The organism is Paenibacillus sp. cl6col (assembly GCF_900102125.1).
Taxonomy (GTDB): Bacteria; Bacillota; Bacilli; order Paenibacillales; family Paenibacillaceae; genus Paenibacillus_B; species Paenibacillus_B suaedae.
Genome location: NZ_FNAZ01000003.1, coordinates 60759 through 176101, shown reverse-complemented (window position 1 = coordinate 176101; position 115343 = coordinate 60759). Strand labels below are relative to the sequence as shown.

Annotated in this window: 134 protein-coding genes, 2 pseudogenes, 2 riboswitches and 1 other annotated feature (1 of these 139 only partly in view); of the genes and pseudogenes, 126 read left to right on the top strand and 10 right to left on the bottom strand. The window is 44.0% G+C overall.

Going from position 1 to position 115343, the window contains the following annotated elements:
- The 4 genes from BLS15_RS08765 to BLS15_RS08750 all read left to right on the top strand — a co-directional run.
- Window positions 1–1282 carry the 3' portion of a nicotinate phosphoribosyltransferase gene (locus tag BLS15_RS08765; protein ID WP_021256460.1) on the top strand. It extends 215 nt beyond the left edge of the window, so only the last 1282 of its 1497 coding nucleotides appear in the window; the start codon falls outside the window, past its left edge; its stop codon occupies window positions 1280–1282.
- A gap of 224 nt (window positions 1283–1506) precedes the next feature.
- Window positions 1507–2370, top strand: coding sequence for an SMP-30/gluconolactonase/LRE family protein (locus BLS15_RS08760; RefSeq protein WP_021256459.1), 864 nt, complete (start codon window positions 1507–1509; stop codon window positions 2368–2370).
- Between the two features lie 309 nt (window positions 2371–2679).
- Window positions 2680–3699: a P1 family peptidase gene (locus tag BLS15_RS08755; RefSeq protein ID WP_090511557.1), complete on the top strand. Its 1020-nt coding sequence runs from the start codon at window positions 2680–2682 to the stop codon at window positions 3697–3699.
- 105 nt (window positions 3700–3804) lie between these two features.
- Window positions 3805–4518 (top strand): lysophospholipid acyltransferase family protein, encoded by a 714-nt coding sequence (locus BLS15_RS08750; RefSeq protein WP_021256457.1) that lies wholly within the window; start codon window positions 3805–3807, stop codon window positions 4516–4518.
- A 62-nt stretch (window positions 4519–4580) separates the two neighbouring features.
- On the opposite strand, the gene BLS15_RS08745 is transcribed toward BLS15_RS08750, so the two are convergent.
- Window positions 4581–5534 carry an L-lactate dehydrogenase gene (locus BLS15_RS08745; protein WP_021256456.1) on the bottom strand — a complete coding sequence of 318 codons (954 nt, stop codon included), beginning with the start codon at window positions 5532–5534 and terminating at the stop codon, window positions 4581–4583.
- A 224-nt stretch (window positions 5535–5758) separates the two neighbouring features.
- Between BLS15_RS08745 and BLS15_RS08740 the strand changes: the two genes are divergently transcribed.
- From BLS15_RS08740 to BLS15_RS08700, 9 genes are all read left to right on the top strand, one after another.
- Window positions 5759–6151, top strand: a complete 393-nt coding sequence (locus BLS15_RS08740; RefSeq protein WP_175460746.1) for a metal-sensitive transcriptional regulator — start codon at window positions 5759–5761, stop codon at window positions 6149–6151.
- A gap of 45 nt (window positions 6152–6196) precedes the next feature.
- Window positions 6197–6397, top strand: a complete 201-nt coding sequence (locus tag BLS15_RS08735) for a cation transporter (RefSeq protein WP_021256454.1) — start codon at window positions 6197–6199, stop codon at window positions 6395–6397.
- Between the two features lie 137 nt (window positions 6398–6534).
- Window positions 6535–8949 (top strand): heavy metal translocating P-type ATPase, encoded by a 2415-nt coding sequence (locus BLS15_RS08730; protein ID WP_090511227.1) that lies wholly within the window; start codon window positions 6535–6537, stop codon window positions 8947–8949.
- Window positions 8950–9139: 190 nt separating this feature from the next.
- Entirely contained in the window at window positions 9140–9430 is a 291-nt protein-coding gene (locus BLS15_RS08725) for a HesB/YadR/YfhF family protein (RefSeq protein ID WP_021256452.1), read from the top strand.
- Between the two features lie 211 nt (window positions 9431–9641).
- A riboswitch (cobalamin riboswitch) is annotated at window positions 9642–9833 on the top strand.
- A gap of 321 nt (window positions 9834–10154) precedes the next feature.
- Window positions 10155–12479, top strand: coding sequence for a 5-methyltetrahydropteroyltriglutamate--homocysteine S-methyltransferase (metE, locus tag BLS15_RS08720; RefSeq protein ID WP_090511550.1), 2325 nt, complete (start codon window positions 10155–10157; stop codon window positions 12477–12479).
- Between the two features lie 350 nt (window positions 12480–12829).
- Window positions 12830–13333 (top strand): DUF3939 domain-containing protein, encoded by a 504-nt coding sequence (locus tag BLS15_RS08715; RefSeq protein ID WP_021256450.1) that lies wholly within the window; start codon window positions 12830–12832, stop codon window positions 13331–13333.
- Between the two features lie 155 nt (window positions 13334–13488).
- Entirely contained in the window at window positions 13489–13893 is a 405-nt protein-coding gene (locus tag BLS15_RS08710) for a DnaJ family domain-containing protein (RefSeq protein WP_021256449.1), read from the top strand.
- A 144-nt stretch (window positions 13894–14037) separates the two neighbouring features.
- Window positions 14038–14976 carry a glutaminase A gene (gene glsA / locus BLS15_RS08705; RefSeq protein ID WP_021256448.1) on the top strand — a complete coding sequence of 313 codons (939 nt, stop codon included), beginning with the start codon at window positions 14038–14040 and terminating at the stop codon, window positions 14974–14976.
- Window positions 14977–15079: 103 nt separating this feature from the next.
- Window positions 15080–15490 (top strand): YuzC family spore coat inner layer protein, encoded by a 411-nt coding sequence (locus BLS15_RS08700; RefSeq protein WP_021256447.1) that lies wholly within the window; start codon window positions 15080–15082, stop codon window positions 15488–15490.
- Between the two features lie 82 nt (window positions 15491–15572).
- Here the strand turns inward: BLS15_RS08700 and BLS15_RS08695 are convergent, their stop codons facing one another.
- A complete protein-coding gene (locus tag BLS15_RS08695; protein ID WP_021256446.1) occupies window positions 15573–16211 on the bottom strand; it encodes a nitroreductase family protein in 639 nt (212 codons plus the stop codon).
- Window positions 16212–16577: 366 nt separating this feature from the next.
- Between BLS15_RS08695 and BLS15_RS08690 the strand changes: the two genes are divergently transcribed.
- The 4 genes from BLS15_RS08690 to BLS15_RS08675 all read left to right on the top strand — a co-directional run bounded on the left by BLS15_RS08690 (window position 16578) and on the right by BLS15_RS08675 (window position 20623).
- On the top strand, window positions 16578–17438 hold the full coding sequence (locus BLS15_RS08690; protein ID WP_021256445.1) for a DUF72 domain-containing protein: 861 nt from the start codon (window positions 16578–16580) through the stop codon (window positions 17436–17438).
- 72 nt (window positions 17439–17510) lie between these two features.
- A riboswitch (purine riboswitch) is annotated at window positions 17511–17610 on the top strand.
- 274 nt (window positions 17611–17884) lie between these two features.
- Window positions 17885–18493, top strand: a complete 609-nt coding sequence (locus tag BLS15_RS08685) for a xanthine phosphoribosyltransferase (protein WP_021256444.1) — start codon at window positions 17885–17887, stop codon at window positions 18491–18493.
- The gene (locus tag BLS15_RS08680; protein ID WP_072728716.1) at window positions 18490–19839 is read left to right on the top strand and encodes a nucleobase:cation symporter-2 family protein; all 1350 of its coding nucleotides are present in this window, start codon (window positions 18490–18492) and stop codon (window positions 19837–19839) included. The genes BLS15_RS08685 and BLS15_RS08680 overlap by 4 nt, the downstream gene beginning before the upstream one ends.
- A 331-nt stretch (window positions 19840–20170) precedes the next feature.
- Window positions 20171–20623 carry a DnaJ family domain-containing protein gene (locus BLS15_RS08675; RefSeq protein ID WP_021256442.1) on the top strand — a complete coding sequence of 151 codons (453 nt, stop codon included), beginning with the start codon at window positions 20171–20173 and terminating at the stop codon, window positions 20621–20623.
- Window positions 20624–20761: 138 nt separating this feature from the next.
- Here the strand turns inward: BLS15_RS08675 and BLS15_RS08670 are convergent, their stop codons facing one another.
- The gene (locus tag BLS15_RS08670) at window positions 20762–21628 is read right to left on the bottom strand and encodes a DegV family protein (protein ID WP_021256441.1); all 867 of its coding nucleotides are present in this window, start codon (window positions 21626–21628) and stop codon (window positions 20762–20764) included.
- A gap of 216 nt (window positions 21629–21844) precedes the next feature.
- Between BLS15_RS08670 and BLS15_RS08665 the strand changes: the two genes are divergently transcribed.
- The 3 genes from BLS15_RS08665 (at window position 21845) to argS (ending at window position 25443) form a co-directional block, all read left to right on the top strand.
- Complete coding sequence (locus BLS15_RS08665) at window positions 21845–22027, top strand: hypothetical protein (RefSeq protein ID WP_021256440.1); 183 nt, start codon at window positions 21845–21847, stop codon at window positions 22025–22027.
- A gap of 238 nt (window positions 22028–22265) precedes the next feature.
- Window positions 22266–23201: a DUF3895 domain-containing protein gene (locus tag BLS15_RS08660; RefSeq protein WP_021256439.1), complete on the top strand. Its 936-nt coding sequence runs from the start codon at window positions 22266–22268 to the stop codon at window positions 23199–23201.
- Between the two features lie 175 nt (window positions 23202–23376).
- Window positions 23377–23622 (top strand) — a binding site (T-box leader).
- A 60-nt stretch (window positions 23623–23682) separates the two neighbouring features.
- Window positions 23683–25443 carry an arginine--tRNA ligase gene (argS, locus tag BLS15_RS08655; protein WP_090511222.1) on the top strand — a complete coding sequence of 587 codons (1761 nt, stop codon included), beginning with the start codon at window positions 23683–23685 and terminating at the stop codon, window positions 25441–25443.
- Between the two features lie 332 nt (window positions 25444–25775).
- Here the strand turns inward: argS and BLS15_RS29950 are convergent.
- Window positions 25776–25916, bottom strand: a pseudogene (locus BLS15_RS29950) (hypothetical protein); the annotation flags it as partial.
- Window positions 25917–26125: 209 nt separating this feature from the next.
- Between BLS15_RS29950 and BLS15_RS08650 the strand changes: the two are divergent.
- The 12 genes from BLS15_RS08650 (at window position 26126) to BLS15_RS08595 (ending at window position 36653) form a co-directional block, all read left to right on the top strand.
- On the top strand, window positions 26126–26704 hold the full coding sequence (locus BLS15_RS08650) for a TetR/AcrR family transcriptional regulator (RefSeq protein ID WP_021254939.1): 579 nt from the start codon (window positions 26126–26128) through the stop codon (window positions 26702–26704).
- A gap of 141 nt (window positions 26705–26845) precedes the next feature.
- On the top strand, window positions 26846–27187 hold the full coding sequence (locus BLS15_RS08645) for a DMT family transporter (protein WP_021254938.1): 342 nt from the start codon (window positions 26846–26848) through the stop codon (window positions 27185–27187).
- A complete protein-coding gene (locus BLS15_RS08640) occupies window positions 27187–27501 on the top strand; it encodes a DMT family transporter (protein ID WP_021254937.1) in 315 nt (104 codons plus the stop codon). The genes BLS15_RS08645 and BLS15_RS08640 overlap by 1 nt, the downstream gene beginning before the upstream one ends.
- A gap of 269 nt (window positions 27502–27770) precedes the next feature.
- Window positions 27771–28748 (top strand): serine hydrolase domain-containing protein, encoded by a 978-nt coding sequence (locus BLS15_RS08635; RefSeq protein WP_021254936.1) that lies wholly within the window; start codon window positions 27771–27773, stop codon window positions 28746–28748.
- 132 nt (window positions 28749–28880) lie between these two features.
- On the top strand, window positions 28881–29348 hold the full coding sequence (locus BLS15_RS08630) for a zinc ribbon domain-containing protein (protein ID WP_021254935.1): 468 nt from the start codon (window positions 28881–28883) through the stop codon (window positions 29346–29348).
- 138 nt (window positions 29349–29486) lie between these two features.
- Complete coding sequence (locus BLS15_RS08625; RefSeq protein ID WP_090511218.1) at window positions 29487–29681, top strand: hypothetical protein; 195 nt, start codon at window positions 29487–29489, stop codon at window positions 29679–29681.
- 1 nt (window position 29682) lies between these two features.
- Window positions 29683–31491: a proline--tRNA ligase gene (locus tag BLS15_RS08620; RefSeq protein WP_090511213.1), complete on the top strand. Its 1809-nt coding sequence runs from the start codon at window positions 29683–29685 to the stop codon at window positions 31489–31491.
- 63 nt (window positions 31492–31554) lie between these two features.
- A complete protein-coding gene (locus tag BLS15_RS08615; RefSeq protein ID WP_090511209.1) occupies window positions 31555–31893 on the top strand; it encodes an acetyl-CoA acetyltransferase in 339 nt (112 codons plus the stop codon).
- A gap of 143 nt (window positions 31894–32036) precedes the next feature.
- On the top strand, window positions 32037–32633 hold the full coding sequence (locus tag BLS15_RS08610; protein ID WP_090511204.1) for a TetR/AcrR family transcriptional regulator: 597 nt from the start codon (window positions 32037–32039) through the stop codon (window positions 32631–32633).
- 63 nt (window positions 32634–32696) lie between these two features.
- Window positions 32697–34622: an alpha/beta fold hydrolase gene (locus BLS15_RS08605; RefSeq protein WP_090511199.1), complete on the top strand. Its 1926-nt coding sequence runs from the start codon at window positions 32697–32699 to the stop codon at window positions 34620–34622.
- Window positions 34623–34727: 105 nt separating this feature from the next.
- Window positions 34728–35750, top strand: a complete 1023-nt coding sequence (locus BLS15_RS08600; protein ID WP_021254930.1) for an FUSC family protein — start codon at window positions 34728–34730, stop codon at window positions 35748–35750.
- A gap of 414 nt (window positions 35751–36164) precedes the next feature.
- A complete protein-coding gene (locus BLS15_RS08595; RefSeq protein WP_021254929.1) occupies window positions 36165–36653 on the top strand; it encodes a DinB family protein in 489 nt (162 codons plus the stop codon).
- A 147-nt stretch (window positions 36654–36800) separates the two neighbouring features.
- Here the strand turns inward: BLS15_RS08595 and BLS15_RS08590 are convergent, their stop codons facing one another.
- Window positions 36801–37070: a hypothetical protein gene (locus tag BLS15_RS08590; RefSeq protein ID WP_021254928.1), complete on the bottom strand. Its 270-nt coding sequence runs from the start codon at window positions 37068–37070 to the stop codon at window positions 36801–36803.
- Between the two features lie 237 nt (window positions 37071–37307).
- Here BLS15_RS08590 and BLS15_RS08585 point away from each other — a divergent pair, with 237 nt between their 5' ends.
- From BLS15_RS08585 to BLS15_RS08475, 21 genes and pseudogenes are all read left to right on the top strand, one after another.
- Complete coding sequence (locus BLS15_RS08585; RefSeq protein ID WP_090511547.1) at window positions 37308–38318, top strand: alpha/beta fold hydrolase; 1011 nt, start codon at window positions 37308–37310, stop codon at window positions 38316–38318.
- Window positions 38319–38696: 378 nt separating this feature from the next.
- Window positions 38697–39515, top strand: a pseudogene (locus BLS15_RS08575) (alpha-L-rhamnosidase C-terminal domain-containing protein); the annotation flags it as partial.
- A 151-nt stretch (window positions 39516–39666) separates the two neighbouring features.
- Window positions 39667–40155, top strand: a complete 489-nt coding sequence (locus BLS15_RS08570) for a GNAT family N-acetyltransferase (protein WP_090511184.1) — start codon at window positions 39667–39669, stop codon at window positions 40153–40155.
- 168 nt (window positions 40156–40323) lie between these two features.
- The gene (locus tag BLS15_RS08565) at window positions 40324–40839 is read left to right on the top strand and encodes a GNAT family N-acetyltransferase (protein ID WP_090511180.1); all 516 of its coding nucleotides are present in this window, start codon (window positions 40324–40326) and stop codon (window positions 40837–40839) included.
- A 223-nt stretch (window positions 40840–41062) separates the two neighbouring features.
- On the top strand, window positions 41063–41407 hold the full coding sequence (locus BLS15_RS08560) for a hypothetical protein (RefSeq protein WP_028531147.1): 345 nt from the start codon (window positions 41063–41065) through the stop codon (window positions 41405–41407).
- A 245-nt stretch (window positions 41408–41652) separates the two neighbouring features.
- Window positions 41653–41880 carry a hypothetical protein gene (locus tag BLS15_RS29420; RefSeq protein ID WP_231515019.1) on the top strand — a complete coding sequence of 76 codons (228 nt, stop codon included), beginning with the start codon at window positions 41653–41655 and terminating at the stop codon, window positions 41878–41880.
- Window positions 41881–42266: 386 nt separating this feature from the next.
- Window positions 42267–42482: a bacteriocin immunity protein gene (locus BLS15_RS08545; RefSeq protein WP_028531146.1), complete on the top strand. Its 216-nt coding sequence runs from the start codon at window positions 42267–42269 to the stop codon at window positions 42480–42482.
- A 270-nt stretch (window positions 42483–42752) separates the two neighbouring features.
- Window positions 42753–43250, top strand: a complete 498-nt coding sequence (locus tag BLS15_RS08540) for a DUF6933 domain-containing protein (RefSeq protein WP_139170652.1) — start codon at window positions 42753–42755, stop codon at window positions 43248–43250.
- Between the two features lie 115 nt (window positions 43251–43365).
- On the top strand, window positions 43366–43797 hold the full coding sequence (locus BLS15_RS08535; protein WP_231515017.1) for a GNAT family N-acetyltransferase: 432 nt from the start codon (window positions 43366–43368) through the stop codon (window positions 43795–43797).
- A gap of 205 nt (window positions 43798–44002) precedes the next feature.
- Entirely contained in the window at window positions 44003–44386 is a 384-nt protein-coding gene (locus BLS15_RS08530; RefSeq protein WP_028531144.1) for a VOC family protein, read from the top strand.
- Between the two features lie 120 nt (window positions 44387–44506).
- On the top strand, window positions 44507–44968 hold the full coding sequence (locus tag BLS15_RS08525; protein ID WP_028531143.1) for a GNAT family N-acetyltransferase: 462 nt from the start codon (window positions 44507–44509) through the stop codon (window positions 44966–44968).
- Window positions 44969–45044: 76 nt separating this feature from the next.
- A complete protein-coding gene (locus tag BLS15_RS08520) occupies window positions 45045–45503 on the top strand; it encodes an NUDIX domain-containing protein (protein ID WP_028531142.1) in 459 nt (152 codons plus the stop codon).
- A gap of 36 nt (window positions 45504–45539) precedes the next feature.
- Window positions 45540–45938: a VOC family protein gene (locus BLS15_RS08515; protein WP_028531141.1), complete on the top strand. Its 399-nt coding sequence runs from the start codon at window positions 45540–45542 to the stop codon at window positions 45936–45938.
- Window positions 45939–46105: 167 nt separating this feature from the next.
- Window positions 46106–46972 (top strand): alpha/beta hydrolase, encoded by an 867-nt coding sequence (locus BLS15_RS08510; RefSeq protein ID WP_028531140.1) that lies wholly within the window; start codon window positions 46106–46108, stop codon window positions 46970–46972.
- A gap of 8 nt (window positions 46973–46980) precedes the next feature.
- Window positions 46981–47649 carry an HAD family hydrolase gene (locus tag BLS15_RS08505; RefSeq protein ID WP_028531139.1) on the top strand — a complete coding sequence of 223 codons (669 nt, stop codon included), beginning with the start codon at window positions 46981–46983 and terminating at the stop codon, window positions 47647–47649.
- 24 nt (window positions 47650–47673) lie between these two features.
- On the top strand, window positions 47674–48228 hold the full coding sequence (locus tag BLS15_RS08500) for a GNAT family N-acetyltransferase (protein WP_051613953.1): 555 nt from the start codon (window positions 47674–47676) through the stop codon (window positions 48226–48228).
- Window positions 48229–48527: 299 nt separating this feature from the next.
- Window positions 48528–48917 (top strand): hypothetical protein, encoded by a 390-nt coding sequence (locus BLS15_RS08495; protein ID WP_090511173.1) that lies wholly within the window; start codon window positions 48528–48530, stop codon window positions 48915–48917.
- A gap of 108 nt (window positions 48918–49025) precedes the next feature.
- Complete coding sequence (locus tag BLS15_RS08490; RefSeq protein ID WP_028531136.1) at window positions 49026–49499, top strand: GNAT family N-acetyltransferase; 474 nt, start codon at window positions 49026–49028, stop codon at window positions 49497–49499.
- Window positions 49500–49696: 197 nt separating this feature from the next.
- Window positions 49697–50275 (top strand): TetR/AcrR family transcriptional regulator, encoded by a 579-nt coding sequence (locus BLS15_RS08485; RefSeq protein WP_090511170.1) that lies wholly within the window; start codon window positions 49697–49699, stop codon window positions 50273–50275.
- Window positions 50272–50784: a hypothetical protein gene (locus BLS15_RS08480; RefSeq protein WP_036666467.1), complete on the top strand. Its 513-nt coding sequence runs from the start codon at window positions 50272–50274 to the stop codon at window positions 50782–50784. Before BLS15_RS08485 ends, BLS15_RS08480 begins: the two co-directional genes overlap by 4 nt.
- Window positions 50784–51422, top strand: coding sequence for an NADPH-dependent FMN reductase family protein (locus tag BLS15_RS08475; protein ID WP_090511167.1), 639 nt, complete (start codon window positions 50784–50786; stop codon window positions 51420–51422). Before BLS15_RS08480 ends, BLS15_RS08475 begins: the two co-directional genes overlap by 1 nt.
- Before the next feature lie 130 nt (window positions 51423–51552).
- Here the strand turns inward: BLS15_RS08475 and BLS15_RS08470 are convergent, their stop codons facing one another.
- Complete coding sequence (locus BLS15_RS08470; protein ID WP_028531132.1) at window positions 51553–52257, bottom strand: SMI1/KNR4 family protein; 705 nt, start codon at window positions 52255–52257, stop codon at window positions 51553–51555.
- Window positions 52258–52581: 324 nt separating this feature from the next.
- On the opposite strand from BLS15_RS08470, the gene BLS15_RS08465 reads away from it, so the two are divergent.
- From BLS15_RS08465 to BLS15_RS08445, 5 genes are all read left to right on the top strand, one after another.
- Window positions 52582–53313: a hypothetical protein gene (locus BLS15_RS08465; protein ID WP_254777321.1), complete on the top strand. Its 732-nt coding sequence runs from the start codon at window positions 52582–52584 to the stop codon at window positions 53311–53313.
- A 515-nt stretch (window positions 53314–53828) separates the two neighbouring features.
- Window positions 53829–54302 (top strand): DinB family protein, encoded by a 474-nt coding sequence (locus BLS15_RS08460; RefSeq protein WP_028531131.1) that lies wholly within the window; start codon window positions 53829–53831, stop codon window positions 54300–54302.
- 383 nt (window positions 54303–54685) lie between these two features.
- Window positions 54686–55165: a DUF2975 domain-containing protein gene (locus BLS15_RS08455; protein WP_028532215.1), complete on the top strand. Its 480-nt coding sequence runs from the start codon at window positions 54686–54688 to the stop codon at window positions 55163–55165.
- Window positions 55166–55175: 10 nt separating this feature from the next.
- Window positions 55176–55394 carry a helix-turn-helix domain-containing protein gene (locus BLS15_RS08450; protein WP_028532216.1) on the top strand — a complete coding sequence of 73 codons (219 nt, stop codon included), beginning with the start codon at window positions 55176–55178 and terminating at the stop codon, window positions 55392–55394.
- A 363-nt stretch (window positions 55395–55757) separates the two neighbouring features.
- Entirely contained in the window at window positions 55758–56252 is a 495-nt protein-coding gene (locus BLS15_RS08445) for an SMI1/KNR4 family protein (protein ID WP_302848146.1), read from the top strand.
- A 63-nt stretch (window positions 56253–56315) separates the two neighbouring features.
- On the opposite strand, the gene BLS15_RS08440 is transcribed toward BLS15_RS08445, so the two are convergent.
- Window positions 56316–56588, bottom strand: coding sequence for a hypothetical protein (locus BLS15_RS08440; protein WP_028532218.1), 273 nt, complete (start codon window positions 56586–56588; stop codon window positions 56316–56318).
- Window positions 56589–56806: 218 nt separating this feature from the next.
- Between BLS15_RS08440 and BLS15_RS08435 the strand changes: the two genes are divergently transcribed.
- The 46 genes from BLS15_RS08435 (at window position 56807) to BLS15_RS08210 (ending at window position 92055) form a co-directional block, all read left to right on the top strand.
- Window positions 56807–57241: a GNAT family N-acetyltransferase gene (locus BLS15_RS08435; protein ID WP_090511164.1), complete on the top strand. Its 435-nt coding sequence runs from the start codon at window positions 56807–56809 to the stop codon at window positions 57239–57241.
- A gap of 75 nt (window positions 57242–57316) precedes the next feature.
- The gene (locus BLS15_RS08430) at window positions 57317–57739 is read left to right on the top strand and encodes a hypothetical protein (protein ID WP_090511161.1); all 423 of its coding nucleotides are present in this window, start codon (window positions 57317–57319) and stop codon (window positions 57737–57739) included.
- A gap of 71 nt (window positions 57740–57810) precedes the next feature.
- Complete coding sequence (locus tag BLS15_RS08425; RefSeq protein ID WP_090511158.1) at window positions 57811–58353, top strand: GrpB family protein; 543 nt, start codon at window positions 57811–57813, stop codon at window positions 58351–58353.
- 413 nt (window positions 58354–58766) lie between these two features.
- Entirely contained in the window at window positions 58767–59399 is a 633-nt protein-coding gene (locus BLS15_RS08420; protein ID WP_028532221.1) for a hypothetical protein, read from the top strand.
- A gap of 138 nt (window positions 59400–59537) precedes the next feature.
- The gene (locus BLS15_RS08415; protein ID WP_028532222.1) at window positions 59538–60392 is read left to right on the top strand and encodes an aminoglycoside phosphotransferase family protein; all 855 of its coding nucleotides are present in this window, start codon (window positions 59538–59540) and stop codon (window positions 60390–60392) included.
- Between the two features lie 180 nt (window positions 60393–60572).
- Window positions 60573–61160, top strand: coding sequence for a histidine phosphatase family protein (locus BLS15_RS08410; RefSeq protein WP_028532223.1), 588 nt, complete (start codon window positions 60573–60575; stop codon window positions 61158–61160).
- A gap of 230 nt (window positions 61161–61390) precedes the next feature.
- Window positions 61391–62299, top strand: a complete 909-nt coding sequence (locus tag BLS15_RS08405; protein ID WP_254777320.1) for a phosphotransferase family protein — start codon at window positions 61391–61393, stop codon at window positions 62297–62299.
- A 259-nt stretch (window positions 62300–62558) separates the two neighbouring features.
- The gene (locus tag BLS15_RS08400) at window positions 62559–63059 is read left to right on the top strand and encodes a hypothetical protein (protein ID WP_028532224.1); all 501 of its coding nucleotides are present in this window, start codon (window positions 62559–62561) and stop codon (window positions 63057–63059) included.
- Window positions 63060–63669: 610 nt separating this feature from the next.
- Window positions 63670–64047: a hypothetical protein gene (locus BLS15_RS08390; protein WP_028532226.1), complete on the top strand. Its 378-nt coding sequence runs from the start codon at window positions 63670–63672 to the stop codon at window positions 64045–64047.
- Between the two features lie 83 nt (window positions 64048–64130).
- Window positions 64131–65042, top strand: coding sequence for a serine hydrolase domain-containing protein (locus tag BLS15_RS08385; RefSeq protein WP_231515095.1), 912 nt, complete (start codon window positions 64131–64133; stop codon window positions 65040–65042).
- Window positions 65043–65081: 39 nt separating this feature from the next.
- Window positions 65082–66005 carry a DUF7638 domain-containing protein gene (locus BLS15_RS08380; protein WP_028532228.1) on the top strand — a complete coding sequence of 308 codons (924 nt, stop codon included), beginning with the start codon at window positions 65082–65084 and terminating at the stop codon, window positions 66003–66005.
- Window positions 66006–66060: 55 nt separating this feature from the next.
- The gene (locus tag BLS15_RS08375) at window positions 66061–66600 is read left to right on the top strand and encodes an NUDIX hydrolase (RefSeq protein ID WP_081819867.1); all 540 of its coding nucleotides are present in this window, start codon (window positions 66061–66063) and stop codon (window positions 66598–66600) included.
- Between the two features lie 749 nt (window positions 66601–67349).
- A complete protein-coding gene (locus BLS15_RS08365) occupies window positions 67350–67817 on the top strand; it encodes a VOC family protein (RefSeq protein ID WP_021254879.1) in 468 nt (155 codons plus the stop codon).
- 488 nt (window positions 67818–68305) lie between these two features.
- Window positions 68306–68971, top strand: a complete 666-nt coding sequence (locus tag BLS15_RS08355) for a GNAT family N-acetyltransferase (protein ID WP_090511145.1) — start codon at window positions 68306–68308, stop codon at window positions 68969–68971.
- A gap of 312 nt (window positions 68972–69283) precedes the next feature.
- Complete coding sequence (locus BLS15_RS08350) at window positions 69284–69679, top strand: hypothetical protein (protein ID WP_090511142.1); 396 nt, start codon at window positions 69284–69286, stop codon at window positions 69677–69679.
- Complete coding sequence (locus BLS15_RS08345; protein WP_090511138.1) at window positions 69676–70092, top strand: VOC family protein; 417 nt, start codon at window positions 69676–69678, stop codon at window positions 70090–70092. The genes BLS15_RS08350 and BLS15_RS08345 overlap by 4 nt, the downstream gene beginning before the upstream one ends.
- Window positions 70093–70118: 26 nt before the next feature.
- Entirely contained in the window at window positions 70119–70577 is a 459-nt protein-coding gene (locus tag BLS15_RS08340) for a GNAT family N-acetyltransferase (protein ID WP_254777319.1), read from the top strand.
- A 116-nt stretch (window positions 70578–70693) separates the two neighbouring features.
- Window positions 70694–71200, top strand: coding sequence for a GNAT family N-acetyltransferase (locus tag BLS15_RS08335; RefSeq protein WP_028532234.1), 507 nt, complete (start codon window positions 70694–70696; stop codon window positions 71198–71200).
- 214 nt (window positions 71201–71414) lie between these two features.
- On the top strand, window positions 71415–71930 hold the full coding sequence (locus tag BLS15_RS29945; RefSeq protein ID WP_155987241.1) for a CPBP family glutamic-type intramembrane protease: 516 nt from the start codon (window positions 71415–71417) through the stop codon (window positions 71928–71930).
- 311 nt (window positions 71931–72241) lie between these two features.
- Window positions 72242–72766 carry a YfiT family bacillithiol transferase gene (locus BLS15_RS08325; protein WP_028532236.1) on the top strand — a complete coding sequence of 175 codons (525 nt, stop codon included), beginning with the start codon at window positions 72242–72244 and terminating at the stop codon, window positions 72764–72766.
- A gap of 168 nt (window positions 72767–72934) precedes the next feature.
- Entirely contained in the window at window positions 72935–73216 is a 282-nt protein-coding gene (locus BLS15_RS08320) for a hypothetical protein (protein WP_028532237.1), read from the top strand.
- A gap of 10 nt (window positions 73217–73226) precedes the next feature.
- Entirely contained in the window at window positions 73227–74036 is an 810-nt protein-coding gene (locus tag BLS15_RS08315) for a class I SAM-dependent methyltransferase (RefSeq protein WP_090511131.1), read from the top strand.
- A gap of 322 nt (window positions 74037–74358) precedes the next feature.
- Window positions 74359–75597: a collagen-like triple helix repeat-containing protein gene (locus tag BLS15_RS08310; protein WP_231515097.1), complete on the top strand. Its 1239-nt coding sequence runs from the start codon at window positions 74359–74361 to the stop codon at window positions 75595–75597.
- 93 nt (window positions 75598–75690) lie between these two features.
- On the top strand, window positions 75691–76926 hold the full coding sequence (locus BLS15_RS29795) for an alpha-helical endospore appendage domain-containing protein (protein ID WP_036666982.1): 1236 nt from the start codon (window positions 75691–75693) through the stop codon (window positions 76924–76926).
- Window positions 76927–76960: 34 nt separating this feature from the next.
- Window positions 76961–78205 (top strand): collagen-like triple helix repeat-containing protein, encoded by a 1245-nt coding sequence (locus tag BLS15_RS08300; RefSeq protein WP_036666984.1) that lies wholly within the window; start codon window positions 76961–76963, stop codon window positions 78203–78205.
- 19 nt (window positions 78206–78224) lie between these two features.
- Entirely contained in the window at window positions 78225–79094 is an 870-nt protein-coding gene (locus BLS15_RS08295; protein WP_028532242.1) for a hypothetical protein, read from the top strand.
- Between the two features lie 279 nt (window positions 79095–79373).
- Window positions 79374–79826 carry a hypothetical protein gene (locus BLS15_RS08290; protein WP_090511129.1) on the top strand — a complete coding sequence of 151 codons (453 nt, stop codon included), beginning with the start codon at window positions 79374–79376 and terminating at the stop codon, window positions 79824–79826.
- A gap of 86 nt (window positions 79827–79912) precedes the next feature.
- A complete protein-coding gene (locus BLS15_RS28920; protein ID WP_175460745.1) occupies window positions 79913–80080 on the top strand; it encodes a hypothetical protein in 168 nt (55 codons plus the stop codon).
- Window positions 80044–80394 (top strand): GNAT family N-acetyltransferase, encoded by a 351-nt coding sequence (locus BLS15_RS08285; RefSeq protein ID WP_090511126.1) that lies wholly within the window; start codon window positions 80044–80046, stop codon window positions 80392–80394. The genes BLS15_RS28920 and BLS15_RS08285 overlap by 37 nt, the downstream gene beginning before the upstream one ends.
- A 103-nt stretch (window positions 80395–80497) precedes the next feature.
- Window positions 80498–80986, top strand: coding sequence for a DinB family protein (locus BLS15_RS08280; protein ID WP_021256419.1), 489 nt, complete (start codon window positions 80498–80500; stop codon window positions 80984–80986).
- 49 nt (window positions 80987–81035) lie between these two features.
- Window positions 81036–81713, top strand: a complete 678-nt coding sequence (locus BLS15_RS08275; RefSeq protein ID WP_021256418.1) for a formylglycine-generating enzyme family protein — start codon at window positions 81036–81038, stop codon at window positions 81711–81713.
- Between the two features lie 89 nt (window positions 81714–81802).
- Complete coding sequence (locus tag BLS15_RS08270; protein WP_175460744.1) at window positions 81803–82654, top strand: EamA family transporter; 852 nt, start codon at window positions 81803–81805, stop codon at window positions 82652–82654.
- 53 nt (window positions 82655–82707) lie between these two features.
- Window positions 82708–83301 (top strand): histidine phosphatase family protein, encoded by a 594-nt coding sequence (locus BLS15_RS08265; protein ID WP_021256417.1) that lies wholly within the window; start codon window positions 82708–82710, stop codon window positions 83299–83301.
- 214 nt (window positions 83302–83515) lie between these two features.
- On the top strand, window positions 83516–83752 hold the full coding sequence (locus BLS15_RS08260; RefSeq protein ID WP_231515098.1) for a GNAT family N-acetyltransferase: 237 nt from the start codon (window positions 83516–83518) through the stop codon (window positions 83750–83752).
- A 129-nt stretch (window positions 83753–83881) separates the two neighbouring features.
- A complete protein-coding gene (locus BLS15_RS28915) occupies window positions 83882–84022 on the top strand; it encodes a hypothetical protein (RefSeq protein WP_155987246.1) in 141 nt (46 codons plus the stop codon).
- Window positions 83991–84428 carry a GNAT family N-acetyltransferase gene (locus BLS15_RS08255; protein ID WP_021256416.1) on the top strand — a complete coding sequence of 146 codons (438 nt, stop codon included), beginning with the start codon at window positions 83991–83993 and terminating at the stop codon, window positions 84426–84428. Before BLS15_RS28915 ends, BLS15_RS08255 begins: the two co-directional genes overlap by 32 nt.
- 399 nt (window positions 84429–84827) lie before the next feature.
- Window positions 84828–85241: an NUDIX hydrolase gene (locus BLS15_RS08250; RefSeq protein WP_021256415.1), complete on the top strand. Its 414-nt coding sequence runs from the start codon at window positions 84828–84830 to the stop codon at window positions 85239–85241.
- 106 nt (window positions 85242–85347) lie between these two features.
- Entirely contained in the window at window positions 85348–85842 is a 495-nt protein-coding gene (locus BLS15_RS08245; protein ID WP_021256414.1) for a GNAT family N-acetyltransferase, read from the top strand.
- 101 nt (window positions 85843–85943) lie between these two features.
- A complete protein-coding gene (locus tag BLS15_RS08240; RefSeq protein WP_090511120.1) occupies window positions 85944–86420 on the top strand; it encodes a GyrI-like domain-containing protein in 477 nt (158 codons plus the stop codon).
- Window positions 86421–86506: 86 nt separating this feature from the next.
- A complete protein-coding gene (locus tag BLS15_RS08235; protein WP_021256412.1) occupies window positions 86507–87328 on the top strand; it encodes a Cof-type HAD-IIB family hydrolase in 822 nt (273 codons plus the stop codon).
- Window positions 87329–87528: 200 nt separating this feature from the next.
- The gene (locus BLS15_RS08230; protein WP_021256411.1) at window positions 87529–89073 is read left to right on the top strand and encodes an SAM-dependent methyltransferase; all 1545 of its coding nucleotides are present in this window, start codon (window positions 87529–87531) and stop codon (window positions 89071–89073) included.
- Window positions 89074–89310: 237 nt separating this feature from the next.
- Window positions 89311–89967, top strand: coding sequence for a 3'-5' exonuclease (locus tag BLS15_RS08225; RefSeq protein ID WP_021256410.1), 657 nt, complete (start codon window positions 89311–89313; stop codon window positions 89965–89967).
- Window positions 89968–90040: 73 nt separating this feature from the next.
- Window positions 90041–90496 (top strand): 8-oxo-dGTP diphosphatase, encoded by a 456-nt coding sequence (locus BLS15_RS08220; protein WP_021256409.1) that lies wholly within the window; start codon window positions 90041–90043, stop codon window positions 90494–90496.
- Window positions 90497–90712: 216 nt separating this feature from the next.
- Window positions 90713–91261, top strand: coding sequence for a histidine phosphatase family protein (locus BLS15_RS08215; RefSeq protein ID WP_021256408.1), 549 nt, complete (start codon window positions 90713–90715; stop codon window positions 91259–91261).
- 54 nt (window positions 91262–91315) lie between these two features.
- Window positions 91316–91438, top strand: coding sequence for a hypothetical protein (locus tag BLS15_RS29790; protein ID WP_268744461.1), 123 nt, complete (start codon window positions 91316–91318; stop codon window positions 91436–91438).
- 227 nt (window positions 91439–91665) lie between these two features.
- Window positions 91666–92055: an MFS transporter gene (locus BLS15_RS08210; RefSeq protein ID WP_217635862.1), complete on the top strand. Its 390-nt coding sequence runs from the start codon at window positions 91666–91668 to the stop codon at window positions 92053–92055.
- Window positions 92056–92179: 124 nt separating this feature from the next.
- On the opposite strand, the gene BLS15_RS08205 is transcribed toward BLS15_RS08210, so the two are convergent.
- Window positions 92180–92977: a CPBP family intramembrane glutamic endopeptidase gene (locus BLS15_RS08205; RefSeq protein WP_051614060.1), complete on the bottom strand. Its 798-nt coding sequence runs from the start codon at window positions 92975–92977 to the stop codon at window positions 92180–92182.
- Between the two features lie 228 nt (window positions 92978–93205).
- Between BLS15_RS08205 and BLS15_RS08200 the strand changes: the two genes are divergently transcribed.
- From BLS15_RS08200 to BLS15_RS08160, 9 genes are all read left to right on the top strand, one after another.
- Window positions 93206–93931 (top strand): GNAT family N-acetyltransferase, encoded by a 726-nt coding sequence (locus BLS15_RS08200; protein ID WP_231515099.1) that lies wholly within the window; start codon window positions 93206–93208, stop codon window positions 93929–93931.
- Window positions 93932–93957: 26 nt separating this feature from the next.
- On the top strand, window positions 93958–94254 hold the full coding sequence (locus BLS15_RS08195) for an antibiotic biosynthesis monooxygenase family protein (protein ID WP_028532257.1): 297 nt from the start codon (window positions 93958–93960) through the stop codon (window positions 94252–94254).
- 5 nt (window positions 94255–94259) lie between these two features.
- The gene (locus tag BLS15_RS08190) at window positions 94260–94505 is read left to right on the top strand and encodes a class I SAM-dependent methyltransferase (RefSeq protein ID WP_051614061.1); all 246 of its coding nucleotides are present in this window, start codon (window positions 94260–94262) and stop codon (window positions 94503–94505) included.
- Window positions 94506–94521: 16 nt separating this feature from the next.
- The gene (locus BLS15_RS08185) at window positions 94522–94983 is read left to right on the top strand and encodes a GNAT family N-acetyltransferase (protein ID WP_028532258.1); all 462 of its coding nucleotides are present in this window, start codon (window positions 94522–94524) and stop codon (window positions 94981–94983) included.
- Window positions 94984–95097: 114 nt separating this feature from the next.
- Window positions 95098–95487: a nuclear transport factor 2 family protein gene (locus BLS15_RS08180; RefSeq protein WP_090511542.1), complete on the top strand. Its 390-nt coding sequence runs from the start codon at window positions 95098–95100 to the stop codon at window positions 95485–95487.
- Window positions 95488–95878: 391 nt separating this feature from the next.
- Window positions 95879–98779, top strand: a complete 2901-nt coding sequence (locus BLS15_RS08175; protein WP_090511117.1) for a polysaccharide lyase 8 family protein — start codon at window positions 95879–95881, stop codon at window positions 98777–98779.
- Between the two features lie 482 nt (window positions 98780–99261).
- On the top strand, window positions 99262–99828 hold the full coding sequence (locus BLS15_RS08170) for a GNAT family N-acetyltransferase (protein WP_090511114.1): 567 nt from the start codon (window positions 99262–99264) through the stop codon (window positions 99826–99828).
- Between the two features lie 173 nt (window positions 99829–100001).
- Window positions 100002–100427: a GNAT family N-acetyltransferase gene (locus BLS15_RS08165; protein ID WP_021255948.1), complete on the top strand. Its 426-nt coding sequence runs from the start codon at window positions 100002–100004 to the stop codon at window positions 100425–100427.
- Window positions 100428–100518: 91 nt separating this feature from the next.
- Window positions 100519–101055, top strand: a complete 537-nt coding sequence (locus BLS15_RS08160) for a GNAT family N-acetyltransferase (protein WP_090511111.1) — start codon at window positions 100519–100521, stop codon at window positions 101053–101055.
- A 447-nt stretch (window positions 101056–101502) separates the two neighbouring features.
- Here the strand turns inward: BLS15_RS08160 and BLS15_RS08155 are convergent, their stop codons facing one another.
- Window positions 101503–101922, bottom strand: coding sequence for a hypothetical protein (locus tag BLS15_RS08155; RefSeq protein ID WP_021255946.1), 420 nt, complete (start codon window positions 101920–101922; stop codon window positions 101503–101505).
- A 143-nt stretch (window positions 101923–102065) separates the two neighbouring features.
- On the opposite strand from BLS15_RS08155, the gene BLS15_RS08150 reads away from it, so the two are divergent.
- From BLS15_RS08150 to BLS15_RS08140, 3 genes are all read left to right on the top strand, one after another.
- Window positions 102066–103178: a Gfo/Idh/MocA family protein gene (locus BLS15_RS08150; RefSeq protein WP_021255945.1), complete on the top strand. Its 1113-nt coding sequence runs from the start codon at window positions 102066–102068 to the stop codon at window positions 103176–103178.
- Window positions 103179–103255: 77 nt separating this feature from the next.
- The gene (locus BLS15_RS08145; protein WP_028532260.1) at window positions 103256–103780 is read left to right on the top strand and encodes a DinB family protein; all 525 of its coding nucleotides are present in this window, start codon (window positions 103256–103258) and stop codon (window positions 103778–103780) included.
- A 72-nt stretch (window positions 103781–103852) separates the two neighbouring features.
- Window positions 103853–104281, top strand: coding sequence for a GNAT family N-acetyltransferase (locus BLS15_RS08140; protein WP_021255943.1), 429 nt, complete (start codon window positions 103853–103855; stop codon window positions 104279–104281).
- 146 nt (window positions 104282–104427) lie between these two features.
- On the opposite strand, the gene BLS15_RS08135 is transcribed toward BLS15_RS08140, so the two are convergent.
- The gene (locus tag BLS15_RS08135; protein ID WP_254777317.1) at window positions 104428–106020 is read right to left on the bottom strand and encodes a polysaccharide lyase 6 family protein; all 1593 of its coding nucleotides are present in this window, start codon (window positions 106018–106020) and stop codon (window positions 104428–104430) included.
- A gap of 202 nt (window positions 106021–106222) precedes the next feature.
- Here BLS15_RS08135 and BLS15_RS08130 point away from each other — a divergent pair, with 202 nt between their 5' ends.
- From BLS15_RS08130 to BLS15_RS08085, 10 genes are all read left to right on the top strand, one after another.
- Window positions 106223–106627 (top strand): YvaD family protein, encoded by a 405-nt coding sequence (locus BLS15_RS08130; protein WP_021255942.1) that lies wholly within the window; start codon window positions 106223–106225, stop codon window positions 106625–106627.
- Entirely contained in the window at window positions 106617–107168 is a 552-nt protein-coding gene (locus BLS15_RS08125; protein WP_090511106.1) for a TetR/AcrR family transcriptional regulator, read from the top strand. The genes BLS15_RS08130 and BLS15_RS08125 overlap by 11 nt, the downstream gene beginning before the upstream one ends.
- Before the next feature lie 707 nt (window positions 107169–107875).
- Complete coding sequence (locus tag BLS15_RS08120) at window positions 107876–108430, top strand: GNAT family N-acetyltransferase (protein ID WP_090511103.1); 555 nt, start codon at window positions 107876–107878, stop codon at window positions 108428–108430.
- Window positions 108431–108433: 3 nt separating this feature from the next.
- Entirely contained in the window at window positions 108434–108973 is a 540-nt protein-coding gene (locus BLS15_RS08115) for a histidine phosphatase family protein (RefSeq protein WP_090511100.1), read from the top strand.
- Window positions 108974–109115: 142 nt separating this feature from the next.
- Complete coding sequence (locus BLS15_RS08110) at window positions 109116–109664, top strand: hypothetical protein (protein ID WP_254777316.1); 549 nt, start codon at window positions 109116–109118, stop codon at window positions 109662–109664.
- Window positions 109665–109809: 145 nt separating this feature from the next.
- Window positions 109810–110307, top strand: a complete 498-nt coding sequence (locus BLS15_RS08105) for a DinB family protein (protein WP_090511097.1) — start codon at window positions 109810–109812, stop codon at window positions 110305–110307.
- A 280-nt stretch (window positions 110308–110587) separates the two neighbouring features.
- The gene (locus BLS15_RS08100) at window positions 110588–111202 is read left to right on the top strand and encodes a superoxide dismutase (protein ID WP_090511093.1); all 615 of its coding nucleotides are present in this window, start codon (window positions 110588–110590) and stop codon (window positions 111200–111202) included.
- 119 nt (window positions 111203–111321) lie between these two features.
- The gene (locus tag BLS15_RS08095; protein ID WP_175460743.1) at window positions 111322–111984 is read left to right on the top strand and encodes a helix-turn-helix transcriptional regulator; all 663 of its coding nucleotides are present in this window, start codon (window positions 111322–111324) and stop codon (window positions 111982–111984) included.
- Window positions 111985–112393: 409 nt separating this feature from the next.
- Window positions 112394–112921 carry a GNAT family N-acetyltransferase gene (locus BLS15_RS08090; protein ID WP_072728627.1) on the top strand — a complete coding sequence of 176 codons (528 nt, stop codon included), beginning with the start codon at window positions 112394–112396 and terminating at the stop codon, window positions 112919–112921.
- Between the two features lie 190 nt (window positions 112922–113111).
- On the top strand, window positions 113112–115343 hold a 2232-nt coding region (locus BLS15_RS08085), incomplete at its 3' end, for an RCC1 domain-containing protein (RefSeq protein WP_254777315.1).

The following is a 115343-nucleotide window of genomic DNA, read 5'->3' as shown; positions in this document are numbered from 1 at the left end:
CATGCAGGAGGAGCAGTACGAGGAAGCATTTCTGGAGGAACTGCGCAACTTCCGCTTTACGGGACAGATCGATGCGGTTCGGGAAGGTACGCTTGTATTTGCGAATGAACCGCTTATTCGTGTTGAAGGACGCGTGTTCGAGACTCAGCTGATTGAGACGGCACTGCTGAACTTCATGAACTTCCAGACACTCATTGCAACGAAGGCATCGCGCATTAAGCATGTTGCTTCCACTGATATTCTGATGGAATTCGGCACACGTCGTGCACAGGAAGCCGACGCAGCTCTATGGGGGGCACGCGCCGCTTACTTGGCTGGCTTCCATGCAACGTCTAACATGCTGGCAGGCCGCAGATTCGGCATTCCGACAAAAGGTACGCATGCACACGCATGGGTGCAGAGCTTCGAGAGCGAGGAAGAGGCATTCCAAGTGTTCGCTGAAGCATTGCCTGATCAGGTGACGCTGCTCGTTGATACGTATGATACGCTGCACAGTGGAATACCGAATGCCATTCAGATTGGTATGGAGTTGGAGAAGAAAGGGAAGAAGCTGCAAGCCATCCGACTCGATAGCGGCGATATTGCCTATTTGTCGATTCAAGCCCGCAAGTTGTTGGATGATGCTGGTTTGAAGGATGTACAAATATGTGCGTCCAATGATCTGGATGAATACACCATCTCAGACTTGAAATCACAAGGTGCCCGCGTGGATATGTGGGGAGTTGGTACGCAGCTTATTACTGCAGCGGATCAGCCATCTCTTGGCGGAGTGTACAAGCTCGTATCGCGTGAAGTGAACGGCGAGATGAAGCCGACAATCAAGATTTCGGCTAATCCTGAGAAGGTAACGACACCAGGCAAGAAAGATGTATACCGCATTATTCATAAGAAGAAGAAAAAAGCAATTGCGGATTACATTTGCCTCTCTGAAGAAGATGAGGTAAAACGTCGGGCAAAGATTAAGTTATTCGATCCGATTCATCCATATTTGCACAAGTATGTAGAGCACTATGAAGCAGAACTGCTGCTTCAACCTGTATATCGGGACGGCAAACTAGTCTATGAGCGTCCGAATCTGGAAGAAATCCGTAATTACCATAAGGAGCAGCTTCAGCTGTTCTGGCCGGAATATTTGCGCAAGTCGAATCCGGAGCAGTATCATGTTGACGTAAGCACGAAGGCTTGGGAACTGAAGCGCGACATGATTGAATCACATGTTCAAGAGAAGGAAAAATGGCGTACATTCCAAATGGATGCCGGTGATATGGAAGATCATGATTAATTAGCGGGAACAATTGTTGGACAAGTATCATTCATTGATTCATTTATACAAGCTTCCAGAAGTTCGTGTTGAGAGTAATGTAGATTCAGGCTAGGAAGCGGGGATAGAATCGCTGTCATGCTGCAAGGGCAACTGTGATAGCATTTGTCTCTGTTCACTCCTATCACTTGCAAGATCGTTAACGTTGTAAATGATGTACATGCGAATAGGGAGAGTGAGATTGCATGAATCAGACGTTTGATGGATCCGGAATTCAGATGCGAAGCAGTGAGGTATTTACGCCACAGCATGGATTTACACAAGGCATAGAGGGACCTGCTTGCGATAAGGAAGGCAACTTGTATGCTGTCAATTACGAACGGCAGGGCACGATTGGCAAGGTAACGCCAGAAGGCGAATGCTCCGTATTCTTGGAGCTGCCTGAGGGATGCATTGGCAATGGTATACGCTTTACTCGCAATGGAGACATGTGCATTGCGGATTATGCAGGGCATCACGTATTCCGCTATTCCTTCGTGACGAAGGAACTGCACGTTCTGGCACATGATCCAACGATGAATCAACCGAACGATATAGCGATCATGGCAAATGATATTGTGTTTGCCAGCGATCCGAAGTGGGCCGATGATACAGGGCAAATCTGGCGTATTCGCCCAGAAGGAGAAATGACGCTCCTGGAAACAGGGATGGGTACGACCAATGGCATCGAGGTTAGCCCAGATGAACGCTTGCTCTATGTCAATGAATCGGTTCAACGACGGATCTGGGTATATGATCTTCAGGAGGATGGCAGCATCTCGAATAAGCGTCTGTTCCATCAGTTCCCTGATTTTGGATTGGATGGCATGCGATGTGATGTTGACGGCAACCTGTATGTCGCACGCTTCGGCAAAGGAACAGTCGCGGTTCTTGCTCCAGACGGAATCGTGACAGAAGAGATCCGCCTCCATGGAAGCAACTGCACGAATGTAACATTCGGCGGCGAAGACGGCTGTACGGTATACGTCACGATCATGGATCAAGGTAATGTCGAACGATTCCGAGCGAATCGTCCTGGCCGCTGCCGACGTCTATTCGGACTCGTATAATTAATTCATAATAAGAGGAGCCCTAGCAGCGGGCTCCTCTCTCTTCTTGTGAACGATGGGGCTTGGGTAATAACTTGTAGATGATAGTTGCGGCTTAGACAGAACTCGAGGATTGTAAAGCCTATTATTTCTCGGGAAAGCGCAGAATTAGGCATGAATCGGCATGAATGTACAAAGCTCGACGAGTCACCAGCGAGTTACGAGTTGCATTTATGTCGTATGATTCCCGCAGCGGGTCGCTTCATGCATCATCGAATCATGAGAACCGGAAATAGACATCTAACAAGGATGACAGAAAAGGGTGCGAATATGCAATCTTCCCATTGGAATATCAAACCCGGGGGCAAGCCTGCTCGCTATCCTGGCGCAATCACGGATGTACCAGGTATTGTTGTCGGGCATGCGCATGATAATGAGGCACATACAGGCTGTACAGTCATTGTAGCAGAACAAGGGGCTATATGCGGCGTTGATGTCAGGGGATCAGCGCCTGGCACTCGTGAAACGGAGTTACTGCAGCCAACCGCTCTCGTTCAGCATATTCATGCATTGTGTCTCAGCGGCGGAAGCGCATTTGGACTCGCTGCTTCACAAGGGGTGATGCAGCGATTGCAGGAGCAGGGGATTGGACTTGATGTCGGCGTTGCCAAGGTGCCAATTGTTCCATCAGCTATTTTATTTGACTTGGCGATAGGCAATCCGACAGTCGTACCAACTGCAGAGATGGGATATTCGGCTGTTGAGAATGCGATGTCTGAAGCGGTTGCCGAAGGCAATGTAGGTGCTGGCGCAGGTGCAACGCTTGGCAAGTTCGCGGGAGTGGAACGAGCAATGAAGGGCGGATTTGGTACGGCTTCTGTACAATTGCCAAATGGTCTTGTTATTGGTGCGGCTGTTGCTGTCAATGCGGTTGGCGAAGTGAGACATCCGAAGCATGGTATAACATTAGCTGGGGCAAGAGCGGATGAGATGGGACAGTTCATTGATCCGTTGTCTTACCTAACGCAATTGGCTAATCCCTTCCAAGCGACGATGAAGCCGGGGACAAATACGACAATTGCCGCAGTCGCTTGCAATGGAACATTCACAAAGACCGAAATGACGAAAATTGCACAAATGGCGCATAATGGCTTGGCTCGTACCATTTATCCTGTCCATACGATGTATGACGGAGATACAGTGTTCGCGATGACAACAGGCGGAATAGACGCCTCTGTTGATCTGGCGGGCATGTGGGCAGCCGAGGTGCTTGCTTATGCCGTCCATAATGCCATCATTGCAGCGAATTCCGTTGAGGGTGTGCCTTGCTCACAAGAGTGGCTTGATTAACTGGTTTGATAGAATAGCTTGATAGTCTAGCTTGATGTGCATAACAGGAATGATTTAATAATGCATCACACATCGATACGTTGTAGAGGGGAATTACATCACATCATGAAATTCATACGAACATTGATTTGGTTTATTTATTTTTGGCTTTATTTACTTTTCATTATCCCTGGGATGTGGAAGGCCAATCGACTATACAAGCAAGGACGGTATGAAGAGCTGGATGCGTACACGGCCCAGCAGGTCGGAAGATGGGCACGTTCATTGCTGCGTGTAGCCGGTGCGAAGGTAACGATTCGTGGATTGGAGCATATCCCAGAAGGCGGAGCCGTCTTTATCTCCAATCATCAAGGGAATTTCGATGTGCCGATCATGCTTGGGCATGTTGGCAAGCCGAAGGCGCTAATGGCCAAGGCAGAGTTGGCGAAGCTGCCGTTCATTCGTGTGTGGATGAAGTACTTGCGCTGCATCTTCGTTGACCGCAGCAACGTACGCCAAGCCATGAACAGTCTGAATGAGGCGGGCAAGCTCGTAGAAAGCGGTCATCCGATCGTCATCTTCCCTGAAGGAACACGAAGCAAGAGTGAACACATCGGTGAGTTCAAAAATGGCGGCTTCCGCGTCGCTACGAAGACAGGGTTCCCAATTGTGCCTGTTCGCATATCTGGCTCTTACAAGCTGATGGAGGCGAATGGGAATTGGATCAGTCCTGCTCATGTGGAGGTGACCGTTCTTCCTCCAGTATCGACAGCTGGCCTGTCGAAGGAGGAGGCTGCGGAGCTTCCAGAGCAAGTACGTACAATGATTGTGAATGCGTAATTAGGAAGGCGCACCGTCTACGGACAGTGCGCCATTCGTTTATTCACAATCAACACCCAACACTATTTAGGGAATACCGAAGATATTGCTTGCTTAAGCACGCCTGCGGAATGATGAAGCTTCTGCATCTCGTCTTCAGACAGGTGAAGCTCGTATACATCGCGGATGCCTTGGCGATTTACGACGGCAGGAACGCCGATGTACACATCATCCAGACCATATTGCCCAGTCAGCAAGGCAGATACGGACAGCACAGAGTTCTCATTCTTCAGAATAGCCTTTGTCAAGCGAGCCAAGCCCATTGCGATTCCGTAGTAGGTAGCCCCTTTACGCTCGATGATGTGATAAGCAGCATCGCGTACATTTAGGAAGATATCATCCAATTCTTCCTGTGTCGGCTCTCCATGCGTCTTGCGATAGTGCTCGAGCGGCTGGCCGCCAATGCTGACATTGCTCCACGCAGGGAGCTCAGTGTCTCCATGTTCGCCCATAATGTAGGCATGGACGTTGCGCGGATCGACGCCGATTTTTTCGCCGAGCAAATAACGCAGACGTGCGGTATCTAAAATTGTACCAGAGCCGATGACGCGATGAGCAGGCAGACCTGAGTATTTCCAGGTTGCATATGTAAGAACATCGACTGGATTTGTTGCAACCAGGAACAATCCATCAAAGCCGCTCTCCATGACGGAAGTAACGATCGATTTGAAGATGTTCGCATTTTTGCCGATTAGATCAAGACGTGTTTCTCCTGGTGCTTGGTTCGCACCTGCTGTAATGACAACGAGGTCAGCGTCCTTGCAATCGCTATAGTCTCCAGCCCATATGCGCATATTGGATGCGAACGGAAGACCATGATTCAAGTCCATCGCATCTCCTTCTGCTTTTTTACGGTTAGCGTCGATAATGACTAGCTCAGCGGCCAACCCTTGATTGAACAACGCGAACGCGTAACTGGAGCCAACAAAGCCCGATCCGATCAACGCGACGCGGGACACTTTTGTCATTTGGGTCATAATAAGTGTGCCTCCTCGAAAGTAATAACAATAAGTTCGTCTGTTAGACAATGGGCCTGAAGCCAGACTAACACTTAAATTTTAACCATTTTCCGAAGAAATAACCAACCCTAATTTACCACAGCGAGAAATTCGAGTTAGCTGCAGAAGAAAGCATTCAAAAAAAGGGCTTGCATAGGGTAGGGGGGTATAGTATAGTTAATGCATGAGGTGGTGATACACAAATGTCAAACGAACGTATCGATGAACAAGTCGATGACGTGATGACCGCTGCTTTTGGTACAGAAGATGCTTGCCATGCAAGTGAAGAAGGGTGCGAGCACCACACTTCAGACGGGAAGCGGATGAGTCATCACTCGGATGAGATGAAGAAGAAGTTGGTTCACCGCTTGAATCGCATTGAAGGTCAGGTGCGAGGCGTGAAATCCATGATTGAAAAAGATACGTACTGTGACGATGTGCTGAATCAGATCGCATCCATCCAGTCTGCACTTCATTCAGTTGGCAAATTGCTGCTCGAAGGGCATATGAAGAGTTGTGTCGTTGAGCGATTGCAAGACGGGGAGCCGGAAGTCATAGACGAGTTGCTAACAACGATTCATAAATTACTAAAATAAGAACATGGCCTGTTCCCTTAAGGAATGGACAGAGGAGGAAGTAAGATGGTTAACGAAACATGGACAGTAGAAGGGATGACATGCGGGCACTGCAAGCAAGCTGTAGAACGAGCAGTAGAAGGTACAGGTGCAACTGCACAGGTTGATTTGGCTGCTAAGCAAGTAACCGTATCTTATGATGAGTCCAAAGTAAAGCCGGAACAAATCCGTGAGGCGATTGAGGAGCAAGGCTACGACGTCGTGTAATGATTAGGCGTCGATTCTCATATTATGCTGAATACGCTGATTGATTACTGCAAAGAACACTCCTTCAGAGGAGTTTTCTTTTGGAATCAGATATAGGGTATAGGGGTATGTTCGAGAAGGATAAGGAGGACATAACAATGGCAGAAAAGCAAGCAACGTTGCCGATTGAAGGAATGACCTGTGCCGCATGTGCAACACGAATTGAAAAAGGCTTGAATCGTATGGACGGCATCGCAGAAGCATCTGTCAATCTTGCTTCAGAACGAGCGGCCGTACAATATGACGGTGATGCAGTAACCTTGCAGCAAGTCGTTGATAAGATCGAGCATCTCGGATACAAGGTTCCGGTAGAAACGTTGGATTTGCAAATTGAAGGAATGACTTGTGCTGCTTGCTCCACTCGCATTGAGAAGGGGCTGAGCCGTATGCAGGGAGTGCAGACGGCAGCAGTCAATTTAGCAACGGAGACGGCGAAGGTCACCTTTATTGGATTGAAGCAAGAAGATATATTGAATAAGATCTCTCAGCTAGGTTATACGGGGAGGCTGAAGAAGGAAGAAGGCGAGAGTGAACAGGAATCGCCAACACAGCGGAATATGCGTCGATTGCGTAATACGTTCCTCGTCTCTGCCCTATTGTCCATTCCACTACTGTGGTCCATGGTGGGTCATTTTTCTTTCACCTCATGGATTTGGGTGCCGGAATGGTTCATGCACCCTTGGGTGCAAATGGTACTGGCAGCGCCGGTTCAATTTATTATAGGGGCACGTTTCTACGTTGGGGCATTTAAGGCACTCCGCAGTGGGAGCGCCAATATGGATGTGCTTGTCGCGCTCGGTACGACCTCAGCCTATGTGTACAGTGTGTACTTGGCGTGGCAATGGCAGATTGGCGAGCTTCACCATCCTGAGATGTATTTTGAGACGAGTGCTGTTCTCATTACGCTCATTCTTCTTGGTAAATGGCTGGAGGCTTCGGCTAAAGGACGGTCTTCTCAAGCGATCCGAGCTTTGATGGGGCTGCGTGCTAAAACGGCAACCGTTGTGCGCGACGGTGAACAAGTGGAAGTGCCTGTGGAAGATGTGGCAAGTGGGGATCTCGTACTTGTTCGCCCAGGTGAGAAAGTACCGGTAGACGGCATTGTAGTTAGCGGGACATCGACCGTGGATGAATCCATGCTTACCGGTGAAAGCGTCCCTGTTGAGAAGCAAGCCGGCGATAATGTATATGGGGCTACCGTGAATGCGCAGGGGGCATTTACGATGAAAGCGACCCAGGTCGGCTCCGAGACGGCGCTCTCGCAAATTATTAAAATCGTTGAGGAGGCGCAGGGCTCCAAGGCTCCGATTCAGCGGATCGCTGATAAAATATCAGGCATCTTCGTGCCGATAGTCGTTGGGATTGCGGTGCTTGTATTCTTAATTTGGTATTTCGCTGTTGAACCAGGCAACTTCGGTGTAGCCTTGTCTCGTACCATTGCCGTACTCGTAATCGCTTGCCCGTGTGCGCTCGGCTTGGCAACGCCAACGTCGATTATGGCGGGAACCGGACGTGCTGCGGAATATGGTGTACTATTCCGTGGCGGCGAGCATCTGGAAGGAGCCTATCGGGTGCAGACGGTTGTACTCGACAAGACAGGAACCGTAACAGAAGGGGCTCCTTCGCTTACAGATGTTGTACTGCATGATGGGAATGAAGACGAGAAGACAGAACTCTTGATCTTACTAGCATCAGCTGAGAAGCAATCCGAGCATCCATTGGCACAGGCGATTGTGAAGGGATTGTCGGAGCAAGGAATCAGCACGGTTGAACCGGATTCATTCCGAGCTGAACCTGGATATGGAATAGCGGCTGAGGTGAATGGGCATCAGATCATTGTCGGCACACGCAGATGGATGGAGAAGAACGGGGTAGCAAGCAGCGATGCGGAGGAAGCATTGCAAGACATGGAGCAGGCAGGCAAGACGGCAATGCTTATCGCGGTTGATGGAAGCTGGAAAGGCATAGTTGCCGTTGCCGATCAAGTGAAAGCTTCCTCGAAGAAGGCCATTGAGCGGTTGCATCAAATGGGGATACGCGTTGTCATGATGACGGGAGACAACACACGCACGGCCAGAGCAATCGCGTCACAAGTAGGGATTGATGATGTATTTGCAGAGGTGCTGCCTGAACAGAAGGCACAGCATGTGCGCGAGCTGCAGCAGAGAGGCAGTGTTGTGGCCATGGTAGGCGATGGAATTAATGATGCGCCAGCTCTGGCAGCAGCGGACATAGGGTTCGCGATCGGTACAGGTACGGATGTAGCAATGGAGACGGCAGGCGTAACCTTAATGCGTGGCGACTTGAACGGCATTGCGGATGCGATGGAGATGAGCCGCCGTACCATGCGCAACATTAAGCAGAACTTGTTCTGGGCACTCGTATACAATACGATAGGCATCCCGATTGCAGCAATTGGATTGCTTGCCCCATGGCTTGCAGGTGCGGCTATGGCCTTCAGCTCGGTATCCGTTGTACTGAATGCACTGCGGCTTCAACGCATCAAGCTGTAACCTGGCACAATTCCTTGGTAGAGATCGTGATGTTCCTAAACAGAAGGTAGCATATAATCATATCGCCGAACGTATTATGCGGTAATGATGATGCGGATCATTGACGAACTGTCAACTTTGGTGTTAACAAAAGTGGCGGCCACATGGTATGATCAAATCGGATGAAAGGTATGATTAAGGAGGTCTGAACATGCAATTACGCGTTACAGCGAAGGCAGTCGAGCGTTTTTTGGCTGATTGGGGATTTACAGCAGGAGACTCAGTACGCATATTCGTCCGCTACAGCGGATTCAGTGCTTCAGGACCTTATTCATTCGGCATCATGAAAGACAGTCCGCAATATCCAGCAGTGACGGAAGTTGTGAACGGCATTACGTTCTTTATGGAGCAAAATGATGTATGGTTCTTGGATAATCGTGAATTGACGCTAGATGAGAAAGGTGAAGATATTGTCTTTCTGCATGAAGGAATGGTCATCTAGCGCATCAAACCGTAATCATCAATAGGCGAGCCGAGAGGCTCGCCTATTGTATATGGATAGAAGCTTAGTGAAGCGGAGTTTAATGAACATAAGGTGACAGCTCGGTATTCTTTTATTTTGGGTAGAGATGAGAAAAAATCCTTGTCATTCGTTCTGGTTAGATATATAATCGTTCTCAATTGGGGGAAGCGTGACTGCGACTTTCAATGCAATTGAATAGGAGGAAACAGGTGCTTTGGGTAACGTCGAAGCTTAATAGGGAAGCCGGTTGGAAATCCGGCGCGGTCCCGCCACTGTGACAGTTGAGGTATTGCGAGAGAGCCACTGGTCGTAATCGATCGGGAAGGCTGCAAAGGCCAATGAAGCTGAAGCCAGGAGACCTGCCTGTTTTGACAACACTGTTCGTACCTACGGGAGATAGGGAAGTGTTCGTAAGCATGGATATCGGTTTTCGATTCCTCTTAGCATGAGGGTAGTCTGCTAATGAGACGGAAGGATCGATCTATTCCACTATGACTTCATGGACGTTTACGAGACATTTCTGTTGTTGGACAGGAATGTCTTTTTTGCATATTGTTTTGCAATGAAATTTCTGAAGTCTGAGTGATAAAGTCACATATGGTGGGGTAGAGCGCTCAACTGCAATCTTAATTCCGTGTTAAGCGATAGAAATTGTCCAATTATATCCCGTACGGCAAAATGACTCATGGAGAGGGGCAGTATGATGACAGTTCATTCAATCAAGACAAGCACAGCAGGTTACCCTCGGATCGGATACGACCGGGAATGGAAGAAGGCATTGGAGCAATATTGGGCTGGGAACAGTTCTGTTCAGCAGCTGGAAGAAGAATTGGCGCGCATCAATGATGTTCGGCTGAAGACGATGCAGGACGCTGGCATTGACCTGATTCCAGTAAATGATTACTCCTGGTATGATCATGTGCTTGATATGACGGCCACATTCGGATTGATTCCGTCACGGTTTGCATATGATGGTGGAGAAGTGAACGCAGATTTGCTGTTCGCCTTGGCTCGCGGTACACAGGATGCGGTAGCTTGCGAGATGACGAAGTGGTTTAATACGAACTATCACTACATTGTGCCGGAATGGGAAGGCAAGGCGCCGCAACTTACGGTCAATCGCCCGCTGCAAGCCTATCGCCAAGCGAAGCAGATTCATGGCATTGAAGGTAAGCCAGTCATCATCGGGCCATATACGTATGTCCGCTTTATTAAAGGGATTAAACCGGAAGAGCGCCTGAACGTTCTTCGCCAATTCGTAGGAGTATACGGACAGTTGCTTAGCGAGTTGGAGGGTGAAGGTGTGCAGGCTGTGCAATTGGATGAACCTGCATTCGTGCTGGAAATGCCAAGCGAGCATTGGGCTGCTGTGAAGGAAGTCTATGCCGAATTACGCAAGGCAGCACCAAGCTTATCATTATGGGTTCAGACCTACTTCGATGCGGTGTCCGACTACGAAGCGTTCGTGTCGCTTCCAGTGGATACGCTCGGATTAGACTTTGTTCATGATAGAGGGAGAAATGAAGCAGCGCTTCGTCAATTCGGATTCCCTGCGCAGAAGCAGCTTGCTGTCGGCATTATTGATGGCCGCAATATTTGGCGTACGGACTTGGCTGCAGCAGCAGCATGGCTCGAGTCTGTGGAAGAGATTGTACCGAAGGAACGCTGGATTATTCAGCCATCATGCAGCCTGCTTCATGTACCACTTACGGCGGAGCGGGAAACTGAGCTGTCAGCACCAGTGCGCGAGGCATTGGCGTTCGCGGATGAGAAGCTGGAGGAGACTGCCCTACTTGCTCGTCACTTCTCAAGCCCGAGTGAAGAGACGCGTGCAGCATTAGCAGAGAGCGGTGCTCGTGTTCAAGCATGGCGGACAGAACCGTCAAGACAGCGTCCGCAAGTCGTTCAAGCGTTGGAAGAACTGCTTCGTGCAGAGAAGGAAAAAGGAATTGAACGTCTTCCATTCGAGGAACGCAAGGAGCTTCAGCGCAAGCGCTGGCCATCGCTGCCGCTGCTGCCGACCACAACGATTGGCAGTATGCCGCAAACTGCGGATATCCGGCGCGCACGCCTTCGCTTCCGCAAGGGAGAATGGGATGCGAAGACGTATGAAACGTATTTGGAAGAGGAAATGACACGCTGGATTCGCATTCAGGAAGAGATCGGCATTGACGTGCTGGTACATGGTGAATTCGAACGCACGGACATGGTCGAATACTTCGGTGAGAAGCTGGACGGGTTCGCATTCACGAAGTTCGGCTGGGTTCAATCCTATGGTTCGCGCTGTGTAAAACCACCGGTTCTGTACGGAGATGTGGCGTTCACAGAGGCGATGACGGTGAAGGAAACGGCATTTGCACAGTCCCTGACGTCTCAGCCGGTTAAGGGGATGCTTACGGGGCCGGTTACGATCTTGAACTGGTCGTTCGTACGTGACGACATTCCTCGCGAGCAGGCGGCATTCCAGCTGGCGTACGCGCTTCGTCAAGAGATTGCAGCACTGGAGACTGCAGGTATTGGCATGATCCAGGTCGATGAGCCTGCGGTGAAGGAAGGTATGCCGCTTAAGGTGGAGGATGCTGTCTATTATACGGATTGGGCGGTGCTTGCTTTCCGGCTTGCAACATGCGGAGCAGCGCCTGAGACGCAAGTACACACGCATATGTGCTATTGCGACTTCTCCGACATGGTTGATACGATCCGCAAGATGGATGCGGACGTGATCTCGCTCGAAACGGCACGAAGTGGCGGCGATATGATTGCAACACTAGAGGAGCAGAGCTATGAGCTTGGCATTGGTCTGGGTGTATATGATATTCATAGCCCACGTGTGCCTGCTGTGGAAGAGATTGATCGGATTATCGAGCAAGCGCTTCGAGTGCTTCCGGTTGAGACGTTCTGGATTAACCCAGACTGTGGTCTGAAGACGCGCCGCGAACCGGAGACGGTAGCTGCACTGCGCAACATGGTAGAAGCAACAAAGCTCGCTCGCGCACGTCATGAAGCAGCAGTATCGACTGAAGCATAAGAACTGATCCTCGCTAGTTTTCATCGCGCGCACATAGACCTTCAATATTTCTTCATTAATCATAGGGAAAGGCCATCTCTCGCAGTCATCGCGACTGCCATGCAGAGATGGTCTTTTTTTATAACGTGAAACCTTCAAATTTAAAATACGTAATATATGGTAAATCGACATTTTTCTTTTCCTGCGCGTGAGTGAATGAGATGAACATTGGTTATTCATATGTTAAAGGAATACCGGAACAACCAAACATGTCGATTAATGAAAATTATGTTATAATAGAGATGTAAGCGGATACATGATTCCTGCTTCCATCTTCCTTATCATACGGAGGCAGAAAGGTGGGATCTGATATGCGTTGGTTCACACAATGGTTCAAACGGGATAAGAAAAACTCTAAGGCAGCTCTTGAAGCGGTGCATGTAACGTTAGAAGATGTCCGCAGAGCGGTGCTTCAATATGAGAAAGATATGCCAAAAGAGATTAAACGAACGACCCTGCTCCTAGGGGATCAAAGCATTGATTTGAAACGCCTGCGCCGTTATTTAGGTGGGGAATCGGATCAGAAGTTCTATATGTCCCATTATACGTACGAAATATTTGAAGAGAAAGACAAGCACATTCCGATATATCTAGATATGGTTCAGGCTGCGGTCGATGATTATTTGGATGAACATGATGATCTTCCCGTACTCACGGGAACACGCAACCGCCAAGTCCACTATGACCTGCTCATGCAGCGCCATTATTTAAAAGAGAAGCCGCCTATCTCTTTTTACTTAACGACAGAGCAATTTTTACTGACTCACGAAGAGGATTGGCATAAATCACAAGCAGCGATTCCAATTGATTTGTAATTGAACTGGCACGAATAACAAGAGCTTGCCCTCATTGGCTGAGGGTGAGTTCTTTTTGTTAATTTTCCAGTTAAAATTCTGGGGTGATTAGTGGTATCCTATTACAGGGTATGTCTACATACATTAGATGTAGTCGAATAGCGAGGTGTGCAATCATGGATATTATCGGATGGATGGCAGAGCAGAAGATTCAAGAGGCAATGAATGAAGGTGGATTCGATGAGCTGCCAGGCAAGGGGAAGCCTCTGGTGCTCAAAGACTTGTCGCATGTTCCTGAGGAATTGAGACCAGCTTATTTGATGATGCAGAATGCGGGCCTGTTGCCGGAAGAGCTGCATGTAGGACGCGAAGTCGTTCGCTTGGAACAGCTTCTCGCTGCCTGCACTCCCGAAGATGAACAGAAGATTGGTGACACACGCAGGCAGCTGAATGAACGGAAGCTGCGGCTGCAAATGATGATGGAGGAGCGGGGATGGGCTGTTGTACCTGCGTTTGCCCAGTATGAATCACAGATTGTGAACAAGGTTTCGCGTGTTACGGAGCCTCAGCGTGAGGACTAGAGTACAGGCTGGACAGCATAACATGCTGACGCATGTGAACCCGCTAACCAAGAAACGATAGATATAACCATATATATCTCATCAGCGAGATGCTGATATGTTTATCGCAATGTTGGTTGAAGGAAGGAAAGGTGTACATTACGTATGACGACCTATTGGCAGCAACTTAGAAGAGAGCTCCCTCATTGGGTAGAGGAGAGCCGGACAGTATCACAGGATGGAGAGGTCGCTTCATATATACCGGGGCTTGCAAATGCTCCGAAGGATGGGCTGTGCATATCCTTGTTCGGTATTCAAGGTGAACAGGTGCATGCAGGCGATTGCAAGTTCAAATTTACAATGCAAAGCATATCCAAGGTCTTCTCACTGCTCTTGGCCTTGCTCGATAGCGGCGAGGCAGTTGTATTTAATAAGGTAGGGATGGAGCCCACTGGTGATGATTTCAACTCGATCTTGAAGCTTGAGCTCGTTGACCCTGGGAAGCCGTTCAATCCCTTTATCAATGCAGGGGCGATTACTATCGCCTCGTTAATTGAGGGGGGAACGCCTGAGGAAAAATCAATGCGCATGCTTGAATTCATTCGAGAATTGGCGGATGACCCTTCCATCACGTGGAATGAGGAAGTATACCAATCCGAGAAGGATACGGCACATCGGAATCGTTCATTGGCTTATTTCTTGAAGGATAATGGTGTACTTGAAGCGGATGTAGAGGATACGCTGGAGGTGTATTTCCGCCAATGCGCAATTGAGGTAAATACCGACCATCTTGCGCGTATGGCTCTTGTATTGGCAAATGGCGGCTGCAATCCACAGACAGGACGCTGCTACATTCCGAAGCATTATGTGCAGATTGCGAATTCGTTCATGGTGACGTGCGGCATGTACAATGCCTCGGGAGAATTTGCGATTCACGTGGGCATCCCGGCCAAGAGCGGTGTGTCTGGCGGTATTCTTGCAGTCATTCCTGGCAAGATGGGAATCGGTGTCGTTGGGCCTTCCCTGAATAAGAAAGGCAATAGTGTAGCAGGGGTACATCTGCTTGGCGCTTTGTCCGAACGATACGATTGGAGCATTTTTTAGCACGCCGCTAAGCCGCAATGAAGAACACGAAATGTGCTCCTCTTACATAGGCTGACATAGTACCTTCTTCGTACGGACTACTTAGAAACGAGGGATGTGTGAGATGTCGTCTAATGAACCAGGGATTACGTGTCGGGTAGGATCATTGCAATCCATCATACGAGTGCCTTCTGTCCGACCGGTATTGGGTAAGCGGGATCGCATTCCAGAAACTTATCCGCCTATGGATTCGAGCATATTTGTAACCTCAGCAGCCAGTACCTATTCCCTAGCGGAGCAGGCGGTACGTGTGCTTGATCGACTGAGGAGCTCGCATTCTCTGGCGACTGCCGTTATGGACGCAGCGCAGCGGGGCAACAAGGCTGAGGTGATACGGCTTATACGCGAGATCGGGGTACAGTCGAGGCTGGATGTAAAATTTACGCCAGATGGTATCCAAATCATTTTCAACACGGATCCTGCGGCAGGACGATGCTGCGAGCTGGAAGTGAAGATGCGCTGGAATCCGAGCTAATCCTAAGCAACAGAGAAAAGCGCCACATCCATGGGATGGGCGCTTTTGTATTTCATTGTGCTCAAAAAATAAGGATCATATCTTATTGATTCGCTGGGAATGATTCATGGAACACCGTACGCTCCAATGGCAAGCGGCTTGTTGCATGCGCAGGTGCAGCTGCTTTGCCAAGTGTAATAAGCATCACCGGCACATAGCGGGACGGGATGTTGAATTCCGTAACGAACTGCTCCTTGCTAAAGCCGCCCATTGAGCAAGTGTCCCAGCCTTTAGCTTTGGCGGCAAGCATCAATTGCATGGCAGCAAGTGAACTGTTGAGGATCGCTGCTTCGGTGCCAACCTGCTCGGAAGATGCATAGGCGCGGTTAATGTTGCCTACCAGTGTATCATGCACTTGCTGCGAGATGTTGCCTGCTTGCAGCTGCTCGCCATACAATTCTGACGCCATCAAGTTCGCTTGTGTGTCGCCAAGCACGGCAATGACAGCCGAGCAGTCAACAACCTGCTGCTGATTGTAGGCGATGGGCAGAAGCTTCTGCTTCGTATCTTCCTGTTGGAAGACGAGGAAGCGCCAATGCTGCAAGTTCCAAGCAGATGGTGCGGATCCGGCAAGCTCCAAGATCTCGTTCAATTCGGAAGAGGCAATTGGTGTATGTGGAACATATTTACGAACAGAGTGGCGCGACAGCATAGTTTCGCTAGCATTCATTGATGTAGTCATCGTATTTGGTCATCCTTTCAAGGCGATATTCGCATCTAGGGTATAATATTCTATTTCTAGCTTTTGCTAACAAATATATAGTAGCATAATTATCGTTATTGAAGCAACGATTCAACGATCAAGATGTTGAATGCGGAGAGCGCTTATCTCACTTATAGCGTGTACATTTATTATCTTGTTATGAGTATATTTTTCAGAAAAAGGTTGTTTTGGCACGAAGGGGCGTAATGTACATAAGTTGCAGAACTGAAATTGATATGTATCATGATGAGTAAGGAAATATTGTCCGATGGTTCGACGTTTATGAAGAAGACATGAGTATGGCGTGTACATAAGAGCAAATACAAGGTGTGGAAGGAGTCGGGGATGGAGCATCATCAGATTGAAGTTGGACTAGCGGGCTGGGGGGATCAGGATGCGCTGTATGGGCCGGGGACAAGAGCTGCTGAGAAGCTAAGTGAATATGCACGGCATTTTTCAATCGTGGAATTGGACAGTTCTTTCTATGCTATTCCTTCTCCTGAGCGAATGCTGGGTTGGTGCGAACAGACACCTGAGCACTTCGGATTTATCGTTAAGGCGTATCAGGGGATGACAGGGCATTCTCGCGGGAAGCATCCTTATACGAGTACGAAGGAGATGTTTCACGTGTTCCGTCAATCCGTCGAGGCGCTTCAAGAAGCGGGCAAGCTTAGAACAGTGCTGTTTCAGTATCCTCCCTGGTTCCATTGCGACCGCAGAAATGTAGACATCTTACGGCGTACGCGGGAATGGATGGAGGGCTTGCCTGTTGCTCTTGAATTCAGACATCAGAGCTGGTTTGTGGAACCAGTGCGTGAGCGGACGCTTGCATTTATGCGCGAGGAAGGCTGGATTCATAGTATTTGCGATGAACCACAGGCAGGTGAAGGAAGTGTGCCAACGGTACTTGTATCGACACAGGCAGAGGCTACCATGATTCGGATGCACGGCCGCAATGAATCTGGCTGGAATGCAAGCGGTCAGCCGAATTGGCGAGATGTTCGTTATTTGTACCGTTATGATGAGCAAGAGCTTACAGAGTGGAAGGGACATATCCAATCTCTCTTGATGAATACGAACCGCTGCTGGATGATCTTTAACAATAATTCGGGAGGCGATGCAGCGCACAATGGGAAGCAGTTCAAGCGTATGCTTGGACTGGAAGATCCGCCGCTCCCAGCTGAGCAGCTGACATTATTTGATTAAGAAGATAGGAACAGTTATTTTCAGAAATTGTTACTTCCTTTCAGTAAAAAAATGAGGTATACTTACCGCTACAATCATAAAGCAGCGTCTTCTCGTATAGGTGCAGGAATTGGCCTGCATGTTTCTACCCAATCACCGGAATGATTGGACTACGGGGAACCAGCGTGCCGCACATTATGTCGTGGATTTGGGTGAATACGTCCGTATTCCGTAATACTGCAGCGCGGCCGTTTCTTTCAGTGATTCTGCTGGGAAACGAGGTTCACAGTCGATAGCTTGCATGTTTGTTAGGCTGACGATTCGAATCGTACAAGCACTAACCAGCATTCAGGTTTCGTACAACCCGATTCCAATCACCTTCCTGCAGCGGAGGGGATTGGAATCGGGTTGTTGTCGTATTAGAGAAGAGAGACGTTCAACTGTATACGTCGAAAGGGGAACTGGACATGAAACAGCTTCAGGATAAGATTACTCAAGAGGGATTAGTGCTCGGCAACAATGTATTGAAGGTGGACTCGTTCCTTAATCATCAGATGGATCCAGCGCTTATGCAAGCGATTGGTCAAGAATTCGTGCGTCGTTATGCAGGTGAACGTATTACGAAGGTACTTACCATTGAATCTTCCGGAATCGCCCCAGGTTTGATGACAGCACTGGAGTTGAATGTACCGCTCATCTTCGCTCGCAAGCAGAAGTCATTGACACTGCGCGAAGACATTATTGTAGAGAAGGTATACTCCTTCACGAAGCAAGAGACGAATGAGGTAACGGTGTCGAAGCGCTTCTTGTCCGCTGATGATCGTGTACTGATCATTGATGATTTCCTTGCAAATGGTGAAGCGGCTTCTGGCCTGGCTCGTATTGTGGAGCAGGTAGGAGCAAGTGTAGCTGGTTTTGGAATCGTTATTGAGAAGTCGTTCCAACCAGGACGCCAAATGCTGCTCGATGCAGGATACCGTGTTGAATCCTTGGCTCGCATTGCTTCTCTGTCAAATGAGGGCGTAACATTCGTGGATGAAACTGCGGAAACGACATCGGAAGCGGTGCAGCAATGAGCCGAGTCGATAACCGTATTTTTGTAAAAAATCGGCATCCGCTGCAAACCTTCTCGCTCGGCTTGCAGCATGTGCTCGCTATGTATGCCGGAGCGGTTATCGTTCCGCTCATCGTGGGCGGCAATTTAGGATTCAATCAAGAGCAAATTACGTACTTGGTTGCCATTGATTTATTTATGTGCGGGATCGCCACGCTGCTGCAAGTATTTGCGAATCGGTGGTTCGGCATTGGGATGCCTGTCGTGTTAGGCTGTGCGTTCCAAGCCGTCACGCCAATGATCGCAATCGGGAAGGATTTTGGCATTTCGTATATTTACGGAGCCATCATTGCAATGGGCATATTCGTCATCTTGTTCGGGGGCTTATTCGGCAAGTTAATTCGTCTATTTCCGCCTGTCGTAACGGGCTCTGTAGTAACGATTATCGGTGTAACGCTAATTCCTGTTGCATTCACGGATTTAGGAGGAGGCCAAGGCAATCCGGACTTCGGTAGTCCAACGAACTTGCTGCTTGGCTTCGGTGTACTCATATTTATCGTTATTATGAACAAGCTATCCGCTGGATTTATCCGTGCGGTATCAATCTTATTAGGGCTTGTCATTGGCACAACGATCGCAGCTCTCATGGGTCAGGTTGATTTCACTCCCGTAGCGGAGGCTTCCTGGTTCCATGCAGTACAGCCATTTTATTTCGGCGTTCCGAAATTTAATATGACGGCTATCCTGACTATGATTATTGTAGCAATGGTCGGCATTGCTGAATCTACAGGCGTGTTCATGGCTCTAGGCAAAATTATAGACCGCGACGTGGATTCGAAGGATCTGGCACGTGGTTATCGGGCAGAGGGTCTAGCCATAACGATTGGCGGTATCTTCAATGCTTTTCCATATACAACGTATTCGCAAAATGTCGGGCTTATCCAAATGAGCCGTGTGAAAACACGTGATGTGATCGTGGTAGCGGGCGGATTGCTGATGCTGCTTGGACTTGTACCGAAAATTGCTGCATTAACGACGTTGATTCCGAGTTCAGTGCTCGGCGGCGCCATGGTTGCCATGTTCGGTATGGTTGTGTCGAGCGGTCTGCGGATGCTCGGCTCTCAAGTAGATATGAATCGTCATGAGAATCTGCTCATTATTGCCTGCTCGGTAGGGATGGGACTTGGTGTAACGGTAGTGCCTCAATTGTTCGCGAGCCTGCCGTCAACGGTTCGAATCTTAACGGATAACGGAATCGTAGCAGGAACTTTTACCGCGCTGGTTATGAACCTGCTCTTCAACGGTACGAAGCAGCAATCTGATGGAACGCAGAGCGAGGAAGAAACTGAACATTCTGTAGCTTCTTAGGCTCTGAACAAGCTAGTCTGACAATAACCAATAGTGACGGCCCATTGGATGAATTCCAATGGGTTTTTTGCTATGCGGTATGTGTGCTCAATCATCGCCACAAGGCTCGAGCCTTTGGTTTCATGCAGGTCATTAACAATGATATTCAATAAAGCAATTCATAAAGCTATGTAATTAAGACATGCAATTAAGCTATTCATCACAAGCATTTTACATAAGCCACTCAAACCGTACTCGCACGAAATTGTCACATTTAAAGGGTGGTGCATACTAGACAAAATTGTGAAGGGGATTGGATAATTATGTTATTCATGTGATTGGGGGGATCGCAATGGGTTGGTTCCGAAAGGAAAGTAAGCAGTCAGCAGAAGTTAAGCCGATCAAATCGGAAATCGTAGAGGACGCACCGCAAACGATAGCAACTGAACGAATGATGAGCAATTGGTTGGATGATGTCTTTACCCAATATGAGAAGAAGGGCGGATTGGATGATTTGCCTGGCAAGGGCAAGCCGCTAGAGGTGCGAGGCGGAGACCCGTTGAACGGGGTGCTGCACAACGCGAATGTTGTCCCTTCCTGGCTTGCGCTTCAGCATGAGATTAGAGATGAACTGCAGCGTATTGTGAAGCTGAGCAAGGATCAGCCCCAAGCCGACGTATCGGCTGCGATGTCCGATGTGAATCAGAAAATCGTGAAATATAACGCGAGCGTGCCATCTACATTATTCCAGAAGTCCAAGGTAACATTAGATACGATAGAGGATCAATTGGCGAAATGGATGTAACAATAGTCCAGAAGCTGACATAAGAAGCAGATGCCCGCACGATTCGGTTAGCGCCGATTGTGCGGGCATCTTATTGTTCAAGGAGCGAGTAAATTCGTCTCCTGCATCTTCAATTCCAAGGCAGCCATGCTGAAACCTTTATACGGAATAGGATTTATTCGGGAAGAAGAGCGCTAATGTTCCTGGGCCTGAATGAGCGCCAACTGCGCAGCCAATGGAACTAATCAGGAAGTTCGTCATCCCGAAGCGTTCAGTAATCATCGACTTCAACTGCTCCATCGCTTCTGCGTCATCACCATGGGCGATGCCGATAACCTGCTGCTTATCATCGAGATTCGCTCGCTCCTCCATCAGTTCGACAAGACGCTGAATGGATTTCTTTCTGCCTCTTACTTTATCGACGGGAATGAGTTTTCCATCCTCAACATGAAGCACGGGCTTAATATTGAGCAGTCCGCCAATGATGGCTGATGACTTGCTGACACGTCCGCCGCGATACAAATATTGCAGGTCATCGACCGTGAACACATGCTCCATTTGCCGGGCAAGGGATTGTGTGCGTGTAATAATCTCTTCCCTAGGCAATCCCTCACGCGCCCAGAGCGCAGCCTGTCTAACAACAAGGCCAAACCCGAGTGAAGCGCATTTGGAATCGATAATACTGCAAGTGAAGGACGGGAAGTCATCTTGTACCATATCATGCATAATGCGGGAAGAGGCATACGTTCCTGACAGTTCCGACGAGAACGCAATATAGATAGCTTCCTCGTTCGCTTCGGCAATCGATTGGAAGGTTGTCTGCAGTACCTCCATCGAGAGTTGAGAAGTCTTATATACATTGCCTTCGCGCATGCCATCGAGCATGGCTTTCGGCGTAATTGTTACTCCGTCCTCATATTGTTCATTGTCTATAGTAACGATTAGCGGCATGACCGTAATCCCCAACTCGTCAATGACGGATTGAGGGAGGTCAACAGCGCTGTCGGTAAGAATGCGAATTGCCATTATCATTCTCCTTTTCTTCTTTCATGTTCATACCGAAGTACTTATCTCCATCATACCATGAGTTGAAGCGAAAGCGGTGAAGGAATGTGTTTATCAAGTGTTGTGAGTTAGTGGGATTTGATGGAAATGATGAAGCTAAATCATACAGTCATATTTCCCCTCCTTCATACATAAGGGTAGGAGAACGAATGAATTGACAGGAAATGAGGGGATAGAATGGCGAAGAACAAACGCGGTAAATCATTATGGAATCTGCCTTCACGTGGCCGAGGTACATGTCCGGTCTGCGCCAGCACTCGCATTAAGCTGCTGTATAATCGGACAAGAGGGAATGGCGTACAGATTAAGGTATGCAAGAAATGCTTTCAAGCGCCGCAGGAACGAATTGATGCTTCATAATGGCAAGTCCAGATCCGATCGTAAAATGCCATTGATGAAGAATAAGTATTCTTCTTTTAGCTTCTCTTCCTAGAGATCGCCGTTCTTATCGATGTGCCTACCATAGGTTGCCGCCCAGCGAGGGAGTGATTGACTGCCTGCGCTAGGGCGGCTTTTTCATGTGAGGCATGCCTTCACTTCCATGCTCTACTTCCTGTACAATAGACAGTAATGGAGCAAAGCGCGAGGAGGAGAAGATATGATATTAACTATCCAGGAACGGGATGAGATGTTATCTCAGCTCAATGATAACCAACGTGAGTTCCTGAATCACTATCTCGTTCGCTCTCGCCGCACGGCGTTCGCCAATGCGATGGCGAAGGAGAAGGGGCATCATGTTCCAGAACATGCGGCACCAGAGGACATCGAGGCGCTGTTAGATGATTGGATTTATACGGGGTATAAAGATGCGGGGACGATAAGTCCAGAGCTGCGATGCGAATGCGGCCGTTCTCTTCGATATCAGCATGAGGTAAAAAACCGGAAAACAGGCGAGATCAAAAAATTCGGCATTGAGCACTTGAAGGAGCACTTAGGGATTGATGCTGCAATCGTGGCGACGATTAAGAAGGGATTCGAGGCCATTGATTATGAGCTTGATGAGATCCTGTTGAAGATAGCCAACGATTGGCAACCTGCACCAGATGCCTATTCTGTGGCAGATTTGCCTGAACAGCTACAACGGCAATTGTCGCTTGGACTGCCCTTGTTGGACAAGCAGATCAATATGCTGCGACGCAAGCCGGTGGTGAGGAATGCTTCACCTTCGCCTAAGACAAGCGAGCCTAGCGCAGCTCCTGAACCTGCACCTGCTCCTGCACCGATTCTAGTGGAGTTCGACTTATGGTCGTGGACGGAGCCCGAGCCTGCTGCTGTGGTTCAAGAAGTTAGTAATGCTGGGAATGGGCTTACTGCTGCTGAACGGGCGGCCGTGAAGCAATATGTGGAGACCGGTGTTGGCAGTGCAAGAGTGATCAGTGAATTGTTAATACGTGATCATGGAACGCCAGATCGCCGCTATATAACAGGCAAGCCTCTAATCTATCCAGATGTATGCCAATTTATTGAGCAATCTTATCTAGATATTGCGGTCGAATTGAATGGAACTGAGGATCGCAAGTATACAATGCGGTAATCGATGCTGGCCGGATAGTAGTAGAATGAGACTCGAATTTGATGTGAATCATTACTGGTCATGACGTTATGTACTCGAATGGCGGCAGAGTAAGAAATATTTTTCTGAAATAATGCATGTGATAGGTTGATTTTTCCTAATTGTTCTGGATATAATGTGTAAAATGAAAATCGACGCAACAACGTTGAACGGGAGAGTACTCTGCACAATCCGTGCTGCAGCGAATCGGGATGGTGGAAGCCGATACGGAATGAAGAGGAAGCGGACCCGGGAGTTGGCTCTGTGAACTGCCTTATATATGGGAACGTAGGGGAGCCCGGCGACAGCCGTTATTTATTGAGTGGACTCTTTTCGGAGCAACAAGCTTCCGGATAGGGTCAAGTAGAGTGGTACCACGGGGATTCAAGCCTCCGTCTCTTTGTAGACGGGGGCTTTTTGACGTGTCGCGAACCGTAACCAACAACAGGAGGAGAACGAACTTATGCTAAAAGAAATTGCCGCGCAAGTACTAGAACCTATAATGAACATGAACGGGGCAGACATCGAACGTGCCTTGGAAGTACCTCCGCAGAGCGAGCTGGGCGACTTGGCGTTCCCTTGCTTCCCATTGGCGAAGCAGTGGAGACGTTCTCCGCAGCAGATTGCGGTGGAACTTGCTGAACGCATCAATCAAGAGAGCGATAACATTCGGATACGAGCGGAAGCCTCTGGCGGATATGTGAATGTATGTTTTGATCAAGATTACTATGGCGAGGCTTGTCTTGCTCGCATGCAGGAGCCGTTATTCGGCAAGTTGTCGATCGGAGAGGGGCAGCGTGTCGTTATTGATATGTCGTCCCCGAATATTGCGAAGCCGTTCAGTGTCGGTCATCTGCGTTCTACGATGATTGGAAATGCGCTCGCTTACCTGTACGAAGCCGCAGGATACGAAGTGTTGAAGGTGAATCACCTTGGGGATTGGGGGACCCAATTCGGCAAGCTGATTACGGCCTATAAGCTGTGGGGGGATGATGATACGCTGCGCCAAGATCCAATCCGTGAGAGCTTGAAGCTGTATGTAAGATTCCACGAGGAGGCGGCTCAGCAGCCGGAGCTGGAAGACGAGGCGCGCGAATGGTTCCGCAAACTTGAAGCGGGCGATGCAGAGACCGTACAGCTGTGGACGTATTTCGTTAACGCAAGTATGGTCGAATTCAACCGCATGTACGAACGACTCGGCGTTCACTTTGACCACGTTCTTGGCGAGAGCTTCTACAATGACAAGATGGATGCGGTCGTCGCTCATTTGCAGAAGCTTCAATTGCTCGAAGAAAGTGATGGGGCGATGGTCGTTCGTTTGGATGATGAGGGTATGCCGCCATGCTTGATATTGAAATCAAACGGAACAACGATTTACCCGACACGTGATTTGGCAACGGCGATCTATCGTAAGGAAGTCATGAAGGCTGACAAGCTGATTTATGTGGTTGGCGCGGAGCAGCAGCTGCACTTTCAGCAGGTATTCGCCGTGCTTGGCAAGATGGGATATGAGTGGGCACAGGAATGTACTCATGTTCCGTTCGGTTTAATGACATTTGAAGGGAAGAAGATGTCTACGCGCAAGGGCAAGGTTATCTTCCTTGATGAGGTATTGAATGAGGCAGAAAATCGCGCGCTGCAAATTATCGAAGACAAGAATCCATCTCTGAAAGAGAAAGGCAAGGTGGCATCGAAGGTTGGGATTGGTGCGATCATCTTCGGTGACCTGAAGAGCAGTCGTATGTTGTCTGTTGACTTCAACTTGGAGGATGCGCTGCGCTATGAGGGCGAAACCGGCCCTTATGTACAGTTCACACTCGTCAGAGCAAAGAGCTTGCTCGTCAAAGGGGGATGGACGTCATACTCTGATTGTCCAGCGGATTCCGCGACGCTTGGCAAGGATCCAGCCGAGAGGCAAGGTGAGCAGTTGGGAAAGAAATCAATTGCGACAGGAGGAGTAAGTCAAGAAGCATGGATCTGCTTGAAGTCTCTCAGCAAGTATGAGCGTGCTCTTCAGATGGCGGTGGCCAGCAATGAGCCGTCCATCTTCGCTAGGTATTTGCTTGATGCAGCCAAGCAGTTCAACCGTTATTACCATCAGGAGCAGATTCTCGTGGAGAATGAGATCGAGCGCCACCACAAATTGCGTATCGTCGCAGCGGTGGCATATGTGCTTGAAGCGGGGCTGAACCTGCTTGGCATTGAAGCGCCAGAACATATGTAGGGCGTTATATCGATGTGAGTTGTGAAAAAGAGACTCGCATCATCTGTATCACTTCATTGATTATGCGTATGTAAGACATGAATTTCGTAGGGGTGGTGGGTTGGTTTGTACTCGCAATCTGATCCTGTCTATCTGTAGACGACAGAAGAGCCGCGGAGATATCGTCTCCCGGCTCACGCACAGGTCACATACAGGGGTCATGTACAGGTCACGTACAGATCATTTACAGGTCACTTACAGATTAGGCTTGATGCTACTGTCATTATCGCCATTTTGCCAAATTCCGGAGTGATAAGCGGGAGGTTCATCTGTTCAATGGCTGCTGTTGTATCCTATATAGCGTTCAGTCCCTTTTTATCGGAAAATGGGATCAGGTTTTGCTTCGCACTTTTGGATGTCATTAGGATAAATGTTTGAACTTTCTGTTCTTCATTTCTAGGAAGAGATGCTTTATCCTTTTCTCGATAAGTCTTGTGAAGCTCTGGTTAGAGAAGATGTATCGTATTTAAAATAAATAAAAGGATATTTAACTATCGAACTCGTGATTGACAAAAGAGATGAGATGTGAAAAGATGTACCTAACGAATATTAGTTAGGATAAAAATGTGTCGTCGTAATGGCATGCGGGAACGCTGCGTGCATTACCTAACGAATATTAGTTAGCCTGAAGGAGATGAGTAGAATGACAGCTAACCGAATTATTGAGGTCGCGTTGAATCATTTTGCAGAGCACGGATATGAAGGGGCTTCCCTTGCGAATATCGCGGAACAGGTAGGCATCAAGACACCATCTATTTACGCTCATTTCAAAAATAAAGATGATCTGTTTGTTAGCGTAATCCGCCGTGCAGTACAAGAGGAAATGGGACACTTGCAGCGGTACATTCAGACTCACCGTGAGCATCCGATTAAGGATGTGCTGTACGGATTGATTCAACAGTATGAGGCACGCTATGAAACGAGCAATCAATTGAAATTCTTGCTGCGGGTGATGTTCTTTCCGCCTGTTATCATGCAGGAGCGAGTTATGGAACTGGTCAACGCCCATCTGGATCAGATGGAACGGGAGCTTATGGCCGTGTTCAAGCTAGGAGTGGAGCGAGCGGAGATTGATCAACTGGATATGGAGATGATGACCGCTTCTTATATGTGTCTTGTTGATGGCATTCTCGTTGAAATGCTGCTTGGTGGCCCGGACAGATTCCGACGCCGCTTCGATGCTTCATGGCGCATATATTGGCGCAGCCTGACACGAGACTAGTTCGTGAAGTGGTATGAACAATGAATCTCTTGTTTGAGAAGAAATATAGAAAAAATAAGAATGGTGTAAGCTGCATCTGTGGGATGCAGTGCATGGAATCGTGCTCGTTATAGAGATAGCAAGGAAGGGAGAGAGCAGCAAATGAATAAGCATTGGATCTACGTATTTATCGCCGCCTTCTTTGAGGTCTTCTGGGTGATCGGATTGAAGCACGCGAACAATGTATGGGAATGGGGAGGTACGGCCATTTCAATTATTGTCAGCTTCTATGTGATGATTATGGCAGGCAAGAAGCTCCCTGTAGGGACGGTATATGCCGTATTCGTTGGACTTGGAACTGCAGGAACTGTCTTCGCAGAGATGGCTTTCTTTGGAGAACCATTCAAGATGATCAAAGTGCTGCTTATCCTTGTGATGCTAGCAGGTGTGATGGGATTAAAGCTGGTGACGACTGAGAACGAAGCGAAGGGAGCTGAATCCTAATGGCTTGGATAAGTCTCATTGCAGCAGGATTATGTGAAATGCTTGGTGTGGCGATGATTAGTAAGTTGAACAAGGATCGCAACTGGCAATCCTTCGTCTTTATGTCGACAGCATTCAGCGCTAGCTTCATTTGTCTGTCTATTGCGATGAAGTCGCTCCCGATGGGGACGGCTTATGCGATATGGACGGGAATTGGCGCATCTGGGGGTGCCATCCTCGGGATGCTCTTCTACGGGGAGTCCCGCGATTGGAAGAGAATCTTATTCATCTCCTTGGTACTCGGAGCAGCAATTGGGCTGAAGCTTGTTTCTTGATGCTGAAGCTGACAGGGCATCGTTGAGGCATTTGTGCAAATGGAATAGTCAGATCGTGATCCGTGACAAATGAGGAACAACTCCATACCATAATTAATTTTATAAAGCGCCTCCCACTATCACCATGGGAGGCGTTTTTGTGACTTTGATTAGAAAATGAAGGAAACCCCGCCGTAGATATCGAAGTCAGTAATGACGTAGTACTCACTAGTAGAGTTAGGCTTCAGAGCAGCAAGCTGTGAAGAACATGGGAAGGGGATAAGACCGTTATGGAGTTGGCAGCTTGGGTGGATCAATTGTTAGAGAAGCAGGGATATAACGGATCGATCTTGCTGGCGTCACAGGGTGAGATTGTCATAAGTAAAGGGTACGGCCTAGCGAACGTGGAAGAGAGGCAGCCCATTAATAAGGATACAGTATTCAAAATTGCATCAATTGCCAAGCAATTTACGGCAACAGCCATTATGAAGCTGCAGGAGCAAGGGCTGCTTCGTGTAGAAGATAAGCTTGCGAAGTATGTACCTGAGTGCACAGGGCTTGCGGATGTTACGCTCCATGAGCTGCTCACTCACTCCTCTGGATTGGACGAAGATGCGCTAATTGATTGGAATGTACATGAGGATCTAAGGCCATTGCATACGCTGGCGCTCGATACCGTCACGCCATCCGGAGCAAAAGGGGCGTATCGCTATAGCAACTTCGGTTATGCACTGCTTGGACTGATTGTAGAGAGACTGTCGGATCAACCGTATGAAGCGTATATCGAGAAGGAATTCTTCGAGCCATTCGGTATGACAAGAACAGGTGGACGTATGGATATACTTCGCAGTGAGCCGAACATGGGGATCGGCTATAGAGGGGGAGAACTCGCTTGGAAGGAAGATATACCAAGCCATAACAGTGCAGGAAGCATTGTCTTCTCCACTACCGAAGACCTGTTCCGCTGGGATCGTGCCCTTCGCTCAGGCGAAGTGGCGAGTGCGGAGTCAATCGATGCGATCTTCACGCCGCAAGCTCGAATTGATGAGGAACGCAGTTATGGCTACGGATGGGTCGTATATCCAGATCGACCGCATATCTCGTATCATAATGGGGGATTATCGGGCTACAGCTGTACGATGATTCGGGATGCGAAGTCGGATTCGGTGCTTATTGCCTTGAGTAATTTAGCGGATATTGGCATGCAGCCTATTGATGTACTGAAGCAGGGCTTGCAGGAGCATTTCCCAGCGTTCATGCAGCTGTAGCTGTAGCAGTAGCCTAGCCGCTAAAGGCGCGTACAGGTTATTCGGAACGGATTGTGTCAATTTGCAATTGCTTTACAACGGAATCAGTGCGTATTCAAGATTTGGCTGGGTAACGGAAGGAGTGCATCGCGCATGGCGATCCAAATATGCAGCAACTGTGGGTATTCGAACGAAAAGTCCGCATCGGTATGCATCGTCTGCAGTCACTCCCTGAAGGACGCCTCCTTACAGGGAACGCCAGAGGAAGATAAGCAATACAACGGCATCTTGGCTGTGAAGCAAGTGGAGCTTACATGCTCTGAGTGTAATGGAAATGTAGAGCAAGGCTCCACGGAGTGTAAAAATTGTGGTTCCATGATTTCGAATCAGATTGCCAGTGAGAAGTCAGATGATCGACCTAGCGAAGAGCAAGCGTCAGAGCGCAATATAGGCTGCACTTCACTCTTGATCGTAATCATAGCCACCGCTATTTACCCAATTGTCGGAATCTTAGTGGGAGGCGTATATGCCTTCAACAACGACAAAGAGAAGCGGGGAGTCGGTATCGCGTTATTGGTACTGGGTTTATTGTTGAAGTTGGGCTACTGGGTGATGCGGTAATCGGGTATCGTTGGATGAGATACTTGACACCGAGCAGCAGAACGTGTAATTTATTTAGAAAATATAACCACGAAAAGCGACGACCAAAGACATGAGAGTGAACGAGATGCATGTACAGAGAGGAGTCAACTTGGTGCAATGATTCCCTTGCAGCTTCATTCTTCCTACTTTGCAGCTGCAGATTCGATCTGCCGGGCGCAAGCCCGTTATGGAACATGTGAGAGCTGTCGGTATATGCCGACTGCTGAATTAGGGTGGTACCACGACAACGCATTCGTCCCTTATGGGATGGGTGCGTTGTTTTTATTATGGAGAGAAGAAGAGGGGGATTGAGATGAAACAGAGTGAATTGTTCCTATCTACGATGCGGGATATGCCTTCAGATGCGGAGACTGCCAGTCATCGGCTGCTGCTGAGAGGCGGTTACATGCGGCAAGTTGCGGCGGGCGTATACTCGTATTTGCCGCTTGGCTGGAAAGTGCTTCGGAATTTACAGGAGCTGATTCGAGAAGAGATGGAGCGGGCAGGTGCTCAGGAGATGCTCATGCCAGCGATGCAGCCTGCAGACCTGTGGCGGCAATCGGAACGGTATGAGGTATATGGTGAAGAGCTAATGCGGCTGTGTGATCGCCATGAACGGGAGTTCGTACTCGGCCCGACACATGAAGAAGTCGTTACGGCACTGGTGCGAGATGAAGTCAATTCGTATAAGAGGCTGCCGCTTACACTGTATCAAATTCAGACGAAATATCGTGACGAACGACGGCCTAGACATGGATTATTGCGATGCAGGGAATTCATCATGAAGGATGCTTACTCCTTCCATCTGGATGCAGAGTCGCTTCAAGCTCAATATGATCGAATGGTTGACGCATACCATCGGGTGATGCAGCGTCTGAATCTAACGTATTGTGCAGTGGAGGCAGATGCTGGCGCGATTGGCGGAAGCGGACGAACACATGAATTTATGGCACTGACCAGCATTGGTGAAGATACGATTGTGTCTTGTGGGCATTGCGGATACGCCGCGAACCTTGAGAAGGCTGTAAGTCAGTCTGACTCTGCATCTGCATCTGCGGTGAATACCGAAGCGCTTCCCGATTCGCTCGAAGCTGGACATACGAAGGATGTCGACACGAAGGCTGTCCAAATTGAGGAAGCACGTTTAACAGGAGAGGCATCGACAGCAAATATGCCTGCACGTATCCATACCCCTGGGGTGAAGACAATTGATGAGTTGACAGCCTATTTGCAAGTGGAACCGTCCCAAACGATAAAGACATTGTTATATGTGGCAGATGGTGAGCCAGTTGCAGTGCTCGTTCGCGGGGATCATGAAGTAAATGATACGAAAGTCATGCGAGCATTGACAGCCAATCAGCTGGAACTCGCCGATGCCGAGACGGTAATGCGAGTAACAGGCGCTCCCACAGGATTTGCAGGGCCAGTTGGATTGAAGATCAAGTGCATAGTCGATAAGGATGCGGCTCATGTGGAAGACGCGATTGTGGGAGCGAATGAGCAGGATTACCATCTGATGCATGTGATGGCTGGGAGAGATTATGAACTCACTATGGTAGGCGATTATCGGAATGTCGTGGAGGGAGAACGATGCGTACATTGTGGTCATGCACTGTCGTTCCATCTTGGAATTGAGCTAGGACATGTCTTCGAGCTTGGAACGAAGTATACGGATAAGCTGGGCGTACAGGTGATGAACAAGTCGGGTCAAATGCAGACGCTTCTGATGGGATGCTATGGTATTGGCGTATCCCGCATGATGAGCGCAATGGTGGAGCAGATGCAGCATGAACGAGGGCTGCGCTGGCCGTTGTCTGTCGCACCTTACTTGGTGCATATCATTCCAGTATCGATGAAGGATGCAGCACAAGCTGAAGCAGCATCGAGATTGGCTGAGGATATGAGCAGCTTCGGTGCGACTGTGCTGTGGGATGATCGCGATGAGCGGTTCGGCGTGAAACTGGCCGATGCGGATCTAATTGGCTGTCCAATGCGTATCGTTATCGGCAAGCATATTGCTGAAGGGAAGGTAGAACTTGTACATCCAGACGCCAGCACATCAGCTCTGGTAACGATGGAGCAGGCGGTTCATACCGTGAGAATGTATGCAAATCGGTCATGATCGGACGGTATGAGACATAAGGTGGAAGTGTGTGACATTCGAACAGAATGGAGGTCGTATGCTATGAATGCTTCGAAGCCATCATCCGATCAGTCGCTTCCATCTCAAACCGAGCCGCAAGTTATATATCAAGCGGATGGCGCTCACTTGCAGTGCTTGCGAGATACTCGTGAAAAGTTGCATCATATATGCCATTCGTATATGAATCGACCCGTCCGTATTCAGACAATAGACGGATTTATCTGTGATGGTGTTATTGTAAATGTGGATCGGGGAATTGTGTACGTACAGACGCAGCAGCCGGTTATGCAGCGGGGATTATACAATGCTTACATGTACAATAACGTCATCTTGCCGCTGGTGCTGTATGAATTATTAGTTATTACGCTGATGGTTACATAAGTCCTCTTGCACTTTATCAGCTGTATGCATCCGTGAACAATCACACTTAGCCCTTGCTATCGAAGCAAGGGCTAAGTGTATGGAGGGATAAAAACAGTGAATAGAGGTTGTAAATATTGATTTAGTACTGTATAGTACTAATTATGAATGAGAGTAAACGAATACCACCATTATCGAATCGAGATCGAGTCATTGGCACGGCTGCAACGCTATTTTTGCGCCAAGGGTATGCCTATACGAGCATGGATGAGATTATGCATGCGAGCAATGTGTCTAAGTCGAACATCTACTACCATTTCAAAAGCAAAGAGGAACTACTTGGTTCAGTACTCGTCTATTGGATGGGACAATATGAACAGTTGCTAGAAAGCCTGCTTGAACGAAGCGATCTAACCGTAGAAGAGAGGGTGCTGGCATTTGTGGATGCTGCTGCGCAGCAGCATGAGCAGTGTGATGTTCAAGTGGGATGCCCCTTCATGTCGTTATTCATGCAGAGCCCGCTTGATGCGGTTCAGGTTCGTCAGCAGATCGGACAATTCTTCGCTCAGCAGCTGCCTTTGTTCGAGCGGATGTTCGAGCAGGCAAGAGCAAGCGGAGAGATTGCAAGCCATCATCATCCGTATGGATTGGCAGTTGTACTGCTGTCCGCGATAGAAGGGGCACTGCTGCTAGGTGATACAGAACCAAGCCTGCCGCGTGTCCGGCATACGGTTGCACATTTTTTTCAACTGCTTCGCTGAGGCGAGGCTTTTTTTTGACGTGAATTAGAACTGAGTAGTACTAATATCAGAGGGGGCAATAACATGCTGTACAACAAGGAAACGATCTTGATTACTGGGGCAACGGGGTTTATTGGGAGAGAGGTAATCCGGCAGTTGAAGGATGGTGATGAAAGGCTGCTTCTTCTCGTACGTTCCGCGACACGAGCAGAAAAGGTGTTCCAGCAGTACTCAGAATCGGTAAGAAGCCGTATTGTGTTCATCGAGGGGGATTTGGAGCAGGAATTTCTGGGATTGAAGAAGGAGGATTGGCAATTAGCGAGGCAATCTGATGTATTGATCCATGCCGGTGGAGCGATGCAGATTACGCAATCAAGTTCAACAGCAGAGCGAACCTTTCTTCACGGTGCTCAGGCAATAAGTCGGTTAGCGGAAGAGATTCATGGTAGCAAGGGACTTCGACGCTTCATTCATGTAGTTGGCTATATGAGCCCCTTTCAACAAGACACGAATGTTAGCGGGCTTTCCATTGATGATGTGAGTCGGTTCGTGCCGCCCGATGCTGCCCCTTACGAACGTATGAAGTTCACGGCGGATCTGTGGATTCGTCAAGAGGCTGCTCGAGTTGGCTATTCGCTATCTGTTGTCAATCCTAGCACCGTTATTGGTGCTAGGCCAACTGGAAGTACGCCGCAACTGGAGGGGCTTGGGCTGTTGGTGAAGGCGGTACGCAGCAGGAAGATGCCTGTCATTCCTGGTGGGGATCGATATTGGCTTCCATTGGTGACGAATGATGATGTCGCAAAATCCATCGTATTACTTGCTAGGGAGAAGGAATACACAACTCGTGAGCCTGTTACAATCAATTTAGTTGGTGATAAGTCCAATCAGCCAAATATGAAGGAACTGCTCGGTGAAATTGCCCAGCAGCTGCATGTAGGAGCACCAGCTGTATCCGTGCCATTGCGATTGCTGTCATCTGTGATGAGATTTGGCGGGGAGAAGTTGACGGGCATTCCGTCCCAATCATTAGCGTTCGTAACGGACAGACATTTCGATAATGCTTCAGCGAAGCAGCTGTTGAGTCGAACTTTGTATCATGATCCTCTCTGTTGCAAGGAGATCCTTCCGTTCGTCATTGCAGATATTGATTACCGGCTTACCTTTCCCGAGGAGCCTGACGGGGGATCTTTCGTTCACGGACGCTTCGGCTCCATGGTTGCATGGGTTAGGGAAGGGAGCGGAGTGCCAATTGTGCTGCTGCACGGCTGGCTAAGTCAAGCAGATGATCTGTTACCACTGGCGGCTGAGCTGCATATGCGAACAGGAAGGACCCTTATTGTTCCTGACCTTCCGGGCTTCGGACGATCGCCAAGGATAAATGGAAGCAATCCAGCAACTGGAATTGTAGACAGTGTCGTAGAAGCAATCCAGCATCAAGGTACTGTGTCGCTTATCGGCCATTCCTTCGGGGCGTGGGTAGCGAATGAAAGTGCTGCGCGATTAGGAGACGGCGTGAAGGAATTGATTATGCTGCAGCCTGTTCTGGAACGTCCACGTGGCGCTGCACGTTCATTCATGAGTCGCTCGCGCAGGCTTACTGCCAGCATGCTGAAGTATATGCCTGCTTCCTTAATGAAAAAGAAAATGCTGCGCGAGGGAGTGTTCGAGAAGGCGTCGTCAATACCACAATGGTATGTATCAAGAATAATGGCTGGTCTTCGTTCCCCGCGGATTGCAAATGCCAACGCTTCAGTTATGCATGCAATATATCATCACTTATCGGAGCAGAGCATTTTGAACGATGGGGTGAAGCTGGCTAGTTCACTCGTAGGAATTGTATGGGGGGAGAAGGAGAGGCTGCATCAGCTGCCTGCATTACTCGAGGGAGATGAGCGTCTAGTTCGCTTGCCGTACGGGCATCATTTTCCCTTATCGCATGCAGAAGCAGCTGCGTCGACTATCGCTGCGGTGCTGGGCGAAGAAACAACAACAGAGCAGAATATTTAGGCGTGATCCATTTTATTAGCCGTCTACCTTGTCTTGAAGCGGGATGGATTCGTGTATACAATAAGGGAGTGTGAGTGCCGTCTAGCAGAAATGGAGGGATTGAGGATGGCATTCGGAGCCAGAGTGCTGAAGACAGGGATTGCGGTTACGCTAGCGTTGTTCATTAGTCAAATATTCCAGTTCAAAACCCCGGTCATCGCCGCCGTTGCCGCGATATTTGCGATGCAGCCTTCGATTTATCGTTCATGGAGATATTTTCTTGAACAGCTCCAGACGAATACATTGGGCGCTGCAATCGCCTTATTGGCAGGGATGTATTTCTCGCATGAGCCGATAGCCGTCGGTATTGTATGCGTACTGGTCATTATGATTTGTCTGAAAATGAAAATGGAAGAGACAGTAGGGTTGACGCTCGTGACCGTCATTGCCGTTATGGAAGCATCAGGTCAATGGGATTTCGCCCTGCTTCGCTTCGCGCAGATATTGATCGGGATTGGTTCTGCTTGTCTTATTAATATTTTGTTCTTCCCGCCGAATCCGAAGGCACAGTTCATTACGTTGATTGAATCATGCTTCAGTCGAATGTCGCTGCTGCTGAGAACCGTCATCTCGGATGAAATGAAGGAATCCGTGTTCCAGGAAGAGAAGCAAAGTCTGGTGGATTCATTGAAGGTACTCGCCGATAAGTATAAGCTGTTCGAAGAAGAGACGAAGAAGCTGAAGCGAGCGAAGTATAGCCGCTCACGCGAGTTGGTTGTATATAAGCAGCTGCTGCATACGCTCCGCAGCGGAATTGAGGTGCTGGAAGCTATCGATGAACATTACTTCCAAGCAGCCCGTGAGCCGGAGACGAATCAAATGTTCGATCAACACTTGGAAATGCTGATTAAATGTCATGAGCATGTACTGTTAAAGTTCGAAGACAAGGTAAAGCCGAATAGCTTGGAACTGGATAAGATGGAGGAAGATAATGAGCAGTTCATGCAGATCACGATGAAGCTATGTTCCCAAGATGGCAGTGAGATGCTAAGGTTGTCCATTGTTGCCGCGGCCATGTATGAATACGGCTTCCAAATTGCAAGATTGGATCGCCTTGTCGGCCACGTCGAGAAAGATTCAGATGCGTAGCGGCAGATGGTGTGCAGCGTATTGAATCTTTTCGCACCGCGCGTGCTCCCAGCACGCGGTGTTCCGCTGCATGACGGCGGTCGGTCAACCACAAGGTTCACATGAGTAGCAGAATAAATAACCGATGATCGTACCAAGGGGGAAGACGGCTGATGACAGCTGTCTTCTTTCTTTTTTCATGCAGCAGGATTCATTAAAGCGTACTCCCATGCTTTTGTGCTGCGCGAATGAATTTCACGCAGGACAGCTTGGATATACAGATGTGAGACACAAGGGCGGAACAGGCGATCGATTTTAGGAAAGCTTAGGAAAGAATTCGTTGGAAATTCATAATTTTAGGCATTGAACTGATGGCAAGAGCGATATATGTAAGGAGAAGGGTTGACTCTTTCATTCAGATTGGAGTGAAGTGTAGTGGAATCGGTTCATTTGGAGCATGAGGTGCTAAATAGTTTCCAAACTTGGAGAGGATGGGTAATCGAAGTTTTGAATAAGGTAGACGTGGAAATTGTCGATACGATCCCAGCAGGGTGCAATAACTCTATCCGTTGGCATGCGGGTCACCTTGCTGTGGCATGGGATCAAGGAATTTTCCAGAATGTCTTTAAGGAAAAGCACTTGCCTGAACATTATATGGGCTATTTCGCCAATGGAACAAGTCCTTCGCAATGGAACGGGGATGCTCCTGCTCTGGCGGAGATCATCACCCATTTGGAGGCACAGCGTCATATGATCGGTGAGCGAATTGTGGGAAACTGGGATCTCGACTTGGTCAATCCTTTTCTTCAATTTACGAAGGCTAGCCAAATGTTCTTCTTCTTGTTAAGTCATGAAGCCATGCATTTCGGCCAGATCAGGACATTTATCAAGACGCTTGAAGCATCCCAGCCGAATCCAATCTAAGTACTCCGTCGATAAAAGCATGTACCGATGGGCAATGTCATTATGCATGTCAGAAGGGATCAAAGAAAAAAGAGCCGTGTACCGGCTCTTTTGACAATAAACCTGTCAAATAGGAAGATGCGTAGTTAGGTAGTTAGGTGATTCCGATTATTTGCGCTTTGTTTTTGGACGAACGCCGCGAGTGCCAACAGTACGCTTGCCATTTTTCACGCTTCTGATTTCTACAGGGCCTACAACTTCCTCTCTTTCGACAACCGTGAATACATGCTTAGGAATCGGGCAGCAATGATGACGGTTGATCACTTCGATCGGATGAATGATAGGCAGTATTTGAGGATGGAAGAAATCACGAATTACTGGTCTTGGCGGACATACGATTGGTTCTGCTGGCGGGCAGAACGGACGAGGACATGTCATGAATAACAACTCCTTCTGTTAAGATGGTACATTATATTGGGGAACTTGGAATTGAGTCTGTACACCTGTACTGTCTCGTGAGAAAAATGCACAAATATGGGTGGGAGACCAGCAGTGCATTTGTGTATGTCGTCTCGCTTTGAGCGTGTTATTGAACAGCGGGTAAACGTGCAAATGTGCATAGATCGAGCGGAGAAAGGGTATCTTTACCTCTATATTCGTTACGAGGTGAGACTGATGCCCAAGAGGCTTATTAATGGAATTCATCTGCACTACCATACGTATGGCACAGGTACACCCATATTGTTTATTCATCCGCCACTGTTGACCTCGGCCAACTTTCGATATCAAGCGGCGCAATTATCGTCTACTCATCAAGTCATCACCTTCGATATTCGCGGCCATGGGGAGAGTGATGCTTCCAAGGAACCCATTACGTATCCGCTCATTGTCCAAGATATGGTGAAGCTGCTTGACGAGCTTGGCATTAAGCAGGCCTATATTTGTGGATACTCGACTGGCGGAGCCGTAGCGCTTCAGGCGCTATTATCACATCCGCATCGATTCAAGGGCGGCATTCTTGTGAGTACGATGGCGGAAGCAAGCGATTACTGGCTAAGAGGAAGAATTGCGCTTGCGATCGCACTGACGGCGATGAAGGCCAAGTCATTGCTTGCGTGGGCTATTTCGTTCGGAAATGCGGACAGCCGGACGACATACCGGAACTTGAAACGTACGGCGATGCGTGGGGATGTATCGAATTGGAAGCAATATTATCAAGCGTCATTGAAGCATCGCTGCACAGAGCAGTTGAAGAGCATTCAGGCGCCTATGCTGCTGATTTATGGCGAGAAGGACAAAGGTTTCCATCGTTATGCGGTCAAGCTGCAGCGATATTTGCCGCATTATCATTTGTATTGGCTGAAGGGGGCTAAGCACCAAATTCCGACGAAGCAAGCTCGTGAGATGAACGGGATTATTGCACGGTGGGTGCGGAATCAAGAGCTGGCATCGGAAGTGAAGGAGGAGCTTCTTGCGAAGCGGACTGTGAAATCAATGCCGAAGCAGGAGGCTGCGAGTACTCAGTCTGAGTGGGATGGAACCGCAAGCGAGACGAACTCTGCAATTGCGGTGGAACCACCCTGGTACATGGAGGAAGAAGACTTGCGTACAGCTGATGCACTGCATGTTCTAACTGCAGCGGAAGCAGGGGAAGTAGATGATCATCATGCGGATGAACTGCATTGATTGGCAAGCATAAGTTGGAGATCGAGCAATGGGAATTAGAAGTGAGATATGGACTGCGACTGGATCATGGCTTATACAAATAAATGTTGGAGAAGACGCGCAGCTGTGCATGGGGCATCGGCGCGTCTTTTTTTGCTGCATGTTGGAAGTTAGGGAATGGGAAAAGGATGGACGGTGGTTGCTAGCACATTCCTTCAATAATAATAGATTTCTTTTAATAGTTATTCCAAATATGGTGAGTTGAAGGTATAATTTATGGAAATATGCAGCAGTACTATGTTTCTATTACTCCATGAAATCAGGTGACGACTATGCTCATAGTGAAGAAGGTACGGTGTGAGAACAAAGAGAATCCCATTTGCTTTGAGTTAGGAATGGTTTATCGCGACAGCTTACTATGCATATTCGACCTCCTTGCTGCAGCGGATTGCGGTTATTCTGGGTGAAGTGGAGGATGCTCAGTACTATAGCAGCTTGCACGGGCATATTCTTCAAGCGCTTCAGGATGAGTTCATCACGCCGAATGGCAGACTGGCGTCTGATACGCAGACCGCACATGTGCTGGAGTTGATGTTCAATCTAGCTGGTGAGCGCGTGAAGGAACGCGCTGTGAAGCGCTTGGTAGAATTGTTGAAGCATGAGAAGGTACATTTGACGACCGGATTTCTAGGGACACCGTACTTGAACCTCGTCTTGAGTCAATGGGGACATCACGAGCTTGCGTGCAAGCTCTTATTCCAAGAGGATTATCCGTCATGGTTCTATCCGATCAAGAAAGGCGCAACCACCATATGGGAGCATTGGGACGGCATTAAGGAGGATGGCTCGTTATGGAATGACAGTATGAATTCCTACAACCATTACGCCTACGGTTCCATTATCGAGTGGGTGTACCGCTATGTCGTTGGCCTGGAAATCGATGAGGCGCAGCCTGCGTATAAGCATTTCTATTTGCAGCCGCATTTTGGTTATGGCCAAGATTGGCTGCGAGTGAAGCGGGAAACAGCATACGGTGAGATTGCAATCGAGTGGAAGCTGGAGGATGGTATGGTCGAACTGACAGTGAGCATTCCAGCCAATACGACTGCGACACTGCGAATCGACAACCAGCTCTGGGAGCCAGTTGAAGACTATGAAACGACGCTCGGTTCAGGGACGTATCGGTTGCAGTACCGTCATCTAGATGACCGGATTTGATCGAGGAAGTTATGTATATTGGGGGTACATCCATTATGAGTAGGTGGATGTGCCCTTTTGTTTTGTGAGGGTTATATTTCCAATAAGAGGTTTCGAAGTTATACTTAGAAGAAGGAAATTCTTGAAGTCCTATTATTGAGGTGAATCTGAGATGTCAGTAGTCAAAGTTGAGTTGAATCAGAAAATAATTTTAAAACACCTGATGACATTGTTTCTTCATGACTTATCGGAATTTAACGAAGAACAGGAATTTAATCAAGAGAGTGGTTTATTTGAATTTGATGCTTTTGAATGGTTTTTTGAGAAGGAAGGTTTATTTCCATTTTTTATTAAGCATGAGGATGATATTATCGGTTTCATTTTACTTCAAAGCTCTCCATATACGAATCCAGAACGATATGATTATTTGATTAATTCGTTTTTCATTTTAAAGAAATATCGTAGGAAAGGCTTAGGGAAACAGGCTGTTCAAGATTTATTTCAACAATGTCCTGGAAGGTATGCAATAGGCCAACTATTTAATAATATTCCCGCAATTCAATTTTGGAGAAAAATTTATGAATATATGAATGTCGAATTTCAAGAAAAAGAAGAGATGGAAGAAGGTCTTAAGATAAGATATCAATATTTTGAGATCTGATTTTGTAAAAAAGATTATTACGTATATCAGGATGGCATAGATGCCAAAAGGTTATAAGAAATCATCGTAAATAAATTTCAACAGAAGAGATGTTACTACTCATTATATATAGTTATGGATAAGTTTTTGTAATATCTGCATTAATTAATCCTAAGAGGTGATTATATTATGCGAATAAGAAAAGCAACGATAAACGATGCAGAAGGAATTGCAAAAGTTCATGTGGATAGTTGGAGAACAACTTACAAAGGTGTTATCTCAGATGATTTCTTGTCAAAATTATCATATAAAAAAAGAACTGATTTATGGATCAAAAATATTGAAAAAGAAGATAATTTTGTAGTTCTAGTAGAGAACCCAGAAGGAGAAATTATTGGATTTGCAGATTGTGGTAAGAGAGAGACAGTTCCTAATTCAGGTAACTTAACATCTATATACATACTTAAGGAATATCACGGAAGAGGTTTAGGGAAAGAATTACTCAGACAACTGTTTCTACATTTCAAATTTTTAGGATATCAAAACATTTTTGTTGATGTTCTAGAAGATAACAAGACCCGCTATTTTTATGAAAATTATGGTGCCAAATTATGTGATTCCACTCAGATAATAATTGGGGGAAAAGTTTTGAATGAATTAACTTATGAATGGGATAACATTGACGAGGTCATAGCGAAATTATAACCTTACTATACTTAATAACAACAATTAATAATTTGTATATCAATGGAGTCGATGACTTCCCATAACACCGTACTCACGCTGCTGATTCGAAGAAGTGGATCAGCAGACAATCCTGAGAGGCTAAGTTTTCGACCCAGCTACTGTCGCTCCTTTATCGTGAAAACTGAGGACGTTAGACGGAAATACTGTAGTAAATTAAATAAGAAAACAAAAGGATTAAACCATGAAAAACTCAATAAATAAATATCTATATTATTTGGGATCAGGCTTATTCGTATGTTTTGTTGTTTATATAATCGCAACTTATTCCTTTCAAAAGACTCAATATACACTTTTTGTCTATGAGTATCCAGCAAGTAATAGCAATAAGGTTAAAGGATTGGAAGATCCAGGTAATAGAATAAGTGTCTACAGTTTCGGAGTACCAGGTATCGGAATTCCAGATAAGAGAATAAACGTAATAAGCACACCATTATATGTATTAATAAAACAAGAGAATCAAGAAATTGAATATGTAACTGACAATGTTAAGAAATTAAATGAGTATCTAAAGGAAGAAATAAAATAACTTGTAAGTGGATTTCGAAGAAGTCAGCAACTTCACCTAACACTGTGTTTACACTGCGGGGCTTACGCCCATTGATTCACTCGAGGAATTTCCGAGAAGTTGGATCAGGCGGACACATCCGTACCGACTAACCGCATCGCGCCCAGGGACTTTGTCGTCTCAAGTCGGTGGGGTCGTGAATACAAGAACGTTATAAGTAATTGCCTAATGCAAAGCATGATAAAAGAAGAAAGGAACATAAACGTATGTGGGTTCCTTATGAGACATTAAGAAAACATCCTCCAGATTTTCTTGTTAAGTATCGATTTTTTATACCTGAAGAAGGTGGAAGACAAAATCTTCCTTATCAAGGTTATCGAAGTGATTTTGCTATAGAATCGGATTTTATGAATAATACAATAGATTTAAGGGTGATACACCCTGAATTTGAAGATGAGTTTGGAAATCTTATTATGGACGAATTAAGCAAGTAAATATAAGTGGAACAGCAAGGATGTGGATTCTATTTCCTAGTTCTAGAGCACGTCATAGAAAAACATTAGAAGTAGGAATGAAGGGATATTTTATGGAGGGACCTAAAAAGGTAGCAGAAGCAGAAATAGTTCAAATCATCGGACTACTAACAAATTCTTGTATTGAAGATCATTGAATTTTGGAAGCTTGCTCAAAGCAGAGGCAAGTACATATTGCATTGTATTCACGCATTGGGGCATTCGCCCCTGTTTATTCAATTAATCAAGAAGAATTAAAGAAATTTTTTGATACACAGCTTAAGGGTTTTTATTTTGGAGAAGACAAAATAAAAGGATTTCTGAAAGAATATCACCCAATAGAGAACTTTTTATTTGAGAGGTAAAGAATGAACAAAAAACTAAGTAGAGATGAATTGATTATTCTCGTAAGAAAAATTATGAATTGTGAAGGAACAGAGCACGAAATAGATGAGATGATGAATTTACTTGAAAGTAATGTGCCAGATCCTCATGTCTCAGATTTAATATTTTGGAGTGATATCGAGTATAGCCCAGAAGAGATAGTCGATAAAGCAATGAGCTACAAACCTATTATTTTGTAAAGTATATATTATTTTGCGATACTAGAAGTAATTGATGGCGATAGATAATAGTGTGCTTAATGTTAAATAGGCATTGAAATTAATTCAGTGATGTGCAGACATCTCTAATATTTATGCAGCGGCTCCTAACGGAGCCTTGGTCTGCAGAACTGGATTTCGGAGAGGCATTTCGGCAGGCAACCCCGTCGGGGTTCATGAATACAGAGACGTTAGACGAAACCACCTGCAAAGATTTTATTAAAACCAAAAATAGAGGTGATTTTTGTGCTTGTGATCCGAGGGACTAAAAAATTATTACAAGACTTGAAAATGGAAAGAACAATAACAAAAATAGACAGTTCTGATTCTTTTTTTAGCTGGCATGCGAATGTAGTTGTAGTAAATAGGAGAAAGTACCTTATCTTTATGAATGATTTATCGAGACTTAGTTTGACGATAGTAGGAGTAAGGAGTACTCAATATAAAAACCTAAAAAATATCTTTTTGAAAGAATTAACCGACTATTTAATTAGTGAAAACCTTGATGAGGCAAGAATAAATCAATATATAAATGATTGTGCAGATATTATATTTACAACCACAAATAACAGAAGTGTAATAAGCACAATGAATGACGTAGTGTTAATAATGCAGAATATAAGTTTCGATTTTGCAAATTATATTGAGCTAAATAAATGGAATAATGATAGTTTTTATAAACCGATTAATTACTCCAGGCCAATAGAAGTATTTAAACAAGAGATCGAAAATCGATATTCGAGGGAATGATAGAGTCGGATTTGTTTTTTTTATTTCCAATATAGGAACGCTTGTACGCAGATGTAAAAAAGGTAAAATATAACTACAGTTGAGTCTTAGGTGGACGTGGCTTTACTTCGGATAATTGTGGGCTAAAATATGTACCAATCCAGGTACACGGAGGTACGCACAAACAGATCTATCAGCTGTCTATTTTACCATAATAAAAGAAGACTGCATCGCGATTGGCAGTACCCAATTGTTTAACATCCATCCTTGGTCCAAGCATGCTGAATTTGGTATTTGGATTGGGGACAAAACGGTATGGGGGCAAGGGTACGCTACAGAAGTGACAGGTGTTGTCCTGGGTTTTGCGTTCGAGCGTTTAAACCTTCATAAGGTGTATTTGACGGTAGATGCTGATAATCCTGGTGCTATTCGGACTTATGAAAAGGCTGGTTTCAAGAAGGATGGCATACTAAGAGACGAAGTCTATAAAAATGGCCAATATGTAGATCGTATAATGATGAGTATTTTGAAGCATGAATATTTAAAGCTATCTAATTGTTCCAAGTAACAAAGCGTTCAGGATACTTAAAAAGGATATACAGGAATATGAATTATAATGAGTAGAGTATCGGATGTATAATCATGGAAGTCGGTCAGACAACAAACGCCCCACCCTAAGATATGAGCTTTCTAGGGCTGGGGCGTTTCGTGAATACAAAAAGTTAGATAAAATCACAAAGAGTTTGAAATTATTCATTTTAGGAGTGAAGAGGATGAGCGATGCTTTTCTAACAAAATTAGAACACATGCAAATTCCAGTCAAAGACTTGGATGAATCAATTGAGTGGTATGTATCGCACCTTGGATTCAAATTATCAGGGAAATCTAAAGAGCAGCATCATGCCTTTTTAACATTGGAAGAAGGGCCAATGTTAATGTTGTGGGAAACCAATGAAATAACAAGTGCTAACTTCATATTTAATGGACAAGAGATGCCTGTATTGCTCTACAACACCAAGCAAATTCATCAGTTCCATGATTATCTGAAAGAAATTGGAGCTGAAATTACTTTTTATAAAGATGAAGGATTCGGATGGGTTCTTAAATTCGTAGATCTCAATGGGAACATGTGGGGAGCAATTCAATTAAATGAATAGCAAATGAAATTGAAAGCGGAGTCAGAGTGGGTTCGTCTAACACAATATTCATGCTTTGGATCATTCGACCCTTGGTTTGGCTGTAGTCAATTTAAGCAGTTCAAGGATGGAGATCTCAATTTGAAAGAAGTTTATCAAACTCTTGTAATCGAAGAAGTAAGTAAAGACACACAAGAAGATGCTAAACGTATTGTTTTAGCTGGACTAAAGGAGAGATTTGGATCGTTGGATGAATCATTAAATCAAGATCTCAATGAAATCGTCCTTAATTATAGTAGTAGGGGAAATCACTTTTTAGTTGGCAGAATAAATACAAAAGTTATTTGCACTGGTGCATTAATTCGTGAAGAGGTTGATACAGGGAGAATTGTTAGAATGTCGGTACAAAAAGAATACCGAAGACATGGATTAGCTCAAAAAATGTTAAAAGAGCTTGAAAGAAGAGCAATAGCTAAAGGATTCAAGAGAATTGTGTTAGAAACGACAAATTCCTGGCACGATGCAATTTCTTATAAAGAATTTGATAGAAATGAGTATGAAGTACATATGGCAAAAAATTTATTCGGCCGACTTCGTCCTTAAGGTAGTGAGGCGTCGCGAATACCTAACTATGAAACTAGCGCAAACCATAAAACAAAATTGAGAGGATAGTTCAAAGATGAGAATCATAGTAACAGGAGGAGCCATAATTCGGGACAAAGATAACAGAATATTACTTCAAATGCGTTCTGATTATGGGGATTGGGGTTTACCGGGTGGGGGAATGGAGCCAGGAGAAACGATTGAAGAAACAATGAAACGAGAAGTTCTTGAAGAAACAGGTTTAGAAGTTTGTAAAAATGAACTTTACGGGGTATATAGTGGACCTAGAATGCAGTATCGGTATCCCGATGGGAATGAAGTCGTATTTGTAATGTTTATATTCAATGCACTGGTAGATCTCAATGGGAAGATAGGGAATGATGGAAATACCGTAAAATTCAGTGATCCTAACAAGGAATCTTTAAGACTTGAATTTAAAGCGTTAGAAGAAATCGACATTTCAAACATTAGTACAGTACAAAGACCTATTTTTGAAGATTTACTGATAATGAAAAAAGAAATACTAAGGGCCTAATATTGTCAGAACAATTAATTTGGGAGGGAGCTAACAATGATTTTTGAGATGACTACTCAATTTCGGGTATCGAATATCGAAGAAGGACAGAAGTGGTATGAAACGCTCTTACATAGAAAGCCTGATTTTATTCCACATGAAGGGTTTGCGGAGTGGGAACTGATTCCCGGATGTTGGTTACAGATTGCAGAAGGAATACCTACTGAAGGAAATGGACCATTACGTTTAGGAACAACGAATATTGAAGCTGAAAAAGATAGATTAATTGAGCTGTTAGAAATAGATGATTTTGAAATTTACTCAAAACCAGAGGTTCCGGTCAAATGGGGAACCTTTACAGATCCTTGGGGGAATCGCCTTGGATTTTTTGAGTACCTGGATAAGAACGAAGAACGAGAACGTATAAAGATGATCATTGGAACGAAAGTTTCTTAATCAAAGAATATGGGACAGTGACGTCTCTTGGTTGTTAGATGTATAATCATGGAAGATAATCAGACAACAAACGCTCCAGCCTAAGATAAGAGTTATCGGCTGGGGCGTTTTACGAATACAGAAACGCTAGCTGAAATGCTCGGTAATAACGAAAGGAGGAATAAGTCTTGAAAGATACGAAGATCTATAAAGAAGTAAATAATTGTTCTATAAGTGCAGATATTTATTATCAGGGTAGAAATTCTCCTGTGATCTTGTATATCCATGGAGGAGCGTTAATTTTTGGAGCAAGATCATGGTTATCCTCAGATCAGATTGAATATTTCAGACGATCTGGCTTTAGTATAGTCAGCGTTGATTACCGACTTGCTCCTGAAACTGGATTTGAGGATATCATAGAAGATATAAAGGACGCAATTACTTGGGTAAGAACGAAAGCAATCGAATGGTTTGATTTCGATGTAAATAATATTGCAGTTATGGGTAGTTCAGCTGGTGGCTATCTCAGCTTATTAATTGGAACAATGGATATTAGACCTAAAGTGATCGTTTCATTTTATGGTTATGGGGATATCCTTGGGGAATGGTTATCTAAACCAAGTGAATACTACTGTCAGAAACCGACTATAAATAAGGAGGCAGCCTGTCAGCATGTCGGGGATCGTGAAGTTACGAATGGCCAATGGGAACGATTTAATTATTATTTATATTGCCGACAGCACGGTGTCTGGTTAAAAGAAGTAACGGGAATCAATAATGAACATGATCTTACTAAATTAATTCAATATAACCCAATCAATAATATAACGGTAGATTTTCCCCCAACATTATTGCTTCATGGTGATCAAGATACAGATGTTCCCTACGAACAATCAGTATTAATGCACAAGAAGTTAAAGGAAAAGGGAGTAGCTACAAAGTTAATAACTATAAAAGGAGCGGATCATGTTTTTGATCATAACTTTAGTGAACTACAAGTTCAAAGCGCCTTTGAAAATGTGATTGATTTTTTAAGAACACATCTTTGTAAATGAGGTATCCTATGAGGCATCAATTAAAAGGCATTGTATTTGATATGGATAATACGATTTTAAGCTCAAAAATTGACTTCCAAGCCATGAAGTATGAAACCTATCATTTTCTCGTATCGAAAGAGATCCTACCCGCTGGATATAATCTTGATTACCATACAACATCAACAATTGTTGAGGAAGCAATACAAACGAATCGAATGACTGAAGAGTTACTGAATGAAATGTGGGATATTGCGAAGAAGCATGAAGTGTGTGGAATGCAGGGGGCTGATTTGGAGCCCGGTGCAGTGGAGATCCTTAATAAACTTCAAGGTAGATATCACCTTGCAATTGTAACAAATAATTCTGTTGAAGCTGCAGAAATCGCATTAAGAGATAATGGTATTTATGAATATTTTGATTTCATTATTGGTAGGGAGTTAATGAAATCATTGAAGCCTTCACCGGATGGATATTTGCGAGTGTTGGATGAATTTAAGAACTCAGCGAATGAATGGCTCTCTATAGGCGATTCATGGATAGATGGAAAGGCATCTATTAGCGCAGGGATAAGGTTTATAGCTTATCGATCCGATAAAGAAATGTTGAAGCAGATGAAGGTGAACCCGACTGCAGAACTGTCCGATCTCTTGGAATTGATGAGTCTGATTGAGCAAATCGAAGAAGGTTCAGTGTGAAAACTTGTGCAAGAGCTACTAAATATGATAGGAGGAGGATATGATTTGACCTTAGAGTACTTAATGAGATCGAAAAACATTCAATTTAGGAGAGCCAGAATAGAGGACTTAGACTTCATTATCTCATTAGAAAAACATCCAGATAGCAAGAAATATATTATTTCTTGGACCAGGGATAAACACCAGGATGCATTGGGAAGCGATGATTTTATATATATGATTGTAGAGAACTCAAATAGTCAGAAGATTGGGTATTTCATATTATCAGGACTATCCAATCAAAATGGTTGTATTGAATTAGTTAGAATTAATATAGGTGAAAAGGGTAAAGGTTATGGGAAGGAAACAATGAAGCTGATACAAGAATACGTGTTTAATCATCTTAAAGCGCATAGGCTTTGGTTGGATGTTAAAGAACATAATAATAGAGCAAGACACGTATATGAGTGGGCCGGATTTAAGGTAGAAGGCTTGTTAAGGGAATGTATTAAATCAGAAGAAAATTATGAGTCCTTGGTGATAATGGGAATGTTGAAGAATGAATATAGAGGAAGACTTTCGGCTTCGATCCTTAGTTAGTTTCATTATAATGTGTGGAGGTATTTTGTCTCCGACAGGACTTGCACCTAAATGGATATATTTTATTACGTTTTTACCAGGTAGTATCTTATTCTTGATAATATGTTGGTATGAGTTGAAGAAATTTAAAGATTCTAAATGAATAGAAAATCTCAAAAAATGCAACGGTAACTAGTTGTCAGACTCGTTTTTTAAACGTATATTATTAAAGATTTTGAAGTAGGCCCCGACACCATATAACATCGTTACTAGCATCGCAATGTACGTTGCTCGATTTTATTTAACTCTTGGAGGCATTGATGTTAAGACAATTTGCTATTTTAAAACAAGATGTAGAACCAAAAACAAAGCATTTTATTGGGTTTCCACCAGAAATAAGTGGAGATTCAAGTAGTGCTAGATCGCTCCCAAATGCAAAATTCGTATTGCTGATAGAAAAATCTGATGGATTTAGCTTATATAGATATGATGTAGATGGGAATTTCGCAGGTGATACGTTTCACGGTACTATTCCAAATGCCAAGGGACAAGCGAAATTTGAATATAATATTAAAAGTGAATCCCAATGGATCAGTATTCCAAAAGATGAGAAGAGCGAAATAAATTATGTAATTCGTTATTATAAAGCACGGGAACAAAGAAGAGCACAAAAAAAAGAACAAGACGAAAATAATATAATTGATAACTAAGCGCATCGCACCCGGCAACTTTGTCGCCTTAAGTCGGTGGCGTTATACGCAATTGCTGGAAACCGAAAAAGGTAACGTCATAAGTTTGCATCTGGAGGGAGTAATAAAATGGACATCACGTTAATCAAATCAGGCCTTAATGAAGCAACGATGATTCACGAAATGCAAATCAAAGCATTTATGCCGCTGTTACATAAATATCAAGATTATGAAACCAGCCCTGCTTATGAATCTGTGGAACGAATAATTGATCGATTAAATCAATCGTTTACGGATTATTACATTATAAAAAGTTCAAATATTTCAATAGGTGCAATTAGAATTGTAAGGAAAGAGAATAAAATCTATCGCGTCAGCCCAATATTTATTTTGCCTGAGCATCAAGGGAAAGGAATTGCACACAAGGTATTTTCTATAATCGAAGATATATACAACGATGCGCGAATTTGGGAATTGGATACCATATTACAAGAGCAGGGGAATTGTTATCTCTATGAAAAATTAGGTTATCAAAAGACAGGGGAATTAGTGCAAATTAACGATAAAATGACAATTGTGTTTTACGAAAAACGTTTGATTTAGCATTAAGACGCAACATCAACAAAAGCCCCAGCCTGAAGAGCTATCTAAGGCTGGGGCTTTTCGTGAATAGATGTACATTATCGGAAATTAATACGTGAGGAAGTGAAAGAGGGATTCGAAAGTTCAACTTGACACTGTAAAGATTGTTTATTATGATCTTTACAGTGTCAAGTTATATGAAAGGAAGTATATATCAAATGAAAGAAAAACCATATCATCACGGTGATTTGCGAAATAAACTTATCGAAGCTGGTATAGGGCTTATTAATGAAGATGGGTTAAAAGGTTTTTCCCTGCGTAAGGTCGCAGCGAAATGCAACGTCAGTCATGCCGCACCATACAGTCATTTTAAAGATATAGACGAGCTGATATATGCTATGGGCGAGCATGTAACGGAGCGATTTATGGATAAGATGCGTACATCAATTCGTGGACAGGAAAACAGTCTCGAAGCAACCTCGCTGCTAGGGCAGGCTTATATTTCTTTTTTTATTGAAAATCCGCAATATTTTCAGTTTCTTTTCTATCACTCAGGATTAACCATTGATTTGGACAATGATAACGCCAATGATTATCCGCCATTTGCTTTATTCAGGACAACGGCGTATCAAATGTTTCACAGCATAGGATTGCCAGAGGAAGCTTATTCCGAAAAATTGATTGTTCTTTGGTCAATGGTACACGGCATAGCCTCACTGCTTACCAATCAGGGTATCCGATATTCCGGGGACTGGATTCATGTTTTTATAAACAATTGTATTAAGGAGATAGAATGATGAAAATGATTATACATGATTTGAATCAACAAGAATTCATAGCGCTGTATGATAACCAAAATACACAAAATACAGACGTAACGGTTATATCAGATAATGGAACAATCCGTAAATGCATTGGTTGCTTCGGATGCTGGGTCAGAACACCGGGAGAATGCGTTATAAAGGATGGTTATGACAATATGGGCGAACTTCTTTCAAAATGCCATGAGCTGGTTATCATTAGTAAATGTGTTTATGGGAGCTACAGCCCCTTTGTGTGCAATATTGTGGATAGGAGCTTACCATATCTTCTGCCTTATTTTGCAATCAAAAATGGAGAAACCCATCACCGATTCCGGTATGATAACAAATTCACTCTATCGGTTCATTTTTATGGCAGTGACATAACCAACGCAGAAAAGGAAACCGCACAAGCTCTGGTTGCGGCGAATAGCGTGAACTTAAATTCCATAGGAAACAAGATGTATTTCCATAACAGCTTGCAAACAATCAAGGGGGTTATATAATGAGAATCGCTATGATAAATGGAAGCCCCAAGTTAGGAAAGAGCAATTCGGGCAGGATGCTCAAAGCACTTGAACCCTTAATAATTTCCGAGCATGAAATAACACACTATAACATGAATAAAAAACCGCTTACCGATAAGCAATACATCGAGCTTTGCCACATGGATACATTAATTTTTGCATTTCCTCTATACTTCGATGCAATACCGTCGCATTTATTAGGGATGCTGACTACTCTTGAAGGGTATATGAAAGCAGAACGGAAAAAGGAAATTTACGTTTATGCTCTTGTAAACAATGGATTTTATGAGGGGAAGCAAACTTGCATTGCTCTTGAAATCATCAAAAATTGGTGCATACGATCCGGCCTTCATTTTGGACAAGGAATCGGGCAAGGCGCTGGTGAAATGATGGGTTTTATCGAAAAGGTACCACTTGGCCAGGGCCCTTTAAAAAATCTAGGAAGGGCAATGGAGAGACTGGCAAAAAATATACATTCGCAGGGGAGTGATGATTCCTTGCTGTTCAGTCCAAATTTCCCACGCTTTGCCTGGCGATTTGCAGCGACACACTCTTTTTGGCATGCAAAAGCTAAAAAGAATGGTCTGAAGAAGAAAGATATTATGAAAAGGCTTTAAGAAAGCACTGTTCCCCCTGCGCTAATCAATTCGGAACAGCATTTCTATGTTTATGGATGTATCAGAAATCCAAATCGAAAAGACAAAGTGAAGACGTCAGCCTGTAGACGTGCTGACGTCTTGTGCGTGTCTATGAATTGCAATACTCAAACTCGTTGTCGAGCGCGTCGAAACTAATCTCCTGTTTTAACACCTGTTCTAATTCAACGTTTGAGATTAACCCTTCCAGTGGCAATTCGTGCCCAGTTGAGGTCGTTTCTATGTATTCAAAAACATCTCTAGCATATATTTCTTCCAACTTTTCAACTTGACTATGCTTCAAATACTTTCGGTGTGTTCTTAATAGGTTGGCAGAATTGACTTTTAAATCGCCACTTGCTGTATGGGAATACTTCATATTCGTTAAATCTTCAAGCAAGTCCCGAAAAATAAAATCCTGTAAATTTTTCGCCAAAACAACAGCGGTAATATCATCGTGATAAACCAACGTAACAGGTACATCCTCACCGTTTTGTCTATCAAATTGGAACACATACAAATCTCCGTTTTTTTGTCGACCAAATGGAACAAACTGAAACTCTGGTTTCGTCTGACGATAATCGTCAGGGTCTTTGAATGCTTCGATTTCTTCAACGATGCTGTTCCATTTCAGCAACTCAAAGTCAAAGCCGAAAAACAGCATAGGCGGGTTTTGGGCTAATTTGGCATAATACTTTGCGTTCCAATCCTGCCCATATTCTCCGCCCGAATCCAACATACCGTCTAAATACAACTGTCTATATAGTTTCGGGTACGTAAAATTGTACTTCTGTTCAATTTGCTCTAATTCGTTCATACTATCCTCCCAAAACCACGCTATTTGCTATCAGTATAGCAAACGCGAACTTGTTATTAAATACCACAGAAAAACATTGTGCCGATTGCATGGAAAGGAGCGCGACCGTGGCTATCAGCCATCACAGTATGAAAATCATCAGCCGCGGCAACGTTATCGGAAATTAAGTGGCGTTACCAAACGAAGTAATAATTGACGTTCAAGGAGTCTAAGGATTAATTTCTATTTCGAGTTCAGAGTCCCTTTGAATACTAAAGGAAGATCAACGCTCGCTGTGGGTTTTCGTTAGATTCAAATCGTCTTTCAAGTGAGATGGGGTTGAAAATGATGAAGGCAAATCAAGATCAGCGCATTCCCTATGCAGTTTTCGAGAATGAAACTCAATTACCTATACTGGATATTACTCATCCCCTTTTCAACGCAAGTATTGATGAACAGGCGTATCATTTGAACTGTCTCAAGTCAGCCCGGAGTATTGAATCATTAAAGAAGATGCCTCGCTTTATTCAGAACATATTTGTGAAAATGTCGAGTGTTGACAATTCATATCTTAGCGGTATGCGTACCCTGGTGTACAAACTTGGTCCCGAGTTAAGCGGGGGGATAAAATTAGGCTTCCGGGACAAATGGGCGGTGAAGCAAACCTCTTTCATGGGGCTGCGGATCAGGCTGAGGGATCTTTGCCGGCACCAATCGAAAATTTTGCAGCCCCAACTCAAACAATTCCCTGAACGGAACCTTTGCTTCTTCAATATCGCTGGAGGTGCGGCAACCGACAGTATCAACACTCTGATTCTAATTCAGGAATCGGATCCGGAATTACTCAAGGGACGGAAGATTGAAATCAACATATTAGATATCGATACCTACGGACCCAATTTCGCAAAACGATGCATCGATGTTCTGAAGCAGCCGGGGGAACGCTTCTATGGTCTGGACATTACCCTCAATATCATTCATTATGACTGGAGCCAACCAGGGGAACTGCTGAAGTTGAGTTTGGAACGAGCTGGATGGATTCAGTTCTGTTCATCGGAGGGCGGGCTATTTGAGTAAGGTTCGGATTCAGATATCATTGAGAATCTAAACCATTTGTTTACCACCTCCCCAGCAGATGCCCGGGTCACGGGTTCCTTAATTTTCGATCGGGCGCATGTAAATCCGGGATACCTTGGATTTACAGAGTTTATTGGCGTGCAAATCCGCTATCTTGGGCTGGAGGGATTGCAGCGAATTTTAACTAAAACCTCGTGGGTTTTGGAAGAATTCCATGAAATTGAATCGATCTATATTCTATTTTCATTGAGGAAAGCGTGACTCACGATTGGTGCATTCGCCCCTCGATCCGGTTGGCGGCTGAAGAGTTTCCGACTGGCAACTGAGATGCAGAGAAGCGAGAGCAGCTGGACACATCGATTATCCTAAGATAGAAGCGCTATCCAAGGGAGATTGATGTCATGAATACTGATACCAGTGCAAGTGCATAAAAGAAGATTTAGAATATAAAAGAGAACATACATTCTTGTGGTGTGGTATAATTTCCCTGGATGAATTTACAAAGGGGAAAGAAAATGAGACTACAATTAATTTCTGAATTAGATGAATTTGTATCGTTCGTAGAATCTTTAGATAACGTAAAGGATGAAATATGGTTTTCACCCCTTGGTGAAGGGAAATGGAGAATTCATGATGTTATTACCCATATCATGAAATGGGATGATTATTTTAATAACGTCACATTCCCAAATTTATTAAAAAGTAAATCTCCTGAATTAAGAGAACATCCGGACTATTTAGGATTTAATGAACAATCCATTATTTATGGAGAGGGGAGAAATAAGAAAGAAATCATCGAAGAAACAATTAAGAATCGCCAAATAATGATAAATAATTTAATGAAGCTGGAAGATAATCAATTTTCTGTAGTTTACCCGGGAGATCGGGGATTCACTATTGGAACATACTTAACAGAATTCTTTATATCTCATGAAAGCTACCATATGAAACAAATTCAAGATTTTTTGATGACTAAACAGACAATGTAAGATCTTATTGAGGTTGATCCGAATCGGTTTCGGAGAAATGGGGTCAGCTAGACAAACCTGTGCCTAACCACGTCGCGGCCTGTCACTCCCTTAAGACCAGTGAGGGTTCGTAGATAAAAGAACGTTATAGGAAATCGGCGCAACAAATAAAAAATCGAATTCATCTATCCTTAGTGGTTATTAAACTAACGGGCATCTAGTTGAACAAGTTGGAAATTTAACATTTTAAAGTAAGAGCATTTCTTTGTAGTGAGAAATGCTCTTTATTTTTGTAAAATTGCACAACAATAAAAATTCAATAAATATCAATATTTATTTATTGTAAAACGATATATTTAATAATAAAGTTACTATGTCATTAAATCAAGTGAGGTGCTTTTTTTTTGAAAAAAGTAGCGACGTTCTTTTTAAAGTTAGCTGTTATTCTTATTGGAATCCCCGTTCTTGCGTTTTGTATATTTTTGGCTCCTAAAATCGGAGTTTTTGCTGGGAAATTGTATCCAGATATTGCTTATCTAAAATCTCTCGTTTTAATTTTGTTGTATGGAGCGGCTGTGCCTTTTTACTTTGCTCTCTATCAGGCTTTTAACCTTTTGCGATACATTGACGAGAACACAGCGTTCTCGGATTTATCTATAAAGGCGTTAAAGAACATAAAGTGTTGTGCAATAACAATAAGTGGTTGGTACGTATTAGGTATGCCGCTCTTTCATTTTATAGGGGAGAAAGTTGACCCTCCTATCGGATTTGTGGGACTCATCATCATTTTTGGTTCGTTGGTTATCGCCATTTTTGCAGCTGTTCTCCAAAGACTTTTACAAGAAGCGATTAATATAAAATCAGAAAATGATTTGACGGTCTGAGGTGGAGGATATGGCAATTGTTGTTAATATTGATGTGATGTTAGCAAAACGAAAAATGAGTGTAACGGAGCTTTCAGAAAGGGTTGGAATTACTATAGCGAATATTTCCATTCTGAAGAACGGAAAAGCAAAAGCGGTTCGTTTTTCAACATTAGAAGCGATATGTAAGACTTTGGATTGTCAGCCAGGCGATATTTTGGAGTACAAAAGCGATAAGGACTCTCAATAAGAATATACAACAAATTTTTATTTAACTAACGGGCAGGATGTTAGGAATATCTTCAAAAATATAGTAAGGTGGAATAGCACCATCGCAATTCCAAGATGTGGTATGCTTTATTGAGGATTCATAAAGGCATCATTCTATTTATAAAAGGAGACTGCTGACAGTACACTTTAGAAAAAGAGCCTTTCGGCTCTTAAGGTAGAATGGATGTATTCGTGGAATAATAGATTGATTCCTTGCGAAGAATAATTATATTTGGAGGTAAGTAAGATGTCTCTAATAGATGAATTACATAAAACAATAGAGGGTTTATTAGCTGAGAAAGTTGTTGATGAGGATATTGAGTATTTCGAAGAGTACAAGTAGATAACAGGAGTAACAGATAAACAATTTGACGACTTTGAAAGAGATTTTAGCATTTCATTACCAACGGATTTTAAGGCGTTTTATAAAATTAAAGATGGTAGCGGCTATCCTCTTAATCTTTTGTATACTTCATATAAAGATAGTTGTATTCCATTTACATTGCTTTCCTTTGACGATATTAGAGATACCAAGAAATTTTTCTGCGATCGCGATAATTTAATGAGTGAGTATTACAGCGATAAGGAAATTAGTAAGCTTGATCCTCGTATTAAGCCATATTTATTTAACAAGCGTTGGTTTCCTTTTGCACAGGTTGTAGGAGGGTCATTGTATCTAATGTTAGACTTTGACCCGACAGAACATGGTACAGTTGGGCAAGTTATCTTTTATGTACATGACCCTGATTTTGTTTATTTTATAGCTCCAACATTTTCAGAACTTTTAGAAGATACTATTCAAAATCTTGAAGATGATTGGTATGAAGAATGCCTATGAAAAATAACCTCTGAGTCCGATCGGTGTCAAATACTTTATTTTCTGTTGACTGTAGCGCCCAACTTAAGGCGTGAGAGAAAAGAAATAAAATTCCCCTTTCTTGTTGATCTTGCCTACGATTGTAGGCTGTTTATCTTTCTTGAATGTATATTCATTCAATTTAACAGTAACTTTATATCCGGCCAAATTGACAATGAATATGGATTTAACTTTACCGCTTGCTGCAGAAATCGCTTGTTTTGGGGTATATTTAGGCTTGGCAAAGGATTTGGCAAAATCTTTGTCACTCTTCCAATCCGTATAAATCGTCTTTGATTTGATAATAGATAATTGCATTTTTCACTCGTTGTTTTTTCTTATCGTAACGAACAGTGAACCTTGCAGCAGGCTGGGACAACTCTCCTTTTGGGCATAACTTTGATTTCAAGTGTATGTAGGTGAAGTAGTGGAAAAATTTTGATTTCCGTGTAATTATGAAAGTGGATAACATCTTCTAGCAGCCGGAGGAGCGTATATTATCCAAGATTAAGATAATGAAGAAAAGGGGAGCATTTATGATAGCACTTAAGGAAATAGATCGAAGTAATTTTTTTGAAGTCATTAAATTGAGTGTCGCTGATGAACAAAGTGAGTTTGTAGCGACAAATTTGTTTTCGCTCGCACAGGCTAAGGCATTCCCAGAGTGTGTCTGCTTGGCTATTTATCATGATGAAGTTCTAGTGGGATTTACGATGTATTGTATAGATGAAGAAGATCATGAATATTGGATTTATCGGTTAATGATAGATACTAAGTATCAATCAAAAGGTTATGGGAAGGCTGCTATGGAACTGCTTATTGAAAGGATTAAAGAAGACAGACAGCATCGGGTTATATACATAAGCTTTGAACCAGAGAATGTTTGGGCAAAACAGCTATATGGAAAATTAGGATTTACAGAAGATGGCCGAGTAATAGATGGGGAAATCGTTTATAAACTGGAGTATTAAGCACAATCAAGAGATAGACAAAATAGGGTAGCAAGAGCGCAGTTTGAAACTGAAATAATTTTTATGGGTGATTTAATGAAGTATTCAAAATTCTACTTGGATCAATTTTTCAATTCGATAAATGAATATCAGTCAAAAGTTGAATTATTAATCTTAGCAAATTCATTTGTGCAAAAGACTGAGAACATTAGATGGGTTATGGCGTTAAACCAATTAATGAATTGGCAATCGATGTCTGAAAGATCTGGGGTTTGGACTTACTATGAAGTGTTAGAAATAGACTCGGCAAATGTGCTGATAAGTATTCTTCGAGAATACGATGAAAGAATTATTTTAGAGAATTATTGTAAAGGTATAGATAATTATCTTAATGAAGAGATAATGAACGAAGTTGATAATTGGATTGGATGTAATGAAACAGAAATCGATAGATTTATTGAACATATATTTCTAATGCATAGAGATTGGTTTTATAACTATTCGGCGGTCACTCCGTGATTCTAGGAAGATGGGGCGTCACGTTATCGGATATCTTCGTAAAGGCATATTAAAGGGGATGGCTATTTAAGATGAGTTCGAGACCAGTGATTATTGAAGATTATAATGATGCATGGCCTGTTATGTTTGATGAATTGAAAGATATATTAGAAAATAAATTAGGAGAGTTAGCTTTAACCATAGAGCATGTTGGAAGTACCTCTGTACCTGGCCTTTTAGCCAAACCAATTCTTGATATAGATATTGTAATAGACTCAATGACATTACTTCCTCAAGTAATTGGAAAGTTGAGTGAATTAGGTTACTTTCATGAGGGTAATTTAGGGGTAGAGAACAGGGAGGCTTTTGCAAGAACTGATGACATAGTTCCCTATAATGGAGAGATGAATCAAAAGCCGAAACATCATCTTTATGTTTGCAACAAGGAAAGTGAAGCATTAAAGAAGCACATAACATTTAGAGACATATTAAGACAACACCCGGATTTAGTAACCGCTTACTCATCTTTAAAGATAGAACTTGCAGAGAAATTTACGAATAACCGTACAGCATATACGGATGGGAAAACCCATTTTGTAAATACTGTTTTGGACGAATACAAGAGTATTTTGTAGGTGACTAAACCAGGAACTTCTCATAACACCGGGTTCACATATTGGGACCACTGTGCATTGGTTGTCAGATGTATAATCATGGAAGAGGCTCAGACAACAAACGACCCAGCCTAAGATAAGAGCTATCTAAGGCTGGGTCGTTTCGTGAATACAAGAACGTTTTACGCAATATTGCCAACTCATGTACATAACAAGGGAGCTAACTTGGTCAAGGTAGAACGGCTGACCTATTTGAATATAAACAAGACAAAATCATTAAAACACCAGTAGCCTATGAATTAACTTATTTAGACGTATTTAGCTCACAATCTTGCGAGGCAAAGTTAAGTCCGTCGGACTTGGATTTAAGCCTCTCGGCTTCGTAGATACAAGGACGATAGGCGAAGTATTTTTGAAGAAAGGAAAATCAATCGATGAATATTAGAGGCGTTATTCTTGAAGGATATTCAAACGCGGGTAAGACTTCGCTGCTCAAAGCGATAAAACAATCTCAAGCACTCGATGAATCAGCGGAGTTGAGTGTCGTAATACTTGGGGAGCATTACTCTCAGATTCTGAATAATGTTCAAGGCGAATTTGTTCGATTATCAAGGGGCCAGCATCTCGAACTTTTGCGAAATAGAGTTGGTATGCTAAAGAATCTTAATGATTGGGCAGTATATTTGGGGCCAGGGAAAAGAAAATCAAGAGGCCTTTTCTTTATTTTAGAACGGTTCCATCTAAATCACCGAGTCGCATTCTCGGATTCAGACGATGCAGAAATAACAAGTATAGAGCATGATTTAATCAAATTAGGAGCTAGGTGTTTATTGCTGACTATTTCCGACGAAATAGTCGAGGAAAGAATAAAAAGTAGAAACCCTGAGGTTTGGATGAACAAATCAAGGGAAGAAATCGATCTGGAATGTAAAGAATTGATTGATACGCAAAATAGTCTTAGGATTCAAGCGTACAAATCAATGGTACCGACAATTGAAATAAATACGGATAATAAAGAATGGGACAAGTATGCAGGATTAATCATGGAAGACAATGACTTCACCTAACAAAGTAGTCTCGAATACAAAGGAGAATAAATGAATGACGATCGTTGGTCTTCTTGGGACGATTCATAATGAAGAAATTAGTAACCGAGTGAATTGCACTTTAAGCCTATATAGGGACATAAGAAAGGATGATCTATCATGACAATCACATTGGGTAACAAGATTGGTGAAGGAGGCTGCTCTGAGGTTTTTGATATAGGGAACAATCAAATCATTAAACTTGCCAAGGAAAATACGAGTATTGAAGCTGCAAAGAGGGAATATCTCAATAATTCCATCGCCTGGGAATGTGGTCTCTCTGTGCCTCAACCTTTTGATTTAACAGAAGTGGATGGCAGACCAGGGATTATAGTTGAGCATATTATTGGTGAGACAATGATGGAACGTATTATTAAAAGTGCTATCAAGAACGATGAAATTATCCAGGATGATATTCGACTGACAGCCCAACAATTGTATAACGTACACAAAACTTTATTTGCCGGGCACGAATTACCGAATCAAAAAAACGTTATTAAATCGCACATTTTGAGTGTGAACTACTTAACAGCGCATGAGAAAGAAAGCGTAATCTCATTACTTGATTTTTTGCCAACCAGACAATGTATGTGTCATGGAGATCCGAATCCAGGAAATATAATGATTAAGAACGATGGGAAGGCTGTCTTGATAGACTGGAGTAATGCCACTGTTGGAAATCCTGAGGCTGATATAGCTGAATATATTCTTATGATTCGTTATGCGATTTTACCCCCTCATTTTCGTGAGGACATTAGACATGAATTTGAATTCATCCGAGAGAAATTAATTACTATTTTTATGGATGAATACACAAAATTATCAGGAATTGCTTATGATGAGGTTGTCCCATGGTTAACACCGATTGCTGCTAGGAAACTATCTGCTGATGCAATATCCGATTTGGAAAAAGAGAAGCTTCTTGAAGAGATTAGAAGGACTTTAATGGAGATAAAAGGGAAGCTCATTCAATAAAGATGCGACATAAGCTAGCACAGTATTCAAGCTGCTGAAGCCATATACCCTGCGGGGCTAAATGAAGAGGGGCCGGCAAAGTTTTGTCATCTAAACCTCATGGCTTCGTGAATACAATTACACGCTAGATGTAAGAACGGTAATAAAATGAAATATAAGATGATGAAAGGGGGAATAAGTATGACAACGTTAGGACTTATTAGACATGGGGTAACGGAATGGAATTATGAACATAGAGCTCAAGGCCAAACAGATATACCTTTAAATGATGAGGGACGCCAACAAGCTGAATTATTATCAAAGAGAATGAGTAACGAGGAATGGGATTATATTTATTCAAGTGATTTATCAAGAGCCCTTGAAACAGCTGAGATCATTGGGAAGATAAAAAATATTGAAGTAAAAACAGACCAACGATTAAGAGAAATGAATTGTGGACTTATAGAGGGCACTACAGAACAAGATCGAGTTAGTAGGTGGGGACACGGATGGTCCAAACTTGATCTTGGCATAGAATCAAAAGATGAAATCGTAACAAGAGGAATGCAGTGTCTTATGGACATTTCAGATAGACATCCTAACAAAAAAATATTGATAGTAAGTCATGGAGCATTAATTGGGCTGACTTTAAAGAAACTAATTCCGCATATTGATACAGAAGAACACCTTAATAATACTTCTGTTACCATTTTACATACGGGTCAAACTAGATGGGATTGTGAGCTATATAACTGTACGAAACACTTGAATATAGAACGTTACGAGTAGCAGTGCTCAATGAAAGAGGATACATCATATAACATTATATTCATGCAGCGGTTCTGTAGGCCCCTGAGCCTCCAGGAGGTAAGAAGCGAGGTGTTTGAGATTCTTTAAGCAGTACTTCGAATAATACTGGATCCGGGCAACTAAGTGACCAGGAGTGATACAAGGTGAAAGAAGAATGGGAAAGATCAAGTAAGAGTAGTATGCACATCGAATATGAGGCTCTAAATAGTATGATTAGCCAAGTTTTCAGAGGCAAGCGTCTCACCAAAGCTGAACGAACACAAACAGGACTTAGTAATGGTACCTATAAAGTGGAGATTGAAGGAACTACTACACCCTACTTTTTAAGGATCTTTGCTGGAGGTTCAGACGAAGCTTCAAAAGAAAAAGCAATCGCTGAGAGATTGCGCGGCGTCGTGCCAGTTGCCGATTATATATATCTGGATGTAAGCAGAAAGCTAATTGAATATGATTGGGCAATAATAGAGTGGAAAGAGGGAGTGTTACTGCGTGATCTTCTACATAGAGGAGATGAACGTCAGATTGCAAAAGTTGCGGAATCTGTCGGCAGTGTACTAGCTCGTATTCACTGTCATACATTTGAATGTCCAGGTTTTTTTGCAGGGGATCTTACCATCTCCACCCCATTTAACATGGATGAGAACGAATTTATCTCTTTTATTTCTGAAAGCTTGGATAGGGGGAAAACTGGGGAATGGCTGGGAGCGGAAGCAACGGAGAAGGTTCGATTATTCTGTGAGTCGCACCGTTCACTAATATCCGAAATTCATGAACCGCCAGTCCTCGTTCATTCGGACTTCAATGGTCTAAATCTTTTGGTGATTGAAAGGCCAGATGGGTTCGAAGTATCGGCGGTATTGGATTGGGAGTTCGCCTTCTCAGGAAGACGCTATGTTGATATCGGGAATATGCTTCGGTATGAACACGACAATTCCTTGTTCGAACGTCATTTTATAAAGGCATACCGGGGTTCAGGTGGATTCCTGCATGAGAATTGGGTTCTATTATCTAAGCTGGAGGATTTGATTGCCTTGTGTGATTTACTGAATCGTTCGACTTCGGAAATGCCGAACAGAATCGCGGATGTAAGGCAACTTATCATTAAGACTGTACAATAAAATTTGACTAGCGGAAACATGATAATAACTTCCCTAAAGGATTATACAACTTGTTTAAGGATGAATGAAAAGCCATTTGAAGAAAAACAGTTTAAAGACTTAGATTCAATAGCTCTTTTTATGCAGGCTATTAATGAATCGAACAAAATGAATGGAATTCTGGATTACATTAAAGCTTCCCAATACGGAACAAGGTTATGAAATCCCAGAGAACATAAGTAAAGATTTGAAAGACTTAATATACAAAAGGTGATGACAAGTGAGAAAAGCAACGGATGTAGAGGTTTCAAATCTGATTGAAATCTTTAGTGTATTGGAAGTTGAAGAAATTGAAAATCCAAATTCTTTATTTACAAACGTGGGGATTCTAGATGTGTACCCTAAATGCTTATCGATTGAAGATGCGGCCATGTTGATAGGCGCAGAACATAATGCTAGATATGAGCATAGATTTGTGGAGTTCTTTCAACGTTGTGTAGAAATGATTCCTGGATCAGTATATGTATTACAGCGTCCCATTTTTAGTGAACCAAAGCATTCTGAAAAAGCAATCTTCAGAATTGAAGAAAGTAATGATTTATTGAATATCCTTACTTTTATGACGAGAGAACAGTGTTTCTACAATATTTATTTTATTGAAGCCAAGACTGCAATTATAGGAAACTTTGATTTATCTTGGCCAATATACAGCAACTCAGATAATTATAATATATTCAATGAGGTAGCCAGAGATGTAAATTTATATATTAGAACTAGTTAAAGAGTTTATTACAGGAGGGTTTAGCAGCTCGTTTTATGAGAATATTACATGTTCATAAATTTAATATTATAGTACTACTCGTTTCAATGCTCGTATTATTATATGTAACTTATACTATTGTACCTTATGCCGATAATAATGGCTTTTTCAATGAGAATGAAATACCAAGAAATAAAGAAGTTTTTAAGTACGCAATATTATGTTACCCATTATTAATCAGCTATATTGTGTTTGTAATTCAGTTTTTTCGTAAGATTACATTCTTGATGAGTCTGAATTACCCCATAATCTTCGTTAATCTATATATTGGTCTGTTTCTTGGCTTACTAGTAATGGGTGGTGCAATATTATGGCTGATGGTATTTGCTTTTATTTTTGCACTGGTAGCACTATTCATACTTTTTGTATATGGCCTGTATAAAGATTATAAGTGCATTAAGAAATATAGAGATGAACTTAATAGATACAATTGAGGGAATCGACGATGTCTTATATAAGAGAACAGTGTAATCGTAGCCGTTCACAGCCTCTTGGCGCAGTGAATGCTTGAGAAGGTAACTGAAATTGTTGAAGATATAAGAATATTAATACCTGAACGAGGATGATGGATATGTTTATTGTCAAAGCATCGAACCAGCGGCATCAGTGGATATCAGGAATATTCAAAGAGGAACAAGAAGTTCTAAACTATATAGACTCGATACCAAATGATTTAAAAAACGATCAGATCATTATTGAGCTTCCGAATACGAATTATCCATTTTACATTATTGAAAAAGAGAATGAATTTGATTTCATAGAAGTAGAAGAGTTGTTACAGATGATTAATGGAATTGAGACAACAGAAGAAGAAAATAGAGTTTATTTCAATATTTTTGTAATAGAAACGGATTTTGTACCTAATAAGCCAGGGGCAGATTATATGGGGATAATTAAGCACGAACATGTTTTATTGGATGGTACAAGAGAAAGGGAAATGGTTTCTTAATACAAAGAGGTATCTTGTAAGTTGATAAGTGAATATGTGGAAGATCGAACCCTTCAAATTTGAAATAATTGGAGGTCATAGTTATGACAGCAGAAACATTAATTGATAACAAGTTTCTACCGTTAATTTCATATACAGAAGAAGCGGGGAAGAAGTTTGGATCTTCCGCTGCTTCGATAGTGATTATTCAGGACAACAAAGTGTTAACAGAATGGTATGCGGGACAGCATCATTTTAAGAAGGGAGCTCTCGTCGTATCATCTGATTCTATGTTTAACTTATATTCACTAAGAAAGACATATGTCGGACTTGCTACAGCAATCGCGGTTGTAGAGAGCAAGTTGTCCGTGGATTGTAAGGTTTCTGATGTGCTCACAAATACACCTGACTACGAGTTGGGCAGCACTACAATAAGAGATTTAGCAACCAAGTCAGGCGCTAAATATTTTGGGCCAAACCATATTGAGCGTGAGGAAGTAGCTTGCGACCTCATTAGAGAACTGACGGGATGTAATATTGCGGAACTGCTTACAGAACGTATATTCAAACCGATGGAGCTAACGGATACAGAATGGGTTTCGGTACCGAAAGAGAAATTAGTTTGTGATTTTCAAGCTGGAGACGGCTATGCGTCCGTTCGAATTGAGTCCAATGAGGGTCATGAAAGAAATCTGTATTCAAGTGCGAGAGACCTGGCACAGTGGGGAAATTTACATCTCAATAGAGGTTTCATCAATCATAGTCAGTTAATACCTGCTGATGTATTCACGCTCATTGAACAATTGCGGATGGATACGGAGGATAAGAAGCGTATTTTTGGATGGTACTATCAGGATAAGTGGTATTATGCATCGGGTGCAGCAGGTTGCCACTGTGTAGTTGTGCCAGAGTTTCAAGCGGTAGCGGTTCGAATGTTCAATAAATATACGGAGGACTACACGGAAGATCAGAATTCTTTTAATGAAATATTCTATAATTGCCTTCAAGGAGTCTAAACGAAAGTGAAACAATAAATGGTCGAGGGTGTGAATCATATGCAGAAAATACGGAGAACAAAAGTAGTAGAAGGTGTTACAGTTCCCGGGATCATAAATAATGGTGGTTCTTATTTTTATATTAATGTTGATGTGTATGAGGATGGGATGTCAAATTGCTGGGAACTTGTAGATTTGAATGGGCTTCAAGAAAAACTTCGTTCTGATTGGTTAACTCCAACAATCCCAGATCAGGAAGAACTCTCTATACATGGTCTAGGAATGTATATCGTTCAAGAAGCCGAATGGAAATTTGATAAGCCCGCATACTACAAGCACATAGAAAGCAAAATTAGAACGATTAATCCTAACTTCGAAAATATCTATGAAATCACTTCTTGGCAAAAACAATTGGCGGAGAAACGACGAATTACGTATTCGCCTACAGCTATTAATTATTATGTTGTTCGTGAAATGTTCTATGAAACAATAACTGGCGATGAGTTCTCTATCTTTATGAAGTATGAAGATAATAATTATTTGGTAAATCTGGTTGTTTACGAGAATGGGGCAGTGGTTTGCTATTTCCAGGGAAATGAAATGACTTATCGTTTAGAGGAGATTGCTGAACTTTTTAAAAATGGCACCTTCTTCACTGACTTTAATGAACCAACAACAATCATTTTATCTGATTTAGGTGAAGTAACGTTCTCACAAGCCATCTATCCAACAAATATCGAGGATAAATATACCGAGCTGATCGATATGTATAAAAAATGTAAAGGCGAGAAGACGTCTTTAGAAGAGTGCAGAGAAGCATATTATCAATATCTAGAGGATCCGATTGAGTTTTACCGCGAAAATTTAAAAGTAAAATATGAGCTTGTACCAGAGCATGAGAGAATGTTCTTAGGTGATATGGACAGTAAGGATTGGGATTATCGGAGAATCATCTACAGACCCGATGAGAAGCGTGAAGTGTAATTAATTTAAACCGGTACAAGCTATCGAAAAACTGCAAGTGAATCATACGAAGAGTATGAAAGAGTACATTTGTAGGGAGTTTATGCCTGAGAATGAGAAACTCGTATTCCTTCCTTCTGGATGGTTTTTGAGCAAAGCGGTAGGAAAATACAATCATCTAAATAAGGCGCTGAGTGATATGGATAAAGCATATGGAGGAATTGTATTTAATACAGAAGGTAAAGTGCTCATGCGGAGCCCGAAGAATCATTGGGGTGGATATGTATGGACATTTGCAAAGGGAGGCCCGGATGTAGAAGATATGACTCCCGAAGAAACAGCAAGAAGAGAGGTGCAAGAAGAAACGGGGTATGCATGTAAGATTATAGCTTCAGTTCCTGGGGAATATGAATCGGATACGTGTAGGACAATATATTTCATGATGGAACCAACAGGCATGGTGACGGAGCATGATGCTGAGACTCAAGAGGTACGCTGGGTTGATGTAGAAGAAGCATTTGAGATGATTCATCTGACAAAATCCATAAAAGGAAGAAACAGAGATAGAGGTGCTTTAGAAAGTGCAATAAGGGTGAGAGATGCTTTGAAAGGGTAAAGGAATTTTGTATCGTGATTCCCTATGACTACGCGTTTGGGTCTACCCTCCTTTGGATTAAGGATGTATAATCATGGAAGCAGCGCAGGGAAACAGCGCCCCAGCCTAAGATAAAAGCTATCTAGGGTTGGGGCGTTTCGCAAATTCAACCGTTTTATGAATGTATTGCTCCATAATGAATGCCCCGACTGTATAAAGCGTAGTGATTTCACTATAGGGCATTCAGTTTGACAGGAGTGAATGTTATTAATATTGGGGAATATTGGACCAGGGATCTAATCAGCAAGGATATTTTACGAAGCCACACAGCAGTGTGTTTCTTTAAGCTTCTTGGGTTGATGGTTACACTCATTAGGAAAAAACGGCAATTAAGAAACCAAAGAAAGACGGTAATGTTATGGCATTCTGTATTGAATTCAAATTACTTGAAATGAATGATAACAAAGCCATCTATGTATACGGGGATTGTTCAGAGAATTTTGAGGGGATATTTGAATTAGAGTTAGAAAAGTTATTCACTGGTGAGATTTCTAGTGATACGAGCATGACGCAAGTAGTGAAAGTAATTCGACCCTGTCTAAGTGATGGAGCTTATCAGCATAAAGCAAACAGGGCATTTAGTAAGATCTATAAGCATTTTAAAAAGACAGGAACCTATTTAATAGAAGGTGGCTATTATGCATAGCATAGAAGTAGGAAATTACTAATTTCACAAATTAGTACATCATAAGCCTAAGGAGATCATCATTATGATTCAGAACTTATATGAGACACATTTACAAGTGAAGAACCTGGATAAATCGATTGAATTCTATAAGAATCTAGGTCTTGAACTATCTTTACTCGATGGAGAAAGAAGAGTTGCCTTTTTTTATATTGGGAAGGATCGACAATTGCTTGGGCTTTGGGAAGTTCCGGAGATTAATGAGGTACAAAGAAGACATTTTGCATTCGGAACAGATGTGGAGTTATTAACAACAGCAATTGATTGGTTAAAGGAAAAAGGGATAGAGCCGATTCAAGCTCTTGGCAAAGAGCCAACGGAACCGATCGTACATACATGGATGCCAGCGGCAGCCATTTATTTTAATGATCCTGATCATAATGAACTTGAACTGATTGCATGGCTGCCAGATCAGCCTCAAGATATCGGATATGTGCCTTATTTAAGTAAATGGAATGAAATCGTGAAAGCAAGCAAGAGTAGTGGGAACTAGCTGTAATACAATAAATCCCGTAAGTATCATTCGAAGACGTCTTGTGAACAAAAGGGGAAAGTGATGAAAGATAAAATAGGAGCCGCTCGTAAAACGATCATCACTCTTAATTCTATTACATTGCTTACTCTTTTAAGTTCGACCTACAACTTTGTTCATTCTATTACGAGTGATTTTAAAATGATTCACTATAAGGGATCGATGATTACTGATGTTGTTTTTGAGAATTTACTTTTTCGTATACATACAGACTCCGAGATATTTAGTCGATTTTGTCACCCTATACTGATTATCCTAATTGGGATAGCGATAAATATAATATATTACATTGTTACAATTATAATTGAAGGTAAAAAGGCTCATACTGGATGAACTTAGGCCATTACCTCAGATACAAATAACGCCCCAGTCCGAGATGACAGCTATCAAAGGCTGGGTCGTGTTGTATCTATAGCACCAATAAAGTCAATTAAGAAGTGAGGCTGCTAATGGAAATAGTAGAGGCAGAAAATAGAGAAGATATACTGAGGTTAGTCGGTCACATATCTCCTCAAGCTAGAGAATTTGTGAGCGAAGCGTTTCGTGAGCAAGCTGTATCCGTCTTTCATTATAGTCGAACGGAAGAAGTTCATGGAGTATTTTGTGCAGCTGAGAATGATGATTGCACGATTGCGTATGTTTCCTTTCTAAAAATATCAATGAACGAATTAACCTTCATCCTAGGGTTAATTGATGCGACAATCCGGACGTTCTTGGAGGAAGGCGATGGAAAGGAACTTTGCTTCAATGTATATGGGGAAAATGAAGAGGTCATTGCGTTTATAAGAAGCATCGGATTTCAATCGGATATGGAAGGATATCATCTTAAATATACCAAGACAGAATTACCAACTATGCTGCCGTCACAATTGATCGGTTCTTATCTCATCCATAACAATTACATTCAAGACTTGGTAGTGAATCCAGATTACCAGAATTGTGGGTATGGCGGTGTGATATTGGTACACTGTGTTGCACATATGAGAGTGAACAAGGGGATAGATAACGTTTGTCTGCGTGTGGCGAAATCCAACAGGAGAGCTAAACGATTCTATGAACGAAATCACTTTGAAGAACTTGCCAGTTTTGCAGAGCATACTTACATTCCAGGTTAAGCAGAAACAATGTGCAACGTGATAAATTCTAGCTGAGGGAGCGTGTAGGATGGCGACTTGGGTTACGCATTTTAGAATTGCTGAAGCATTGATTAGTAGAGATCTACCGGTATTGATTTTCTAGTAGGGAATATCGGCCCAGACTGTGGGCTCATTGGAGAGGATGGAAAACCTTCACCCCCGAAGGAAATTACTCATTTTGAAATTAATCGTGTCATAACCGCCGAGTCATTTTATGAAAAGTATCTTGTAGATCATCCTATTGATATCTCATCCCCCAAGAGCTCCTATTATTTAGGCTATTATTTTCACTTGGTGACGGATGAAGAGTGGATCAAACTCACCAATCATAAGAAGAAGGAAGAGGTATTTCAATCCATAATAAATACCCCAGAATATACTCCATTAGTTAAGAAAGATTGGTACGGGCATGACTTCGTATATCTTAAAGAGAATAAAGAGAGTATTTTTTGGACTGACTTTCAGCATATAGATGAATATCCAGAGTATTTGAGCTTTTTTCCTGCAGGTCAAACGAGTCAGCAGATCAGAAATATAACGGAGTTTTATCATGAGAACTCAATTGCTGAAGATCATGAGTTTATCTTTCTGACACGAGAAGATATTGATGGGTTTGTGAATCATACCGTTCATTTGTTATGCGAAATTGTGAGTCAGAGGATGAATATGGGAGGCTGTATGTTATGAATAAGACATGGTCGAAGAGTATGCCTGCTGTTCAATTTCGAGTGGCAAGGCCCACCCATCAATTACAGAAGATTGTTGAATTCTACTCGGTAGGTCTTGGTCTCGAAGTTGTAGGTTCATTTGAAAATCATAATGGCTACGATGGCGTAATGATCGGTCTTCCTGATGTTCACTATCATTTGGAGTTTACGCAGGAAGTACATGCAGTGTCCGTACCGCCACCCTCTTCAGATAATTTACTGGTGTTCTATATACCAGACGTACAGGAACGGGATGATATCGTTTCTAGATTAGTCACTATGGGCTACCCTATTGTGGAACCAGAAAATCCTTATTGGCAGCAAAATGGGATAACCATTTGTGACCCAGATGGATGGAGAATTGTCTTGCAAAATACGACCGGGCTTTCATAAGGCGGATGGAAATGAGAGATGTGGTAATGATCAGATTAATTCCGACTACACGTGAGAATTGGAAAGATGCAGTAAACTTGCAAGTTCAAGCACATCAAAACCATTTTGTCCCATCAGTAGCGGTGTCTTTAGCCAAGGTACATATCCATCCAGATGGCGATGAATATCAATATCTACCATTTTGTGTGTATAATGCAGAGGGTCGATTAGTGGGCTTTGTCATGATTACGGTAGACGATACAACAACCCAATCCTATTGGCTAAATGGATTGATCATTGATAAAAATGAACAAGGTAAGGGATATGGAAAGGAAACGATCAATTCTGCAATTCGTTACATAAGAGAAAATTACTCGCAAAGCGTGTGTGTGAATCTAACGGTATGTGTAGATAATGTAGCAGCTAGAAAGCTGTATGAAAAGCTCGGGTTTTGTGAGACTAGGGTTGTATATGAGGATGAGATTGTTTATCGATTCACATTTTAATTACATCGATAGATAAATGAAGAAAACGTTGAACGAATCTAAGATGCGCTTAGAAATTGTGACGAAGTGAACAGTTAAATAGACTAGTGACATTTCGAGAGAAATGGGGCAGGAGAATGAATATACGAGTTCTTCAAGATAGTAATGCACAGGCCTATCAGGAGCTTAGATTAATAGGGTTGCGGACAAATCCTGAAGCATTTGGTTCTACTTATGAGCGGGAAGCGAAATTCACACTGGAAACGGTAATGGAGCGAGTCAAACCAAGTAAAGACAAATTTGTGATGGGTGCGTTTGATGACGAAGGATTGTTACTAGGAATAGCTGCGTTTGTACGAGAGAATGGGATGAAAACTGCCCACAAAGGAAATTTGTTCGGGATGTATGTGAGAGAAGAAATGCGTGGGAGCGGGGTTTCGAAAAACCTGCTGCTTGCTTTAATTGCGAGGGCGAGCGAAATCGATGGCGTAGAGCAGATCAATTTAACGGTGGTATCAAGCAATGAACCAGCTAAGAGGCTGTATTCCTCCGCCGGATTCCAAACCTACGGCATTGAGCGCCGCGCCTTAAAATATAATGGGCAATATTTCGATGAAGACTGGATGGTCTTGCAGCTGCCTTAAGAGTAACTAGCAACCGCTGTGAATGGCAAGCGAAATAATATTGTTCCTCATGTCGATCGGATGGTGACCATAACTTAGATGGAAGGTGTGAAGAGCATTGTTATTGGCGATTGGCATATCTCTGTTATTGACGTTCTCTTTCATAATCGTTCAAAGCTTATTAAAAGTAGTAACTCGAGTTGATGTCGAGAAATCAACAATCATTTTTTGGGGAATGACCGTAATTGTAGTATCCGTACTATCTCTATGGTATGGGGAGCAGTATATCTACAAAATACCAGAACGCGTCATGCCAGTGATGACATTATTCTTCATTGTTGCAATCGTAAATGTATTCTTGGCTCAAAGGTCAGGATATCGTCCGATCGGGATTTACGATACCATTCACTTTTGTTTAACTTACCCTCTGCTTGAAGAGATGGTATTTCGAGGATTAGTTCTTCCGCTATTAAGCAGCAGCTTGCCCACAAGCTCATCCTTAACCATAATGGGGTTATCTGTTACCCCTGCTGTTCTGATAACAGCTTTTCTTTTTGCCATCTGCCACCTTCAATATTATAGGTTGTCACGCATGAGTATCCGATTTATGCTATTTGCATTCTTTGGCGGTATTTTCTTCGGCATAATCGCTGATCATACCCATTCTATATGGTTGCCTCTTATGCTGCATATCGAGTTTAATGTACTAAGTGTCTATTTTAGCAGAAGAAGAATGTCGGTAGGCAGTTGAAAAGGAGAATGATAGATGATATACCCAGAACTTGAAACGGAAAGATTGGTGATGCGGGAATTAACTATGGAAGATGCGGATGCCGTATTTAGACACTTTTCCATCCCAGAGGTTCGAGATTTATGGAGATAATATTCAATCGCAGAGGCTACTTAAGAAAATGGGATTTGATCAAGCGAGTCAATTGAAGGACAATCTCATGTACTTTACATTAAGAGCAGCTATGGATTGATCCAAGGCGTAAGCTGTTGAAGTTCACTTAAGATGTGAGGAATATGCAGTAAAAATAGGAGTGATCCCTGATGAATCAGTTGGATAAGCGATACCCCATTGGTAGATTTGAGCACACCGGAGAGATTTCGTCTTCGCAACGTGCTCTTTGGATCAACGAGATTGAAGAGTTCCCTGTCAGACTGAAGGATGCCGTAAGAGACTTATCTGAAGAGCAGTTAGACCTGGAATATCGCGAAGGTGGATGGACAATACGCCAAGTTGTACACCATCTTGCAGATAGTCATATGAATAGTTTTATCAGATTCAAGCTTGCTCTAACGGAAGATACACCTGAGATTAAGCCCTATTATGAAGAACGATGGGCTGAACTGCTGGACTCGGTACATACAAATATCCAATTATCAATTCAGTTGCTCGAAGCATTGCATCAGAGATGGGTTGTGTTATTGCGATCGTTATCTGAGGCTGATTTTCAAAAACAGTTTTACCACCCGGGTTCCAAAGAAGTAATTCGATTAGATTATAATGTGGGATTGTACGCTTGGCATGGCAATCATCATATCGCCCATATTACCGCATTAAGAAAAATACAGAATATATAAGTGTACATGATGCAAGAAGATGAAACGTATCCAAGTAACCGTACTATCGGGTTATCGGGGTACGTTTTCTATTTGATAGAGGAAAATGAGAGTGAGGATCGAACATGTTCTATAGGAATATAATGGGTATCGATGGCCAGTGAGTGTTGCTACTTCATGGAGGAGAATATGGAACTGTTGGTTGTTGGTGATGTTCATGGTTCTCATCCAGACAGCGTGTTGTGGAATCAAGGGAAACTCAAGAATATTGGTAAATTGCAAATTATCGGACACACGCCTTGCAAGTCAGGGAAAGCGGAATTTGATCGCATAAGCAGCACGTTGAATATCGATACAGGGGCATATCGACCTGTTGGGCTTACAGCAGTCAAAGTGAACCAAAATGGCGAAATAGAAGAAATCATATACGAACCAACGCTCTCGATTGATGTGATGAGCGAGAAAGGTTGAAGGTGTAATCATGAATAGAACTGTAATGTTCCCCGATCCATCGCTGCATCCTGAGTGGATACAACCGCATAGCCCTGAGTGGTATGCAGAGCTGAATGATATCGTAGGAGAATACCAGTATCCGTGGAGATCAACCTTTGAAGAGCCAACAGCGGAGATGATTTATGAAAAGGAGATAATGTCGCATCTCACTAGTGATTCACGGATATTAGATGTTGGATGTGGGCATGGTGAATTTACTAGACGTTGGAATCATAGAGTGAAGGAAGCTGTTGGGATCGATAATCGAGAGAATTTTATCCGACAAGCGCGGCAGCTTAATGGAAGTGAATCGGTACATTTCATGCTTGTAAATGTGGAGGATGCATTGCTGCCCTTTGGAGACAACACGTTCGACCTCGTTTATACGAAGAAAGGGCCTTGGTTATACGAGGAGTCATCTCGAATTCTTAAGCCGAATGGGATGATGATGGGGTTATATCATGGAGGGACAGATGGTGGGCTTAGAAGCCTGTTCCCTGGATTGTTTACCCCGCTATCTTATGATCCTTACGATTTGGATGATTTGGTCACGAGATATCAGTTTCAGCGAACAGCCGGATTGACCGATTTTCAGGTTCAACTGGTTGAGGAAGTAGAGTATTTGACAAGGCCAGAAGATGTGCTCATAAAGAAGTGCTTTGGACAGAGGAAGGAAGTTCGTGAATATGTCTGGTCAGCTTGTCTTCGGGGCGTTGAACAGGTATTTGCAGAGCATGCAACTGACAAAGGATTAAGAGTAATCAATTTTCATTATGTAATTAAGGCAAGAAAATCGTGACAGGTAACTCTATTGACATGAATGGCAAGTATCATGACCAGCTGTTAGTTGGACAGAATGAAGTGGAGTATCGAGAGTGAAATAGGATGAAGAGTTTTATCTATATATGATGTATATGGCGATTGTATGGCAAACTCTTATTTTTAATCGATTCGTGAGAATCGATTTTTTTTGTTCTATTTTGTCCCACGCAATAAAATTCGATTTACATAAAATAAAAGGAGCGATAGCGATATTGTTCAATCGCTAGGTAGTAGATTCCTATTACATGGTACGTTTTCACAATCTATCAGGAACTACTTTCCTGAGGGAGGGAAGCTGGATGTCAAATCCCAATATACCGAACATTACACCCCAAATAAGTATTACTAGAGACGATGCAATCAATTTATTGCTTATTTCAATGGCTATGGAAGAACTCTCGCTTAGTCATCTAGTGAACGCGGAGGCAGAGAAAATTCAATATGTCCTTGGGACGCTTCCTGGGTTAGAAGCTCCTGCAACTATTAGCGATGTATTGCAAACCAATGCCAGCGTTCGCAGCGTGTTGGCGGCGACGATTCAAAAGGAATTGATTATTGAGGACAAATTGGAGCAGGTACTGAATGCGGCAGCCTCACCGCCAACGGGGGGAACGGGGGCTACTGGCCCAACAGGGCCAACCGGATTATCGCCTACCGGAGCTACCGGAAGCACTGGAGCTTCTGGAAGCACGGGAGCAACAGGCGAGACTGGTTCAGCGGGGGCATTGGGCCCGACAGGGCCAACTGGGCTAACCGGAGTGACAGGGGCAACTGGATTAACAGGTGGAACTGGAGCCACCGGGGCTGCGGGTACGGCTGGATCAACAGGCGAGACTGGCCCTACAGGGGCCATCGGAGCAACTGGTGCAGCTGGAGCAACGGGAACGACCGGGTCAACAGGTGTAACTGGAGCAACGGGAGATACGGGTGCAACCGGAGCAACAGGAGTCGCCGGTGCAACCGGAGAAACGGGAATTACCGGGCCGTGTCCGGTTTGTCCACCAGGGCCTACCGGAGCGACAGGACCTAATGGGGTTGGCGCTACAGGAGCAACGGGAGCGGCAGGTGTGACTGGAGCAGTCGGTGCGACTGGAAGCACCGGAGCCACCGGAGTAGCTGGAGCCACCGGAGGCTTGATTACGGTGAACAACGCCGACTTTGTCACTGTCGGAACACAAACGGTAGCGGACGGCGCTCCGCTTATATTAGAAACGAATTTAACTGTAAATGGTACATTAATCACACATGTACCTTTGACACCCACAATCGTACTTGCTCCAAATCATACGTACTTCGTTGATTACGAGACGCAGGCTACGACCGCCGGAACGACCGCATCCGCGACTCTGCAATTTAATGGAATTAATGTCATCGTCACGACTGCAAGTTACGATACCGTTGCAGGTGTAATCGTAGAGCTGTCCTCACACACGATCATTCAAACCGGGGGGACTCCAGGTACGTTAGAGCTTATCAATACGTCAGGTGTGGCAACGGATTTCACGAATGTGTCGATATCGGTAATTGCTATATTGTGATTTATAAGATGAGGCTCAGTATTTTCCCATATGCGAGCACATCGGATATGATGCTAGGTCTCTTACTATGGCACTTCATAAGGGGTGAGTGAAATGTCGCAAGCAAACATACCCAATATTACACCTACTATTTCGATTTCCAGGGATCAAATAATTCCTCTATTGCTCTCTTCGATCGCATTGGAGGAATTAGGGCTAAGTCATATTCTTAACGCTGAAGGCGAGAAAATTCAATTTGCATTGGGAACAATTCCAGGCTTGACCACAGTGCCTACAATTCCAGAACTGCTAGCGCTGAACAGCAGTACACTAGATACATTGAAAGTGGTCGTGCAGCAGGAAATTGTGTCACAGATGAAACTCGATAGAATTGTAGAGGGTCTTGTTCCCTTGCTAAGCTCTGGTGCTACGGGATCCATAGGACCTACAGGGGTTAATGGATCGACTGGTGCAACTGGGGTTACAGGTCCATCTGGAGCAACTGGGCTTACTGGCATCACAGGGCCTGTCGGTGCGACTGGAGCAACCGGAGCAACCGGTTCCTCTGGTGTAACCGGAGCAACCGGCACGATAGGTGCTACTGGGCCAACAGGCTCGACGGGAGCGACCGGAGCAACGGGCTCGATCGGAGCAACTGGCACTACAGGCGTGACAGGTGCAACTGGCTCTACTGGTCTAGCCGGATCAATCGGGCTCACTGGTAATACAGGAGCTGCAGGTCCAATCGGTCCTACTGGCCCTACCGGTATAACAGGCAACGCCGGCCCTGTGGGCCCTACAGGTATCTGCCCTACTGGCTGCCCAACGGGAGCGACAGGGGCAACGGGAATACCGGGGCCAACAGGAGCAACGGGAGCAACGGGTGTGACCGGAGCAGTGGGTTCCACTGGAGCCACCGGAGCGACCGGGGCAACAGGGGTAACAGGGGCGATGGCGCTCGCTACGGCGAATTTCGCGAGTATCATTACACCTGGACCTGCAGGTCCGGCGGGATTTTTGGAGTTCGCTACGGCAAGATTGCTGAGCGGCAGCTTAATCTCGTTCACTCCGGGTTCGAGCACGATATTGCTTCAACCCGATCATACGTACTATATCGTGGCACAAGTTGATATTGATGCGAGCAACCCTTCAGGAGGACTAGATGTGATTCTGACTTTTAATGGGGAAAGCATCCTAACGATATTTATGAGTACCGTTGCGGGGGATTTCGCAACGTTAAAGGGAAGCGTGATTGTGAATACACCATCGGGAGCACCGTCCAGCATCATGCTGTTCTCACGCTCCAACAGCAATCGAAACGTAAATATAAGCATTATTGCGCTAAATTAGCAATCTGATGATGTCAGCAAGGGAGTGAGAAATCGTGTCGCAAGCCAATATCCCTAATATTACGCCGAATATTTCTGTGTCGACGAACGAAGCGGTGAATTTGCTGTTAGCCTCAATAGCGTTAGAGGAGTTAGGACTAAGCCACATTGTTAATGCGGAGGCAGAAAAGCTCCAATTCACGCTAGGAACGCTGCCGGGATTAACTACGCCTGCTACAGTGAGTGATGTACTGGCAGTAAACGACAGTATCGTGAATACGTTGCGAGAAGCGATTAAGCTCGAATTCGTGCTTAATAACAAGCTGGAAGAGGTGCTGCAGATACCAGTCGGTACAAGAGGGCCAACCGGAGCAACCGGAGCAGCGGGCGCGACGGGTTCTACTGGCGCAACCGGAGCTACTGGTCCTACTGGGTCAATGGGAGTGCCCGGAGCGACGGGAGCAACGGGCGATACCGGAGCAGCTGGCATTGCTGGCTCGACAGGCTCAACTGGAGCTACTGGCAGTACGGGGGCGGGAGGCGCTGCAGGAGCAGCTGGTTCTACTGGGGTAACCGGAGCAACTGGACTTCCTGGCAGCACAGGCTCAACGGGGCCAACAGGAGCAACCGGAGCAACTGGCGCACAAGGTGCCGTAGGTATCACAGGTAGTACAGGCTCAACTGGCGGTACAGGCGCGATTGGAGCGACAGGAGCCACTGGGCCAACCGGAGTGTGCCCTTGTGTTACTGGGCCAACCGGAGCGACTGGGGCAAGTGTAACTGGAGCAACTGGAGCGACAGGGGCGACCGGAACAACGGGAAGTACCGGGGCAACAGGGGCAACTGGAGCAGCCGGAGCGACCGGAGCAACCGGAGTGCAGATCACGGCGAACAACGCATTCATCCGTTCCCCTGGTTCTATTCTGGTTGCGTCTGGCAGCGCAATTCCATTCGAGGAGAATTTCACGTTGAACGGCACCTCCATTACGCATACTCCTGCCTCGACGGATATCGTGTTGGCACCGAATCAAACCTATTATATTGCTTACCGGACGAAGGCAGAGCTGCTCACAGCGGGTAACATTACCGCACATGTTGCTCTGCAATTGGATGGAACAACGATTCCGGGAACAGATTCACAGATGCAGTCCTTGCCAGGAGCTTCTCAAGCCATTACGTCATTATTATCGAATACGATCATTAATACAGGAGCTAGTTCAAGTATTCTGACTTTAGTTAATCTTGAACCCAATGATAGAACCTTCGACCAGACGTCGATTACGATCATTAAGCTACAGTAGCAGCTGGGGGCGAATAGAGATGGGAAGCAGTGCGAATTTCGGTTGTTCGGCCGGCTGTGGATCGATTCCGGTCAATGGCGCCCCTGCGATGTTATCAGTCATTGTCCAGAACGGTACCTCCATACGACTGCAAGGAATGACAAACATTCTTCTTGATGCGAGTAAAGCGTATTTAGTCGAATATAATGCTGATTTTACCACGGCATCGAGCAACCATATCATCGCTACAGAGCTTAGATTGAACGGAAAGCTAATACCAGGGTCGCAGAGCTTCTCATTTCCTACCACAATTCCATTCGGACAAAATACGCCTACTGCGAATGCGACCGGAGGAGCTATTTTCAACACTCCTTCCAGTCCGAACCCGAGTATTTTGCAGCTGATTGGCTTTTCACCAGTTGAAGCTTCTGGATCGAATTTTAGCGGCGTTAACATACGTGTGACGGAAATCGACAATTTTTCATCTGCTGGGGTGACAAGGAATAACGCTGCAATTTTTAGCTATGGCTATGAAAATGTAGGGCCGGTTTCACCGGTTCCCTTCTTAGCGGCGAAGGTGACGAATGGCAGCGGCATAACGTTCTCTACGAACAATCGAACAGTGATTGATTTGGCTCCGAATGCAACCTACTTTGCATCCTATAGCTTCATCGAGAGTCCATTAATGGCTAACTTGTCTGTCCTTGTTCAGTTGACATTGAACGGGATTCCATTGGATCAGAGCTTATCGGTCGCCCCATCATTAGCGGACGGAGTATCCCGATCAGGTGGAGCGGGCAGCGCCGTATTCAATACAGGGCCAGGAACTAATAAACTGCAGCTTATGAATATGAATGTACAGGAGATTAAGTTTGTCTCTGCGAATGTAAATATTATTCAAGTTGGTTAGCAAATTGCAAATGCCACATCAGTAGTTTTTATTACTCTTGTGGGATAATTTCTGGAATAGAACAAGGTTGAGTTTAAGTGGGATGTTCCCTCTGAGCTCGACCTTGTTCTTTTTGTTGCCGCATGGGTATACCTCTTATTTTTGACGTGAGATCGAGGTCATGGAAGCAAGTGGTCTCCCGCAACAAGTATTGTCATGTTGGATGGAATCGTGTTGGCGAATATTGGCAAGGTAAATATAATAGAGACAAGGATATTCGTTGATGAGAGGAGGGGAAGAATGCGCACGATAAAAATCATTGTTGCGGCTATGTTCCTCGTCATTACCTCATGCACCTTTCTGAAATATGATCAGCTCTTTATTGTTCAGCAAGGCGATACAGCAGACGTTCCATTTCAGGAAAAGAAGAATGGCAGAGTTACCGTTGTTTACAATGGATCTACTGTAGATTTTGTTGTGTCGGCCAGAGGACTTCAGGCAGGGAAGGGATATAACATATCGGTAGCAGATGCCAATGAGAAAGGGGTAATGTTTGGCCCGAAAGAAAATGTAGTGATACGGCTAGGAACCATCGAAGATGAAACGATATTTAAGTCGAATGGAAAAGGGAATCTGTTTGTTTCCATGATCAATCCCGTTCGAATTGCTGAGGCCCGAGAAATGGTGCTGCAGATTAAGGCTGTAGATGGAACAGAAGTCATAAAGTCCCGCCCATTTCGGTTGGAGAATTGAGTGACTATAGCTCAGGATAGTTGAGGGCGGGGGATTGGAAATTCTAGAGGTAAGATACATCAGTTCGGAGTGAGGGGAGTGGCGACATGAATCAAGTTGTTGTGACTAGAGCTGCCCAAGCTGAAAAGAAGCGAATACAACAGCTAATCCAGTTCTATATTTATGATTTTACTGAATATACTGGTGCGCCATTCAAGAAGATGGTACGTATCGTCCGATGCCAGACATCGATAAGTATTGGGCTGATCCCATAAGGCATCATCCTTACCTCATTACGATAAATGATGAAGCAGCGGGATTTCTATTGATCAGGGTAAGAGATGAGCAAAGGCACTACTATGATTTTGCACATTTGTTTGTTATGCGTAAATTTAGACGTACGGGAATAGGTCGGATTGCAGCGGAGCATATATTTAAGCAATATGGCGGCGAGTGGGAACTGCATCAATTAGAGAATAACGTTCCCGCGCAGAGATTCTGGGACAAAGTTATCGACGAGATATCTGATGGCACAATAACGGTAAAAATGGAGAACGGTAAAAGATATCAACGCTTTGCCTGCACGTAGTTGTACAAGTTGTGCTGGTTCGTGTTGGCTATATGACGTAGCAAAGAATACGCTTGGAATGCGGGGAACATGTGGACAAAAATCTTAGTGAGGTGGGATGTTGATGGCAGCGAACATAGTGCAGCTCATTGACTATCATGTATGGGCGAATGCTAGAATCATGAATCATCTTGCCGGATTACCTAGTGAAGTTTTTATCAAACCAGTGGATCTTGGATTCGCAACGATTGCAGCTGTAATCCATCATATGATGTCTGCTGATGCCCTCTGGTTTGCCCGGATTAGGGGAGATCGCACAACTCCTGAGGAGGGTAACCAATTTGCTTCGCTTCAGGAAGCAATTGATTACACAAATAACGTATACACTCAAATGCGTGCATATGTAGGTTCGATTCCTGATCCAGAGAAGATCATGACCTACCGAACACGGAGGGGAGTAGAGGTTCACAACACGATTTCCGACATCGTGTACCAAATCGTGAATCACGGTTCTTACCATAGGGGCAACATCTCTACCATGCTAAGACTGTTGGGACACGAAGGGGTATTGACTGATTACATTGCTTACATCCATTCTAGCGAACAGATGTAGAAACGTAAACGTATGTTGATATATTAGATCGAACATTGAGGTGAGAGATATGTCCAAACTTTATTCGATGGTGCAAATTCCAGGCGGAGAGGAAGATTTGCGAGATGATCGCAAAAAGATTCAATGGAAAGTAACCATTCCACCCTTTCTTCTTGGAGCTTATCCGGTTACGAACGAGTTGTATGAGGCGGTTGTTGGAGAATCGGATACCGCTGCTAATTCTTCACATTCTCATCACATGCCCGTAGTGAATATTTCGTGGAAGGAAGCTGTTGTCTTTTGTAATCTACTATCACAAAGATCCGGATTGACGCCATGCTACTCGATAGGGAGCGATGGGGAGACGGTTCAATGGAATGTGGAGGCAGACGGCTATCGCCTACCGAACGAAGCAGAGTGGCAATATGCATGTAAAGCAGGGAATTCTAGCTACCAGTATGGCGAGCTGGATCAGATTGCTTGGTACAATGATAATTCACAAGGCATGCTCCATGAGGTTGGGAGCAAGGTGCCGAATGCATGGGGATTGTACGATATGCTCGGCAATGTATGGGAATGGTGCTGGGATATTTATGATGAGCAGGTGTACGGCTCTTATCGAGTCTTTCGCGGTGGAAGCTGGGCTGAAGAAGCAAGAGGATGCGGGGCAACCTGCCGTAGGCGCAGCCATCCCACATTCCGTATCGAGGATCTTGGATTCCGCCTAGCAAGGTCGTTGAACCGTTAGCACCCCTGTGTGATGCAAGCGTATGATGGCAGCTGTATTCAGCATGAATGAGAAGGAATAGCGGATTGAGCGAACATGTGGAGGTTCAAATGGGAAATTACTGGTTGCTGCTGGTGATTATTGCTTCATTATCGCATGCATTCTGGAACATCATGTTGAAGCAAAGTGAGGACAAAACGATATTTCTGTGGTCGCTACGGGTATGGTCTGTCATCTTATTTCTACCCGTTAGTATAGTGCTGTGGCCTAAGGACGAACACATAACATCGGAATGGGTACTTATGGGGCTCGGCAGTATTTTGCTCCATAGCTTATATGCCCTTATTCTGTCTAAGGCATACGAGAAGAATGACTTTACCTTAACATATCCTATAGCTAGAGGGCTAGGCCCGCTAATCGTTGTGGCAGTTGGGGTTATGCTGCTCAAAGAACCTTTTACATGGATGAGTATTGTAGGAAGTGTACTTATTTTTACAGGGATCTTTGTGTTGTACACTGGTCTTGGCCGCGGGGGACAGTCGATTCGTTCCATGTTCACTTCGCCATATCCGCTATTAGTCGGCCTTTCCATTGCTGGTTACACCTTATTCGATAAGCTGGCGGTCTCTATCATACACCCAGTATCCTTAAATGTAATCGAAAATATGGGACAGGTGCTCTTACTAGGGAGTCTGCAAGTGAGAGGGTGGGAAAGAGTTCGTACACATTGGAAAAAATACTGGGGCAGTATGGCGATTGCAGGGGGATTAGCTGGATTATCGTATGTTCTCGTATTGATCGTTCTGACTGAAATTCCTGTTAGTTATGTAGCGCCAGTGCGAGAAACCAGCATTGTTATCGGCTCTTTCCTTGGCATTTATTTCTTGAAGGAACGATTTCAATCGCAGAAAATATGGGGGGCCGTTCTTATTTTTGCTGGTGTAGTATGTATTGTGATGTGAAAGTAAGGGAACGTGGATAATACGGATGACTTCTGTTCACGATTGGAGGAGTTATGGAGGAAGTAATTACAACGATATACATGGTTCGTCATGGAGAATCGCCTAAGACGAAAGGAAATGAAAGAACGCGTGGCTTGACAGAGAAAGGCAAGGAAGATGCTCGTATTGTCGCGGATATCCTACAAGAAGAGGGGATAGATACGTTCGTATCTAGTCCATATTCGAGAGCAGTCCTCACTTTGGAAGGTCTGGCGAAGTCCCAAGGGAAAGAGATTCACGTATTTGAAGATTTGAGAGAAATGGTGTTTGTCCCCGGTGATCGCATTGTAGCGAACGATGAGCTGTATCCTGTGGTCAGAAGGATGTTTGCGGATGCCGCTTATTCGCTACCTGGAGGAGAAACGATTGCGGTTTGTCAGGAGCGGGCTATGCGTGTATTACAACAAATCGTACATACCAATAGAGGCAAAAAGATTGCGATTGGCTCGCATGGAGCTATCATGACATTAATGATGAGCTGCTTCGATAGTCGATATGATGTAGATTTTCTGTTCCAGACTTCTAAGCCCGACATTTACAGAATGGAATTGAATGAGAAAGATGAGTGTATAGGTGTTCAGAGAATGTGGAAGGTTGCTGCATGTTGAGTTTGATGAAGTATAGCAGGATGGAAGAAGTTCATACAACATAACGAAAGCAGTCTAAGTATTAATTTCACGAATCATATTGAGTCTGCACGGAAAGAAAAAAAGTAAAAGTCGTTTTTGGTCTGTTTATTATCTCCCACCAGCTAGGAATGAGGGTTACAATCCATATGCGGATGCAATTTTCCAGCATTTCACCTAGAAAATAGAGCAGCTTGTGGCTTATTGCGGATTATGGTATAGTCCCCAAACCGATTATGCGTATGTCGAACCTGTAGTCACTATCCCGAGTTATAGGGGGAAGGGACTTGGTGCTGCGGTTGTAGTAGAAGCGCTAAAGAGCTGCAGTGTATTAGGAGCGAACAAAGCGTATGTCATTTCAGATCATCCCTTTTACAAGGCGATAGGATTTGTCCAGCATTCCCGGTACTCCTTCTATTGGCACAATGACTAATGGACAGCGTACAGCGTATACGTAATTGTTTAATGCGGGTTTAGCAGTACGGATGAATGGGCTGGGCATATCATACATATTCATGTCATGAAGGTTAGGATTGCGGTTTCCAGGACAAAGAGCAGATTGGTGAGCAGTGATGTGATTATCATTATGTGCTACAACAATGGTAATGCGATTGCAATGAAGGAATATACGGGAACCGAATTCGAGAATCGGTATGGAAAGAAGGATAACGATGATTACGATAAGGTCAATTACGGAAAATGATTTGCTGGCATTGAGCCAGCTTTATCAAGAGCTAATGGGACTACAGACGAACCAAGCGAAGCTGGAGCAGGTATACCGAACGATCCAGCATAATGAACAATACATCATTCTGGGAGCATTTGACGAGGAGCAGTTAGTGGGTTCCTTGATGGGCATTATATGTCATGATCTTGTAGGAGATTGTAAGCCATTCATGGTAATTGAGAATGTGATTGTGTCCCCATTGGTTCGCAGGCAAGGTGTCGGTAAGAAGCTGATGCAGGAAATTGAAAATATGGCAAGACAGCGTGATTGTTACTACATCATCTTTGTATCTGGCGAGCAGCGCAAAGAGGCGCATCAATTCTATGAACGGCTCGGCTTCAAGGATGAGAAGGTAGAAGGGTATCGGAAGCATCTAACTTAGAGCGCTGATATCGTACATGAGAGAATGTTTTGGCAAATAAAGTGCGTTATTGTTACGATCTCACAAGGTAAGAGGAAGAAGCGACTCATGGCTGACTATCTGAAGATTGATATTCACGTATTAATCATGAAACAGGAGTGATCTGGTATGGGTATGGCTATGTTTTTTTCTTTTTTATCTTTTGTCTTCTACATAGGAGCATTTGTCATCTCAATCTATTGTCTTGTTCTCTTTATTAAGCTAGCACGGCGGGGAATCAGAGCATTGGATCTGTACATTCAGGAAAAGGAAAACGGGATCGAATGAAAGGACAAATGAGTCCGCGAAGAGAATGGTGATGGGATTGCAAAACACAGCAGCTCTATATGGTGGAACAGAGCGGAAAGGAGCGATTCACAGATGAATGCATCACCTAGGCATACACTTGTTGCGGCCGTGATTGTAAGGAACAGCAATCATGACATTTTGCTCATTCGTGGTGCGAAGCGGGGATGGGAGATTCCAGCTGGACGGGTGGAAGAAGGGGAATCTATTACAGCTGCAGCCGTTCGCGAAGCTAGGGAAGAAACAGGCATCGACATTGAGATCATCAAGTACTGTGGACTATTTCAACATGTAAGGGATTCCGTGTGCACAGCACTGTTTATCGCGAAGCCTATTGGAGGAACCCTTCAAACGTCCGAGGAAAGTGACGAGGTCGGTTACTATTCTGTAGAGGAAGCGCGAAGCAAGATCACTTGGCCAGGGTTTCGAGAACAGATCGATCTCTGCTTGAATCAAGAGGAGCCATTCATGATAGAGTTTCATTGTTGATATTGAATTGATATGCATACCGATTCCTACGCACCATTTTACATCACGAAATGAGCGGGCGTATGAATGGAAAAATAAATTGGCTAAGAGAGAGGATTGATTCAACATGACAACTTATCATTTCCACCCGATGACGAAGGAGCAGGCAGCTATCATTTGTACGTGGAAATATGAGGGTATCTATTCCTTGTACAGTATGGATGGGGATGACGAGTCCATCAATGAGATGCTAGAAGAAGAATTCTATTATACCGTCGATGACGAGAATGAACTAATCGGCTACATCTGTATTGGCAACTCTGCCCGTGTTCCGGGAGGGTATGCGGCTGGTATCTATGAAGATGAGCAAGCAATTGATATCGGACTCGGACTTCGACCCGACTATACAGGACAGGGAAAAGGGGTGGAGTTCCTAGCTCAGGTTATGGACTACATTCGGAAGCTGAATCGAGGAGAGAAGATTCAATTGGTTGTCGCTGCCTTCAACGAAAGAGCGATTAAAGTGTATGAGCGTACTGGGTTTGTTAGGGGAATATCGTTCACAAGTAAAATAGGGGAGCAGGACACTGAATTTGTAGTGATGAGATATTCTCCTGCATAGTAAAGCCAAATAGTGCGACGAGTGAAGGAACGATACAGCTTATATGATTGAAGATTCGATGCATGTCAACTGGCAATAGCATCGCAACTGGAGGAGATACAATGCAAGCTACAGTGGTTACACTGCAGGCCATGCAACTTGTAGGATATCAGGTTGAGGCCACGATAGAGGAGTTCGAATCGGGTCTTGGCAGGCGTACCTATCAAAAGCTAGTGACACAAAAAGATGAAATTCAATATCGCAACAATGATGATGTGCTTATGGTGCAGATCTATCCTGAGAAATCCGACTTTGATCCGCTCAAAGATCGGTTTATTCAAATTTTTGGATATGAAGTGGCGAGCCTTGAAACGATTCCTCCGCAAATGATAAGCCATAACATCCCTGAGAGTAAGTATGTGACTTGCACACACTATGGTCTCGAATCCGAATTAAGTCGGACGTATGAGTTCTTATATGGCGAATGGATGCGTGAGACAGGCAATGCAGCGCGCTTCTATGATTTTGAGAAATGGGATGAACGTTACAAGCCTAACAGTCAGGACAATGAAATTGATATCTTTATCGCATTGGTATGATCTGTTCCTTCGCAGATTCGCCATCTGCTTCGTGAAAATGGTATAGTAGAGATACTACTCTATTCGACGAAAAGGAATGCTGACAGATGAACTATAAAATGATCGTACTTGATTTGGATGATACATTGCTGCGTGATGATCGGACGATATCCCCGCGCTCGAAGCAAGCGCTTCTTGATGCGCAAGCCGCTGGGGTGAAGGTGGTGCTCGCATCAGGGCGACCAACCTATGCCATGATCGACATTGCAGAGGAATTGGAGCTGGATCGATTCGGGAGCTTTATTTTATCGTTTAACGGTGCCAAGATTACGAATTTCTCGACGAAAGAAGAACTGTTCAGCAGTACGCTGCCAGTAGAAACGGTTCGTGATATATACGCGCTTAGCCAGCAAGAGGAAATGTCAGTCTTGACCTATGTGGGCGATGATATTGTAACGGAAGCTTGCAATGAATTCGTAGAGAAGGAATCCGAAATTACTGGCATGCCGATCTTAGAAGTGGATAGCTTCGTAGATGCAGTCCAGCAGCCTGTTGTTAAGGTGTTGATGGTCGGGAATGCGTACAAGCTCGCTGTCATCGAGAAGAAATTGCAGAAGCAGCTTGAGGGTCAATTAAGTGTCATGCGTTCTAAGCCGTTCTTCTTGGAATTCACCGAGCACGGTGTGGACAAGGGCACGAGCCTTCATGAGCTGATTCAGAAATTAGGAATTCGGCAGGAGGAAGTCATTGCAATGGGTGACAGTTATAACGATGTTGCCATGATTAAATTTGCCGGTCTCGGTGTAGCGATGGGAAATGCCCCGGCAGATATTCAAGCGTTAGCGGATTATGTAACGGATACGAATATGAACGATGGCGTAGCCAAGGTTGTTGAGAAGTATGTGCTTGGCGAGCTTGTTGCGAAGTAAGGGTCAGCGTATCGGAGGAGAACCTTGTGGAGGTTCTCCTTTTTTTATCACGGTTAAACTAAAAACTGAGATTTTGGTTCTGGCGGTAATTATGGTACCATTCATAAGATAGATTCGGTTACGATTGCCGTGCCAACAAGGAGAAAGTTGTAGATGATTGGCACGGTTACTATGACATATAGAGAGCAGGGTTGCAAGGAATGGAAGATAGACAACAACGATATCGCTTTAGCGAAGCACCAATATGGGATTTGCAGCGTGCATATTACGAACGAAAAGGACTCAAGGCATGGAATAATGATCAGGTGCCCCAATACATCACAAGCAATCCGATGATCGCTACTGGATATGCGGACATTATTTTCGGTTTTCTTCGGGATCGGGCGGAACAAGGAGAGTGCTCGGAACCCGTTATCATTATAGAGCTTGGAGCGGGAGCGGGAAGGCTTGCCTTTCATATTCTGCACAAGCTGTGCGAACTTCGGGATGATGCGGGAATCTCGCTGCCCCCATTCAAGTATGTAATGACGGATTTGGCTGCCAAAAATGTGGAAGGATGGCGGGAACATCCTCAATTGAAGCACTTCGTGGAACAGGGGATGCTCGACTTTGCTACATTCGACGCAGTTAATGATAAGGAAATAAATCTCACCATTGCTCAAGAAACAATTCGTCCAGGCGATTTGTCACAGCCGCTGCTTGTATTGGCGAATTATTTCTTTGATGGCATTCCGCAAGAGTTGATTTATGTTGGGGATGGCGAGATCTATGAATGTGATGTTCTTGTTGAGTTCAAGGAGCAGGATGCTGCTGTATCCGTAGATCCGATTCGAAATATGACAATGACATATGAGTACCGCCGTGCTCCTCAATACGAGAGCGAATCCTATCCATATGGTGAGGCAATCTCACTGTACCGGCAGGAACTTGAGGACTCTCATATCCTGTTCCCAGAGGTGGGATTGAGATGCTTATACAGACTGAACGAGTTGTCTCAGCAGGGATTCGTGTTGCTCACTGCGGATAAAGGCGACCATAGGCTCGATAACTGGAAGTTTACTGATCCGCCTGAAATTGTTCACCACGGTGGCAGCTTCTCGTTAACAGCGAATTATCATGCGTTTCAGTATACATTTGAGCAGAGAGGTGGGCTAGCACTGTTCCCACCAAATCACTATAAAGACATTAATGTCGGATGTATCTTCATGTTGAAGGATCCCAACAGTTACGTAAATACCAAGTTAGCGTATCGTCAAGGAATTGAACGATTTGGGCCGGATGATTTCTTCAGTCTGAAGGTGTGGGTGGATCGGCATCTGGATACGATGGACTTGCAGCATATTTTAGCCTTCTGGAGACTAGGCGGCTATGACGCAGAATTTTTCATACAGAGCGCGAAGCGAATTTCGAGCTTGCTTTCTGAGGCAAATGATGAGGAGATGCTCGATATACAGCAGGGCATTCACATCATGTGGTCCGCTTTTTACTTGATGGAACAGAAGTACGACTTGGCTCTGGATGCAGGAGTGATCCTCTTTGAAATGGGGATGTATGAGGATGCGAAGCAGTTTTTGGAGACGTCTGTAGCAAGTGATGATGATCCTGTTGCGACTGTAATATTCTGCTTGGCGATTTGCTGCTATGAGCTCGGTCAGGAGGACACAGCGCTGAAGTACACTCGCGAGGCACTTGTACTGGAGCCAGATCATGAAGAAGCACTGGAACTGCTGAGGTGCTTCGAGTAAGGAAAGCCTGCTTCATGAATAGAGTATACGTAAGGTGAAGTAGCAGGGTATGATAGTAAGATGGGAAGAATTCCATGTACCATTTGAGGATACAGGGAAAACGTTTATGATGAGCCGGATCAGTCGCTCCGTTGGAGGAGTGGACTGATCCGGTTATTTGGTTAGGACTTCTAGTAAGCGATTTCATATCGAGTGTATAATATTGTTAATTCGATAGAGAGGTGAGGGTGGTCACCGATGAACATATCTAACATTTCCAATGAAGAATATGAGTTAAGTGGATTAACGATTAAGGGTCTTATGAATCAGCAGTATTGTGTGTTTGATTTTGAAGGAACCGGCATCGACCATCATCTCGACCATATTACTCAAATAGGTGCATTGAAGATGGATGCAAGGGGGATTCAGGAGGAGGAACCCTTTGTAACACTTGTGCGTTCGCCGAAGCCAATCCCTGAACATATTGCAGAACTTACGGGAATCACGAATGAGGCGATTCATGAAGCGCCAGATTTTGCTCAGGTCTATGAGGCATTTACGCAGTTCATTGGCGAACGAATTCTCGTGACGCAGGCGGGGTATGAATACGATATTCCGCTGTTGCGCAAGGAATGTGAACTAGCCGGATTGCCGATGATTAACAATCTCGTATTAGATACGAAGGCCATGTTCACGAACATTCATCCAGAGCTTGCCGATATCCCCTCAACTGATTTCCTCATCCAGTACTATCAGATTGACGATACGGACATAGCCAGGCATGATGCAGTAGGAGATAGCGTTCTAATCAGTCGACTTTTCGTAAAGATTCTTGAAGAGTATAAGGAACGAGGACTGGATGATTTGATTATAGAAGATACCCTTCGGGTGAAGAGGTTTAGGAGACCGTATTAAGGTCACTAGGGTTATATACATATCTATCATTGAGTAGTAAATTGCTGCATACGAGAAAGAGGAGATTGTAAGTATGTCCAAGGTTAAGTTAACGAATATGTGCATGATCTATAATCCTGACACAAATCAGGTGTTGGTGCAGGAACGTGTGAAATCGTGGAAAGGCCTTTCGTTTCCAGGAGGACATGTGGAAGAAGGCGAGAGTCTGGTAGATTCCACGATTCGAGAAGTGAGAGAAGAGACAGGACTTACGGTATCCGACTTGAAACTATGTGGAATCGTCTATTGGTACAACAATGAAACAGGCGATAAATACTTCGTCTTCAGCTATCGGACGAGTGTGTATGAAGGACAACTGATAGAGCGGACGGAGGAAGGCCCTATATATTGGGTGGACAAGGATGAACTGCCGAATTTGCCGCTGTCAGAAGGGTTGAAGGAGAGGCTCCCGATGTTTTGGGATGATAACCTCTCTGAGGCATTCGGGGTGTGGAATGAGCAGGATGCAGGAGTATTGAAGCTGCGATAAGAAGCTGCGATAAGAAGCTGCGATAAAGCAGATTCGAGCGAATCGTTGATAGCAGGTGCAGCCCGGTTAGATATTGCAGAACTTGTCAATGAATAGGATTGAACCTGATAAGAGTTAACAGGGTAGTCAGTCTCTGCAGAAATGATTTATTTATTGGTATGCGGATGTGAATTATGACGAATCTGTGGGATGGGTATGCATAAAGGAGGTGGAAGAATGATTTACGTAGTTCGGCATGGTCAAACGGATGTTAATAAACAAGGAAGAATTCAGGGGAGAATGGGTCTCCCGTTAAATGAAATTGGGGTGAGACAAGCGGAGGAGCTGCGAGACAGTCTTCAATCGATTACGTTTGATTACGTATTTTCCTCGCCGCAAGAAAGAGCTGTTCAGACCGCAGAGATTGCGACAGGGATAAATCCCACGATTGATTCAAGACTGGATGTATATGATTTAGGGGAAGCCGATGGTCTGCTAAAGAATGAGGTAAAGCTGCTAGGGGGGATTCCTGATCCCAATGTATATGGAGGAGTCGAAGAACCACGCAGTTATGCGAAGAGGGTATTTGCATTCATGAATGAGCTGATGGAGGACGAAAGTCTCCAAGAAGTGAATATTTTAATTGCTGGTCATCGCTGTACGACTGGGTGCATTGGCGCGTATTACAATGGGGTGCCTGATGATTGGAACATCTTGAAATATTCATCTGGTAATGGAGAGTACAAGATGTATCCGTTTCAGGCTAAGCGGAAGGTGCAGATATAAATGAACGCGCAGCCCATACCTGTTAAGGGCTGCCGACACTTGGGGGAGCAAGCGATGTTGAGAACAACCATTTATGTCGATTGGAACGGACATCATATGAAGCTGACGTGGATTCCTTTTGAAGAAGCACCGGATATTACGAAGTTCATCCGTTCTCTAGAGAGAATGAAACGATAACACGAATCTGGGTGAGCCGACCGAAGTCCGAAGTTCCCTTCGTCATTCAGGAGCATGAATGAGCCTTGCTCGTGCTTCAAGAGGCTCTTGCAATTGGTGCGCCTGTAAACTGAATAACTAATAGCATCAAAACGTGATCAAGAACATAATCAAGGACGTAATCTAGAACGTGATCAAGAACTTTATTAAGCATGTAATCGAACCCAAGCGTTGCGCAGTCTGTAAGATTGCAAATGCTTGGGTTTTATCATGTAAGCAGCTCCCAATCGCTGATTCCGGGACTGATTAGTATTTCATTCATTGGATTAGCCATGTACACCATGACCTCAACGATCCAGCTGTACTTTATTGATCTGGCTAATCAACAATTTCCGTCTGCTAAAGATTTCGCATCATCGTTAGCTCCCGTATCTGTGAATGTCGGGATCGCAATCGGATCGGCATTAGGGGGCTTCGTTTCGACGAATATGAAGCTTATCGATGTCTCATGGGTTGGCGGAATTGTTGCAATCGCTGCCTCACTTCTCGCCTTTATTAGCTACTCGCTTGATCATAAAGCGTTATCGATGCGTGCGAAAAGCCTTCCTGTGCAGGGCCATTGTGATTCAAAATGTTAATGAAATGAATCGGCTGAAGGTTATTTTCATAACTAGTCAAATAAAATAAGGACTATCCACAGAAGCGGGATTTGTAATCCTAACGCTAGAGGGGTAGTCCCTTTCGAATTTTACTAATTTTCAATTATAGGGACCGCGTAGGATGTTGAACGTTCGATCTCTTGTTGTTGTCGAACATGATGATCGATATCGAAACAACTGCCATTACAACAGCAGTGATGATCGCTGCCATTACGGATGATTTTACGATAAATACATTCGCTAAGGCGTTGGAACAGCTATGGAATAACACACAGAGCCAGACGCTGTTGCTTATCTTTCGAATACATGCCAATGCGAAGCTTAGACCGATGATTTGAAAAGTAAATACAAGAAAACTTTTTCCGTATTGTCCTGATCCTACGATAAAAAATAGTGGCAAATGCCATACCGCCCAGATCACACTAGTTACAAGCGTTGCAGGAATAAAGGACATCCTCTTCTCGAGTGCGGGCTGCAATATATATCTCCATCCGGCTTCTTCCAAGCCACCTCCAATCACCATCGCAGGTATCAAAAGAATGACATAATACCAAGGCATCACGATATCAACATCTGAAAGAAATCCTCGAATACCGAAATGGAGAAGCAAAAATAATGGCAGCAGTAAATACAACGTTAGACTATGCTTAACGTCAAAAAGATTGCGCAGCCATTCTCTCAAGGAAGAGACTTGCCCGTCTCGTTTTAAAACAAAATACGAGACGATTGTAGGAGACCATCCTCCGATAAGAATATATAGATACATCCACGAAGCTGTTTTGGTCGTGAACCCCGAGTAACCGAGAGCAATTGCGAGTCCGCCTGCAAGTGCCATCAGCATATAGGTGAAGAGAACAAACTTTACGTATGTCTCACTGCCTTTTATTCTGGTAGGTAACACATCATCCCTCCGTAGTCATTCATTCGACTTGTCCGAAATCAATTGCATTTGTTGAAATAGGAAAAATTTGCGCACTTAATCAAGTATATGAATATCTATCCATATTTCAAGGTCTATCTGCAAGTGTGCGCAGAAGGAGTTTCAGAATAATGATCGAATGGAAGAAGATAGAATAAGGAAGCTGGTAAGCTGGAATCCTCTCATCAAGAGTAGAAAGGTAGAAATGAAATGACTGAAATCAATGAATTATTGAAACAGCTAAAAGAGGTCGGTGTGCATCATCTGAAAAGCGATGCTGCTGTCATGCTGGAAATGTTACATGGCACACAGGATGCAGCTAGAATCGATATTCTGATCAATGAGCTGTTGTCTAGCATGACAAGGAATAAACTGCAATCCATATTGCTTGAGTGTTCTCACACTCTATTACATGAGCTGCCCGTCGTGCAGCAAAAAATGTGCATCATTGGTGAACGAGCGATATATACCAGGGAACTTAGAGAACAGTTAGGCATATCTGTTCCCGCCTATGAAATTTGGCCCGTAAATGAACCAAAGGCTATCGCTTTTCTAGCGGAAGTCATGGATACGAGTAGGCATGATGCAGCAAAATTTCTTGATACCATGAAGATTGAATTGCCATCTCAAGTAGATAACATGTATACCGTTTACATGTTCAATAACGAGCCCGTAGGCGTCGTGTTTCCTCATATCGAACCAGATACGAATCAAGAAGGACGCCTATTTTGGATAGGCATTCATCCTTCGTATAAGGGGAAGGGATTGGGGAGAGGGTTACATACAATCGGCCTGTATCGCTTGCAGCATGACTTTCAAGCAAAATCGTATCTCGGGGCAACGGAAATCGAAAATGCTCCGATGCGAAAGATTATGGAAGGAAATGGATGCGCGCAGCAAGCAACGGTGGTGTCGCTGAAGTATTCCATTGCATAACTCAAAGTGAGAAGGTGGAAATCAATATGATTCTCGAAGTGGCCGCATTATATATCATTCCGGGGCAAGACTCAGCGTTTGAGCAAAGCTTTAAACAGGCTTCCAAGATCATCTCTCGTATGAAGGGCTACATCGATCATGAGCTGCAGAAGTGTATGGAGCAAGAGAATAAATATATATTGCTAGTCAGATGGGAGACACTAGAGGATCATACAATTGGATTTAGGGGTTCGGAGGAATATCAGGATTGGAAGGCACTCTTGCATCATTATTATGATCCATTCCCGGTAGTCGAGCATTACGAGAAGATCGAGCTCGGATAACGTTAATGCACATTGAGAATAAAGAACAGGCCTTTCGGAATATATATACTTCACTAAAACTCGGCGGATATTTGATTTTGTCGGTAAGCAAGGATTTGGAATGGTTTGAGTTCAACGATAGGAAATTGCAGCTCTATCCTGCTAGCGTTGATACGTACAGGCAGTTGTATAAGCAGACGGGATTCCTACTAGAGATGGTAGAAGAGACAGAGAGCAAGTATGCAACCATAATGAAGGGCAAGAAGATATAGAAGGGAATGGACGAACATGACCGCATACGCAGTAAAGCTAGCCACAATCGAAGATTTGCCTGAGCTAGCAGAGATATTTAATTTATATCGTGTATTCTATGGTCAGGACTCAAATGTAGAGCAAGCCAGCCGTTTTTTATTCGAGCGGTTTGAGCACCGGGATTCGGTTGTTCTTATAGCCCGAGATCATGATACGAAGGAAATAGCCGGTTTTACGCAATTATACCCCTCCTTCTCCTCCATTTCGATGGAGAGAACTTATATCCTGAATGATCTATTTGTGCGGTCTGAACATCGAAAGCAGGGGATTGGACAACTCCTGTTGAAGGCAGCGGTGAAGTATGCACAACAGATGAATGCCAAAGGACTTGGACTGTCGACAGCCATTGATAATGAACAGGCACAGAGATTGTATGAGCGTAATGGGTTCGAGAGAGATGAAGAGTATTTTCATTATTTTCTGCGAGTTAGGAAATAAGGGGAAAGCGAACAGATCGCGGCCTAGAATGAACAGGGGTTCCACCAAATAAAATGGCTGTATGACATAAAGATCAGCAGGACTCAAACGGAGTTATTCTTAATGAAGAGAGGGATGTCGGTGAATAGGAAAGAAGAAGTTGCTTGCATTGAGGAATATGTGAGAGTTTATAATTCATTCGATATAAAAGGGATGGTCGAGCTGCTGCATCCAGACATCGTATTCCGGAATGTTGCCAATGGAGAAGTAACTATAGAGACACATGGAATTGAACCCTTCCAACAGCTCGCACAGCACTCAGCGGGATTATTTTCGAGTCGCCGACAAACCATTCTACAGTATATTGAAAGTGATGGCCGCATTGAAGTAGATATTGACTACGAAGGCTCATTGGCTGTTGATCTTCCGAACGGATTGAAGGCTGGAGATAAGATTCAGCTAACAGGGAAAACCATTTTTACATTCACAAACGGGAAAATATCAAGTATTGAAGATCATAGTTGACGATGGTATACGGGGAATTAATCGCATATATCTTTGAAAAAGTCGTCTCTTTCAAGTTGTGCTGTGTAAACGTGCAGCCGATTTCGGAAAGGCGGCATTTATGTGTGTAAGTCAAAAAAATGCATATAGGGGTCAGAATTATATCCTGTGCCAAGGCATGTTCTCTCCTATAGTAGAAGAAATCAATATGCTTAGTAATCAGTGACGGAGGTTGGCGTACATGAGGCAGAAATGCTTTATGTGTGCTGATCTATTTCCCATTGGGCAAAATTATGCACAATGAAGTCAAAATAAGACACACACTCCTTTTGGTCGGATCGCTTATAGTTGAGCTATCTATTTATGATAACGCTTACAAATAAATCATCAAACCATTAGGAGGAAATACATAATGAAACAATGGCCACATCGCGTTATTCGTGTCACGTTAGCGGTGTTCTTGCTGTGCTCTCTTATTCCCGTTATGGGACAGCCAAATGCTAGAGCGGAAGCAGGCAATCTGCTTAACGGCAGCTTTGAAGCGGGACAGCCTCCAGGGGAACCTTGGAGCGCATTGCAGCCCAGCTACTGGAGTGAGTGGGTTCCATCCGGCAAGCCGATCCTGTCCTTAGATTCGGATATCTATTATGAAGGGGAGCGGTCGCTTACTATCAGCAGTGCTGAATATGCGCGGGCAGACGTTCTGCAAACCGTTGACGTAACGCCAGGCGAATCGTACACACTCACGGGCTGGCTGCGGACTAAGGACTTGCAGTCGAGTGTTTCTTACGGCGGGGCTTTTATTCGCACGCAATATTTGAACAGCTCGAATGATAAAATCAGTTCTGGTCCATCTTCATCTCCGCTGTTCGGAACGCATGATTGGACGGAGCAGCGTTTGGAACTGTCCATTCCGCAGCAGGCAACCCGCTTGAAGGTGGAGCTGTTCTATGAGAGTGCGGCTGGGGAGGCATGGTATGATGCGATTCGCCTAAGCAATAGCGGCAGCGAACCTACCAATCCTCCAGCAGATGCAGCACAATTCAAGGCTGTGCGCGATAAGCGCATTCAGCAATTGACCGGCAATGCCAGTTATCATTCGGCGGATTCGGATATGAACGCGGCGATTGCTTCTTTAGTGGAGAGTGTAAGCAATGGCAGCGGCACAGGGTTCTGGAATACGATGAACAAGCAGGCAGATCGCAGCTCGCTATGGAGCGACCTGTCCAGCCGAGCTGAATCGGCTCATGTAACGGGCGCATTTCAACGCCTGCGGCAAATGGCGCTGGCATACGCTACGCAAGGCTCGTCGCTGTATCGCGATCCGCAGCTGCGCGAAGATCTTATGAGCGGACTCGATTGGATGTATGCCAATCGCTACAATGAGCGTGTCGCTCCTTATAAAAACTGGTGGGATTGGGAGATCGGCTCTCCACAATATTTGAACGATATTACGGTGTTGCTGTTCGATGATCTGTCTGCCGCTCAAATCAAAAGCTACAATCGCGCGATTGATGCGTTTGTCCCAGACCCGACAAGAAGAACGGTGCAGCCCAGCCTTATGGAAACGGGCGCTAACCTAGTAGACAAGGCCTTCGTTGTGATTCTAAGAGGAGCGACGGGTGCTTCGAATGCGAAGCTGATGCAAGGCCGAGACGCGATAAATCCGGTATTTCCATATGTAACTCGGGGGGACGGTTTCTATGCGGATGGCTCATTCGTGCAGCACGATGTCATTGCATATACAGGCAGCTATGGAACGGTATTGCTGGATCGGCTGTCCGAGATGCTCTATTTGCTGAATGGATCGCCATGGCAGGTTATCGATCCGCAGGCGGCGAACATATACCGCTGGATTGAGGATTCCTTCGAGCCGCTTATATACAAGGGCGCTATGATGGATATGGTGCGCGGCCGTGCAATATCCCGCGAACTGTCGACCGATCACACTGCCGGCCGCGGCGCGATCAAGAGCATCCTGCGGCTGTCCGAGGCCGCTCCTGCTGCGGAGTCTACTCGCATGAAGTCTGCCGTCAAGGCCTGGCTTCAGCAGGATGTTTCCTTCGACAATTACTATGTTGGCCTAGGAACATACGATATCGCTTTAATGAAGAACCTGCTGCAAGATACCTCCATTTCACCAGCGGAAGATTTGGTCAAGCATCAGGTATTTGCCGGCATGGATAGAGTCATTCATTTGTGGCCTGGTTTTGGTTTCGGTATCAGTATGTCTTCCAAGCGAATAGCGAGCTATGAGTACGGCAATGGAGAGAACAAGAAAGCATGGCATACGGGGAACGGTATGACCTACTTATATAATGATGACATTACCCAATACAGCGACGGTTACTGGGCTACTGCAGACATGCTGCGATTGCCGGGCACGACCACAGACGGCTCGTCCAGTCCCTTGCGCGACTGGAAATATTACCTTAGTCCGAAATCATGGGTAGGCGGAGCCTCCCTCGACGGTCAGTATGGGGCAGCCGGCATGGAGTTTACTGTGGAGAACAGCTCTTTAACGGGGAAAAAGTCATGGTTTGCCTTCGACAATGAAATCGTTGCGCTTGGTACAGGCATTACGGGCGGAGATGGGCGTCAAGTCGAGACGATTGTCGATAACCGCAAAGTAAGTGAAGGTAGTGGGGCACTAACTGTAAATGGTACTGTTCTACCGGTACAACCAGGGTGGTCGGAGAAGTTTTCTGACGTGTCATGGGCTCATTTAAACGGGAACGGCAAGGGGAATATTGGATACTATTTCCCGAAAGCAGCTAAGCTTCAAGGCAAGCGCGAGGCTCGTACTGGAGCATGGAAGGACGTCAATAACGGCGGCTCCGCATCACCGATTACGAGAGACTATGTCAGTCTTGCCTTCGATCATGGCGCGAATCCGAATATCGGCTCCTATTCGTATGTGCTGCTGCCGAATTATGATGCGCAAGCGACGCTTCACTACAGCCAAACACCGGACATTACCGTGCTGAGCAATGGCACGAGCGTGCAGTCTGTTCGCGAGCATAAGCTGGGTATAACTGCGATCAACTATTGGTTGCCTGCGGTTGTGGACGGAATAGCGTCCAAGCAACCGGCCTCCGCACTGGTGAAGGAGACGGATTCGGAGCTGGTCATTGCTGTATCCGATCCAACCCAGAACCAATCGCAAGTCGTGATGGAATTGAATCGCAAGGGGTGGAGGCTGGCATCGGCGGATTCAACGATTACGGTGCAGCAGACAGAGCCTTCGATTAAACTGACGGTGAATACTGCGGGAGCCAAGGGGCGAACACATACTGTTCGTTTTACGAAGTAGAGACCTTGGTTCAGTAGCATCAACCGCAAGCGTCAATAGAGCAAGTTCTAATCTGCAACGAAGGTAACGTCATATGCGTAAATCCAAAAGTCCTTACGTACATCAAGCATCGCTGATGTGTGTAGGGACTTTTTTCAATGCAACAAGGTGATAGGCAAAGAATTGGAAATATGAACGTTAAGCGGATGGTAGCACTCAAATCTACCACCTATGCTCCCAAACCCGCTGATCTCGTTGTTGCTACTGCTTAGGAATGCCAATTGGCATTATAAATACCTCTAAGGGATAACTGTTAAATATGAATGATACCTCCGTCATCGTTTGCACAAATAAGAGTCGCCCTCATCTGCCTTTTATATGCTTGACCTTAACGCTGGGATAAAGTGTATGTTGTAAACAAGAAATATCGTCGGCAATTGGAAGGAATGAGGGGACGAAATTTCTTAGCGTGTAATGACATCCTATTAATGAGGTGAGAGGGAATGAATGAAAAGCAGGTTGTTCGAATCGAAAGTAGAGTTCGTTTACGCAATATTACATTAGACGATATACATCAATTATACTCGTTCATATACGGTGAAGCAGAGCCGGAATGGAAGAAGTGGGACGCTCCGTACTATCCTCTTGAGAGCAAGAGTTATGAAGAATACCAAGAAGAGATGACGAGATTTATAGATATGGATCCGAAGCCTACGCCTGAAATGTTAATAGAAGTGAACGGCGAGATAATCGGCTTTGTGAGCTATTACTGGGAACACAAGCCATCCAATTGGCTGGAGATCGGCATTGTAATCTATAATCCACAGTATTGGAATGGAGGATACGGAACAGAGGCATTGCGTTTATGGATCGATCATTTATTTGCCGAACTGCCGCTCGTAAGAATCGGTCTGACGACCTGGTCTGGGAACGAGAGGATGATAAGGGTCGCCGAAAAGCTTGGCATGACATGCGAAGGGAGACTTCGAAAGTGCCGGTTATACAATGGATTATATTACGATTCTATTCGTATGGGCATGCTGCGCGAAGAGTGGGAGCAACAGGGCTGAGCTTAGAATCGATCATTTTCTATAATGACATGGAAGGATTCAGGGTCAATGTCTTTTTTGAATCGAAGTATGCACTTTGTTTTGGATGATACTCGTGTATACTCAAGATATATGCTGTTTGAGCTTATGCAGAAATGTAGGCACTAATCTATGAAAGATGGGGGCTATGAGTTATGCCAGATAACTACAGTGTTTCACGTGGTACAACTGAGGAAGCTGAATATGTACGAAATAAATTGATTGAGTTCAATAAAAAGATTGTCCCAAATGTTAGATTCGAAGAGGTTCATCTTTGTGTCAAAAATGATACAGGCGAAATCATCGCCGGACTTAACGGTATCGTATGTTGGAATTGGATGGAGATCGATATTTTGTGGGTGGATGAAGGACATCGTGGAGAAGGCCACGGCGCGCAATTGCTGCAGGAAGCAGATCGCATCGCCAGAGAAAAGAACTGCACCTTCATAACCTTGAATACGTTCAGCTTTCAGGCGCCGGAATTTTACAAAAAGTATGGCTATGAAGCAATTGCGATTATTGAGGATGCACCGATTGGCTTTCGGCACCACTTCTATAAGAAGGATCTGCTAGCAAAATAATAACTTTCATCCATTATCGGTTGCGGTTGCGTACATGCGGCACTACTAACTACAGCGTAACAATAAATCACGATTGAGTGGAGAATGGAACATGTCTTACATATATCGCAGTTTAACGATGGATGAGTGTGAACGAATCCAAGAAATTAATCCGTCTCAGTACATCAAAAGGGCATGGCGGGAAGTAGATGGTGTACGTCGATTAATCGAAATTAATTATCAAGAGAATGATTGGCCTGATGGCTATGTGCATTACCTCTCGAAATTGAAACAAACTATCAATCAGGATGGCTGTGCGGTTGGCGTATTTGAGGAAACTGGGAAGTTGGTCGGATTCGGAACGATTAATCGAGAAATGTTTGGGCAAGCATACAAGTATGTACTGCTAGACTCTTTATTTATTTCTTTAGAGTATCGCAATAAGGGGATCGGCAAAGTATTATTCCGGACTTGTGCCGAAACAGCGAGAGAATGGGGTGCAGATAAAATTTATATTTGCGCCGGCTCTGCTGAGGATACAATCGCATTCTACTGTGCATTAGGATGTAAGGAAGCAGCGGAAGTAAATGAAAAGCTGTATGAAAGCGACCCGAGAGATATGCAGCTGGAGTATCATCTATCATCATAAATACGAATCCCTCCCGAGCTAAGGTTGCGGATATGAATGCACCGTTGAGCAGCAATACGAATTGAGCTGAGTTGAGCTGAGAGCGTGTCGGACTCCTTCGTTCCGCCTGTTCGGCCATTCGCAACAAGTTATGGTGCATCTTCTAATGGGTGGATTTTCGACATGCTTACATTAGAGCAATCTGAAACGGCAATCTGTCTCTCTGTTTCATGAGAGCAGATTGCCGCTTTTTTTATGATAAGAGTACAAGGCCATGGTCACTATTCAATTTACCCTGTTCACTATTCTAGCCTGTGAGTTCTTATAAGATTGATTGAATAGGATTGAGTACTGGAATCATTCATTTGCTAGTGTAGATCATGATGCGGTATGCTTTAGATTAGAAATAAGATCCAAATACAACCCTAGGAAAATTACGATCCTATTGAAGATATAGAAAAATATCTATTAGTTTCTTGTTTTAACAGCTAAACCACTAAACGATATTGGCCCAACGATATCGGCTCTCGTATTTGCCGTACGGTTTTCTGCTGTGACCGTATAAACATGTGTGCCCGTTCTTACATTTCTATCTTCGGCCTGGAAGGTAACTACGTAATTCTGTTCAGAACCGGCGGATTCGATTCCTTGCTGCGTATTGAAAATTTCTCTACCATCGCGGAATATGCGAAACAGGATTTGCGCAATTCCAGTCACACCTTTAACCCCTACGGTTGCTACCAAGTCTACGCGATTCGGTTGAGAGTTCATTGGAATTCGTATCGAGATTGTAGCGAGTCGAGTTCTTGCTCTTCGGATCGTAACTGCATTTGCTGGGTTGAATCTACTGCGTGGCTGAACCGCAGCTTTATCGAGAATACGTGCCAAACCTATCAACTCCTTTTGTTTGATAGTAGTAAGATATGCTGAATTAAGAGAGAATGCTTGGACAATTTTGTGTGCGGTTTGGAAGAATAAGAGGAATTCATGTCAAGGATTTGGTGAAATGATATCATTTGAGGAGACATCACATGAGGACGATTAAGTTAGGCATGATTGGCAGCGGGCATGTGAGCAACCGCTACTTTGAACAAGCAGCTGGGCTGGAAGGCGTGCAATTTGTCGCAACTTATTCCAGACATCTGTACAATGCAGAGAGAAAAGCAGAAGAATATGGAGTTCCTAGCTGGTATGATGATTATCGTGAAATGATGGACAAGGAGCAGTTGGATGGCGTCGTCGTCACAACCCCTCATTCGATACATGCGGAACCCGTGCTCGCTGCACTTGAAAGAGGGCTTCATGTGCTCAATGAGAAGCCAATGGCAACCTCGCTGGAAGAATGTCGGCGTATGGTTGCTATTGCTGAAGAGAAACAAGTGATATTAATGAACTTGCCGTATGATTTGCATCCCGTGTATCTAACGGCTGTCGATTATGTGAATGAACGATATATTGGGAAGATTACCGGTGCGGAGGCGCAGTTGTCTCTGCCGGGGCCTTGGAGAGACAACTGGTATTATGATAAATCTGTCGCGCATGGCGGAGCGGTTCTGGATTGTTTGGTATATCCACTTAGCCGCCTAATCGGCCTATTAGGGCCTGCCGTCAGTGTTATGGCAGAAGTGAATACACTGATACCAAATCGAATCGTTGGTGATGGCAAGAAGGTGTCCAGCGATGTAGATGACAATGTGACGCTGATCCTGCAATTTGCCGGAGGACAGCATGCGGTTATTCGCTCCTTATGGGGGATGGCATTTAAGCAGAACAACACGATCATTTACGGTCGCAAGGGGACGATAGCATTGAATGACAGCGGTTATCCGCTTGTGATTCATTCGCCTGATCAAGTAATTCCAGGTGCGGAGCAAGTAAGCTGGAGAGGACTTGAGAATTGTTATCTCCCACGAGACGAATTCGCACTGCATCAAAGTGAAAGTGTAATCGGTTACTTTGCTCATTGCCTTCGTACAGGAGAACAGCCTATTCAATCCGCGAAGCAGCAGTTGCATGTCCACGAGATTATGTTCGGGGCTTATCGTTCTGCAGAATCCGGACAGCGGTATCCGTTGACTACAACCTTTACTCCGTGGAGTCAATTGGATTCTGCAATATTCGATACTCGCAGCGGTTATTTGTAAATATAATATAGAAACAAAGGTTGAATTAGTATCATAGTGGGCTGTATACCATTAAAAGGGGGAAGAAGACAATGGATATGGAAAAGTTATTTCTGATCACTGATATTGATGGTTTTACTCCAGAAATCAGCAGGCTCGTTTCGATGATGAATTATGCGCGCTACACAACGATGAATACGGTAGAGGGATTAAGTCAGGCACAATTGGATTATGTGATAGATCCACACAGCAATTCCATTGGAGCGCTGCTATACCATATGGCTGCTGTTGAATTTGCGTATCAAGCATTTACATTCGAGCATCGTGAATTAACCGAGCAGGAACTGCTAACGTGGGGAGCCGCATTAGAGTTAGGGGAGAAAGGCCAGCAGTTGATTAAGGGGCATGATCTGAACTTCTATTTAACGTTGTTTGACGAAGTTAGACAGCGTACACTCGATGGATTCAAGAGCAGAAATGATGAGTGGCTGCATGAAGAAGCTCCCTTCTGGCATGGTAAACCTACGAACAACTATTTCAAATGGTTCCATGTGTTTGAGGATGAAATCAATCACCGAGGCCAGATGAGAATTATCAAAAAGAAACTCCCTCAGAACTTGTAGCTGATTGAAAACACATGATCGTGAATTAAATCTTCTGTATTCAGGGAGATCTAGTAGATTGGAGAATGGTAAATGAGCAGAAACTATACAATAGAGACGAGAATTCCGACTGTAATTGAATATGAGAAAATATGCAGTGCAGTCGGATGGAAAGAGTACATGAACTTTGATGTTGTTGGAGAATCGCTCCGCAATTCATTGTTCGGCGTCGTTGTGCATGATCAAGAAGAAATTGTGGGAATGGGAAGAGTTGTAGGGGACGGACAGATTTATTTCTATATCCAGGATATTGCTGTAGCTCCAGAGCATCAGGGTAATGGAGTCGGCAAACTGATTATGGAGACGCTCAGAGCCTATCTGGAAGAAACGGCACCAGATAAATCGTTCGTTGGTTTATTTGCTTCGAAAGGGAAAGAGGATTTCTATGAGCAATACGGGTTCCATAACCATGATGGAATGACTGGGATGTTCGGCGTGATTCACGATCGAAAGTTGCAATAAATGCAATAAAAATAAAAAATATGCCCTTGCGATAAACTGTACCCTATCGAGTGGACACTTTAAAAAAGTCTCTCGATAGGGTACTTATTGTCTATAACAGAAAGACGGATATGAGGAGTTATAATGAGTTCATTACTATATCCCGTCTATTCCGGTGCGTTTGGACCCACATCAGATGGTTTAAGCGGTTTGCGACTACTAGCTGCATTCGAGAATTCATCAGCGCCTACATCGGTTTTCGAGCGTGGTTGACCATCCATATCATCTGCCACTTTCACTCGCTTTTCAAGCTGGCTATCACTTACTGCTTTATTTATTGCTGGGCTCTTGGCAGATAGTTTATGCAAGCCTTCGGTGATGGTGAAATCCGGATTTTTGGCAGATATTTCAGAAGTGCTGCGTGATGCATTGCTCAATGTGCTACCGAAGCCGATGTTACCCTTGAAGACAGTGTCGGTGCTGCTAGGCTCGTGATATAAGATGCCCGTCTTGTTTGCGACGATATTGTTGGCTATCCAGCTTCCAGTTGGGGCGTATTTTTTAGTCGCATTCGTTGAACCGACCGTAATCCCGACTTTACTGTTAACAATGGTGTTATTTACGACTGTTGCACGATACACTCGCCAGTGGGAACTCAAATCTTCATTTGTAAGATTCTCTGGTGTCCCGTCTGTTCCACCGTCATACCTGCCGCTGTCCAGCAATATTGCATCACCTGTTATGCCTTCCATATAATTGTTATAAATTTCATGATCATTTCCGTATACCCGAATGCCTAGTACCTTCTCCTTCACGCCATCCCCAAAAAAGAAGTTGCCGTAAAACTTATTTTTGTGACCATGTCTGGCTATCAAACCGCCACGATTATTTATGAAAGTGTTATACCTAACCTCATTGTCGCCTGATTTTACCGACACCACCTCTAGATCGCCGTCACAATTCTCGAATAGATTGTATTGGACTTTGATTTCACCCTTGGTTAAGGAGATCTTCGATGTTCCAAGACGAATCGTTTCATTGCCGTTTGCTTCAGAAAACGCAACGTTGCGGAAATGGTTGTATTCAATCACGTCACGCTGAGAAATTTGTTTATTAGTTTCCTTTATAAATCCACTAAAAGCAATTACTGGTCCAGGATCGCTTTTCCCGTTGAAATCATTGCGATCAATATGGTTGTCAGAGCTGTTCTCACCTTTGATCTCCAGCCAGATTGTCTTATTCCCAGTTGAAGGAACGGCAAATGTATTGCGTGTCAGTCGAATATGGTTTGAGCCGTCAAGCTGAACCGCTGCACTGCGGTCGGCAGTTCCGGTGTTCGTAATTTTCAGACCTTCAACGACAATATACGATGAACGGGCAATGTGTAACACGTCAGCACCCGCAATAATTGCTCGCCCACGGTTTGCGGCTTTAATCGTAATCGGACTTTTACGCGTGCCATGTTTATCACTGATTTGAAGCGCTTTGCTACCTGTGTATGTACCATTTGCCAACACGATGGTTGTCCCTGGAGTTGCCTGGGCAATTGCTTTCTCTAACTGTGAAGAGTTCGACACTTTTACTTCCCTCGATGCTAGACTCGATACTACCTCCAGTTCAGGCGCAACGTTATAAACGGCGTCTGTTACTGTGGGCGGGTCACCGGCAAACTGATTTTCCGCTGATGAATAACTTGTTACTGGAAGCAAGGTTACTGATAACAATGTCATTAGTAATAATCGTCTAACTTTGATCAACATGATCACCTCTGTATATAATTGTAATCCCTCCTTCTATATATCACCTATTTTGGTATAGAGAATATTAAAGTTTGGTAAAAATTTTATGCGCTCTATTGAATCTTGGAAAAAGGAAGGGTATGATGGAAAACAAGAAAAACATAATGTTATATATGTTTTCCGCGCCTTGTTTTCTTTACATCATGTTCGAGGGGAGAGTAAAATGGGAAGAACATTGAAAGGTCTTATGCTATTCACGGATATTGGGTTTATTGTGTATTGGACGATTACGTTCATGGGATGGATTCCGAAAGAGTATCTCTATCAGGATTACAGCAATGAGCTGCTTGTAGCCTGGAATATGTCTTTTATCCCGCTTGATATGTTCATTTCGGCTACAGGACTGCTAAGCATTTATTATTACAATAGGAAGAACCCTGTGTGGTCATCGCTATGTTTCGCTTCCTTGTTGCTTACCTCTTGTTCGGGATTGCAGGCGATTTCCTTTTGGGCGATCCGATTGGATTTCGATGTCATGTGGTGGACACCGAATCTATTCCTCTTGATATATCCACTGTTCTTTTTGGCGAAAGTGATAAAAAGGGGGCGTACATCGTTTGCAGGATAGAATTGCGGCAGCTGCCATTGAGGAGATTAAGGCCCGAGGGTTGAAATTCGCAATACGGGATGTGGCAAGTCGCCTCGGAATAAGCACAAAGACGTTGTATCAGCATTTTGACTCCAAGGAACAGATCATTACGTATCTGATTGATCAATCGATACAAGAAATGAAGGATACCGAAGCGCAAATGATGAATGACGAATCCTTTTCTGTCGTGCAAAAAGTAGAGCAGGCACTAATGACGCTTCCAAGCGCGTTTGCCTTCACTGATATTCGTACATTGGATGAGCTTAAGAAATTCTATCCAGATCAGTGGAAGCTCGTAGATGCGTATGTGCAAGAAGGATGGGACAATATTCGTTTGCTTATCCATCAGGGAATTCAAGAGCAACACATTCGACCTTTTGATATGGAGCTGTTCATTCAAATGTACGTAGGAGCGTTATATCAACTTATGGATCGCAGAGCCGATGAAGGCAGTCGGATGTCGCTAGAGGAAGCCCTACAGCGTACGGTCGAAATGCTTCTACATGGAATTTTGAAATAAAATATATTTGGAGCAGCAGTAGAAATTTCCTAATAAGAACATTGACGTAATCATTGGAGGGTTCCATTTAATAGGAATACCGATTATAAATACACTAGGGAAAACAAAGGAAGAAATCATTTCGATTGGTAATGAGTTAGAGCAAATGCCTATTAATACGATATATTCTTGTCATTGCACGGGTTTAAAAGGATATAAAATCCTTGCTACTCTTTTAAAAGAGAAATTGCATTCTTTCCCAACAGGGAAACAAATTATTATAGATTAACTCGTTGATTTGAGAAAAGGAGCGTCTTGTACATTCGTTTCCAATATTGTGAATTTACGTTATACTTAATGGTAGTGTGAGTTAGCTTTCTCCGGCCTATTGTAATGCGGCAGGAAAGGCAGCATCAATGACCACATATGGTGCTCAGCATGGCTCATTCATGTAAAATACAATACTGAGGTGTTTCCGAGCAGTTAGACTTCTACATTTGATCCGATCATGAACACGAATATGAAACTACGAAATCCCATCGCATATAGAGAATTATTCTCCTCCCAATTATACATATCTTCATTCGTTTCGAATAACTAAGCAGCCTTCATGAATGGGAACAGAAGCCATTGTCTCTACTCGTGAAGGCTTGCTTTTTTCATAACCCAACATACTTCATATCAAGCAGCAGAGAAAGTACGATTCAAGATGGAAATGGAGGCGTGAGATGTCAACCATTTTTCAAACCGAGAGATTAGTCATGAAGCAAATTGATGAAGTCCATGCCGAGCAGGTGTTGGACTACATGGTACGAAATCAGGAATTTTTGTCAGCGTGGGAGATTAAGAGAGAGCCCGCCTTCTATTCAATGGAGTGGCAAGCAAAAGTGCTGCGAGAAGAACGCATTCAATATGAGAGAGGGCATTTGTTCAAATTATGGATATATGAATTAGACGATCCGGAGCGAATTATTGGCTCTATAGCACTTAGCAATATCATTAGAGGGGCATTTCAATCCTGTCATCTTGGTTATAAGCTGGATAAGGATTTGCAAGGAAGAGGGTACATATCCGAATCGTTGAGCTTGATGATTGCAATTGCATTTCGTGATTTGGGGCTCCATCGCATCGAAGCCAACATCATGCCGCATAACAAGGCTTCACTTAGAGTAGTAGCGAAGCAGGGATTTCAATTCGAGGGATTAGCCAAGAAATATCTCAAAATTAATGGGAAATGGGAAGACCACATCCATATGGTGTTGTTGAATGAGGAGATGGAGTAGGGAATGAAGATTGGGCTAGTGAGACATTTTCCCGTTCAGTGCAAACTGGAGAAGAAGTGGATGAGCTCCGCAGATTTCAATCATTGGGTTGAGCAGTATGATCAAGCAGAGGTCATCCTTGCTGATCCTCCAAATGACACCACAGTGTGGGATCTCTGTGTGTCTAGTGATTTATCAAGAGCAGTGACAACCGCCGAGCATATTTATACAGGCAGGATTATCACAACCCATCGTCTTCGAGAGATTGGAATGCGTTCCGTGTTGCAATCGAACGTCAAGCTGCCGCACATTGTATGGATGATCTTGTCACGATTGGCATGGCTATGCTCTCATTCTTCACAAGAGGAGACGAAGCAGCAAACGTTAACACGGGTTAAAGAAGTTATCAATTGGATTGAAGCGGAAAATCAGTCGAATGTCCTTATCGTATGTCATGGGGCATTGATGAAGGTTGTGCATAAAGAACTTGTCCGAAGGGATTACAAAGGGAAAGCGGAATGGAAGCCCCAAAACGGGAAACTGTATGTATATGTGAAAGGTTAGGGCGAATTGGAGGCGTAGAAGAGGCAGTTATCCTTGAAATGCAGTAACGAAGATAAATGTAAGATTAGAAAAAGAGTGATCAATAAGATACTAGGCTTTCTTTGATAAGGATGAAAGTACCACAATAATAAGGGGATATGCTGTGTCGAATGAGAAAGTTACCTTAAGAGATCTCGTTTTGGATAAACCATTTACATATAAATTAAGTGTGATGTTGGAAAGTAGATTAATCGGGTATAAGCATTTTTATCTGTTCTGTGATGAAATCATTGACGTCTATACGAAGCCACCATATTGGATCATTCAATTAGCAGTAACAAAGTATCAGGCAAGTGCGATTAGTATTGTGAATCATTACCTTTATTCCGAACCATTTATAGAAAACGATCCCAAGCTCTATGATCAGTACATTGCATGTTTATATCTCAGATATGCAAGAAACGAATTGTCATGGGCTTCCTTCTTATGCAAATCAGGGGAGTATTCGGATGGGACAGGAAGCGTAAAGGAACCTTGTGAGTATTTTTATGATTTGTTGAATGAATTTGAAGAATCGGAATATAGCAGTGAACTAGAGAAACACCAATTGTTCGGAGTAGTTGAGAAATTCAGAAGTGATATTGATGCCATGAATCCAATTTATCAGATGTTCAGAGGATACTACAAAAAATATGTAAATCGTAATCTTTGATCATTACCTAGGAAATAATCGCGAGAAATGACCTAGCATGGCTGTCTTTAAATTGTAATCGAATCAACGATTGTTACAATGAAACAGGACAGATCGTAAATGTCTAGTGTTCCAAATGACCTAAAATTGATATGGAGGGATCGCCCTGCAGACCTTTTTTCGTTATAACTGGACGGTTCGAGAACAATGGTATCAATGGTGTAAAGATATCCCCTACGAGGAACTGGTTCGCCCGCGAATAGGTGGAGTCGGCGGAATCTTGCCCACGCTGTTCCATGTGGTTGACGTGGAGTGGAGCTGGATTCGTGTACTGCAAGGAAAGCAGGACTTCGAAGAAGGATTCGAGAAGTACAATACGCTTGAGAAAATCATTCAACTAGATGAACAGTTTCGGCCTGAAGTAGAAGAATTTGTTCGCTCATGGAATGACAGCATGGAGACGCGTCCTTTTTATGATCATCGACCAGACGGCACTGTACTTGTGTATGCTTGGGGAGAAGTGATGCGGCATGCCATAGCCCATCACATTCACCATATCGGTCAGCTATCGGTCTGGGCAAGAGAAGTCGGGAAGCAGCCAGTGTCGGCTAATATGATTCGAAAAAACCTTATTCAACCAAACATGACCGCAGATCATGTGTAATAGATATGTTACCTACAGCAATGGGACGAAGAAAGAACAGCCAGTTTCCAGCCTGTTATATTGTACGAAGCTATTGCATGTCAACAAAATAGGTAGTTGAGTGAAGACAATCCATTCGAGGCGTTCGAAGGGTGCGTCTTTTTTTTATTGAAATACGTGAACCATGTATCTCTCCTCGAATGTTTCCCTAAGGAAAAATAATTTACTATATACAAAAGTTTTGGGTATATATATAATTAGAGGTATATCCGGATATACGAACCAAGAAGGAGATGATTACATGAGCGTATTTACTTTGCCAGAACTTCCGTATGCATACGATGAGCTGGAGCCTCATCTGGATGCAAGAACGATGGAGATCCACCATGGGAAGCATCATGCCACTTATGTGGCTAATTTAAATAAGGCATTGGAAGGTCAGACGCAATTTGCAAATGCTTCGGTTGAAGAATTGATCAGCAACTTGAACGATGTACCGGAAGAAATACATGCTGCGGTTCGCAACCAAGGCGGGGGACATTACGGGCACAGCTTATATTGGTCGATTATGAGCCCGACTGGCGGTGGTAATCCTTACGGAGACATCGCGAAGGGCATTGAGAAGCACTTCGGCAGCTTCGAACAGATGAAGGATGAGCTGACGAAGGCGGCAATCAGCCGATTCGGATCTGGCTGGGGCTGGCTCGTCGTGAACGGAGATAAGCTTGAGGTGATGAGTACACCGAATCAGGACACACCACTAATGGAGAACAAAACGCCTATTCTTGTGGTGGATGTGTGGGAACATGCTTACTATTTGCAATATCAGAATCGGAGACCGGACTTCGTGTCCTCCTGGTGGAATGTAGTGGATTGGGAAGAAGTGAACCGTCGCTACAATGAAGCCGTACGTTAACAACGATGTGCGTAAACGTTGCGGAAGCAGGACGCTGCTTCTGCAAGGTGTGGGCTGCATCACAGCGATGGAATATACGGCGCTTGGAGCATTGAATGATTAGGGAAAGGAGCATGCGCATGAGTATGAGCCTAAAGAGGAGTGTAGTAAATCTTTCCGGCCAAGACAGCACCTCCAGAGAACAAGTATTGTTCTGGCTGAAAAAGCTCGGTACAGTCACAGTTCAGGATCTGATTGATCGGATGGATGTGACAGGCGTTGCAATTCGGCGATATCTAACGGAACTGCAAGAAGAGGGGCACATCGTAACGAAGGTGCAGCGCCATCAGGTTGGCAGACCGACACATTATTATCAACTGACTGATTCTGCATTTGAGCTGTATCCACGTCAATATGATGAACTAGCGACTGAACTGTTCGATGAGCTTGAGGCGCTGTACGGGGAAACGGGTGTGGCTTTGTTCTTCGAACAGAGAAGCACTAAGCTGAAACGAAGATATGAAGATACAGTTACTGGAGAAACGCTAGAGGATCGGCTGGAGGCTCTCGTTCGAGTGCAAAATGAACAAGGCTACATGGCAAACGTGCATCCGAATGCAGATGGCTCCTTTTCCTTCGAAGAGAAGAACTGTCCGATTGCCAAAGTGGCGTGCAGGTACGGCCATGCCTGCCGCTGCGAGCTGCAATTATTTCGTTCCTTGCTCCAAGTCCAAGTAGAGCGTACAGCATGCATGGCTGAAGGTGGAAGTGTGTGCAGTTATCACATTATGCAAGATTCGTAAATGTAAAATCAATATTGGAGCATGTTCAATAAAGCTTCCCTAACAGGCTTTTCGAGCATGCTTTTTTTTACCTTCATATTTAACTCATAACATCGGCATGTTTCGAATTATGACACTATCGTTAGCGCATGAATGGATGTATAATAATGGATGATGTTTTGCGGAAACCTTTTGCGGCCAATCTGCATCCAAGTAATAGAACAATTGCATTAATAGCGTCATTGCAATAATAGATTAGCATCTAAGTGGGAGGTGAAAGGGTAATCCATAATTGTAGAATCAGGATTCTAATGGCTGCTGCCCGTCCTGCATTTTGCCTGAATGCCGCATGATAAGTCGCAGTTGGTTATACCAGCTGATGAAAATCGATTTGGAATGACACATTCACGCAAAAATAGGAGGAAGTACAATGATAAACTATCAAGTAATGACGGAAGCTCAAGTGGACAAATTGAAGGAAATCGATCGCTCGGAGCATATTGAGCTGATTTATGAGATGCATGACGGCAAGATGACGGAAATCCATGCGAACCACGAATGTCCGAATTGGGACATCGAGCAGCTGCAGGAGATGGAAGAACGATATGTATACGAACTGCAGAACGGCGGTATGGCCGTCGGTGCTTTCGATGGAGACACCTTAGTAGGCTTCGGCGTATTGGCTCATCAATGGCGCGGGGAGCAGCACGACCAGCTTCAGGTTGATCTCATGTATGTATCTCGGACTCATCGCAGACAAGGGATCGGATCGCGCATTATGAATGAGTTGGCGGAAGAAGCGAGAAGAAGGGGCGCAAAGCACCTCTATGTTTCTTCAACGGAAACTCGCTCGGCGGTATCCTTTTACAAGAGCAATGGCAGCCAGTTGACGGATGAAGTAGATCCTGAGCTCTTCCAAAAAGAGCCGAAGGATATCCATATGCTGATTACGCTTTAGAAGTTATGTTACTTCGATAGGATTGTACGATGAAGTGCTGGCGCAATTTGCCAGCACTTTTGTATTTGTAAGTTTTCGTATTTATATGAACAATGTAGCCGAAAGTGAAATCGAAGTAGCTTTTAACCGATAATATGAAATGAAATGAAAGTGAAAGTAAGGGAATATAGAAAAAGAGGGGGAAACGAAATTGAATTCGACAATGAAACGATTAATGTCAGTGTTGCTATGCCTTATGTTAGTCCTTACAAGTCATTCAGGTTCGGTTCAAGCCAAAGTGAATAATGGAAATACCGTTAGCGAACAGCACTATACACGTATCGGTGAGGATTACGAAATACTTGATGGGAATATGCTTCTATCAAAAAAAGACGGAACGGTATGGTATTGGGACACACTTGCTTATTCCGCCCAAGCTTCCGATCCATTCTATCAAGCCAAACTCGTGCAAATTCCGGGCTTGCGGGATGTGAAACAATTCTCATTCGAGGGCACGAACGGGGAAAGTAGATTAATGACGAATTACGCTGCATTAAAAAAAGACGGAACCGTATGGTATTGGGATTCTAGGAACAACACCCATCCTAAAGATTCTAGGATTGCTCCGAAGCCTATCAAGGATTTGAATCACGTAACATCACTCGTCGCCGATTATACCGGCAACTCTAAAAATTACAAGACCTTATTTGTATTAAAATCAGACGGATCGGTCTGGTGGTGGATTGCTCGACAAGGCAAAGCTTCGTCGACGGCTTATGCTAAGATTCTTGATAATGTTGCATCTATAAAATCTGTGAACGGTCGCATATACGCAGTTAAAAAAGATGGTTCGGTATGGAAATGGGGAGCATACATGTACTGGCTGCATAATAACCAATCAAACCAATCTGATAACAAAGGCCCAGAGCAGATCAAAGGGCTTGACGGCATCGTCAACATAGAGATGGGCGGTAGAACAAATTATGCTTATAAGAAAGATGGCACGGTTTGGTCTTGGAAAACTTATGATTCTGAAAGTACTCCGATTCAATTACATAAAGCAACAGGCGCTAAGGGAATTGTTCAATTTGGCTCACAGCTGAAAGATTCGAATATCGATACTACTTATGCTTTGCGAGCAGACGATAAGCTCTGGTCAATAGACAGCGATAAAGTGTTCCCCGAGCTTTCGAATATCGCTTCCGTACACTACAAGGACAAGGACCGCTATATGGAAAACTATGTACTGAAAAAGGATCAGACCTTGTGGGCATGGCAATATAAGGTTTCTGCCTACCCGAAGCTTGTTGTGTTCACGAAAGAAACGGCAGCTGGCAAAAGCTCTGGAAAAGGAAACAAATCAACTGACGAATATTCAGGGACAGCAAACAATTCAACAGGCGGTCATTCTGGGTCAACAGATAAACCATCTAGTGATCGTTCAGGGATTGTAAACACACCAACAGGTGATCGTCCTGAGATCAAAACTCAACCTGAGATAATAAGATTGACTTCACCAGAAGTCAGCCTGTATCCGTTTATCACGATTCTGCAGCCTGGCGGACAACAGCCTATTGTCGCAAACAATGTGTTTCCTGGAACTAAAATAGTGTATACCATTGACGATCCGAGCATAGGAACGGTTACGAATGTGAATGGCATGCCGGTCATCACAGCGAATAAATCGGGACAAACCATTGTACGGGCCACAACAACCAGAGCCGGTTTTCCGGATGAGACGACTTACATATTGTTGTATGTCACGGACAGCAGCATGGCTTCCGATACGTATTTCACTGCCATTCGCTCTATTCCTGGCGCAGACAAGCAGAACTCAGTTATCGTGGAAGGACTAACGCAAGCAGGAGAGCTTGTAATCACAGCCGCAAGCAGTGAAAAGCCGACTCCTGTTAACGGTCAGATCGCCTTAACACCCGAATTGATTGCCCGCCTAGCAGGTAATGCGTCAAAGGCGAAGTCAGCGGTACAGCAGGCACTGTCAGAAAATAAGATTGTTCCAGCGAGAGAGTTGATCGTGAATGCGGAAATATTGTCTTTGCCTGGACAGAATGAATATATGTTCAAACTTGATAAGAGTGGATTAGTGGGCCGGAAGGATATTGACTATATTACCGTTCATGCAGGGGATGCGAACCTCGTATTCAATGTTGCGACCGCAGAGCGACTGTTCCAATCGCAGCCGGTTATCGTCATTCGTTTTGTAAAAGAGAGTAACGGCGGATATCGCATCCAATTTCTAAATGAACAACAGCAAGAGATTTCAGGCATACCAAGTAATATTCAACTCATTCTTCCTACTAGTCAAATCGATGCGACAAATACAAGTATGTTCTATGTGAATGGGAAGGCTAGGGAGCCGATCGGTGGGAAGTATAATCCGTCCAAAAACGGCATGGAAGCGGAAATTAATCGTTCTGGAACC

Coding starts and splice junctions, on each gene's coding strand:
- BLS15_RS08760 (WP_021256459.1), top strand. CDS start 1,507: ATGAATCAGACGTTTGATGGATCCGGAATTCAGATGCGAAGCAGTGAG.
- BLS15_RS08755 (WP_090511557.1), top strand. CDS start 2,680: ATGCAATCTTCCCATTGGAATATCAAACCCGGGGGCAAGCCTGCTCGC.
- BLS15_RS08750 (WP_021256457.1), top strand. CDS start 3,805: ATGAAATTCATACGAACATTGATTTGGTTTATTTATTTTTGGCTTTAT.
- BLS15_RS08745 (WP_021256456.1), bottom strand. CDS start 5,534: ATGACCCAAATGACAAAAGTGTCCCGCGTCGCGTTGATCGGATCGGGC.
- BLS15_RS08740 (WP_175460746.1), top strand. CDS start 5,759: ATGTCAAACGAACGTATCGATGAACAAGTCGATGACGTGATGACCGCT.
- BLS15_RS08735 (WP_021256454.1), top strand. CDS start 6,197: ATGGTTAACGAAACATGGACAGTAGAAGGGATGACATGCGGGCACTGC.
- BLS15_RS08730 (WP_090511227.1), top strand. CDS start 6,535: ATGGCAGAAAAGCAAGCAACGTTGCCGATTGAAGGAATGACCTGTGCC.
- BLS15_RS08725 (WP_021256452.1), top strand. CDS start 9,140: ATGCAATTACGCGTTACAGCGAAGGCAGTCGAGCGTTTTTTGGCTGAT.
- metE (WP_090511550.1), top strand. CDS start 10,155: ATGACAGTTCATTCAATCAAGACAAGCACAGCAGGTTACCCTCGGATC.
- BLS15_RS08715 (WP_021256450.1), top strand. CDS start 12,830: ATGCGTTGGTTCACACAATGGTTCAAACGGGATAAGAAAAACTCTAAG.
- BLS15_RS08710 (WP_021256449.1), top strand. CDS start 13,489: ATGGATATTATCGGATGGATGGCAGAGCAGAAGATTCAAGAGGCAATG.
- glsA (WP_021256448.1), top strand. CDS start 14,038: ATGACGACCTATTGGCAGCAACTTAGAAGAGAGCTCCCTCATTGGGTA.
- BLS15_RS08700 (WP_021256447.1), top strand. CDS start 15,080: ATGTCGTCTAATGAACCAGGGATTACGTGTCGGGTAGGATCATTGCAA.
- BLS15_RS08695 (WP_021256446.1), bottom strand. CDS start 16,211: ATGACTACATCAATGAATGCTAGCGAAACTATGCTGTCGCGCCACTCT.
- BLS15_RS08690 (WP_021256445.1), top strand. CDS start 16,578: ATGGAGCATCATCAGATTGAAGTTGGACTAGCGGGCTGGGGGGATCAG.
- BLS15_RS08685 (WP_021256444.1), top strand. CDS start 17,885: ATGAAACAGCTTCAGGATAAGATTACTCAAGAGGGATTAGTGCTCGGC.
- BLS15_RS08680 (WP_072728716.1), top strand. CDS start 18,490: ATGAGCCGAGTCGATAACCGTATTTTTGTAAAAAATCGGCATCCGCTG.
- BLS15_RS08675 (WP_021256442.1), top strand. CDS start 20,171: ATGGGTTGGTTCCGAAAGGAAAGTAAGCAGTCAGCAGAAGTTAAGCCG.
- BLS15_RS08670 (WP_021256441.1), bottom strand. CDS start 21,628: ATGGCAATTCGCATTCTTACCGACAGCGCTGTTGACCTCCCTCAATCC.
- BLS15_RS08665 (WP_021256440.1), top strand. CDS start 21,845: ATGGCGAAGAACAAACGCGGTAAATCATTATGGAATCTGCCTTCACGT.
- BLS15_RS08660 (WP_021256439.1), top strand. CDS start 22,266: ATGATATTAACTATCCAGGAACGGGATGAGATGTTATCTCAGCTCAAT.
- argS (WP_090511222.1), top strand. CDS start 23,683: ATGCTAAAAGAAATTGCCGCGCAAGTACTAGAACCTATAATGAACATG.
- BLS15_RS08650 (WP_021254939.1), top strand. CDS start 26,126: ATGACAGCTAACCGAATTATTGAGGTCGCGTTGAATCATTTTGCAGAG.
- BLS15_RS08645 (WP_021254938.1), top strand. CDS start 26,846: ATGAATAAGCATTGGATCTACGTATTTATCGCCGCCTTCTTTGAGGTC.
- BLS15_RS08640 (WP_021254937.1), top strand. CDS start 27,187: ATGGCTTGGATAAGTCTCATTGCAGCAGGATTATGTGAAATGCTTGGT.
- BLS15_RS08635 (WP_021254936.1), top strand. CDS start 27,771: ATGGAGTTGGCAGCTTGGGTGGATCAATTGTTAGAGAAGCAGGGATAT.
- BLS15_RS08630 (WP_021254935.1), top strand. CDS start 28,881: ATGGCGATCCAAATATGCAGCAACTGTGGGTATTCGAACGAAAAGTCC.
- BLS15_RS08625 (WP_090511218.1), top strand. CDS start 29,487: ATGATTCCCTTGCAGCTTCATTCTTCCTACTTTGCAGCTGCAGATTCG.
- BLS15_RS08620 (WP_090511213.1), top strand. CDS start 29,683: ATGAAACAGAGTGAATTGTTCCTATCTACGATGCGGGATATGCCTTCA.
- BLS15_RS08615 (WP_090511209.1), top strand. CDS start 31,555: ATGAATGCTTCGAAGCCATCATCCGATCAGTCGCTTCCATCTCAAACC.
- BLS15_RS08610 (WP_090511204.1), top strand. CDS start 32,037: ATGAATGAGAGTAAACGAATACCACCATTATCGAATCGAGATCGAGTC.
- BLS15_RS08605 (WP_090511199.1), top strand. CDS start 32,697: ATGCTGTACAACAAGGAAACGATCTTGATTACTGGGGCAACGGGGTTT.
- BLS15_RS08600 (WP_021254930.1), top strand. CDS start 34,728: ATGGCATTCGGAGCCAGAGTGCTGAAGACAGGGATTGCGGTTACGCTA.
- BLS15_RS08590 (WP_021254928.1), bottom strand. CDS start 37,070: ATGACATGTCCTCGTCCGTTCTGCCCGCCAGCAGAACCAATCGTATGT.
- BLS15_RS08585 (WP_090511547.1), top strand. CDS start 37,308: ATGCCCAAGAGGCTTATTAATGGAATTCATCTGCACTACCATACGTAT.
- BLS15_RS08570 (WP_090511184.1), top strand. CDS start 39,667: ATGTCAGTAGTCAAAGTTGAGTTGAATCAGAAAATAATTTTAAAACAC.
- BLS15_RS08565 (WP_090511180.1), top strand. CDS start 40,324: ATGCGAATAAGAAAAGCAACGATAAACGATGCAGAAGGAATTGCAAAA.
- BLS15_RS08560 (WP_028531147.1), top strand. CDS start 41,063: ATGAAAAACTCAATAAATAAATATCTATATTATTTGGGATCAGGCTTA.
- BLS15_RS29420 (WP_231515019.1), top strand. CDS start 41,653: ATGTGGGTTCCTTATGAGACATTAAGAAAACATCCTCCAGATTTTCTT.
- BLS15_RS08545 (WP_028531146.1), top strand. CDS start 42,267: ATGAACAAAAAACTAAGTAGAGATGAATTGATTATTCTCGTAAGAAAA.
- BLS15_RS08530 (WP_028531144.1), top strand. CDS start 44,003: ATGAGCGATGCTTTTCTAACAAAATTAGAACACATGCAAATTCCAGTC.
- BLS15_RS08520 (WP_028531142.1), top strand. CDS start 45,045: ATGAGAATCATAGTAACAGGAGGAGCCATAATTCGGGACAAAGATAAC.
- BLS15_RS08515 (WP_028531141.1), top strand. CDS start 45,540: ATGATTTTTGAGATGACTACTCAATTTCGGGTATCGAATATCGAAGAA.
- BLS15_RS08505 (WP_028531139.1), top strand. CDS start 46,981: ATGAGGCATCAATTAAAAGGCATTGTATTTGATATGGATAATACGATT.
- BLS15_RS08500 (WP_051613953.1), top strand. CDS start 47,674: ATGATAGGAGGAGGATATGATTTGACCTTAGAGTACTTAATGAGATCG.
- BLS15_RS08495 (WP_090511173.1), top strand. CDS start 48,528: ATGTTAAGACAATTTGCTATTTTAAAACAAGATGTAGAACCAAAAACA.
- BLS15_RS08490 (WP_028531136.1), top strand. CDS start 49,026: ATGGACATCACGTTAATCAAATCAGGCCTTAATGAAGCAACGATGATT.
- BLS15_RS08485 (WP_090511170.1), top strand. CDS start 49,697: ATGAAAGAAAAACCATATCATCACGGTGATTTGCGAAATAAACTTATC.
- BLS15_RS08480 (WP_036666467.1), top strand. CDS start 50,272: ATGATGAAAATGATTATACATGATTTGAATCAACAAGAATTCATAGCG.
- BLS15_RS08475 (WP_090511167.1), top strand. CDS start 50,784: ATGAGAATCGCTATGATAAATGGAAGCCCCAAGTTAGGAAAGAGCAAT.
- BLS15_RS08470 (WP_028531132.1), bottom strand. CDS start 52,257: ATGAACGAATTAGAGCAAATTGAACAGAAGTACAATTTTACGTACCCG.
- BLS15_RS08465 (WP_254777321.1), top strand. CDS start 52,582: ATGATGAAGGCAAATCAAGATCAGCGCATTCCCTATGCAGTTTTCGAG.
- BLS15_RS08460 (WP_028531131.1), top strand. CDS start 53,829: ATGAGACTACAATTAATTTCTGAATTAGATGAATTTGTATCGTTCGTA.
- BLS15_RS08450 (WP_028532216.1), top strand. CDS start 55,176: ATGGCAATTGTTGTTAATATTGATGTGATGTTAGCAAAACGAAAAATG.
- BLS15_RS08440 (WP_028532218.1), bottom strand. CDS start 56,588: ATGCAATTATCTATTATCAAATCAAAGACGATTTATACGGATTGGAAG.
- BLS15_RS08435 (WP_090511164.1), top strand. CDS start 56,807: ATGATAGCACTTAAGGAAATAGATCGAAGTAATTTTTTTGAAGTCATT.
- BLS15_RS08430 (WP_090511161.1), top strand. CDS start 57,317: ATGAAGTATTCAAAATTCTACTTGGATCAATTTTTCAATTCGATAAAT.
- BLS15_RS08425 (WP_090511158.1), top strand. CDS start 57,811: ATGAGTTCGAGACCAGTGATTATTGAAGATTATAATGATGCATGGCCT.
- BLS15_RS08420 (WP_028532221.1), top strand. CDS start 58,767: ATGAATATTAGAGGCGTTATTCTTGAAGGATATTCAAACGCGGGTAAG.
- BLS15_RS08415 (WP_028532222.1), top strand. CDS start 59,538: ATGACAATCACATTGGGTAACAAGATTGGTGAAGGAGGCTGCTCTGAG.
- BLS15_RS08410 (WP_028532223.1), top strand. CDS start 60,573: ATGACAACGTTAGGACTTATTAGACATGGGGTAACGGAATGGAATTAT.
- BLS15_RS08405 (WP_254777320.1), top strand. CDS start 61,391: ATGATTAGCCAAGTTTTCAGAGGCAAGCGTCTCACCAAAGCTGAACGA.
- BLS15_RS08390 (WP_028532226.1), top strand. CDS start 63,670: ATGTTTATTGTCAAAGCATCGAACCAGCGGCATCAGTGGATATCAGGA.
- BLS15_RS08385 (WP_231515095.1), top strand. CDS start 64,131: ATGACAGCAGAAACATTAATTGATAACAAGTTTCTACCGTTAATTTCA.
- BLS15_RS08380 (WP_028532228.1), top strand. CDS start 65,082: ATGCAGAAAATACGGAGAACAAAAGTAGTAGAAGGTGTTACAGTTCCC.
- BLS15_RS08375 (WP_081819867.1), top strand. CDS start 66,061: ATGAAAGAGTACATTTGTAGGGAGTTTATGCCTGAGAATGAGAAACTC.
- BLS15_RS08365 (WP_021254879.1), top strand. CDS start 67,350: ATGATTCAGAACTTATATGAGACACATTTACAAGTGAAGAACCTGGAT.
- BLS15_RS08355 (WP_090511145.1), top strand. CDS start 68,306: ATGGAAATAGTAGAGGCAGAAAATAGAGAAGATATACTGAGGTTAGTC.
- BLS15_RS08345 (WP_090511138.1), top strand. CDS start 69,676: ATGAATAAGACATGGTCGAAGAGTATGCCTGCTGTTCAATTTCGAGTG.
- BLS15_RS08340 (WP_254777319.1), top strand. CDS start 70,119: ATGATCAGATTAATTCCGACTACACGTGAGAATTGGAAAGATGCAGTA.
- BLS15_RS08335 (WP_028532234.1), top strand. CDS start 70,694: ATGAATATACGAGTTCTTCAAGATAGTAATGCACAGGCCTATCAGGAG.
- BLS15_RS29945 (WP_155987241.1), top strand. CDS start 71,415: ATGACCGTAATTGTAGTATCCGTACTATCTCTATGGTATGGGGAGCAG.
- BLS15_RS08320 (WP_028532237.1), top strand. CDS start 72,935: ATGGAACTGTTGGTTGTTGGTGATGTTCATGGTTCTCATCCAGACAGC.
- BLS15_RS08315 (WP_090511131.1), top strand. CDS start 73,227: ATGAATAGAACTGTAATGTTCCCCGATCCATCGCTGCATCCTGAGTGG.
- BLS15_RS08310 (WP_231515097.1), top strand. CDS start 74,359: ATGTCAAATCCCAATATACCGAACATTACACCCCAAATAAGTATTACT.
- BLS15_RS29795 (WP_036666982.1), top strand. CDS start 75,691: ATGTCGCAAGCAAACATACCCAATATTACACCTACTATTTCGATTTCC.
- BLS15_RS08295 (WP_028532242.1), top strand. CDS start 78,225: ATGGGAAGCAGTGCGAATTTCGGTTGTTCGGCCGGCTGTGGATCGATT.
- BLS15_RS08290 (WP_090511129.1), top strand. CDS start 79,374: ATGCGCACGATAAAAATCATTGTTGCGGCTATGTTCCTCGTCATTACC.
- BLS15_RS28920 (WP_175460745.1), top strand. CDS start 79,913: ATGAATCAAGTTGTTGTGACTAGAGCTGCCCAAGCTGAAAAGAAGCGA.
- BLS15_RS08285 (WP_090511126.1), top strand. CDS start 80,044: ATGCCAGACATCGATAAGTATTGGGCTGATCCCATAAGGCATCATCCT.
- BLS15_RS08280 (WP_021256419.1), top strand. CDS start 80,498: ATGGCAGCGAACATAGTGCAGCTCATTGACTATCATGTATGGGCGAAT.
- BLS15_RS08275 (WP_021256418.1), top strand. CDS start 81,036: ATGTCCAAACTTTATTCGATGGTGCAAATTCCAGGCGGAGAGGAAGAT.
- BLS15_RS08270 (WP_175460744.1), top strand. CDS start 81,803: ATGGGAAATTACTGGTTGCTGCTGGTGATTATTGCTTCATTATCGCAT.
- BLS15_RS08265 (WP_021256417.1), top strand. CDS start 82,708: ATGGAGGAAGTAATTACAACGATATACATGGTTCGTCATGGAGAATCG.
- BLS15_RS08255 (WP_021256416.1), top strand. CDS start 83,991: ATGATTACGATAAGGTCAATTACGGAAAATGATTTGCTGGCATTGAGC.
- BLS15_RS08250 (WP_021256415.1), top strand. CDS start 84,828: ATGAATGCATCACCTAGGCATACACTTGTTGCGGCCGTGATTGTAAGG.
- BLS15_RS08245 (WP_021256414.1), top strand. CDS start 85,348: ATGACAACTTATCATTTCCACCCGATGACGAAGGAGCAGGCAGCTATC.
- BLS15_RS08240 (WP_090511120.1), top strand. CDS start 85,944: ATGCAAGCTACAGTGGTTACACTGCAGGCCATGCAACTTGTAGGATAT.
- BLS15_RS08235 (WP_021256412.1), top strand. CDS start 86,507: ATGAACTATAAAATGATCGTACTTGATTTGGATGATACATTGCTGCGT.
- BLS15_RS08230 (WP_021256411.1), top strand. CDS start 87,529: ATGGAAGATAGACAACAACGATATCGCTTTAGCGAAGCACCAATATGG.
- BLS15_RS08225 (WP_021256410.1), top strand. CDS start 89,311: ATGAACATATCTAACATTTCCAATGAAGAATATGAGTTAAGTGGATTA.
- BLS15_RS08220 (WP_021256409.1), top strand. CDS start 90,041: ATGTCCAAGGTTAAGTTAACGAATATGTGCATGATCTATAATCCTGAC.
- BLS15_RS08215 (WP_021256408.1), top strand. CDS start 90,713: ATGATTTACGTAGTTCGGCATGGTCAAACGGATGTTAATAAACAAGGA.
- BLS15_RS29790 (WP_268744461.1), top strand. CDS start 91,316: ATGTTGAGAACAACCATTTATGTCGATTGGAACGGACATCATATGAAG.
- BLS15_RS08200 (WP_231515099.1), top strand. CDS start 93,206: ATGACTGAAATCAATGAATTATTGAAACAGCTAAAAGAGGTCGGTGTG.
- BLS15_RS08195 (WP_028532257.1), top strand. CDS start 93,958: ATGATTCTCGAAGTGGCCGCATTATATATCATTCCGGGGCAAGACTCA.
- BLS15_RS08190 (WP_051614061.1), top strand. CDS start 94,260: ATGCACATTGAGAATAAAGAACAGGCCTTTCGGAATATATATACTTCA.
- BLS15_RS08185 (WP_028532258.1), top strand. CDS start 94,522: ATGACCGCATACGCAGTAAAGCTAGCCACAATCGAAGATTTGCCTGAG.
- BLS15_RS08180 (WP_090511542.1), top strand. CDS start 95,098: ATGTCGGTGAATAGGAAAGAAGAAGTTGCTTGCATTGAGGAATATGTG.
- BLS15_RS08175 (WP_090511117.1), top strand. CDS start 95,879: ATGAAACAATGGCCACATCGCGTTATTCGTGTCACGTTAGCGGTGTTC.
- BLS15_RS08170 (WP_090511114.1), top strand. CDS start 99,262: ATGAATGAAAAGCAGGTTGTTCGAATCGAAAGTAGAGTTCGTTTACGC.
- BLS15_RS08165 (WP_021255948.1), top strand. CDS start 100,002: ATGCCAGATAACTACAGTGTTTCACGTGGTACAACTGAGGAAGCTGAA.
- BLS15_RS08160 (WP_090511111.1), top strand. CDS start 100,519: ATGTCTTACATATATCGCAGTTTAACGATGGATGAGTGTGAACGAATC.
- BLS15_RS08150 (WP_021255945.1), top strand. CDS start 102,066: ATGAGGACGATTAAGTTAGGCATGATTGGCAGCGGGCATGTGAGCAAC.
- BLS15_RS08145 (WP_028532260.1), top strand. CDS start 103,256: ATGGAAAAGTTATTTCTGATCACTGATATTGATGGTTTTACTCCAGAA.
- BLS15_RS08140 (WP_021255943.1), top strand. CDS start 103,853: ATGAGCAGAAACTATACAATAGAGACGAGAATTCCGACTGTAATTGAA.
- BLS15_RS08135 (WP_254777317.1), bottom strand. CDS start 106,020: ATGTTGATCAAAGTTAGACGATTATTACTAATGACATTGTTATCAGTA.
- BLS15_RS08130 (WP_021255942.1), top strand. CDS start 106,223: ATGGGAAGAACATTGAAAGGTCTTATGCTATTCACGGATATTGGGTTT.
- BLS15_RS08120 (WP_090511103.1), top strand. CDS start 107,876: ATGTCAACCATTTTTCAAACCGAGAGATTAGTCATGAAGCAAATTGAT.
- BLS15_RS08115 (WP_090511100.1), top strand. CDS start 108,434: ATGAAGATTGGGCTAGTGAGACATTTTCCCGTTCAGTGCAAACTGGAG.
- BLS15_RS08100 (WP_090511093.1), top strand. CDS start 110,588: ATGAGCGTATTTACTTTGCCAGAACTTCCGTATGCATACGATGAGCTG.
- BLS15_RS08095 (WP_175460743.1), top strand. CDS start 111,322: ATGAGTATGAGCCTAAAGAGGAGTGTAGTAAATCTTTCCGGCCAAGAC.
- BLS15_RS08090 (WP_072728627.1), top strand. CDS start 112,394: ATGATAAACTATCAAGTAATGACGGAAGCTCAAGTGGACAAATTGAAG.